At 42.0% G+C, this 115,343-nt stretch carries 109 protein-coding genes and 2 other annotated features (2 of these 111 running past the window's edge); of the genes, 84 read left to right on the top strand and 25 right to left on the bottom strand.

Features of this window, described 5'->3' with window-relative positions:
• From tyrS to MHI11_RS14980, 4 genes are all read left to right on the top strand, one after another.
• On the top strand, nt 1-482 hold the end of the coding sequence (gene tyrS, locus MHI11_RS14995; RefSeq protein WP_340961393.1) for a tyrosine--tRNA ligase. 787 nt of this gene lie to the left of the window's left edge; 482 of the gene's 1,269 nt are visible here — the last part of the coding sequence; its start codon lies off the left edge, out of view; it ends in the stop codon at nt 480-482.
• A gap of 302 nt (nt 483-784) precedes the next feature.
• Entirely contained in the window at nt 785-1,363 is a 579-nt protein-coding gene (locus MHI11_RS14990) for an esterase/lipase family protein (RefSeq protein ID WP_373861333.1), read from the top strand.
• Nucleotides 1,364-1,779: 416 nt separating this feature from the next.
• Nucleotides 1,780-2,343, top strand: a complete 564-nt coding sequence (locus MHI11_RS14985; RefSeq protein WP_044142216.1) for a cysteine hydrolase family protein — start codon at nt 1,780-1,782, stop codon at nt 2,341-2,343.
• 276 nt (nt 2,344-2,619) lie between these two features.
• The gene (locus MHI11_RS14980) at nt 2,620-4,743 is read left to right on the top strand and encodes a collagen-like protein (RefSeq protein WP_340961390.1); all 2,124 of its coding nucleotides are present in this window, start codon (nt 2,620-2,622) and stop codon (nt 4,741-4,743) included.
• 180 nt (nt 4,744-4,923) lie between these two features.
• Here MHI11_RS14980 and rpsD read toward each other — a convergent pair whose 3' ends face one another.
• Together rpsD and MHI11_RS14970 are read right to left on the bottom strand one after the other, a co-directional pair.
• Nucleotides 4,924-5,526: a 30S ribosomal protein S4 gene (gene rpsD / locus MHI11_RS14975; protein ID WP_003216816.1), complete on the bottom strand. Its 603-nt coding sequence runs from the start codon at nt 5,524-5,526 to the stop codon at nt 4,924-4,926.
• A gap of 299 nt (nt 5,527-5,825) precedes the next feature.
• The gene (locus tag MHI11_RS14970) at nt 5,826-6,323 is read right to left on the bottom strand and encodes a GAF domain-containing protein (protein ID WP_044139331.1); all 498 of its coding nucleotides are present in this window, start codon (nt 6,321-6,323) and stop codon (nt 5,826-5,828) included.
• Between the two features lie 126 nt (nt 6,324-6,449).
• On the opposite strand from MHI11_RS14970, the gene refZ reads away from it, so the two are divergent.
• A complete protein-coding gene (gene refZ / locus MHI11_RS14965; protein WP_340961386.1) occupies nt 6,450-7,115 on the top strand; it encodes a forespore capture DNA-binding protein RefZ in 666 nt (221 codons plus the stop codon).
• Here the strand turns inward: refZ and hisJ are convergent.
• Entirely contained in the window at nt 7,085-7,900 is an 816-nt protein-coding gene (gene hisJ / locus MHI11_RS14960) for a histidinol-phosphatase HisJ (protein WP_340961384.1), read from the bottom strand. The two genes, refZ and hisJ, sit on opposite strands and share 31 nt — an antisense overlap.
• Before the next feature lie 340 nt (nt 7,901-8,240).
• Here hisJ and ezrA point away from each other — a divergent pair, with 340 nt between their 5' ends.
• Nucleotides 8,241-9,944 (top strand): septation ring formation regulator EzrA, encoded by a 1,704-nt coding sequence (gene ezrA, locus MHI11_RS14955; RefSeq protein WP_044139328.1) that lies wholly within the window; start codon nt 8,241-8,243, stop codon nt 9,942-9,944.
• Nucleotides 9,945-9,985: 41 nt separating this feature from the next.
• Here the strand turns inward: ezrA and brnQ (MHI11_RS14950) are convergent, their stop codons facing one another.
• Both brnQ (MHI11_RS14950) and brnQ (MHI11_RS14945) read right to left on the bottom strand, forming a co-directional pair.
• Nucleotides 9,986-11,329, bottom strand: coding sequence for a branched-chain amino acid transport system II carrier protein (gene brnQ / locus MHI11_RS14950; protein WP_044139327.1), 1,344 nt, complete (start codon nt 11,327-11,329; stop codon nt 9,986-9,988).
• A 208-nt stretch (nt 11,330-11,537) separates the two neighbouring features.
• Nucleotides 11,538-12,881, bottom strand: a complete 1,344-nt coding sequence (gene brnQ, locus MHI11_RS14945) for a branched-chain amino acid transport system II carrier protein (RefSeq protein ID WP_044139326.1) — start codon at nt 12,879-12,881, stop codon at nt 11,538-11,540.
• 200 nt (nt 12,882-13,081) lie between these two features.
• Between brnQ (MHI11_RS14945) and MHI11_RS14940 the strand changes: the two genes are divergently transcribed.
• The 5 genes from MHI11_RS14940 (at nt 13,082) to MHI11_RS14920 (ending at nt 18,286) form a co-directional block, all read left to right on the top strand.
• On the top strand, nt 13,082-14,224 hold the full coding sequence (locus MHI11_RS14940) for a cysteine desulfurase family protein (protein WP_044139325.1): 1,143 nt from the start codon (nt 13,082-13,084) through the stop codon (nt 14,222-14,224).
• Between the two features lie 4 nt (nt 14,225-14,228).
• Complete coding sequence (gene thiI, locus MHI11_RS14935; RefSeq protein WP_340961377.1) at nt 14,229-15,434, top strand: tRNA uracil 4-sulfurtransferase ThiI; 1,206 nt, start codon at nt 14,229-14,231, stop codon at nt 15,432-15,434.
• Between the two features lie 89 nt (nt 15,435-15,523).
• Entirely contained in the window at nt 15,524-15,736 is a 213-nt protein-coding gene (locus MHI11_RS14930; RefSeq protein ID WP_003216385.1) for an alpha/beta-type small acid-soluble spore protein, read from the top strand.
• A gap of 225 nt (nt 15,737-15,961) precedes the next feature.
• The gene (gene mbcS, locus MHI11_RS14925) at nt 15,962-17,542 is read left to right on the top strand and encodes an acyl-CoA synthetase MbcS (protein ID WP_106065756.1); all 1,581 of its coding nucleotides are present in this window, start codon (nt 15,962-15,964) and stop codon (nt 17,540-17,542) included.
• Between the two features lie 129 nt (nt 17,543-17,671).
• Entirely contained in the window at nt 17,672-18,286 is a 615-nt protein-coding gene (locus MHI11_RS14920; RefSeq protein ID WP_340961374.1) for a LysE/ArgO family amino acid transporter, read from the top strand.
• Nucleotides 18,287-18,390: 104 nt separating this feature from the next.
• On the opposite strand, the gene MHI11_RS14915 is transcribed toward MHI11_RS14920, so the two are convergent.
• Complete coding sequence (locus MHI11_RS14915; RefSeq protein WP_044139321.1) at nt 18,391-18,822, bottom strand: MarR family winged helix-turn-helix transcriptional regulator; 432 nt, start codon at nt 18,820-18,822, stop codon at nt 18,391-18,393.
• Between the two features lie 117 nt (nt 18,823-18,939).
• Between MHI11_RS14915 and MHI11_RS14910 the strand changes: the two genes are divergently transcribed.
• Together MHI11_RS14910 and MHI11_RS14905 are read left to right on the top strand one after the other, a co-directional pair.
• Nucleotides 18,940-19,527 carry an NAD(P)H-dependent oxidoreductase gene (locus MHI11_RS14910; RefSeq protein ID WP_044139320.1) on the top strand — a complete coding sequence of 196 codons (588 nt, stop codon included), beginning with the start codon at nt 18,940-18,942 and terminating at the stop codon, nt 19,525-19,527.
• 104 nt (nt 19,528-19,631) lie between these two features.
• On the top strand, nt 19,632-20,984 hold the full coding sequence (locus MHI11_RS14905; RefSeq protein ID WP_340961371.1) for an amidohydrolase family protein: 1,353 nt from the start codon (nt 19,632-19,634) through the stop codon (nt 20,982-20,984).
• A 40-nt stretch (nt 20,985-21,024) separates the two neighbouring features.
• On the opposite strand, the gene MHI11_RS14900 is transcribed toward MHI11_RS14905, so the two are convergent.
• Together MHI11_RS14900 and MHI11_RS14895 are read right to left on the bottom strand one after the other, a co-directional pair.
• The gene (locus MHI11_RS14900; RefSeq protein ID WP_340961369.1) at nt 21,025-22,962 is read right to left on the bottom strand and encodes an ABC transporter permease; all 1,938 of its coding nucleotides are present in this window, start codon (nt 22,960-22,962) and stop codon (nt 21,025-21,027) included.
• Nucleotides 22,952-23,713 (bottom strand): ABC transporter ATP-binding protein, encoded by a 762-nt coding sequence (locus tag MHI11_RS14895; protein WP_044139317.1) that lies wholly within the window; start codon nt 23,711-23,713, stop codon nt 22,952-22,954. Before MHI11_RS14895 ends, MHI11_RS14900 begins: the two co-directional genes overlap by 11 nt.
• A gap of 322 nt (nt 23,714-24,035) precedes the next feature.
• On the opposite strand from MHI11_RS14895, the gene MHI11_RS14890 reads away from it, so the two are divergent.
• Together MHI11_RS14890 and MHI11_RS14885 are read left to right on the top strand one after the other, a co-directional pair.
• Nucleotides 24,036-24,380 carry a PadR family transcriptional regulator gene (locus tag MHI11_RS14890; protein WP_044139316.1) on the top strand — a complete coding sequence of 115 codons (345 nt, stop codon included), beginning with the start codon at nt 24,036-24,038 and terminating at the stop codon, nt 24,378-24,380.
• Nucleotides 24,371-25,618 (top strand): FtsW/RodA/SpoVE family cell cycle protein, encoded by a 1,248-nt coding sequence (locus MHI11_RS14885; RefSeq protein ID WP_340961365.1) that lies wholly within the window; start codon nt 24,371-24,373, stop codon nt 25,616-25,618. Before MHI11_RS14890 ends, MHI11_RS14885 begins: the two co-directional genes overlap by 10 nt.
• A 70-nt stretch (nt 25,619-25,688) precedes the next feature.
• Here MHI11_RS14885 and MHI11_RS14880 read toward each other — a convergent pair whose 3' ends face one another.
• From MHI11_RS14880 to MHI11_RS14845, 8 genes are all read right to left on the bottom strand, one after another.
• On the bottom strand, nt 25,689-26,693 hold the full coding sequence (locus MHI11_RS14880; RefSeq protein WP_044139314.1) for a sensor histidine kinase: 1,005 nt from the start codon (nt 26,691-26,693) through the stop codon (nt 25,689-25,691).
• Nucleotides 26,693-27,382 carry a response regulator transcription factor gene (locus MHI11_RS14875; RefSeq protein ID WP_148660152.1) on the bottom strand — a complete coding sequence of 230 codons (690 nt, stop codon included), beginning with the start codon at nt 27,380-27,382 and terminating at the stop codon, nt 26,693-26,695. Before MHI11_RS14875 ends, MHI11_RS14880 begins: the two co-directional genes overlap by 1 nt.
• A gap of 110 nt (nt 27,383-27,492) precedes the next feature.
• Nucleotides 27,493-28,413: an iron-hydroxamate ABC transporter substrate-binding protein gene (locus MHI11_RS14870; RefSeq protein ID WP_340961363.1), complete on the bottom strand. Its 921-nt coding sequence runs from the start codon at nt 28,411-28,413 to the stop codon at nt 27,493-27,495.
• 202 nt (nt 28,414-28,615) lie between these two features.
• Nucleotides 28,616-29,215, bottom strand: a complete 600-nt coding sequence (locus MHI11_RS14865) for a response regulator transcription factor (RefSeq protein ID WP_106065748.1) — start codon at nt 29,213-29,215, stop codon at nt 28,616-28,618.
• A complete protein-coding gene (locus MHI11_RS14860) occupies nt 29,212-30,348 on the bottom strand; it encodes a sensor histidine kinase (RefSeq protein ID WP_340961360.1) in 1,137 nt (378 codons plus the stop codon). The genes MHI11_RS14865 and MHI11_RS14860 overlap by 4 nt, the downstream gene beginning before the upstream one ends.
• 118 nt (nt 30,349-30,466) lie before the next feature.
• Nucleotides 30,467-31,516 (bottom strand): fatty acid desaturase, encoded by a 1,050-nt coding sequence (locus MHI11_RS14855; RefSeq protein WP_044139310.1) that lies wholly within the window; start codon nt 31,514-31,516, stop codon nt 30,467-30,469.
• Between the two features lie 189 nt (nt 31,517-31,705).
• A complete protein-coding gene (locus tag MHI11_RS14850) occupies nt 31,706-33,148 on the bottom strand; it encodes a DEAD/DEAH box helicase (protein WP_044139309.1) in 1,443 nt (480 codons plus the stop codon).
• A 100-nt stretch (nt 33,149-33,248) separates the two neighbouring features.
• The gene (locus MHI11_RS14845) at nt 33,249-34,052 is read right to left on the bottom strand and encodes an NAD kinase (protein WP_003216672.1); all 804 of its coding nucleotides are present in this window, start codon (nt 34,050-34,052) and stop codon (nt 33,249-33,251) included.
• 445 nt (nt 34,053-34,497) lie between these two features.
• Here MHI11_RS14845 and sppA point away from each other — a divergent pair, with 445 nt between their 5' ends.
• The 14 genes from sppA (at nt 34,498) to MHI11_RS14775 (ending at nt 47,568) form a co-directional block, all read left to right on the top strand.
• Nucleotides 34,498-35,499: a signal peptide peptidase SppA gene (gene sppA / locus MHI11_RS14840; protein WP_050943576.1), complete on the top strand. Its 1,002-nt coding sequence runs from the start codon at nt 34,498-34,500 to the stop codon at nt 35,497-35,499.
• A 14-nt stretch (nt 35,500-35,513) separates the two neighbouring features.
• Nucleotides 35,514-36,035: an RDD family protein gene (locus MHI11_RS14835; RefSeq protein ID WP_044139307.1), complete on the top strand. Its 522-nt coding sequence runs from the start codon at nt 35,514-35,516 to the stop codon at nt 36,033-36,035.
• A 98-nt stretch (nt 36,036-36,133) separates the two neighbouring features.
• A complete protein-coding gene (locus MHI11_RS14830; protein WP_044139306.1) occupies nt 36,134-36,841 on the top strand; it encodes a DUF2953 domain-containing protein in 708 nt (235 codons plus the stop codon).
• Nucleotides 36,842-36,855: 14 nt separating this feature from the next.
• Nucleotides 36,856-37,308 carry a GerW family sporulation protein gene (gene ytfJ, locus MHI11_RS14825; RefSeq protein WP_003216488.1) on the top strand — a complete coding sequence of 151 codons (453 nt, stop codon included), beginning with the start codon at nt 36,856-36,858 and terminating at the stop codon, nt 37,306-37,308.
• A gap of 112 nt (nt 37,309-37,420) precedes the next feature.
• Entirely contained in the window at nt 37,421-37,921 is a 501-nt protein-coding gene (gene tpx, locus MHI11_RS14820) for a thiol peroxidase (RefSeq protein WP_003216787.1), read from the top strand.
• Nucleotides 37,922-38,009: 88 nt separating this feature from the next.
• Nucleotides 38,010-38,984, top strand: a complete 975-nt coding sequence (locus MHI11_RS14815; protein ID WP_340961355.1) for a class I SAM-dependent methyltransferase — start codon at nt 38,010-38,012, stop codon at nt 38,982-38,984.
• 229 nt (nt 38,985-39,213) lie between these two features.
• The gene (locus MHI11_RS14810; protein ID WP_044139304.1) at nt 39,214-40,398 is read left to right on the top strand and encodes an acetate kinase; all 1,185 of its coding nucleotides are present in this window, start codon (nt 39,214-39,216) and stop codon (nt 40,396-40,398) included.
• Between the two features lie 104 nt (nt 40,399-40,502).
• The gene (locus tag MHI11_RS14805) at nt 40,503-41,018 is read left to right on the top strand and encodes a MogA/MoaB family molybdenum cofactor biosynthesis protein (RefSeq protein ID WP_340961353.1); all 516 of its coding nucleotides are present in this window, start codon (nt 40,503-40,505) and stop codon (nt 41,016-41,018) included.
• 172 nt (nt 41,019-41,190) lie between these two features.
• The gene (locus tag MHI11_RS14800; RefSeq protein WP_340961351.1) at nt 41,191-42,402 is read left to right on the top strand and encodes an argininosuccinate synthase; all 1,212 of its coding nucleotides are present in this window, start codon (nt 41,191-41,193) and stop codon (nt 42,400-42,402) included.
• A complete protein-coding gene (argH, locus tag MHI11_RS14795) occupies nt 42,399-43,772 on the top strand; it encodes an argininosuccinate lyase (protein WP_340961349.1) in 1,374 nt (457 codons plus the stop codon). Before MHI11_RS14800 ends, argH begins: the two co-directional genes overlap by 4 nt.
• 119 nt (nt 43,773-43,891) lie before the next feature.
• Entirely contained in the window at nt 43,892-44,257 is a 366-nt protein-coding gene (locus MHI11_RS14790; protein WP_340961347.1) for a hypothetical protein, read from the top strand.
• A 134-nt stretch (nt 44,258-44,391) separates the two neighbouring features.
• A complete protein-coding gene (locus MHI11_RS14785) occupies nt 44,392-45,147 on the top strand; it encodes an SDR family oxidoreductase (RefSeq protein WP_340961345.1) in 756 nt (251 codons plus the stop codon).
• A 66-nt stretch (nt 45,148-45,213) separates the two neighbouring features.
• Nucleotides 45,214-45,897, top strand: a complete 684-nt coding sequence (locus MHI11_RS14780; RefSeq protein WP_321999455.1) for a metal-dependent hydrolase — start codon at nt 45,214-45,216, stop codon at nt 45,895-45,897.
• A 348-nt stretch (nt 45,898-46,245) separates the two neighbouring features.
• Nucleotides 46,246-47,568 (top strand): CBS domain-containing protein, encoded by a 1,323-nt coding sequence (locus MHI11_RS14775; protein ID WP_340961342.1) that lies wholly within the window; start codon nt 46,246-46,248, stop codon nt 47,566-47,568.
• 67 nt (nt 47,569-47,635) lie between these two features.
• Here the strand turns inward: MHI11_RS14775 and MHI11_RS14770 are convergent, their stop codons facing one another.
• Nucleotides 47,636-47,938 (bottom strand): YtpI family protein, encoded by a 303-nt coding sequence (locus MHI11_RS14770; protein ID WP_003216665.1) that lies wholly within the window; start codon nt 47,936-47,938, stop codon nt 47,636-47,638.
• Nucleotides 47,939-48,085: 147 nt separating this feature from the next.
• Between MHI11_RS14770 and MHI11_RS14765 the strand changes: the two genes are divergently transcribed.
• Complete coding sequence (locus tag MHI11_RS14765) at nt 48,086-49,027, top strand: DHH family phosphoesterase (RefSeq protein ID WP_044139298.1); 942 nt, start codon at nt 48,086-48,088, stop codon at nt 49,025-49,027.
• A gap of 51 nt (nt 49,028-49,078) precedes the next feature.
• On the opposite strand, the gene MHI11_RS14760 is transcribed toward MHI11_RS14765, so the two are convergent.
• From MHI11_RS14760 to MHI11_RS14750, 3 genes are all read right to left on the bottom strand, one after another.
• The gene (locus tag MHI11_RS14760; protein ID WP_003216400.1) at nt 49,079-49,264 is read right to left on the bottom strand and encodes a hypothetical protein; all 186 of its coding nucleotides are present in this window, start codon (nt 49,262-49,264) and stop codon (nt 49,079-49,081) included.
• Between the two features lie 109 nt (nt 49,265-49,373).
• Nucleotides 49,374-49,877 (bottom strand): sporulation membrane protein YtrI, encoded by a 504-nt coding sequence (gene ytrI, locus MHI11_RS14755; protein WP_003216226.1) that lies wholly within the window; start codon nt 49,875-49,877, stop codon nt 49,374-49,376.
• Nucleotides 49,874-50,215 carry a YtrH family sporulation protein gene (locus tag MHI11_RS14750; RefSeq protein ID WP_034661856.1) on the bottom strand — a complete coding sequence of 114 codons (342 nt, stop codon included), beginning with the start codon at nt 50,213-50,215 and terminating at the stop codon, nt 49,874-49,876. The genes ytrI and MHI11_RS14750 overlap by 4 nt, the downstream gene beginning before the upstream one ends.
• 138 nt (nt 50,216-50,353) lie before the next feature.
• Between MHI11_RS14750 and dnaE the strand changes: the two genes are divergently transcribed.
• The 7 genes from dnaE (at nt 50,354) to MHI11_RS14715 (ending at nt 60,788) form a co-directional block, all read left to right on the top strand.
• Nucleotides 50,354-53,689: a DNA polymerase III subunit alpha gene (gene dnaE / locus MHI11_RS14745; RefSeq protein ID WP_340961340.1), complete on the top strand. Its 3,336-nt coding sequence runs from the start codon at nt 50,354-50,356 to the stop codon at nt 53,687-53,689.
• 141 nt (nt 53,690-53,830) lie between these two features.
• The gene (locus tag MHI11_RS14740) at nt 53,831-55,063 is read left to right on the top strand and encodes an NAD(P)-dependent malic enzyme (protein ID WP_044139296.1); all 1,233 of its coding nucleotides are present in this window, start codon (nt 53,831-53,833) and stop codon (nt 55,061-55,063) included.
• Between the two features lie 304 nt (nt 55,064-55,367).
• Nucleotides 55,368-56,243, top strand: coding sequence for an acetyl-CoA carboxylase, carboxyltransferase subunit beta (accD, locus tag MHI11_RS14735; protein WP_340961337.1), 876 nt, complete (start codon nt 55,368-55,370; stop codon nt 56,241-56,243).
• Complete coding sequence (gene accA, locus MHI11_RS14730; protein WP_003216264.1) at nt 56,228-57,205, top strand: acetyl-CoA carboxylase carboxyl transferase subunit alpha; 978 nt, start codon at nt 56,228-56,230, stop codon at nt 57,203-57,205. Before accD ends, accA begins: the two co-directional genes overlap by 16 nt.
• A gap of 342 nt (nt 57,206-57,547) precedes the next feature.
• The gene (pfkA, locus tag MHI11_RS14725) at nt 57,548-58,507 is read left to right on the top strand and encodes a 6-phosphofructokinase (protein ID WP_012010865.1); all 960 of its coding nucleotides are present in this window, start codon (nt 57,548-57,550) and stop codon (nt 58,505-58,507) included.
• A gap of 27 nt (nt 58,508-58,534) precedes the next feature.
• Nucleotides 58,535-60,295, top strand: a complete 1,761-nt coding sequence (pyk, locus tag MHI11_RS14720; protein ID WP_044139294.1) for a pyruvate kinase — start codon at nt 58,535-58,537, stop codon at nt 60,293-60,295.
• A gap of 103 nt (nt 60,296-60,398) precedes the next feature.
• The gene (locus MHI11_RS14715; RefSeq protein WP_065098580.1) at nt 60,399-60,788 is read left to right on the top strand and encodes an FxsA family protein; all 390 of its coding nucleotides are present in this window, start codon (nt 60,399-60,401) and stop codon (nt 60,786-60,788) included.
• A 25-nt stretch (nt 60,789-60,813) separates the two neighbouring features.
• Here the strand turns inward: MHI11_RS14715 and ytvI are convergent, their stop codons facing one another.
• Nucleotides 60,814-61,932 (bottom strand): sporulation integral membrane protein YtvI, encoded by a 1,119-nt coding sequence (ytvI, locus tag MHI11_RS14710; RefSeq protein WP_106066896.1) that lies wholly within the window; start codon nt 61,930-61,932, stop codon nt 60,814-60,816.
• Nucleotides 61,933-62,032: 100 nt separating this feature from the next.
• Between ytvI and MHI11_RS14705 the strand changes: the two genes are divergently transcribed.
• The 20 genes from MHI11_RS14705 (at nt 62,033) to MHI11_RS14610 (ending at nt 84,505) form a co-directional block, all read left to right on the top strand.
• Nucleotides 62,033-62,497: a DUF441 domain-containing protein gene (locus MHI11_RS14705; protein WP_044139290.1), complete on the top strand. Its 465-nt coding sequence runs from the start codon at nt 62,033-62,035 to the stop codon at nt 62,495-62,497.
• Between the two features lie 375 nt (nt 62,498-62,872).
• Nucleotides 62,873-63,991 carry a citrate synthase gene (citZ, locus tag MHI11_RS14700; protein ID WP_008346063.1) on the top strand — a complete coding sequence of 373 codons (1,119 nt, stop codon included), beginning with the start codon at nt 62,873-62,875 and terminating at the stop codon, nt 63,989-63,991.
• 149 nt (nt 63,992-64,140) lie between these two features.
• Nucleotides 64,141-65,412, top strand: coding sequence for an NADP-dependent isocitrate dehydrogenase (gene icd, locus MHI11_RS14695; protein ID WP_044139289.1), 1,272 nt, complete (start codon nt 64,141-64,143; stop codon nt 65,410-65,412).
• A 34-nt stretch (nt 65,413-65,446) separates the two neighbouring features.
• Nucleotides 65,447-66,385 carry a malate dehydrogenase gene (gene mdh, locus MHI11_RS14690; RefSeq protein ID WP_007501693.1) on the top strand — a complete coding sequence of 313 codons (939 nt, stop codon included), beginning with the start codon at nt 65,447-65,449 and terminating at the stop codon, nt 66,383-66,385.
• A gap of 186 nt (nt 66,386-66,571) precedes the next feature.
• The gene (locus tag MHI11_RS14685; RefSeq protein ID WP_044139288.1) at nt 66,572-67,300 is read left to right on the top strand and encodes a response regulator transcription factor; all 729 of its coding nucleotides are present in this window, start codon (nt 66,572-66,574) and stop codon (nt 67,298-67,300) included.
• The gene (gene pnpS, locus MHI11_RS14680) at nt 67,293-69,035 is read left to right on the top strand and encodes a two-component system histidine kinase PnpS (protein WP_065098577.1); all 1,743 of its coding nucleotides are present in this window, start codon (nt 67,293-67,295) and stop codon (nt 69,033-69,035) included. Before MHI11_RS14685 ends, pnpS begins: the two co-directional genes overlap by 8 nt.
• Nucleotides 69,036-69,289: 254 nt before the next feature.
• Nucleotides 69,290-71,929 carry a DNA polymerase I gene (polA, locus tag MHI11_RS14675; protein WP_065098576.1) on the top strand — a complete coding sequence of 880 codons (2,640 nt, stop codon included), beginning with the start codon at nt 69,290-69,292 and terminating at the stop codon, nt 71,927-71,929.
• Between the two features lie 28 nt (nt 71,930-71,957).
• Nucleotides 71,958-72,791 carry a DNA-formamidopyrimidine glycosylase gene (gene mutM, locus MHI11_RS14670; protein WP_065098575.1) on the top strand — a complete coding sequence of 278 codons (834 nt, stop codon included), beginning with the start codon at nt 71,958-71,960 and terminating at the stop codon, nt 72,789-72,791.
• 174 nt (nt 72,792-72,965) lie between these two features.
• On the top strand, nt 72,966-73,598 hold the full coding sequence (ytaF, locus tag MHI11_RS14665; RefSeq protein WP_003216274.1) for a sporulation membrane protein YtaF: 633 nt from the start codon (nt 72,966-72,968) through the stop codon (nt 73,596-73,598).
• A gap of 14 nt (nt 73,599-73,612) precedes the next feature.
• Nucleotides 73,613-74,218, top strand: a complete 606-nt coding sequence (gene coaE / locus MHI11_RS14660; protein ID WP_050943596.1) for a dephospho-CoA kinase — start codon at nt 73,613-73,615, stop codon at nt 74,216-74,218.
• Between the two features lie 170 nt (nt 74,219-74,388).
• The gene (locus MHI11_RS14655; protein WP_003216683.1) at nt 74,389-75,411 is read left to right on the top strand and encodes a glyceraldehyde-3-phosphate dehydrogenase; all 1,023 of its coding nucleotides are present in this window, start codon (nt 74,389-74,391) and stop codon (nt 75,409-75,411) included.
• Between the two features lie 234 nt (nt 75,412-75,645).
• The gene (speD, locus tag MHI11_RS14650; protein WP_003216492.1) at nt 75,646-76,026 is read left to right on the top strand and encodes an adenosylmethionine decarboxylase; all 381 of its coding nucleotides are present in this window, start codon (nt 75,646-75,648) and stop codon (nt 76,024-76,026) included.
• Nucleotides 76,027-76,211: 185 nt separating this feature from the next.
• Entirely contained in the window at nt 76,212-76,598 is a 387-nt protein-coding gene (locus MHI11_RS14645) for a hypothetical protein (RefSeq protein ID WP_044140645.1), read from the top strand.
• Between the two features lie 4 nt (nt 76,599-76,602).
• Entirely contained in the window at nt 76,603-77,061 is a 459-nt protein-coding gene (nrdR, locus tag MHI11_RS14640; protein ID WP_003216720.1) for a transcriptional regulator NrdR, read from the top strand.
• A gap of 102 nt (nt 77,062-77,163) precedes the next feature.
• On the top strand, nt 77,164-78,588 hold the full coding sequence (locus tag MHI11_RS14635; protein ID WP_340912501.1) for a replication initiation and membrane attachment family protein: 1,425 nt from the start codon (nt 77,164-77,166) through the stop codon (nt 78,586-78,588).
• 17 nt (nt 78,589-78,605) lie between these two features.
• Nucleotides 78,606-79,535 carry a primosomal protein DnaI gene (gene dnaI / locus MHI11_RS14630; RefSeq protein ID WP_340961334.1) on the top strand — a complete coding sequence of 310 codons (930 nt, stop codon included), beginning with the start codon at nt 78,606-78,608 and terminating at the stop codon, nt 79,533-79,535.
• Between the two features lie 33 nt (nt 79,536-79,568).
• Entirely contained in the window at nt 79,569-80,207 is a 639-nt protein-coding gene (locus MHI11_RS14625) for a TVP38/TMEM64 family protein (RefSeq protein WP_044140648.1), read from the top strand.
• Nucleotides 80,208-80,267: 60 nt separating this feature from the next.
• Nucleotides 80,268-81,137 (top strand): putative sporulation protein YtxC, encoded by an 870-nt coding sequence (gene ytxC, locus MHI11_RS14620; RefSeq protein ID WP_185107115.1) that lies wholly within the window; start codon nt 80,268-80,270, stop codon nt 81,135-81,137.
• A gap of 43 nt (nt 81,138-81,180) precedes the next feature.
• Nucleotides 81,181-81,428: a binding site (T-box leader), on the top strand.
• Nucleotides 81,429-81,473: 45 nt separating this feature from the next.
• Nucleotides 81,474-83,414: a threonine--tRNA ligase gene (thrS, locus tag MHI11_RS14615; protein ID WP_185107113.1), complete on the top strand. Its 1,941-nt coding sequence runs from the start codon at nt 81,474-81,476 to the stop codon at nt 83,412-83,414.
• 170 nt (nt 83,415-83,584) lie between these two features.
• Nucleotides 83,585-84,505: a methyl-accepting chemotaxis protein gene (locus tag MHI11_RS14610; protein ID WP_185107111.1), complete on the top strand. Its 921-nt coding sequence runs from the start codon at nt 83,585-83,587 to the stop codon at nt 84,503-84,505.
• Nucleotides 84,506-84,558: 53 nt separating this feature from the next.
• Here MHI11_RS14610 and MHI11_RS14605 read toward each other — a convergent pair whose 3' ends face one another.
• Nucleotides 84,559-85,338: an HAD family hydrolase gene (locus MHI11_RS14605; protein WP_061409040.1), complete on the bottom strand. Its 780-nt coding sequence runs from the start codon at nt 85,336-85,338 to the stop codon at nt 84,559-84,561.
• Between the two features lie 176 nt (nt 85,339-85,514).
• Here MHI11_RS14605 and MHI11_RS14600 point away from each other — a divergent pair, with 176 nt between their 5' ends.
• The 8 genes from MHI11_RS14600 to MHI11_RS14565 all read left to right on the top strand — a co-directional run bounded on the left by MHI11_RS14600 (nt 85,515) and on the right by MHI11_RS14565 (nt 91,091).
• Nucleotides 85,515-87,272, top strand: a complete 1,758-nt coding sequence (locus MHI11_RS14600; RefSeq protein ID WP_340961329.1) for a sensor histidine kinase — start codon at nt 85,515-85,517, stop codon at nt 87,270-87,272.
• A complete protein-coding gene (locus MHI11_RS14595; RefSeq protein WP_340961327.1) occupies nt 87,269-88,006 on the top strand; it encodes a LytR/AlgR family response regulator transcription factor in 738 nt (245 codons plus the stop codon). Before MHI11_RS14600 ends, MHI11_RS14595 begins: the two co-directional genes overlap by 4 nt.
• A gap of 137 nt (nt 88,007-88,143) precedes the next feature.
• Nucleotides 88,144-88,587 (top strand): antiholin-like murein hydrolase modulator LrgA, encoded by a 444-nt coding sequence (gene lrgA, locus MHI11_RS14590; RefSeq protein ID WP_003216712.1) that lies wholly within the window; start codon nt 88,144-88,146, stop codon nt 88,585-88,587.
• A gap of 14 nt (nt 88,588-88,601) precedes the next feature.
• Nucleotides 88,602-89,297: an antiholin-like protein LrgB gene (gene lrgB / locus MHI11_RS14585; protein ID WP_170966027.1), complete on the top strand. Its 696-nt coding sequence runs from the start codon at nt 88,602-88,604 to the stop codon at nt 89,295-89,297.
• Between the two features lie 129 nt (nt 89,298-89,426).
• Nucleotides 89,427-89,558: a sequence feature (ribosomal protein L20 leader region), on the top strand.
• Between the two features lie 71 nt (nt 89,559-89,629).
• On the top strand, nt 89,630-90,145 hold the full coding sequence (gene infC, locus MHI11_RS14580; protein WP_034620611.1) for a translation initiation factor IF-3: 516 nt from the start codon (nt 89,630-89,632) through the stop codon (nt 90,143-90,145).
• Nucleotides 90,146-90,169: 24 nt separating this feature from the next.
• Nucleotides 90,170-90,370 carry a 50S ribosomal protein L35 gene (gene rpmI / locus MHI11_RS14575; protein WP_003216324.1) on the top strand — a complete coding sequence of 67 codons (201 nt, stop codon included), beginning with the start codon at nt 90,170-90,172 and terminating at the stop codon, nt 90,368-90,370.
• Between the two features lie 31 nt (nt 90,371-90,401).
• Nucleotides 90,402-90,761 (top strand): 50S ribosomal protein L20, encoded by a 360-nt coding sequence (rplT, locus tag MHI11_RS14570; RefSeq protein ID WP_003216409.1) that lies wholly within the window; start codon nt 90,402-90,404, stop codon nt 90,759-90,761.
• 63 nt (nt 90,762-90,824) lie between these two features.
• Nucleotides 90,825-91,091 (top strand): DUF1294 domain-containing protein, encoded by a 267-nt coding sequence (locus tag MHI11_RS14565; RefSeq protein ID WP_044139938.1) that lies wholly within the window; start codon nt 90,825-90,827, stop codon nt 91,089-91,091.
• 17 nt (nt 91,092-91,108) lie between these two features.
• Here MHI11_RS14565 and MHI11_RS14560 read toward each other — a convergent pair whose 3' ends face one another.
• Nucleotides 91,109-91,513 (bottom strand): hypothetical protein, encoded by a 405-nt coding sequence (locus MHI11_RS14560; protein WP_003216690.1) that lies wholly within the window; start codon nt 91,511-91,513, stop codon nt 91,109-91,111.
• Nucleotides 91,514-91,692: 179 nt separating this feature from the next.
• Here MHI11_RS14560 and MHI11_RS14555 point away from each other — a divergent pair, with 179 nt between their 5' ends.
• The 3 genes from MHI11_RS14555 to cstA all read left to right on the top strand — a co-directional run bounded on the left by MHI11_RS14555 (nt 91,693) and on the right by cstA (nt 96,219).
• Entirely contained in the window at nt 91,693-92,781 is a 1,089-nt protein-coding gene (locus MHI11_RS14555) for a M42 family metallopeptidase (RefSeq protein WP_050943605.1), read from the top strand.
• A 118-nt stretch (nt 92,782-92,899) separates the two neighbouring features.
• Nucleotides 92,900-94,050 (top strand): IS3 family transposase gene (locus tag MHI11_RS14550; RefSeq protein WP_106030396.1). Its coding sequence is split into 2 segments (ribosomal slippage): nt 92,900-93,173 and nt 93,173-94,050, totalling 1,152 coding nucleotides; the frame shifts between segments, so codons are not numbered across the junction.
• Between the two features lie 372 nt (nt 94,051-94,422).
• Nucleotides 94,423-96,219 (top strand): carbon starvation protein CstA, encoded by a 1,797-nt coding sequence (gene cstA / locus MHI11_RS14545; protein WP_340912477.1) that lies wholly within the window; start codon nt 94,423-94,425, stop codon nt 96,217-96,219.
• A 41-nt stretch (nt 96,220-96,260) separates the two neighbouring features.
• Here cstA and sspI read toward each other — a convergent pair whose 3' ends face one another.
• Nucleotides 96,261-96,482 (bottom strand): small acid-soluble spore protein SspI, encoded by a 222-nt coding sequence (gene sspI, locus MHI11_RS14540; protein WP_003216243.1) that lies wholly within the window; start codon nt 96,480-96,482, stop codon nt 96,261-96,263.
• Nucleotides 96,483-96,595: 113 nt separating this feature from the next.
• Here sspI and MHI11_RS14535 point away from each other — a divergent pair, with 113 nt between their 5' ends.
• The 3 genes from MHI11_RS14535 (at nt 96,596) to pheT (ending at nt 101,180) form a co-directional block, all read left to right on the top strand.
• Nucleotides 96,596-97,339, top strand: coding sequence for a TrmH family RNA methyltransferase (locus tag MHI11_RS14535; RefSeq protein ID WP_065098565.1), 744 nt, complete (start codon nt 96,596-96,598; stop codon nt 97,337-97,339).
• Between the two features lie 376 nt (nt 97,340-97,715).
• Complete coding sequence (pheS, locus tag MHI11_RS14530; protein ID WP_044139943.1) at nt 97,716-98,750, top strand: phenylalanine--tRNA ligase subunit alpha; 1,035 nt, start codon at nt 97,716-97,718, stop codon at nt 98,748-98,750.
• Nucleotides 98,751-98,765: 15 nt separating this feature from the next.
• Nucleotides 98,766-101,180 (top strand): phenylalanine--tRNA ligase subunit beta, encoded by a 2,415-nt coding sequence (gene pheT / locus MHI11_RS14525; RefSeq protein ID WP_065098564.1) that lies wholly within the window; start codon nt 98,766-98,768, stop codon nt 101,178-101,180.
• Between the two features lie 38 nt (nt 101,181-101,218).
• Here the strand turns inward: pheT and rnhC are convergent, their stop codons facing one another.
• Complete coding sequence (gene rnhC, locus MHI11_RS14520) at nt 101,219-102,142, bottom strand: ribonuclease HIII (protein WP_340961325.1); 924 nt, start codon at nt 102,140-102,142, stop codon at nt 101,219-101,221.
• Nucleotides 102,143-102,276: 134 nt separating this feature from the next.
• Here rnhC and zapA point away from each other — a divergent pair, with 134 nt between their 5' ends.
• The 13 genes from zapA to trxA form a co-directional block, all read left to right on the top strand.
• Nucleotides 102,277-102,543 (top strand): cell division protein ZapA, encoded by a 267-nt coding sequence (gene zapA, locus MHI11_RS14515; RefSeq protein ID WP_044139945.1) that lies wholly within the window; start codon nt 102,277-102,279, stop codon nt 102,541-102,543.
• 7 nt (nt 102,544-102,550) lie between these two features.
• The gene (locus MHI11_RS14510; protein WP_003216761.1) at nt 102,551-103,084 is read left to right on the top strand and encodes a CvpA family protein; all 534 of its coding nucleotides are present in this window, start codon (nt 102,551-102,553) and stop codon (nt 103,082-103,084) included.
• A gap of 114 nt (nt 103,085-103,198) precedes the next feature.
• Entirely contained in the window at nt 103,199-104,911 is a 1,713-nt protein-coding gene (gene polX / locus MHI11_RS14505; protein ID WP_340961323.1) for a DNA polymerase/3'-5' exonuclease PolX, read from the top strand.
• Nucleotides 104,912-104,932: 21 nt separating this feature from the next.
• Nucleotides 104,933-107,290 (top strand): endonuclease MutS2, encoded by a 2,358-nt coding sequence (locus MHI11_RS14500; protein ID WP_340962333.1) that lies wholly within the window; start codon nt 104,933-104,935, stop codon nt 107,288-107,290.
• A 14-nt stretch (nt 107,291-107,304) separates the two neighbouring features.
• Complete coding sequence (locus tag MHI11_RS14495) at nt 107,305-107,709, top strand: DUF350 domain-containing protein (RefSeq protein ID WP_007501637.1); 405 nt, start codon at nt 107,305-107,307, stop codon at nt 107,707-107,709.
• A gap of 162 nt (nt 107,710-107,871) precedes the next feature.
• Entirely contained in the window at nt 107,872-108,327 is a 456-nt protein-coding gene (locus MHI11_RS14490; RefSeq protein ID WP_044139947.1) for an immunity 63 family protein, read from the top strand.
• 101 nt (nt 108,328-108,428) lie between these two features.
• Nucleotides 108,429-110,150 (top strand): AMP-binding protein, encoded by a 1,722-nt coding sequence (locus MHI11_RS14485; protein ID WP_106066901.1) that lies wholly within the window; start codon nt 108,429-108,431, stop codon nt 110,148-110,150.
• 167 nt (nt 110,151-110,317) lie between these two features.
• A complete protein-coding gene (locus MHI11_RS14480) occupies nt 110,318-110,902 on the top strand; it encodes a TetR/AcrR family transcriptional regulator (RefSeq protein ID WP_003216590.1) in 585 nt (194 codons plus the stop codon).
• A 26-nt stretch (nt 110,903-110,928) separates the two neighbouring features.
• Nucleotides 110,929-111,708, top strand: a complete 780-nt coding sequence (locus MHI11_RS14475; protein WP_065098561.1) for an enoyl-CoA hydratase — start codon at nt 110,929-110,931, stop codon at nt 111,706-111,708.
• A 31-nt stretch (nt 111,709-111,739) separates the two neighbouring features.
• The gene (locus MHI11_RS14470; RefSeq protein WP_065098560.1) at nt 111,740-112,513 is read left to right on the top strand and encodes an electron transfer flavoprotein subunit beta/FixA family protein; all 774 of its coding nucleotides are present in this window, start codon (nt 111,740-111,742) and stop codon (nt 112,511-112,513) included.
• 44 nt (nt 112,514-112,557) lie between these two features.
• Nucleotides 112,558-113,535 carry an electron transfer flavoprotein subunit alpha/FixB family protein gene (locus tag MHI11_RS14465; protein ID WP_065098559.1) on the top strand — a complete coding sequence of 326 codons (978 nt, stop codon included), beginning with the start codon at nt 112,558-112,560 and terminating at the stop codon, nt 113,533-113,535.
• Between the two features lie 75 nt (nt 113,536-113,610).
• Nucleotides 113,611-115,089 carry an alpha-N-arabinofuranosidase gene (locus MHI11_RS14460; protein ID WP_065098558.1) on the top strand — a complete coding sequence of 493 codons (1,479 nt, stop codon included), beginning with the start codon at nt 113,611-113,613 and terminating at the stop codon, nt 115,087-115,089.
• A gap of 245 nt (nt 115,090-115,334) precedes the next feature.
• Nucleotides 115,335-115,343 carry the beginning of a thioredoxin gene (trxA, locus tag MHI11_RS14455; RefSeq protein ID WP_106065715.1) on the top strand. The gene runs 306 nt beyond the window's last position, so the window shows 9 of its 315 coding nt (coding positions 1-9); it begins with the start codon at nt 115,335-115,337; its stop codon lies beyond the right edge, outside the window.

Genomic DNA, 115,343 nt, shown 5'->3' with positions numbered 1-115,343 from the left:
GTGACGTCGTGAAATACTTAAAATACTTTACGTTCTTATCAAAAGAAGAGATCGCATCGTACGAAGAAAAAGTGCAAACAGCACCTGAAAAACGTGAAGCACAGCGCCGTCTAGCAGAGGAAGTTACGACACTTGTACATGGCCGTGAATCACTAGAACAGGCAGTCAACATCTCAAATGCGCTATTCAAAGGCGAGATTAAATCTCTTTCAGCCGAAGAAGTCAAAGTAGGCTTTAAAGATGTTCCATCAATGAAGAAAAGTAGCACAGAAGAGTTAACACTTGTCGATGTCCTTGTGGAATCAAAGCTGTCACCATCAAAACGTCAAGCACGTGAAGACATCACAAATGGGGCAGTTTCCATTAACGGAGAGAGACAAACCGATAAAGACTATGTCCTTTCAGCTGAAGATAGAATTGAAAACCAATTTACTGTTTTAAGAAGAGGGAAAAAGAAATACTTCCTTGTGAATTACAAATAAGAACGATGTGCAGCCGGCTGCGATAACCGGCTGCTTTTTTTATTCAGAGTTAAGAGTCTATTAGACTGCTAATAGAGACTTAGTCTAGTCTTTTGGCATTGGCGTTTTAGAAAGTCAAAGGTGCTTTTTCAGTAATTATTTTCTATAAAATAAAGCAACAAACAGTGCCTTGTTCACTTTTCTGACATATTTTTCTTGTATAAAATAGAGTCGAATAAGATGAATTAGGGGGAATGAAAGTGATTTGTTTTAAGAAAAAGAGTTTGCAAATTCTTGTTGCCCTTGCCTTAGTGATAGGTTCAATGGCCTTCATCCAGCCGAAAGAAATCAAAGCGGCTGAGCACAATCCGGTTGTGATGGTGCATGGTATGGGAGGAGCGTCTTACAACTTCGCTTCGATTAAAAGTTACTTGGTCACACAAGGCTGGGATCGAAATCAATTATTTGCTATCGATTTCATAGACAAAACAGGAAATAACCGCAACAATGGCCCGCGTCTATCTAGATTCGTCAAAGATGTGCTAGGCAAAACAGGTGCCAAAAAAGTAGATATTGTGGCACATAGTATGGGCGGAGCGAACACGCTATACTATATTAAGAATCTAGACGGCGGTGATAAAATTGAAAACGTCGTCACACTTGGTGGAGCGAATGGACTCGTTTCACTCAGAGCATTACCAGGCACCGATCCAAATCAAAAAATTCTTTATACATCTGTCTATAGCTCAGCCGATATGATTGTTGTCAACAGCCTCTCGCGTTTAATTGGCGCAAGAAATGTCCTGATCCACGGCGTTGGACATATTGGTCTATTAACCTCAAGCCAAGTGAAAGGGTATGTGAAAGAAGGTTTGAATGGTGGAGGACAGAATACGAATTAAAGGAAAAATGAAAAAAGACAGCAGCGAAATGTGCTGTCTTTTTTGATGTTATTAGAGAGATTGTGACGAATAGATCATGAGAGAGGCTTTGATGGAGGAACGTGAAAGCAAAAGCAGGCAGACGATGACGCAAAAGCTAAAGCTATATTTTTTAGGATACTTTCTTTATTTTTCGTGCTCATTTCTCATCATCTATTTCATCTGGATGAATATCGTCAAATCAGTTCAAATAGGAGAGGTGATGTCTAACTGTACCTCGACCATCGCGGTATCTATTACATTCTTGCTAGTGTATGGTTTGTCTTGTTGATTCAAAAACAAGCAAAACATCATGAAGAGAAATAAAAGCATATACAAATGGATCACCATTCCTTACACTACATGTATTGGATAAGAATTTTCGGAGGTGGGCATTTGTGCAGAAAAATCAAAAAGCTTTAATCATTGTGGATGTACAGAAGGCGTTCGAGCATGAAAAATGGGGAGAACGTAATAATCTAGAGGCAGAGAAAAATATAAGCCGTCTATTAACGTTTTGGAGAGAGAAAGGCTGGAAAGTGATTCATATTCAGCATACATCTGATAAGCCATATTCCTTATTTCATCCTACGCACGAAGGTCATCAATTCAAAGACATGGTAGACCCGCTAGATGAAGAAACTGTGATAAAAAAGAAAGTAAATAGCAGCTTTATTGGCACCAATTTAGAGAAACATTTAAGATCGAACCGTATTGACACTGTCGTGATCACAGGTTTGACAACACCTCACTGCGTATCTACAACAACAAGAATGAGCGGCAATCTAGGCTTTGATACGTACCTTATCTCAGATGCAGTTGCCGCCTTTGGACTAACAGATCAAAACGGTACATATTATGATCCCGAAATGATTCATCGGCTATCACTTGCTACATTGCATGATGAATTTGCTACTGTCATGACAACAGAGCAATTGATTAGTGATTTGATGGAAAAATAAAAAATCACACTTGAGATAAACATGGAACAAAAGATCCTCTAGAATTCTAGGGGATTTTTTTTATGATAGATTTTATGGATTTGAACAGTTTCTAGTCATCATGAAAAAAATAGACAAATTTAGCGCAAAATTCAATCAAATTTTCATAAAAGGCTTTTGTCAGAGTCTAGCAAATGATGTTGATTCTACGCTTATCTTTATTCTTTGGATATTTAACTTATCTGCACGTATTTATAGATGTAACATATCTATAATGATAAAGGAGATGAATAACTAATGGGTTGTGATAAGTATAAAAAATGCCCTAAATGTAAACAGAAACTATCAAAATCAAATTGTTGCATCATTTGTGAAACAAAAGTAATTGTAGGACGAAGAGGATTACGGGGATTACGAGGGGTTCGAGGAGCCACAGGAGCGACCGGTCCAACAGGTGCAACAGGCACGGGCACAGGAGCAACGGGAGCCGCAGGAGCAACCGGTCCAACAGGTGCAACAGGAGATACGGGTGCAACAGGAGCCACCGGTCCAACGGGTGCAACAGGAGATACGGGCGCCGCAGGAGCTACAGGAGCAACCGGTCCAACAGGAGATACGGGAGCTACAGGAGCCACCGGTCCAACGGGTGCAACAGGAGCAACGGGTGCCGCAGGAGCAACCGGTCCAACAGGTCCAACAGGTGCAACAGGAGATACGGGAGCTACAGGAGCGACCGGTCCAACGGGTGCAACAGGAGCAACGGGTGCCGCAGGAGCAACCGGTCCAACAGGAGCAACGGGAGATACGGGAGCCACAGGAGCAACCGGTCCAACGGGTGCAACAGGAGCAACGGGTGCCGCAGGAGCGACCGGTCCAACAGGCGCAACAGGAGCAACAGGAGCAACGGGAGATACGGGAGCCACAGGAGCGACCGGTGCAACGGGTGCCGCAGGAGCTACAGGAGCCACAGGTCCAACAGGTGCAACGGGAGATACGGGAGCCACAGGAGCCACAGGAGTGACCGGTGCAACGGGTGCCGCAGGAGCTACAGGAGCCACAGGTCCAACAGGTGCAACGGGAGATACGGGAGCCACAGGAGCGACCGGTGCAACAGGAGCAACGGGTGCCGCAGGAGCCACAGGTCCAACAGGTGTAACAGGAGATACGGGAGCCACAGGAGCAACCGGTCCAACGGGAGCCACAGGAGCAACCGGTCCAACGGGAGCCACAGGAGCAACCGGTCCAACGGGAGCCACAGGAGCGACCGGTGCAACAGGAGATACGGGGGCTACAGGAGCCACCGGTCCAACAGGTGCAACAGGAGATACGGGGGCTACAGGAGCCACCGGTCCAACGGGAGCCACAGGAGCGACCGGTGCAACAGGAGATACGGGAGCAACGGGTGCCGCGGGAGCTACAGGAGCGACCGGTCCAACAGGTGCAACAGGAGATACGGGGGCTACAGGAGCAACAGGAGCAACGGGTGCCGCAGGAGCGACCGGTCCAACGGGTGCAACAGGAGATACGGGAGCCACAGGAGCGACCGGTGCAACAGGAGCAACGGGTGCCGCAGGAGCGACCGGTCCAACAGGTGCAACGGGAGATACGGGAGCCACAGGAGCGACCGGTCCAACAGGTGCAACAGGAGATGCGGGAGCCACAGGAGCAACAGGAGCAACCGGTCCAACAGGTGCAACAGGAGATACGGGAGCCACAGGAGCGACCGGTGCAACAGGAGCAACGGGTGCCACGGGTGCAACAGGAGCGACCGGTGCAACAGGAGATACGGGAGCCACAGGAGCGACCGGTGCAACGGGTGCCGCAGGAGCAACAGGAGCAACCGGTCCAACAGGTGTAACAGGAGATACGGGAGCAACAGGAGTAACCGGTCCAACAGGAGCCACAGGAGATACGGGTGCAACAGGAGCTACAGGAGCAACCGGTCCAACGGGTGCAACAGGAGATACGGGAGCCACAGGAGCGACCGGTGCAACAGGAGCCACAGGAGCAGGGCTAGCTGAATTTGCATATGTATACAATCTAAGTGCTGAAACAGTAGCTTTAGAGGCCCCGGTGATTTTTGACTCAACTGGAATTATTACTTCTGGTATTACACATGCCCCTGGAACTTCTCAAATTATAGTCACCAATCCAGGAAACTACGAGGTCACTTTTTCAGTTTCTGGCGTAGAGCCAAATCAATTTACCCTATTTGTAAATGGAGGTCCTGTGACGAACACAGTTTATGGGTCAGGAGCTGGTACTCAACAGAATAACGGTCAGGCAATCCTCGCTCTAGCAGCGGGTGACACGCTTACTCTTGTAAACCATACTTCCGCAGCCGCAGTTACTCTTCAAACCCTAGCAGGAGGGACTCAAACAAACGTGAATGCTTCTATTATTATTAAAAAATTAGACTAACTTCAATGTGTAGAAATGCTTTTAGAAGTTTTGTCTGGTGCTCGTCTTGTGTATAGTCTGTTTTCTATATATGTTTTAAATTCATTTGTTCATAGGAGAATGCAAACAAAAAACCCTAGACCACCTTGAACAATCAAGGGATCTAGGGTTTGTTTGACCTCTCTTTGGAGAGTCATGAAATTAACGAGAGTAGAACTCAACGATTAGTTGTTCGCTGATTTCAGGCGCTAATTCAGAACGCTCTGGAAGACGAGTGAAAGTTCCTTCAAGCTTTTCAGCATCGAAAGTAAGGTATTCAGGAACGAAGCTGTTAACTTCAACTGATTCTTTCACAACTGCAAGGTTTTGAGATTTCTCACGAAGAGCAATCGTTTGACCTGGTTTCACAGAGAAAGATGGGATGTCTACACGGCTTCCATCAACAAGGATGTGACCATGGTTGACTAGCTGACGAGCTTGGCGGCGAGTACGAGCAAGGCCAAGACGGTATACTAGGTTGTCAAGGCGAGTTTCAAGAAGGATCATGAAGTTTTCACCTTGTTTACCAGGAAGTTTATCAGCTTTGTCAAATAGTGTACGGAATTGACGTTCGTTGACACCGTACATGTGACGAAGCTTTTGCTTCTCTTGTAATTGTAAACCGTATTCAGATAGTTTTTTGCGTTGTCCTGGACCATGTGGGCCTGGAGCGTAAGGGCGTTTTTCAAGTTCCTTACCTGTTCCGCTTAATGAAATGCCTAAACGGCGGGAAATCTTCCAACTTGGACCTGTATAGCGAGCCATAATGTGACTCCTCCTTATTTGTTTTTATTTGTGAAAAATAAAAACCGTCTGTTCTTTGTCTTTTCCGTCATTATGTTTTCATGCATCCTCGCTCCAGCAGCAGGGAGTTACAAGATGCACCTTCATATAGAAGGAACAAAATGATACAAAAAAGCCGAACAAAAAGGCTGCCATATTTCACACAAATTCTATTATATGACGCTGGATAGGAGAAGTCAACCTATTTAAAGGGCAATGGCGATGCTTTGCGTCTGAGAAGAAAACAAAAAAGCAGACAATATGCCTGCTTTTTTGTAAGGTTACGCATTTGTAGAGGCGGATAATGCCTTTTGGAGTACCTCGGTAAATTGAATTAAGTAGGTTTCATCTACTTCACTGAAACGGTCTTTCACGGGACTGTCAATGTCGAGCACCCCAATGATCTCTCCATTTACCTTGAGCGGAACGACAATTTCAGATTGTGATGCTGCATCACATGCAATATGTCCAGGGAATGCGTGCACATCAGCGATACGCTGGACTTCACCTGTTGCAAATGCAGTACCGCAAACGCCTTTTCCAGATGGGATACGCACACATGCAGGCAGTCCGTTAAACGGTCCGAGCACAAGCTCGCCGCCTTTAGCCAAATAAAATCCTGCCCAATTGACCTCTGGGAGTGAATGATACAATATCGCCGCCGCATTTGCTAGGTTGGCAATTAGATCAGGCTCGCCATCTGTAATGGCTTCGACCTGTTTAACGAGCAATTGATAGTCTTTTGATGGATCGCCAGACTGTTTTTCGACATGAAACATGAAAATCTCCTACTTTCTATCTCAAAAATACATAACTTGCGTTTCGCATGTGGGATTTGTCGAGCAAATATAAAAGGAACTTCCGCCTTCATCTTGAAGTATGTACACATGAAGAGGGGTGAGCGGATGAAAGCATCAACAACCGTGGAAACAAAAGATCGTATTATTGAAGCTGCCATCAGACTTTTTAACCAAAAAGGATTTTCTGGAACCTCTGTCCGTGAGATTGCGAAGGAAGCAAACGTCAACGTTGCCCACATTTCTTATTACTTTCAAGGAAAAGGAGGGCTGCTTGAGCAGCTCGTATCCGATTTTTATGAAGGCTATATTCACATGATTGAATCACATATCCATCACATGGAAACTCGTCATGCAAAAGAATGCTTACTACATGTGGTTTTTGATATTTTATCTTATCAGCACAAGCACCGTCAATTAACCCGTTTCGTTTATCGAGAGGTGACGATTGATTCGACGCTCATTAGAGAAATTATGTCGACCTATTTAACGAAAGAAAAATATTTGTTTCAGCTCATCATTGAAAAAGGAAAAAACACCCATGTGATTTGTGAGCAGCTCTCCATCTCATCTTTTATGATTCAGCTGAAATCACTACTCATGATGCCCTATTTACAGCCGCAATATTTAACGGAGGTGCTTTATTTAAATCCAAATGAGCCTTATTTCTATCAAATGTATTTTAAGGAACTGAGCCGCTCGCTTCATCATTTACTAGAACCAAAAAAGCCGGCATTAGATTCTCATTTAAAACTCATGATGTCTTCGAATTGATCATAAGCATATCCGAGATCTTCCGCTTGATGGGCATCAGACCCAAAAATGAGCGGAATTTTTTTCTGTTTTGCAAGATCAATCATCCATTGATCTAAATAGATACTTCTGGCATATGTTTTACGAAGACCTGATGTATTAAAATCTAAGGACATGCCTTTTTTTTCCGTTTCTTCAAGACAAAGGGTGACCTTTTGACAAAGTGCAGGTGTCATCTCAAATGGGAAAAGCTGTTTGAATTTCTGCACAAGGGTGATATGACCGATTCTATTTGGCTTATAGCGACCTAAAGATGATAGAATAGAAGAATGAATTTGGTCATAGTAGCTTTGATAGACCTGTTCGATGCTGCCATAGAGGCTTATTAGCTGCTGGAAGGCATGCTCGTCAAAATCAAGGCAAATATAATCATCGCCAGCAGGAAGAAAGTGAACAGATAAAATGCTATCGTCTAATTCTGGACCATAGCAGTCTAAAAAGGCACTTGTTTCCTCTTCATACTCTTTGATATAGTCAACCTCAAGCCCAGTTTTTACTATTAATTGGCCTTTATATTCCTGTTTCAACTGATCCAATTTCGTTATATACGATTCAAGTTCTTGGAGGTTCATGGCACTATCCTGCTCTGGTGTTGGATCATGGAACGATGGAGGCAGAGGGGCATGCTCGGTAAAGGTTATGGAATCAAATCCCTTTTTGATGGCTTTTTCAATATAAGAATGAAATGAATCAAGCGAGCCGTGCGGGCAAAACGGTGTATGTAGATGTGCATCTTGCTTCAGCATGTCGTCACCTCTTGTCGATATTTTGAAAAACGTCATGTTTATCAGTGAAAATAATGAAAAATCATGACCAAAAATGCTGGTTACATGGTATCATAATAACAATGAAAACGACAGCTTCCGCATACATAAAAGCAGGTCACATGGAGACGTGTGATCAAATGATAGAAAGCACTCAAATACTTTCTTGAAAAACATACATACAACCGTGAATGGATGGTATTGGAAAACATACGATCCTGTTTATAAAAAAACAAATGCAAAGCGGACACGAAAGGGTTCTCAGGTCTACTCGGGACACTTTTACCCTGACATCACTTAGATCACAACAAGGGGGCTCATTATGGAGTTTATCATCGGTTTAATTGTCATTTTGCTTGCTTTGTTTTCAGTCGGTTATTTCCTCAGAAAAAATATATATAAAGAGATTGACCGATTGGAAGCATGGAAAATTGAAATTTTGAACAGATCAATTGTAGAAGAAATTTCAAAAATCAAACACTTAAAAATGACCGGAGAAACAGAGCAATTTTTTGAAAGATGGCGTGCAGAGTGGGACGATATCGTCACAGCCCATCTTCCAAAGGTAGAGGAGCTATTATATGACGCAGAAGAGTATTCTGATAAATATCGATTCTCCAAAGCCAAGCAGGTTCTAACGCATATTGAGGACTTGCTGAGTGCTGCTGATTCGAACATTGAAGACATTTTAAAAGAAATTGCAGACCTTGTCACAAGCGAGGAGCAAAATCGCAAGGACATTGAAAAGGTCAAAGAGCAATATCAAACGGTTCGAAAAAATCTGCTTGCGTACAGCCATTTATATGGCACCCTTTATGACAAAATGGAGCAGGACTTAGATGAGGCCTGGGAAGGGATCAAGCAGTACGAGGAAGAAACAGAAAACGGAAACTACATGAAAGCAAGAAAGATTTTGCTTGAGCAAGACCGCAGACTCGACCAGCTTCAACTATATATCAATGATGTACCAAAGCTTATTGCAGACTGCAAACAAACCGTACCAGGTCAGCTGACGAAGCTGAAAGACGGATATCAAGAAATGTCAGAAAAAGGCTACAAGCTGGAGCACATTCAGATCACGAAAGAGCTGGAGACTTTAAACAAACAGCTTGCGAGGGCGGAAAAATTGCTCATTGATGAACTCAATTTAGAAGAGGCATCAAGCATTCTGCAAATGATTGATGATGCGATTGAGACGCTGTATGATCAGCTGGAGGCGGAAGTAGAAGCAGGTCAGGAAATCAAAAGCAGAATGCCTGAGCTCACAGAAGCATTCGAAAAGCTCGAGCAAGATCACACACAAACAAAGGCAGAAACGGCTCTTGTGAAAGAAAGCTACAAGCTGACAGCAGGAGAACTCGATCAACAGAAAGCATTTGAAAAACGTTTAGAAGAAATTGAAAAGCTGATGAAACAAATCCGTGAGAAGCTTGATCGTGATCACGTGGCATATTCATTATTAATGGATGAAATCAATCAGCTGGAGACCTTTATCGAAGATGCAAAAGCATTGCATGACACATTTAAAGGTCATCTCCAATCGTTAAGAAAAGAAGAATTACAAGCGAGAGAAACACTGGCTGAGCTCAAAACCATGCTGACAGATACAGTACGCCAGCTGCATAAAAGCAATATTCCAGGTGTACCTGCTGAGATGAAAGAGCGGGCTGAAAAAGCGCAGGAGATGATTCATCAAGTGCATGAGCAGCTGGAAAACCTGCCGCTCAACATGCCGGCAGTAAATCAGCAATTAAAAGATGCCTCTGACACAGTCAGAAATGTTGTGGATGAGACAGAAGAAATGCTTGGTAAAGTGGATCAAATTGAACGAATCATTCAATACGGCAATCGTTTTAGAAGTCAAAACCATATTCTTTCAGAACAATTAAAAGAGGCTGAACGAAGATTTTACGCCTATGATTACAACGGATCATTTGATATAGCAGCAGCGGCTGTTGAAAAAGCATCACCCGGAGCTGTTCAAAAGCTGTTAGCTCAGCAAGAAAAAGAGTATCAGCATCAATAAAAAAGCTGAAGTCCCATCAATGGACTTCAGCTTTTTTTATATTATGACGCTTGTTTTTGACGCTCTTCTGAAGCAGAAGAAGTGAAAAGAGAGATTACAAATCCGATCACGATCCCAAGTATTGCAGGGACAATCCAGCCTATGCCAAGGTCATATAAAGGTAGTATTGATTGGAAGACGTCTTTTATTGGATCGATTGGAAGTTTCGCAGCTGCTAAGCCGTCAAATAAGCTGACGCAGCCTGTTAAAATTAAAGAGAGAGCATATACAGGTCTTCTATGTCCAAGCCACTTATCAGCAAGTGACAAAACAATGATCACAATCGCTAGCGGATAAATCGCAGTTAAAACTGGTACAGAGAAAGCGATAATATGAGCAAGTCCAAAATTCGAAATGATAAAACTGAATAATGTCACGAGTGTAACGACCATTTTATACGAAAGCTTAGGTAGTAACTTCGAGAAATACTCTCCGCATGATGTAACGAGGCCGATACTTGTTGTTAAACAAGCAACCGTAATCGCAGCACCCAACACAATATTTCCTAAACTGCCAAATAGGAATTGAGAAGACTGAGCCAAGATTTTACTGCCATCTCCAACAAAACCAATGGCGTGTGTACTTGAAGCGCCTAAATAAGCAAGAGATAGATAAACAAATGTTAATCCGCAAGCTGCAATCAGACCCGCTTTGATACAAGCAGATGTCAGTGCCTTTTTACTTGTCACACCGCGTCCTTTAATGGCGTTGATGACAACAACCCCAAACACAATAGAAGCAAGAGCATCCATTGTTTTATAGCCCTCTAAAAATCCTTTGAAAAATGACCCGTTGCTATAGGATACATCAGGTGTGCCAATGACGCCCATCGGCGTTAAAATGGCTTTGACAATAATAAGAAGAATAATCGTAAATTTAATCGGTGTTAACACTTTCCCTACACGATCCACAATCTTCGTTGGATTTAGAGCAAGATAATACGTAATACCAAAAAAGACAAGTGTGAATATAAGAAGGGAGAGCCAAGCTGGTACACCTGCTAAAAAGGGTAATGCACCAATTTCATATGAAACCGTTCCTGTACGAGGAATAGCGAAAAGTGGCCCAATAGATAAATATAAAATGACGGTAAACGCTGTTCCAAAAGCTGGGTGAGCTTTATCAGCTAATCCTTTCGCATCTCGACCTGTCAAAGCGATTGCAATAATCCCTAGAAGAGGTAAACCGACACCTGTTAATAAAAACCCGCCCATTGCTTTCCATACATTTGTGCCAGCATATTGCCCAAGTTCTGGTGGATAAATCATATTTCCGGCGCCGAAGAATAGAGCAAATAACATAAAACCGATAATAACTGTATCTTTCGTCGACAATGTTGCCTTCATTGAATATAAAGCCTCCAATATTATGTTGAAATATTCTGTTAATTGGTTGCTAAAACCGTTCTTCATTAACATTCACTAATTATAAAGGATGTGCGTCTGATGTCAACATGTGTTTTCGTACAAAAGTCATGAATTTTTCTATTTTAGTATATGGAGGACAATAAAAAAACATCCCCTTCATCTTTGGAAGGGGATGTTTGAAGCATGATTATGATGCGAGCTGTTTAGGCGGGCTAGTAAACATAGAGATGAGTACGCCAATACCTGCGCCGATAATTGCTGGTACGACCCATCCAATGCCTAAATCGTAAAATGGAATGAATGCGTCTAAGAAGGCAGGCAAACCACCGAGATTGAATTTGGCAGCCAGTAAGCCATCAATAATGGCAAAAAATCCAGTGAAAATCAGGGGTACTGCATAAATCACTCGTCTACCGTTAATCCAGCGGTCAAGGAATGACAATAAAATAATGACAATTGCCAGTGGATATATCGCTACGAGTACAGGGACCGATAGAGAGATGATTTGTGCCAGTCCAAGGTTTGCAACCAATGTGCTAAATAAAGAAACAATGAGTACGACTGTGCGATAAGAAAGTGCTGGGAAAAGCTTTGAAAAATATTCGCCGCATGATGAGACAAGCCCAACACTTGTTGTGAGACAAGCAAATAAAATGGCTACACCAAGGACAATGTTACCAGCAGAACCAAATAAAAAGTTTGCTGATAGTGAAAGCAGTTTGCCGCCTTCATTTGCCCCAACCATTCCGGTTGTATCAGGACTTGAAGCACCAACATAAGCAAGCGAGATATACACTAGTGCTAGTCCAGCTGCTGCAACAAGGCCAGCTTTTATACAGGCCGCCGCAAGAGATTTGCGCTCTGTGATGCCTCTTTCTTTAACAGCTGTCACAACAACGATTCCAAATACGAGAGAAGCGAGAGCATCCATTGTTTTATAGCCCTCTAAAAACCCAGTGAAGAGAGGGTTTGCTTTATAAGTCGCATCAGGCGCACCGATTATTCCCATCGGTGTAGCTATGGCTTTAAATACAATAATTGCAATGACCGTTAATAAGATAGGTGTCAACACTTTGCCGATTCGATCAACAAGCTTTGAAGGGTTCAAAGCGAGCAGATACGTAATCGTGAAAAACACAAGGGTGAATAAGAAAAGCGGTACCCATGAAGAGGTTTGTGTTTCAGACAGAAACGGTGCTAATCCAATCTCGTAAGAAACCGTACCAGTTCGCGGGATAGCAAAAAATGGTCCTATGGATAAATACAGAATGACAGTGAAAATGGTTCCAAATATAGGATGGGCTTTATCCGCAAGGCCTTTTGCACCAGTACCTGTAAGGGCGATAGCAATAACTCCTAGAAGCGGAAGACCAACTCCTGTGAGTAAAAATCCACCGATAGCAAGCCAAACATTCTCACCTGCATATTGTCCAAGGACAGGCGGGAAAATCATATTTCCTGCGCCAAAGAATAATGCAAAAAGCATTAAACCAATGGCTAATGTCTCTTTTATACTTAAACTATTTTTCAAAATAGTTCCTCCTTATCCAATGTAATGTGCTAAATTTAAATATTCTGACAATTTAGGTGTTTATGTGCCAATTGCACTATGCATGATATAGTGAAAATGAAAAGTTGTCAACTGCCATTTTCAGAAAATTCTCTGTCTGACTTCATTATGGTAACATATAAATGCATTTATTTTTAAAGCTTTTTGTAAGGAGTCCAAGTATGATTTATCTCGATAATAGTGCAACAACAAAACCGTACTCTGAGGTTTTACAAGTATATCAGCAAGTGAGTGAACGTTTTTTTGGGAATCCGTCTTCGCTACATCAGCTCGGAATTGATGCGAGCCGCTTGCTAAGTGAAACGAGAAAACAAATCCTTCACTATACAGGTTTGAAACAATATGAGGTTATTTTTACTTCTGGTGCAACAGAAGCAAATAACATCGCCATTAAAGGAGCAGCTCTCGCCAAAATGAATCGGGGGAAACATATTGTGACAACAGCAATTGAACACCCCTCTGTCATCGAATCGTTTAAACAACTGAAGGCTTTATTTGGTTTTGACATCTCCTATATTCAAGTAAATGAGCATGGCCATGCAGATATGAACCATTTAAAAGAAGTGCTTCGCCCTGATACAGTGCTTGTCAGCATGATGCACGTCAATAACGAAACGGGTGCCATCCAGCCGATTGAAGAAGCTGCTGGCATGATTCGTGAGCATGCTGAAAATGCCCTATTTCATGTCGACGGGGTGCAGGGAATGTGCAGAGTAGCACTTGATAAACAACTGGATGTGGATCTTTTGACGATATCTGGCCATAAAATTCATGGCTTAAAAGGCACAGGAGCGCTCTTTTTAAAGAAAGGTGTAGTGCTCGCACCTTTTATCACAGGAGGAGAGCAGGAATTAGGCCTACGTTCAGGTACCGAAAACCCTGCTGGTGCTGTCAGCTTAGCAAAAGCCATGAAACATTCATTCGAACTGCTGAAAATACATCATGATGAAATGCTAAACTTAAAAACGCAGCTGCAAAAGCAGCTTGGAGAAATAGAAGGTATTGTCATCAGCACACCGCTGACGCAAAGTGCGCCGCATATTGTGAATTTTTCAGTGCCAGGTATTCAAATCGAGGTCCTTCTTCATATGCTTGAAAAAGAAGGCATGTATGTTTCGACAACCTCTGCCTGCTCAGCCAAGAAAAAGGAGCCAAGCCATGTTCTCCTAGCGATGGGGAAACCGGAAGAAGTGGCAAAAAGCAGTATGAGAATCAGTTTGACGTATGGACAAGGACCAGAACTAGCGCCGCAAATCATCACATCGATCGCACAAAGTGTGAAAAAATTAAAAGGAATGAGATAACAGCATGAAATATGATCATATTTTAGTCCGTTTTGGTGAAATTTCAACAAAAGGAAAAAATAGAAAGAAATTTATTGAAAAACTAAGGCAGCATATCCGGTTTGTATTAAAAGACTTTGAAGCATTAAAGTATGCATCTGACAGAGACCGCATCACGATCATGCTGAACGGTGAAGACCCTGAACCGATTTCAGAACAGCTTAAAGGTGTATTTGGCATTCAGAGCTTTAGTCTGGCGGTGAAATGTGAGACAAATCTCGATGCCATCAAAGAAGCGGCACTAACAGCGGTACAGGAAGTATATGAACAAGGAAATACATTTAAGGTCTCAACGAAACGCTCTTATAAGCAATTTGAACTTGATTCAAATGAAATGAACCGGGAAATTGGCGGACATGTGCTGAAGAATACGGAAAAATTAACGGTCAATGTCAAACAGCCCGATGTACATTTGCGCATTGAAATAAGAGAACATGCGACATACATTACATTTAAAGATGTCAAGGGTGCAGGCGGACTGCCAGTGGGTTCAAGCGGAAGAGCGATGCTCATGCTTTCAGGCGGCTTTGACAGCCCAGTTGCCGGCTATCAGGCCATGAAACGCGGAATTCAAATTGAAGCTGTACATTTCTTTAGTCCCCCATATACAAGTGAACGTGCCAAGCAAAAGGTCATTGATCTTGCAGAATGTTTAGCGGCATATGGAGGCGAAGTGAAGCTTCACATCGTACCTTTCACAAAAATTCAAGAGCTGATTCACAAACAAGTACCTGAAAACTACACGATGACATCAACAAGAAGAATGATGCTGAAAATCGCAGATAAAATAAGAGAGAAGCGTGATGCTCTTGCGATTATTACCGGTGAAAGCCTTGGACAAGTCGCAAGTCAGACACTTGAAAGCATGTATGCCATTAATCATGTAACCAATACACCAATCATTCGCCCGCTTATTGCGGTTGATAAGAATGACATTATTGATGAAGCGAGACGAATTGGCACATACGATACAAGTATTCAACCTTTCGAGGATTGCTGTACGATCTTTACGCCGCCGTCTCCTAAAACAAAACCAAAGCTTGAGAAAGTAGAACGCTACGAAAGCTTTGCTGATTTCGAGCCAATGCTTGATGAGGCAGTGGATCAAATCGAAACGATTATCGTCAAAAATGAGAAGAAAGCGGCTGACGAATTCGCTGATTTATTCTAAAATAAAAATTTCATAATAATTACCATAAAATCAATCGCATGAAGTCATGTGTTTCTACACATTCTATATTCACAAGGAGGTGAGAACACATGGCTCAACAAAACAGACAAAGCAGTTCTAACCAATTAGTCGTTCCAGGCGCTGCACAAGCGATCGACCAAATGAAGTATGAAATCGCTTCAGAATTTGGTGTAAACCTTGGACCAGAAACAACAGCTCGCGCTAACGGATCAGTTGGTGGAGAAATCACTAAACGTCTTGTATCTTACGCTCAACAACATATGGGTGGCGGATCTTTCTAAGACACACAATTGAAAAGCTATGGCTTATGAGCGGGATTATTCCCGCTCTTTTCTTTTTGTACATATAAATTGTTAGAATATTTTTAAAAAAGAGGACGAATGGCGAAAATTATGGCATAATACTAGGAGTAGGTCCTAATTCAAGCATTTTTCAGTTATGAATGTTAGAATAGGTAAATTGAAACATGAATGGTTTCATAGAAAGAGGCAAAAAGGAGCTGTACCATGAAAAGAGAAGACTTAATTGCACCAGAACAATATAACTTAGTCAGCGAGATTGAAGCATTCAGTCATAACCGCGAGAAAATGGCTCTGCACTGGCAGGACGGAAATGGCGGGGAAGCGCATGTGACTTATGCAGCTTTAGTGGAAGATGCCAATAAAATCGGACATGTGTTGTTAGATGCAGGCTTTAAAAAAGGCGATAAAATCATTGTGATGGTGCCGCGCATGCTAGAGGCATACAGCATTTATTTGGCTATTTTGAAAACAGGGATGGTCGTCATTCCTTGTTCAGAAATGCTACGTGCAAAAGATTTAGATTACCGAATTGAACATGCAGAAGCAAAAGGAGCGATCGTTTACTCTTCATTCATTCAATCGTTCGATGGAACCAATCAGCCAAACGATTTTAAAACATTCTCAATCGGTGAAAACGATCATGGCTGGACAAATATTCTTGCGGAAAAGGATCACCAATCAAGCGAGCTGCAAATGGCTCCAACAACACGCACAGACATGGCGTTCTTATCCTATACATCAGGTACAACAGGTAACCCAAAAGGGGTTGTTCATACACATGGCTGGGCATATGCACATTTACGCACTGCTGCCAAAGCATGGCTCTCCATTAATGAAGGAGATAAAGTGTGGGCGACAGCGGGACCAGGCTGGCAAAAATGGGTGTGGAGCCCTCTCTTATCTGTGTTAGGAAGTGGCGCAGAAGGCTTTGTATACGGAGGGAAGTTCAATCCAAATACGTACTTAGAGCTACTTCAAAAAAATGAAATCAATGTCCTATGCTGTACGCCGACAGAATACCGATTTATGGCGAAAGTAGATGACTTAAGTCAATACGAGCTTCCAAAGCTGCATAGTGCCGTGTCTGCGGGAGAGCCGCTGAACCGTGAAGTCATTGATACATTCAAAAAGCATTTCGATATAGAAGTACGAGATGGCTATGGCCAAACAGAAAGCACACTGCTCGTAGGGGTGCTAAAAGGAATGGACATCAAGCCTGGTAGTATGGGCAAACCAACACCTGGTAACGAAGTCGAGATCATTGATGAAGACGGCAACGTATGCGTTCCTGGAGAAGTTGGTGACATTGCGGTTCATCTCGAAACGCCAGCGCTATTTAAGGAATACTACAAAGATGAAGAGCGTACAAAGGCGCAGCGTCGCGGGAATTACTTTATTACCGGTGACCGAGCGAAAAAAGATGAAGATGGATACTTCTGGTTTGAAAGCCGCAGAGATGATATCATCGTCAGCTCAGGCTATACCATTGGGCCGTTTGAAGTAGAAGATGCGCTGATTAAACACCCAGCAGTTAAAGAATGTGCGGTTGTGGCTAGTCCAGATGAAATCAGAGGATCCATCGTGAAGGCATATGTTGTCCTGCGTGATGAATCAGCACAAAGTGATAAGCTGATCAAAGAGCTGCAAACACATGTCAAAAACACAACAGCACCTTACAAATACCCAAGAGAAATTGAATTCATTGACGAACTGCCAAAAACACCGTCAGCGAAAATCCGTCGTGTCGAGCTGAGAGAAAGAGAGCTTGCACGAAAAGGATCATGATGAATAACGAAAAGCGTTTGGATGAAAGCATCCAGCGCTTTTTTTATGGAAAATTAAATCTGCTGGAAGTGATTATGATGTTTTATGTTAAAATGTGTAGGAATTGCTGGAAAAGGAGAATGTTAGAAGATGTTCATTGCCATCGTTCATGGAATTGTGCTTGCCTTTGGCCTCATTTTACCATTGGGCGCACAAAATGTATTTGTGTTTCAGCAAGGAGCGCTTCAGCCGCGATTATATCAGGCTTTACCTGTCGTTATCACTGCTGCTCTTTGTGACACACTTTTAATTGCGTTAGCTGTCATTGGGGTTTCTGTTGTGGTATTCACCATTCCTGTGCTGCAAATGTGTCTTTGTCTCATTGGATTTTGTTTTTTAGTTTATATGGGATGGTCTGTGTGGAACACAAGCTCATCAACAGATGCTAAAGAGCAGCGGGAATTCATGCCTGCGAGAAAACAAATTCTCTTTGCCTGTTCAGTTTCACTTTTAAATCCCCACGCCATTCTCGATACCATTGGCGTGATTGGAACAAATTCGCTTCAATATAACGGGTCAGAAAAACTGGCGTTTACACTCGCTTGTATCATCGTGTCCTGGTTATGGTTTATTGGGCTCGCTCTTTTAGGGAAAATGCTAGGGAAGTTAGATACAAACGGCAAGTGGATGAACCGTATCAATAAAGCTTCAGCGGTCATGATCTGGCTTGTCGCGTTATATATTGTGTATCAATTGATTGTATAAAAGTACATAGAGAAAAAAGCGAGAAGCGTTTGGGTAGCCCGCGCTTTTTTGTATTTTGAAGTTTAGCCACCTTTGCATGAGCGTATCGCTCATGCCTTTTTAGGTTATTTTTTGAAAATCGTTTGATTTAAAAGACGGAAAGCTTGTACGATATCATCCATTTGTTCTATATCCGAGGAAGTTAGGCTGTCTAATAGCATCCTTTCGATATGCTGGAAGGCTTCGTTCATATAGGCACGGCCTTTGTCAGACAGCATGATCACATGCTTTCGCTTATCATCTTTGTCTTCCTTTTTATCTATGTATTGTTTCTCGTGTAGTTTTTTCAGTTCTCTACTGACATTCGGAAGAGACATGTGCTGACAGTCGGCAATTTCACTAGGCGTAAGAGGCTCGCTGACAGCTAGTTGCTCTAGTATTAAGTATTGTAAGGTCGTTAAGTTAGCTGGTTTGACTTTGTTCATCAGGTCATGTTTTAGTTCTGAAAAAGTAGAAGCAAATGCTACGAATTCCTTGAAGAAATGGGGATGCTTCATGTTTATCACCTCCTACGTAACATACCAAAATTATTATCAAAAAACAATTATCATTTGACAACTATATAACGGAGGTATATCCTTTAGTTATCAAATGATAATAAAAGGAGCTAACACATGAATGTACTTATTATTTATACTCACCCCCATCACAATAGTTTAAATGGTGCTTTTTTAAAAGAAATCATGAAAGGCACTGAAGAGAATCCACTAGTTCATGAAGTGAAAATCATCGATTTATACAAAGAAGAATTTGATCCCGTGCTGATTTTTAATAAAGAGAAAAAAAGGCGTGACATGCATAAGGACCCTGACATTCGGGTGTATCAGGAGAAGATCAAATGGGCGGACAAAATCGTGTTCGTATATCCTATTTGGTGGGGAAGACCTCCAGCCATGCTGCTTGGCTTTATTGACCGCATGTTTGCTGCGAATTTTGCTTATCGTCAAACAGGCGGGCTGTTTCCAGAAGGACTGTTAAAAGGAAAAAGTGCTGTTTGTGTATCGACGATGCAAGGGCCAACCAACTACCCTTTGTTCTTTTTGCAAAATGCACACAAGATCTTAATGAAACGAGCCCTTTTACACTATGTCGGAATCAAACCTGTGAAGTTCTTTGAGTTCGGCATGATGGAAAGCCCAAAAGGAAAACATGACGTCAAATTAAAACGTATTTACAACTATTTCAGAAAAATCAGCTCATAAAACAGTTAGCGAAGTCACTTTTCTTCTAATTTGATCCTTTTATGTTTTAAAATAACAGTGAGGGTGGGAGAACTCTTCCTCGTCATTTGAAAAGGGGGATATGGATGAAGAAAACATTGTTTAAAGATGCAGCGCTTTTAACTCTTGATCCAACTTTAGGTTTTTTAGAAAAAGAAGATTTATTAATTGAAGGGACACACATTTTAGAAGTCGGACCTTCAATTGAAGCAAAAGATGCTGACATCGTCGATGCGTCCGACATGGTGATCATGCCAGGGCTTGTGGATACACATCGTCATGTGTGGCAGTCTGTCATCAGAGGCATAGGCACAGATTGGTCTTTACAGACATATTTGAGCAAAATCTATTATGGAAACTATGGTGCGATGAGACGCCCATCCGATGATCGAATCGCAAATTATTTAGGGGCATTAGAGGCATTAGATGCCGGAGTGACCACATTTCTAGACTGGACGATGATCAATTCAATGGATCATACAGAAGAACTCATCGGAGGATTAAAAGATGCGGGCATTCGAGCTGTTTTTGCTTTCGGTTCCTCTGGAGATGCTGAGTATTGGGATAGGGGGAGCACGCTCACCAATATGGAGGACGCAGCACGCGTGAAAAAAGCACATTTTCAATCATCAGATCAGCTTTTGACAATGGGGCTTGCGATTCGTGGACCAGAGTTTTCTTCATGGGAAACTTCAGTATTTGAAATTGAAACAGCCCGGTCGCTAGATGCTCTATGCACTATGCACATTGGCTTTGGGAACTGGGGAGCGGAGGATCGTTCGATTGAGCGGCTTCACAAAGCAGGGTTACTTGGACCTGACCTCAACATGGTGCATATCAATGCAATCGATGCGGATCAAATGAAGATGCTGGCAGATAGCGGAAGCTCCATATCCATTACACCTGAAATTGAGATGATGATGGGTCACGGTTATCCTGTCACAGGACTTGCGATCGAACAAGGTGTTCTTCCAACGCTCGGTGTAGACGTGGTCACAGCGACAGGCGGAGATTTGTTTGCTCAAATGAAATTCGGGCTTCAGGCAGAGCGTGCGATCCAAAATCAATCATTGCTGATGGAGGGCATCATGCCAGGACCTGAACTTGGAATTTCTGCTCAACAAATGCTTGAAGCTGCAACGATCAATGGGGCTCGTGCGTTACAGCTTGACCATAAAATTGGGTCACTTACACCTGGAAAAGAAGCTGATTTCATCCTGATCGACCGGACAAGCATGAATCTTCTGCCGATGACAGATCCTGCTGGAGCGGTTGTCCAAACGGCACATCCTTCAAATGTTGATTCTGTCTATGTGGCTGGAAAAGCAGTGAAACAAAACGGAAAGCTTGTCGGTGTGAACTTAGAAGAGGTCAAACGAAAAGCTTATGCGGCAAGAGATCATATTCTATCACATAAGTTTGAATCAACTCCATCATAAACAAACATATCCCCATAGGCAACTGCCTATGGGGAATAAATTACAAGGATTCTTTAATGACCTTTTTGTAATACTGGACAGATAGGAATCCGAAGATAGAATATAAAACCGTATAAATCGACATGACGATGAGCATTGGTGTCCACAGTTCACCGCCGAATAAAAACCAGCCTGACTGTATTGCAAAGTAGCTGTGCAGTAATCCGATGATGAGCGGAATCCCAAAGTTAAATAGCTGTTTGAGCCGAATGCCTTTTAATAGATCTTTCTCTGTAAAGCCAAGCTTACGTAAGATCGTGTACGAGCTTTGTTCCTCTTCACTTTCATTCATCTGTTTGAAGTATAAAATACAGCCTGATGTGACAAGGAAGCTTAGGCCTAAAAATCCGAGGACAAACATCATCAGTCCCATTGTTTGTTTCTGCTGCTGAGCTGAAGCTAATTGAGACATGCTGTCATCACCCATTTTTAAAGAAGTAAAGATGTCATTGGCTTGTTCAATATGTTTCTCATCATTTACATTGATCGCAATATATTGGTTATTCTCAAGCTGAAGCTTAGGATCCTTGTTTTGGTCCAGCTGTTCAAAGACGTTTTGACTAACAACGGCAACAGGCATGCCGCCAGCAGTGAACCGGTAAGAGATTAAGTGATCTTTCTTCATATCAATGACTTTTAAATCAAGTGGTTTCTTTATCAGAAGTTTCACATCACCTGAGCTTTTAATCGGCATGACTTTTTTTAATAAATCATTGTAGCCGCTTAAAATGACTTCGTTGTTCTCCACATGAATGCTTGGTACGTTCCTCTCACTAATTACAGGAAATATCAATACTCCTGGACTCTTATTCAAACTGCTTAACTCCGTATCAATGATCTTCTTTGCATCAAAATCCGCTTGAATGACCTTGAACTGCTTTTTTTCATATGCAATATGCTTGTCTGAAAGTGCACGAGTGAAGGTGGCTGCTTCCTTTTCAGAGCCCATGACAAAATGTGATGGAATCTGTTGTTCAGCCGTTTTTTCTGCTGAGTAATAGGAAATGTAGCTTAAAGATAACAACCCGATCGCAAGAGCAGATACGGTTGTAATAATCGTTAAAAGCAGTGCATTTGATTTTAATCGGAACATAATAGATGACAAAGACAGGACTTCATGAATGGCGAGATAGCCATTTTTTCTTTTACGTACAATATTGGCAATGAAAGAAACAGAGCCTTTATAAAAAAGAAAGGTACCGATAATGACAGAGGCTAGAATATAAATCATGGCTGAAAATAACTCAAGCATGGACGTATATGAGCCGCTAAAAAGCTGAGAAGAAATATAATAGCCTGAGCCGATCAAGACAATACCGAAAACCCCAATGATGATTTCAAACACAGAGATTTTTTTCACACGCTGCTCTGTAGAAGACGTGGTTCTAAACAAAGATAAAATTGTCTGTTTACTAATAAACCGTCTATTTCTTAACATAATTAATCCATAGATGATGAAAAAGACGATGAGTGTCTGCAAAAGGGCCATGCCTGAAAAATGCAGGTTGGCGATGGCATTCACGCCGGTTACTTTAAATAACACCATCAGCATGAGCTTTGAACCGATAAATCCAGCTATGATGCCAACAGCCATTGAGAACACGTAGAGGATAAAATTTTCTGCATTGAGCAGTTTGGCAATTTTTTGTTTCGTCATGCCAATGAGCTGCAGGAGACCTATTTCTTTCCCTCGGCGTTTAATAAAAATGCTGTTCGCATATAACAGGAAGATCCCAACAATGGCAATGAGTAGCACCGAAGCGGCTTTAATCGATGCACCGCCTTTAATGGACCCTTTTACATCATCAAGTGCTGGTGAGTACTGCAAGGTGACAAAAGAAAAGTAGAGCGCCACACTAAATACAAGAGCGAACACGTATAAGTAGTAATTTTTCAAATTTTTCTTCAGGTTTCGGAAGACGAGCTGATTAATGTTCATGCTTCACACCGCCTAAGACACCTTGCGTTTTCATAATATCCTCGAAAAACATCTTTCTCTCTAAAGCACCTTTATTTAACTGAGTATAGATTTGTCCGTCCTTGATAAAAATGACGCGTCTTGAATAGCTGGCTGCGACAGGATCATGTGTCACCATGACAATGGTTGCTTTTCGTTTTTGATTGAAATCTTGCAGTTTATTGAGTAAATCAGATGCAGATTTTGAATCAAGCGCTCCAGTAGGTTCATCTGCGAAAATCAGACTCGGCTCATGAATGAAGGCACGAACTGCTGATGTCCTCTGCTTTTGTCCACCAGAGAGTTCATTCGGGTATTTGTCTCTTAGTTCATAGATACCCATGTCCTCCGCAAGCTGTTGAAAACGTTCGAAAGCTTCTTTCTTCGGCGTTTTGGAGATAGATAATGGCAAGAGGATGTTCTCTTTGACCGTGAGTGTATCAAGTAAGTTATAATCCTGAAAAACAAAGCCAAGCTGCTTTTTTCTGAATTCTGCGAGCTGCTGATCCTTCATTTGCGTCATCTCAGCATCTGCGATACGAATGGATCCGCTGGACACATGATCGATCGAGGACAATACGTTCAGAAGGGTTGTTTTCCCCGAGCCTGATGGCCCCATGATGCTGACGAATTCTCCGGCTTCAATGGTCAAGTCAATGCCACTCAGCACCTCTTGTTTGTTGAATTTATTTCCGTAGCTTTTATATATTTTGCGAGCTTCTAAAATGTTCATTTGTCGATCCCCTTTTCTATTTAATTGATACCTCTAGTATAAAAAGAAGCCCGCCGCATTTCCTTCGATTTGGCGAACAAAACAGACGAGCATGTGACATTGTTGTCACATGCTTGTTTTTTTAAACAGTTCACGTATTTTGTTTAAGTTTATTTCTGATCATCACATATTCATTTTATCTGTTTTTCATTGTTATGTATTAATCTTCTTGGATTTTTCTTGGTATTAAGACGTTTAGGAGCTTTACACGGTCATTTTAATCATGTATGATATGCATATTAAATATATGCATAGTAAATCTATGTATAGGGAGTGACCAGTAATGAAAGTAAGTAAAGAGCTTTTAAAGGGAAGTACAGCTACTCTAATTTTAAGCTTGTTAAATGAAAAGCCAATGTATGGATATGAAATGATCAAAACATTGGAGGAGAAGTCAGAAGGCATTTTCAGCTTTAAAGAAGGAACAATCTATCCTATTTTGCACAACTTGGAGGGGAAAGAATTCATTATCTCTTACTGGGGCGAAGGGAATGGCAACCGGAAAAGAAAATATTACAAAATAAATGAACAAGGAAAAGCATTTATGAACGAAAAGAAAGAAGAATGGGATGTTTTCAAAAATGCAGTCGATGGCGTGTTGAACGGAGAGAAAATCGCATGGGATTAGAAAAAAAGTTTGAAAAGTATATGAAGAATGTATGTAAACGAGTCAAAAATAAAGATGTCCATTCGGAAATCAAACTTGAACTTATGGATCATCTATACACGCTAAAAGAGGAAGCGATGAATGCTGGGATGTCTGAAGCAGAGGCTGTAGATCAAGCGCTAGAGCAAATTGGGGATGCGGCCATTCTTGGAGCACAGCTTCATGAAACACATAAAACCCAAATGGATCTTAAAATGATTCTTCTTGTGTTAGCCGCTTGTTCTTTTGGACTGCTTGTCATGTACTTTTTGCAGTTTCATTCAGGGTTTACAAATCTTCAAGATATGAATATTTTTTATAAAAGTCTCACCTATTATTTAGTTGGACTAGTGCTTATGTTTGTTTTATTTTCCTTCGATTATCGGCGCTTATTGTCATACTCTTGGCATTTATACATAGGAACGCTTGGAATGGTGCTTCTGACGATGATTTTTGGCATAAGAGTAAACGGTGTTCTGTTTTTAAGATTAAGCGATATCTCAATCAATTTGACGGAGGTCGTACCATTTCTTGTGGCTGTTTCTTTAGCAGGTATTTTTCATTCATGGAATTGGGAGAATGGTCTCAAAGCTTGGCTTGGAGTAGGGATTATGGCTTTACCAGTTATTCTAATCAGTGCGATTGGTTTTCTTCCTGCGACCGTTATCTGTTTTGTCATGTGTTTAACGATGATGTGTGTGTCTAGTGCTAGTTTAAGGCAAATCATTCCGCTGGCAGCAGCAGGCGGTATATATCTAATGTTTGAAATGTTTTCTCTTTTTCAATCAGGTAGACAACTTTACACAGTCCATCAATTTAGTTCAAACGGACTTCAAATCATTCCTTCTGCAATGTCCGAGGTTCACACTGATTGGATGTTTACATATATCATTTTTTCATTTGGCTGGTTAGCAGGAGTCGTTGTACTTATGTTGTTTGTCATTTTTATTTACCGAATCTTTCATACAACAAAACGCGTAAAAATGGCTTATGGAAAAATGCTGATGACAGGTTTTGTAGCTGTGTTTGCAGCAAAATTGATTTTAAGCATTGTTACTAATTTCGGCTTTCTGCCTTTTTCTGGATTGGCCATGCCTTTCATGAGCTATGGCGGTTCTCATATTTTGCTTGAATTGATGGCTGTTGGGATGATTTTAAGTATCTATAGACGTAGAAAGATGGGAGATGTTGTGGGTCAAGAGGCAGAGAGCATTTCTTAAATCAAAGAGTGAAGTCTCTTCGCACTTGCTTGGGAGCCAGTTGCGAAGAGATTTTGATTCGTCTATTTTGTCACATGCTCGCAATATGCACAAAATCATTCTTTTTCGGAAAGATGAAGGTGAAGGTTGTGCCTTGATCTATCGTGGAGTTGACCTCGATCTTGATATGAAGAGCGTCTGCTCCTTTTTTTGTTAAATAGAGTCCCATTCCTGTTGAGGCTGTGTCATTGTGATGTCTTGTTGAGGTAAAGCCTTTTTCAAAAATACGTGGAATGTCTCTTGGGTCAATTCCTCTGCCTTGATCTGTAATCGTCAGCATCACTTGGTCATCCATTTTCTTGCTTTCAATGGCAATATCGGACGAATGGCTGTACTTGACTGCATTTGTGAGTACCTGTCTGATCATAAAGGATAACCATTTTGTATCACTTAATACGTGACGTTCTTCTAGCGTGAGTTCAAAGCCAATTCCTTTTTGCATGCACCATGATTGGAGCGCTTTGATTTCCTTCGCAATGATGCTTTGCAGGTCCAGCTGTTCAATAAATAAATCATTTTCGATATGACGTATTCTGCTTTGATGCAGCTGGGCATCGAGTAATAAATGAATTCTGAGCCATTCGTACGTCATATTTGATTTCAGCGGCTGTTCTGTTAAACGGTCAATCATTAAGTGCATCGCAGTGAGAGGTGTTTTCACTTCATGTATCCATGAGAGCAATTCATCCTTCTCTTCTTCAAGGGCGATTTGCTGCTCTGCTGCCATTAGCCTGTAGCGGGCAATTTGCTCAGACGTCGCATCATGTACAAGCTGTTCAAATGGGGAAGATGGAGTGAGCCGCATTTGATGATCAATATGATCGTCCCATTCTTTCAGACGCTCATAATACGCCGTTTCTTTACGGTATCGGAAAAAGAGAAAGACGATCATGAAAAAAGTAGATAATAACACAATATAAAAAAGCGACGCCATTGGAATGGTCGTATCCAAATAAGCAACAAACAGAATGAGGAGCTGCAAACCAAGAAAGAACAGGATCCAGCTTCTTCGTTCTTTTAAAAATGCTTGCAGCATCATTGATCATCCTTTTCTTTTGCAAGATAGCCTTGGCCCACTTTTGTTTCAATGTAGGTGCCAAGGGAGATCTCATCTAGTTTTTTTCTAAGGCGATTGACGTTTACGGTCAGTGTGTTGTCACTGACAAACCGTTCATCCTCCCATAATGCTTGAATGAGTGATTCACGGCTGACAATATGATTTTTATGCTGAATCAATTCCTTAAGAATAAACAGTTCATTTTTCGTTAATTCCACTTCACCGTGGTCATTTGTGACGGTGTTTTTTTCTAGATCAATCGTAGCGCCACACCATACCTTTAGGCTAGCCGGTTCTGCATTATAATCATGTACGCGGCGAAGAACAGCACTGACTTTGGCAATGAGCACGTCAAAGTGAAAGGGCTTTTGTACAAAATCATCGGCACCGAGCTGCATTGACATGACCATATCAGCAGGATGGTCACGAGAGGAGAGGAAGATGATTGGTACATTTGAATGATGCCGAATCATCCGGCACCAATGAAAGCCATCGTATTTTGGCAGCTGTATATCAATAATGACGAGATCAGGCTGAACAGAAGTGAATTCCTGCATCACCTGTTGAAAATCGTGAATCCCATAAACATCATAGGACCAGTTGACTAGACGTTCTTTGATTTCTTGGAAGAGGGTTGTATCGTCCTCAATGAGTAGAATTTTAAACAAAACCAGCACCACACTTTTTGTATTCGCTTGTATGTCATTGTAGCGGAAAAAAGATGCTGCCGCTAGAAGCAGATAAGAAAAAAGCAAGGGAAGGGGTCCCTTGCTTCTGTTTATTTACCTAAAAAGTGCTTTTTAAAGAATGATAGTTGATACTCGAGTGTGAGCGGATCATTAAAATAGAATTCTTCTGCATTTGCCACATACACACGATGTTTTTTCACAGCTGGTATGGACTTGTAAATTTCACTGTTTTGATAGGAATTGTCCATTTCGCTGTTTTTACTAATGATCATATAGTCTCCAGCAAATTCAGAGATGACCTCTTGTGAAACTGCATAGTAGCCAGCTTTTAATGCTTTTTCTTTCACTTTTTCAGGCATTTTTAGTTTCATTTCTTGGTAGAGAATTTCTGTGCCGCGGCCCCATGCATCTCCAAACACGTAAAGATCTTTTGTGCCGCTTTCAAATACAGAAACCGTCGCATCCTTACCGATTTTTGCTTTGATTTCTTTTCCAGCTTCAGCTGCGCGTTCTTTAAAATCTTTTACCCATGATTTGGCTTCTTTTTCTTTGTTTAATACTTTTCCAATTTCAATATGCTGCTGAAGGTAATCGACTTTGTTATACGTAAACAAGACGGTTGGTGCGATTTTTTTTAGTTTTTCTACATTTTTTGTATTGCTTAAGCCAATGATGACATCAGGCTTTAGCTTCATGATTTTTTCCACATTCTCATCCGACACTTCTTCCACATTTTTTAATTCCTTTTGGAAGCGTGGGTTCTTTTTTGACCAAGAGTCGACGCCGACCAGGTTCACACCAAGTGACATGACATTACCTGTGTAGGAACCAAGTACAACGACACGTTTTGGATGCGCTGGCAGCTTCACAGGGCCATTTTCAGATTCATATGTAATCTTGTCTGATGATGTTGATTGATTTCCTTTATTTGAGGAAGAGCTGCTGCTATTGCCACATGCGCTCAATGCAAGTACAAAGATGAGCATCAGAGGGAACAATATTTTCTTCATGAATGTAGACTCCTTTGAAATCGGCACATTAGCCGGGTATTTGATTGTATGAGTGATAATGATAATTATTATCACTTGGATATCATATCATAGAAGTACGGTCTATTGTCAATTACATTTTGATAGTTGGTGATAAAAAATAGGAGGGGAGATTTTTGGTAGAAAAAAAAGATCAAGGCAGCATATGTCCTGATCTTTTTTCTTATTTAAACCAGCCTTTTTCTTTTGAGCGTGTAATGGCTTCAATGCGGTTTTTCACTTCTAGCTTATCTAAAATAATGGAGATGTAGTTTCGGACAGTGCCGCTTTTAATGCTGAGTTCCTTTGCGATCTCTTTCGTGTTTTTGCCGTCTGCGACGAGTTCAAGGACGGATTTTTCTCGTTGGGTTAAAGGATTTTCATCGCTATATAAGTCTTCCATTAATTCAGGGGCGTATACCTTTTTTCCTTTCATCACGCTGCGAATGGCACTTGCCAGATCTTCGCTTGGGCTGTCTTTCAGCATATAGCCGCTAACGCCAGCTTTCAGCGCCCTTTGGAAATATCCAGAACGGGCAAAGGTCGTTAAAATGATGATTCTCACATCTGATTCCTTGAGTTCTTCGGCTGCATCCAGTCCAGATTTCCCTGGCATTTCAATATCCATTAAACAAATATCAACGGGGTGTTTTTTAGCAAAATCAATGGCGTCCTGGCCGTTTGTGCCTTTTCCAACAACCGTCATATCATCTTCTAAATCAAGTAGTGAACCGAGTGCACCAAGCAGCATTTGCTGATCCTCTGCGATAAAAATGTTGATCATTTCATTCCCTCCTTGTCTTTTGCTGCTGAATCATTTGGAATGCTCATGATCAGCTTCGTCCCATTTTTTGTCTCAAGGTGAAGGCGTCCATTTGCAAATTCCAATCGTTCTCTAATCCCTAAAAGGCCATGTCCCTTCGTTTGAGAGGAGGGGGGATCACCTTTAAATGTCCCATCATCTTCAACCGTGATGACCGCTTCTTTTGACTTTTGATGAATGGTTATTTTACAGACTGTGGCATCACTATGTTTGACGATATTGGTGACCGCTTCTTTGATACACATGCTCACAATGTTTTCGTTGAGAAGAGAGATATGTTTCGGTGCTTCCTTTTCATCATAGATCAATTCAATCCCGGCCGCTTCGAGAATTTGCTCTATGTTCAACATTTCATCCTTGATCCGAATACCTTTCATGGAGGAAACAATTTTCCGCACTTCATTGAGAGACGTTCTGGCTGTTTGCTGGACGCTTTTCAGCTCGGCGCGTGCCTGCTCTGGGTCTTTATAAACCAGTTTTCGGGCAAGATCACTCTTTAAACCGATGAGGGAAAGCTTTTGTCCAAGGGTATCATGCAGATCACGTGCAATGCGCTGCCTTTCTTCAATTTTTACAAGGTCAGCAATACGTTCATTGGCATCTTCTAATTTCTCTTCGAGCCGTTCACGTTCCTTCCTGCTTCGAATGCTGAGAGGGAGGAGAATGGCACTAATGAGTGTAATGAGAACCAAGGGGATTTGAGTGAGAAACCAGCCTTTTTTTAAGATCAGACTGAAGTTTACCGCAATGGCGGCGCTCCCGACATGAATATAGTATAAGATATAGAAAGGTACTTTTCTTTTAATATGCCCATTGAAATAGGCGATGCAAAAAGCGAAATAAATGTAGCTGTAGAGCATGACATAGCCAGTAGAAATCGCAATCAAGAGAAGGCCTAATACATATAAAGACCAGCCTTTTGCGATAAAGGCAAAACGATAGACAGCGAAAAAGACAACGTTCAAAATAATGCCGATCACAATGCCTAAAGTCGAAGGAGCCTTAATGATAAAATAAAAGGGAAGGATGAAAAAAATGGCCCATATATACGGGGATATCCCATGCAATTTTTGAATTTTAAGTTGTTTTTTCATCCGTGAATCACCTTTTCCATTTTTTCATTCTTTTTCACTACTTTATCAAATTGAACACGTTATCGCATCCTGTAAATACCAACAAGCTCCTTCTATTGTAAGAAAGAGCTTGCGTCGTTTATGCATTCTTCTTGAGAATGTCTCCTTTGATGACAGGTGTGCTTCTCGTCTGACGTGCTTCTTTAAAGGTAACGAATGCTTTCGTTTCTTCATCCCAAAGTCTAAATTTCATTGACTCGATACTTGTTTTTAAAGTGATGGTTGGAACATTTTGAAGCGGCTCACTATGCTCATGTGCATGCTCCAAGTGATAATTTGGTACCCTCGGACTTAAATGATGGACATGGTGATAACCGATATTACCTGTTAACCACTGAAGAAGCTTTGGCAATTTGTAAAAAGAACTGCCTTCTACAGCTGCCTGCACATAATTCCAATTCTCATCTGCTTCAAAGTAAGAATCCTCAAACGTATGCTGCACATAAAACAGCCATACACCGATTGATCCAGAAATCAGAAAGATTGGACCTTGGACAAGTAACAAACCTTCCCAGCCGAAAAGGAGATAGGTAGCTCCTGCCAATAAAACAATTGATATGTTTGTGAAATACGTGTTCCAGCGCTCTTTTTTACGAGCATTTTTGACGTTGAAACGGTTTTGAAACAGGAAAACAAAGATCGGTCCTAAAATAAACATGACAAAAGGATTGCGATAAAATCTGTAGCGGAATTTCGTCCAAGCTGATGCTTCTTGATATTCTTTGACTGTCAGGAGCCAAATGTCGCCAGTACCTCGTTTGTCTAGATTACTGCTTGTGGCATGGTGAATTGAATGATCTCTTTGCCATTGAAGATAAGGGAAAAGGGTGAGTACACCCGTTATGAAACCAAACAGGTGATTCAGCGGCTTCTGTTTAAAAAAGGATTGGTGGCAGCAGTCGTGAAAAATAATAAAGACACGTACTAAAAAACCAGCTGCAATAACCGCAAAGAAGAGGGTTAAAAGATAGGAGATGTTCAGGCTATAATAGGCAAGAAACCAAAGCCCCAAAAATGGAATAAATGTATTAAGGAGTTGCATGATACTTTTTTTTGAATCAGCACCAGAAAATTGACCTACTTGTTTTCTTAAAGTCGCTTGCTGCTGTGTGTTTGTTGAAGTCGTCATGAACGTTCAAGTCCTTTCCGTTTCTTTCTACTTCAAAGTATAGAAGGAAAGGTGTCATGCTCATAGTAGCACCCATCATGTATTCGATATGACATTTGTCATGTTGATTGCAGGAAAGGCTGACGGTATCAGGGTTTGTAAGCTTATTTTATTTTAAATAAAAAAGTAAAGGCGATTAGCCTTCACTTTTTATGAACGTGCTTCATGAACTTTTAACTGCTTGCCTTTAATGGTTGTGTGGCGCATGGCATTCAGCACAAGAGGGCCTTTACCGTTTAAAATATCGACATATGTTTTTGTATCTTGAATGGTAATAATCCCAATGTCATCAAAGGCAACGCCTTCTATTTTGGCAATGGTCCCAACGAAATCAACAGCCCGCAGCTTCTTTTTCTTCCCGCCGTTAAAATAAAGCTTCATTATATCCTTTTCAACGCCTGCCTGTTTATTTTCCTTTTGAATCGGCGTTTCAATCTTTTCTTCAAAGCGTTCTACATGCTGCTCTGCGTCTTCCTTTGTTGGGTATGGCTGCGTCTTGAAATCAATACCTGCTTCCTGCTTTAATTCATCAATCAGAGGCTTTGCATTATTGGTCATAAACGCAATGGTTTTTCCGCTTTTTCCCGCTCTGCCTGTTCTTCCTGTTCGGTGAATATAGCGCTCTTTTTCATAGGGGAGGTCATAATGAATCACATGTGTCATATCACTGACATCAATGCCCCGGGCTGCTATATCGGTTGCGATCAAATAACGGAATTCGCCGTTTTTGAATTCATCCATGACAGCGAAGCGGTCTTCTTGTCTCATGCCTCCATGAATTTTGTCACAAGGCACATCCCATTCATCCAGCTTCATCGTGAGTTCATTCACTCGGTCCTGTGTATTACAGAAAATAATGCAGCTATCTGGATTTTCAATGACGATCGTACGCTGAAGAAGAGAGAATTTCGCTTCTTCTTCCGTTTCAATCACGGTGTGGGTAATTTGTGGTACAGACGTTTCTTCCTGTGCAATTTCAATCACTCTTGGTGATTGTAGAAACTGTTCACTTAATTTCTTCATCTCATCAGACATGGTCGCTGAAAAGAGCATTGACATGCGCTTTGGTGGCAGATACTGAATAATAGAAGAGACTTGATCAATAAATCCCATGTTCAGCATTTCATCCGCTTCATCTAACACGAAAAATTTAAGGTTTTCTAAGGAAAGAGTACCTTTCTCAAGGTGATCTAAGACTCGTCCTGGTGTTCCGCACACAATGTGGTTTTTTTGTGCAAGCTCTACTTTTTGAGCTTGGAAAGGGGCTTTTCCATAAATGGCAGTGGCTTTGATTCGTTTCAATCGTCCAAGGCTTGTGAGATCCTGTTTGACCTGCATGGCGAGTTCTCGCGTTGGAACGAGGATAAGGGCTTGAGGTTTATTTTCAGCCCAATCGACCATTTCACAAATCGGGAGACCATAGGCTGCGGTCTTGCCGCTGCCAGTCTGAGATTTGACAATCAAATCCTGCCTTGAAAAAGCAACGGATAATGTCTCGTGCTGAACAGGTGTAGGTGTATGGAAGTGAAGTGCTTCTAGCGCTTGTTTTAATTCATGGCTTAATGGATATTGATCAAATTGTTGTAATGTCATCGTGTTCTCCTTTTCGTACATTCATACTTGTGACATCATACCATAATCATGACCGGGAATGAAAAAACATGAAAAAAAGCCCCGTAAAGGAGCTTTTTGATTAAAGGAATCTGCGTTTTACTTTTTCCCAGTAGGAGTTGTCTTTTAATTTCACCGTTTTAATGACTTTTCCTGAAAGGCCGATGTCAATTTGTTTGACGTGTTTCGTGCCAAGCGCTTCGTTATCAAGCCCGATAATCGGATGGTCGTTGCCGTCCTGCACAACCTTCAGTGTTAGCTTGCGGTCACTGCTTAAGATGAAAGGAGCACCCAGTGTACGATACGAGTTGTTGTTTAGCGATGCAAGCTCTGTGACTTGCATACAAGGGAGCATCGGATCAACCACAGCACCGTTTACCGATTTATTGTAGGCTGTTGAGCCAGTCGGAGTAGAAATAATCATTCCGTCTCCTCTAAATGTTTCAAAGTGGAAATCATCTATATACACATCGATCACAAATGTTTTAATAATGCTTGAGCGGATCGACAGTTCATTTAAGCAATGGAACTGGTTTGTACTGTCAACGCTTACATCAATGATCGGATATTTTCTCACTTCAATCTGTTCAGTGTTCATGGCATCAATCATTTTATCAAAATGTTCTAATGAAAAATCGCAGTATAGATGCGAATTCTCTGTTTTTGATACCCCTACATACAGGCAGTCATCCCGGAAATTCGTTTTACGGACTGCTTGAAGAAATGTGCCATCTCCGCCAATTGAAGCAATAATATGGGCATCCTCTGCACGCTTGACGACTTGAAAGCCTTGATCGGTAGCGAGCTTTTCAAGAGAAGAAATGTGTCCATCCAATTCATGATCTTTTTTGTAAAAGAAAAATACATTGCGACGATTGTCTGTCATTGACGTTCTCCCCTTCGTTGTCAAAAGTAGATTTAGAGTAATAAAGGGCTTACATATGAAGCCTTGCTCACATTTTACACTTTTTTCATATGAAAGTAAAAACATTAGAAAAACCTTCATGATGGTGGCATTCATTTTTAGAAATGAGTCAATGTAAGGGATTTGAAAAGGGCAGAATTTGAGCATAATTGAATAGCTGTTTTCTCATGAAAGAGTGGATTAGGTGTTTCGTTGTGGTGAAGCTCTAGCCTATTAGATGCAGAGAGAGGAGAAAAAAGCCAATTTTTCGTCATGCGTATCACTTGGCAGACGATGTAAAGTTGATCGTGAATAAAGAGAGGTGCTATCATATGATGAAATGAAATGTAAAAAAACCACAATTCCTGTGAAACATTTCATGTGAATATTCGTATCAATGAAGAGAGACAAAAAGGAGGAGAAAAAGATGAATGCGAAAAGATGGGTAGCGTTAATCATTGCACTTGGAGTTTTCGGATTTTCAATTGTGATTAGTGTCACGACGGCTTTGTATGAAAGCTTCAATGACAATAAAATGAGCTATCAATTTGGGGATGAAATAGAAGAAAAGGTACTAGAGGATGGAAGCGGTGCTGGAAAAATAGCGGTTCTTGAGATTAATGGAACCATTCAAGATAATGGCGGCGCATCAAGTCTATTAGGCGGAGAAGGTTACGATCATCGTGCATTTCTTAAGGAACTAGAAAAAGCGAAAGATGATGCTTCAGTAAAAGGTGTACTGCTGCGCGTCAACTCTCCTGGCGGCGGTGTCTATGAAAGTGCAGAAATACATAAAAAATTAGAAGAAGTGAAAAAAGCGAAGAAGCCGATTTACGTCTCCATGGGCTCAATGGCAGCTTCTGGCGGTTACTACGTATCAACTCCAGCCAAGAAAATCTTTGCTTCACCTGAAACATTAACAGGATCGTTAGGTGTGATCATGCAAAGCTTGAACTATTCAAAGCTGGCAGATAATTTAGGTATTAAATACGAAACAATTAAGAGCGGAAAATTCAAAGACATCATGTCGCCAAATCGTGACATGACAAAAGATGAGCGCGACATCATGCAAAGCATGGTCGATAACTCGTATGAAGGATTTGTCAAAGTCATCTCTGAAGGACGCGGCATGTCAAAACAGAACGTCAAGAAAATTGCTGACGGCCGGGTCTATGACGGGACACAGGCGAAATCGAACGGATTAGTCGATGAGCTTGGATATTATGAAGATGCAATCAAAGCAATGAAGAAAAATGAAAAAGGGTTAAAAGGAGCGACAGTGATCAGCTATTCTCAAAGCTTTGGCTGGAATTCTCTCTTCAATATGAGTGCAAGCAAACTTTTTAAAAGCGAAATTGATTTTCTCAATCTAAAAGAAACACTGGCTGGCTCAAACGGGTCTAAACCGATGTATCTCTATTCAAAATAAAGGAGGGATCATAGATGGATTCTACATTCGATGAAGTAACCGAAAGCCGTAGCCAAGAAGAATCGAATCCGACCTTTGCGAAACGTGCAGTGATTGAAGCACAGGCGTTTGCAGGCTTTTGGATTAGGTTTTGGGCGTTTATTCTTGATTGGCTTGTCGTCTGGGGTGTCAACCATTTGACGGTTTCTCCAATCTTTAGTCTGTTTGGCTGGTCCAAAGGAGGAGGATGGTTTTCTCCATTCTCTGTCACAACGACGATAGTATTCCTACTTTATTTCGCCATCATGACGAAAATCTTTCAACAAACGCTTGGGAAAATGGTGTTTGGGATCAAAGTGGTCTCACTTCAACCTGAGAAGAAACTGGCATGGGATGTCATTTTCTTTAGAGAGATTGTGGGACGCTATATTAATACGCTTTTTGTACTCTATGCTGTTGTTGGATTCACACCGAAAAAGCAAGGGGTTCATGATTACTTTGCCGATACGGTGGTCGTCCATGAACATTTATATGAAAAAACAGAAGCAAACGTATAATCAGAGGAGTTTGGCCGGGTACCGGTCAAACTCTTTTTTCATGATTGGGTATAAAATCCAGAATGAGAGCCATAATCGTAGAGGAAGCATCATTTGTTATGGAGGAAGTGAGCACAGTGCTTTACGTTTGGATCGCAGCTTTTTTGTTCCTTGGGATCTTATTGATCTTCATGAAAGTGACCATTTCACTGGATTATTCACATGCAAATGACAATGACCACCTTGCACTGAAAATCATCACCTTATATGGAATCATCAGACTCAAAAAAGACATTCCGATGGTGAGGGTCAATCCAGAAGATCAAACGATCGATATACGTGAAAAGAAAATGGCGAGCGCCAAAACCCCTAGTCACGAAAAAGAATCCATACATAAAAAAGTGGGAAAACGTGATATGAAGCAAATCCTTCATCAAATGGAGCGCATCACAAAAGAGATCGTCGATTTAAACCGGATCATGCGTAAATTCTTCATTCACATGAGAATTGTATCGTTTCACTGGTCAACATGGATCGGCTTTCATGACGCCGCTTTAACAGGTGTAGCAGCCGGCGGGGTGTGGTCAGTGAAAGGAGCACTGCTTGCCTTTATGCAGGAGCATCTCACCTTTAAGCATAAACCGGTATATGAAGTCATTCCTGCCTTTCAGCACAATGTGTCACAAACCCAGTTTACATGTATAGCTTATTTTCGTATTGGACATGCTATGCTTGCAGCCATTCGTTTACTTGTCCATTGGTTAAAAGGAAGAAAGGCGAGAAAAAGTGCCTCTCTTCAAGCAACGAAGAATGAATCATCTGTTTAAGGAGGAACCCGAAAATGGCAGATCATCCAATCCAAGGTCTTATGAAGACAGCGATGGAAAACTTAAAAGAAATGATAGATGTGAATACGATCATCGGCGATCCAGTCGAAACCCCTGACGGCAGTGTCATCCTTACTGTATCGAAGGTTGGTTTTGGATTTGCAGCAGGCGGCAGTGAATTTAACGGGAACCAAAAGAAAGAAAAACGTTCTGATGATCAAGAACGAAAAGAACCGAGACTCCCATTTGGCGGAGGAAGCGGCGGAGGTGTGTCTATTACACCAATCGCCTTCTTAATTGTCGGAACAAATGGCGTTCGAATGCTTCATTTGGATGAACATACACATCTGCTTGATAAAATATTGGATTCTGCTCCTCAAGCAATTGAACGTCTTCAGCACATGTTTAAGAAGGATGAACGGGAGAACCGTCATAAAGAACGAAAACTAGATGACATAGACCTTTAAAAAGTTAGCTGCGCTGCAGTTAACTTTTTTTTCAAAAGCGAAGATTAGGCTTTGCAGTTTTTTGCTTTCTCTACTATGATAGAACCATACATTTGATAAGGGAGGAATTGTTTTGGCATCGATCACATTTAAAGGGAGTTCTGTCACGCTTGTAGGAAATGAAGTAAAAGTAGGCGAGCAGGCTCCGGATTTCACGGTATTAACGAACTCACTAGGGGAAGTTTCACTTTCTGATTTAACAGGAAAAGTGACGATCATCTCAGTGATTCCTTCTATTGATACAGGTGTGTGTGACGCACAAACAAGACGTTTCAATGAAGAGGCAGCCGGTTTAGGTCCGGTCAATATCTATACAATTAGTGCAGACCTTCCATTTGCACAAGCACGCTGGTGCGGAGCAAACGGAATTGAAAATGTCGAAACATTATCTGATCACAGAGATATGTCATTTGGTGAAGCATTCGGTGTATATATGAAAGAATTGCGTTTATTGGCGCGTGCAGTTTTCGTATTAGACCCTAATGGGAAAGTGGTTTACACTGAATACGTAAGCGAAGCAACGAATCACCCAAATTATGAAAAAGCCATTGAAGCTGCAAAATCACTGTTATAAAAGCAGCATCGACAAGAGCTCCGGCTTCATACTGGGGCTCTTTTCAATGAGAACATATAGCTTTTAACAAAGCGAGGAGAGAAAAGCATTGCAGAAAGATCAAGTAAGTACGATTTTCGAGCTGCTCGATACAGCTTCTATTCGATTAAAAAAGGATCAAAGCATTTCCTATATTGAGGCATTAGCTAAAGCAGGAGAAGCCTTTTTCCAAGCAAATGATCGAGACGGTTTACTAAAGGATGTAATAGAGAAAGCAGATTTTGCTTCTTATGATCATGAGCAGATTCGTAAAGCGTTTCAGCTCGCCGTATTGAAAGGACAAAAGGATATTTCCCATCCAAATCGTCAGATGACCCCAGATACGATCGGGCTGTTTGTCAGCTATTTGGTGAATAAATTTTTAGAAGGTCAAAAAGAGCTAGTTGTCTTTGATCCAGCAGCAGGGACAGGGAACTTACTGCTTGCTGTCTTAAATAATCTGACTGCAGAAACAAAGCGCGGCTTTGCGTCTGAAATTGATGATGTACTCATTAAAATTGCATGGGCACAGGCGAACTTGGAAGAGAAGGAAGTCGAGCTTTTCCATCAAGACAGTCTTGAGCCGCTTTTGATCTCTCCAGTAGATGTCACTGTATGCAGTCTGCCAGTTGGTTATTATCCAAATGATGAGCGTGCAGCAGACTATGAATTAAAGGCAAAAGAAGGACATGCATTTGCGCATTATTTATTTATTGAACAAAGCCTTCGTTACACGAAAGAAGGCGGCTTCTTGTTCTTCATCATTCCAAACGATTTGTTTGAAGGAAAAGAAAGCGTGCAATTAAAGGACTTTATTAAAGATCAGGCATATATGAATGCATTAATTCAGCTGCCGGTCTCCATGTTCAAGGACAAAAAGCACGCCAAAAGCTTGTTTGTGATGCAAAAGAAAAAAGAGGGGCTGGAAGCACCAAAACGGATGCTGTTTGCCAATCTGCCGTCTTTCTCACAAAAAGAATCAATGGTGGGTGTAATGAGAAAATTAGACCAATGGTTTATAGAAGAAAAAGAAACGAAAGAATAGCCAGAGTGATGTCTGGCTTTTTTATTATTCAGAAAATAACGACTTATCAATGTAAGCGATAACAGTTCGAAGGTGCACTTGAAATGCAAAGTTTTCAATGTTTAAATGAAAAAGTCAGATATTTTTCGGACTAATCGTTAAACTATAAAAGACCCGTCAAACAGGTTGAATATAGCACCGGAAAAAACGTGAAACCTTATATAACAACTGAGTAAAAGGAGCGACAAGAATGTCTAAAATTATTGCAATCAACGCAGGAAGCTCATCTCTTAAATTCCAATTGTTCGACATGCCAGAAGAAACCGTTTTAACAAAAGGTCTTGTTGAAAGAATCGGAATGGACAACAGTATCTTCACGATTTCTGTAGATGGAGAAAAGAAAACAGAAGTCACAGATATTCCAGATCATGCAGTAGCGGTTAAAATGCTGCTTGAAAAACTAATTGAATTTAACATCATCAAAGACTTTAATGAAATTGATGGCGTAGGACACCGTGTTGTTCACGGCGGAGAGAAATTCAGCGACTCTGTTCTTTTAACTGATGAAGTCATCAATGACATTGATAAGCTTTCAGAGCTAGCACCACTGCACAACCCTGCAAACGTTGTAGGAATCAAAGCATTCAAACAAATTCTGCCTGACGTACCAGCGATTGCTGTGTTCGATACAGCCTTCCACCAAACAATGCCAGAGCAGTCTTACCTATACAGCCTTCCGTACGACTACTATAAAAACTTTGGTATTCGTAAATACGGATTCCACGGGACAAGCCATAAGTTCGTAACAGAGCGTGCATCAGAGCTATTAGGCCGTCCTCTTGAAGAGCTTCGTTTGATCTCTTGTCACCTTGGAAATGGTGCGAGTATCGCAGCAGTTGAAGGTGGAAAATCAATCGATACTTCAATGGGCTTCACGCCGCTTGCGGGTGTTGCAATGGGTACACGTTCAGGTAACATTGACCCTGCCCTTATTCCATTTATTATGGAGAAAACAGGACATACAGCTGAAGAAGTACTTTCTACTTTGAATAAGAAGAGTGGTCTTTTAGGTGTGTCTGGTCTATCAAGTGACCTTCGTGATATCGAAGAAGCAACAGAAGAAGGAAACGACCGTGCAGAAGTAGCTCTTGATATTTTTGCAAGCCGTATTCATAAATACATCGGTTCTTATGCAGCGAGAATGAATGGCGTAGATGCGATCATCTTCACAGCTGGAATCGGTGAAAACAGTTCAGAAGTAAGAGCACGTGTCCTTCGTGGTCTAGAATTCATGGGCGTTTACTGGGATCCTTCTCTTAACAACATGAGAGGCGAAGAAGCATTCATCAGCTATCCGCACTCTCCTGTGAAAGTGATCGTCATTCCAACGAACGAAGAAGTCATGATTGCAAGAGACGTTATGCGCTTAGCGTAATCAAAATGAAGAAGCTCTTTTCCAAAAAGGAAAAGAGCTTTTTTCTGTTAAAAGCAGCATGCTATAATGTTGTCCAATACGAAGCAAAAGGGAGCGGTGCGAAAATGAGCGTGACAGAACATAAACGTGAGGCGAAAACGAGGCTTTATGTGAAAGTCATTACGGTCAGTGATACAAGAACGAAAGAAACAGATAAAAGCGGCCGTCTAATGATTGATTTGCTCAAAGAACAGGGACATCTCATTCTTGCATACGATATTGTAAAAGATGACATTGGGGCGATCCAAGACGCTGTGCTAGAGGGAACAAGCGAACCAAAAATAGATGCCGTCTTGTTAAACGGAGGCACAGGAATTGCCGCAAGAGATGTCACCATTGAAGCGATCACCACGCTTTTCTCGAAGGAGCTGCCTGGCTTCGGAGAAATCTTCCGCATGCTAAGCTATACAGAAGACATTGGTTCAGCCGCTATGTTGTCCCGGGCAGCGGCTGGGGTCGTCAATCAAAAAGCTGTCTTTGCCACACCAGGCTCTACTGGAGCTGTTCGTTTAGCCATGACAAAACTCATCATTCCAGAGCTTCCTCACGTTTTACGAGAGCTTGAAAAAGATCAAAAATAGCCCAAAATGACTCTGCCAAGAAAAATTGGCAGAGTTTTTTTCATAAAGGGGTTGAAAAAACAATTTTTCCTTGTTACAGTGTATACATACTAAATGCATGTTTATAAATTAAAACTTATTTTTATGCAAAAACATTCACAGAATCAAAACAAGTGAGAGGAGCTTTTCAATCATGTCACAAAATAAAAAAGTCGTATTAGCATATTCCGGAGGTCTTGATACCTCTGTTGCAGTTAAATGGTTACAAGAGCAAGGATACGAAGTCGTCGCTTGCTGCCTAGACGTAGGTGAAGGAAAAGACTTAGCATTCGTTCAACAAAAAGCACTTCAAGTCGGAGCGGTTCAGTCTTACATGATTGACGCAAAAGAAGAATTCGCAGAGGAATTTGCACTAACTGCTTTACAAGCACACACGATGTATGAAGGGAAATATCCGCTTGTATCTGCATTATCTCGTCCACTTATTGCAAAAAAACTAGTGGAAGTCGCAGAAAAAGAAAATGCAGTAGCGGTTGCGCACGGATGTACTGGAAAAGGAAACGACCAAGTCCGTTTTGAAGTATCCATTAAAGCGTTGAATCCAGACCTAGAAGTTCTTGCACCAGTGCGTGAGTGGAAATGGTCTCGTGATGAAGAAATCGATTATGCACAAAAACATGGTATTCCAATTCCGATTAACTTAGACAGCCCATATTCAATCGACCAAAACCTTTGGGGCAGAAGTAACGAGTGCGGCATTTTAGAAGACCCTTGGGCTGCACCGCCAGAAGGAGCATATGATTTAACGACGCCACTTGAAAAAACACCTGACACACCTGAAATCATTGAAATCACGTTTGAAAAAGGAAAACCAACAGCTATTGATGGTATTCAGTATTCATTATCTGATCTCATCCTTCATTTAAATGAAGTCGCTGGTCAGCATGGGGTTGGCAGAATCGACCACGTTGAAAACCGTCTTGTAGGCATTAAATCTCGTGAAGTGTACGAATGCCCAGGTGCTGTCACACTTCTAAAAGCACATAAAGAGCTTGAAGATTTAACACTAGTGAAAGAAGTCGCACACTTTAAGCCAATCGTTGAACAAAAAATGGCTGAATTAATATACAACGGCTTATGGTTCTCACCACTTAAAGGAGCACTAGATGCATTCTTACAAGAAACGCAAAAGAACGTAACAGGTGTTGTACGTGTGAAACTATTTAAAGGCCATGCCATTGTAGAAGGACGTAAATCACCATATTCACTTTATGATGAAAATCTAGCAACTTACACAAAAGCAGATGAATTCGATCATGATGCAGCGGTAGGATTTATTAACCTTTGGGGCTTACCAACAAAAGTAAACAGCATCGTGAATAAAAAGGAGCAGGTTAAAGCATGAAAAAGCTTTGGGGAGGCCGATTTCAAAAAACACCAGAAAAATGGGTCGATGAGTTTGGCGCGTCCATTCATTTCGACAAACAATTAGTCAAAGAAGATCTGACCGGCTCCCTTGCTCATGCAAGTATGCTGAATACATGCGATATCCTGGGCGATGACGAGGCCGCTGCCATTAAAGATGGACTGAATACGCTCATGAAAAAGGCAGAGGCAAATGAACTCGAATTCTCAGTGGATTATGAGGACATCCATTTAAACCTTGAAAAAATGCTCATTGATGAGATTGGTCCGCTTGGCGGCAAATTGCATACAGCGAGAAGCCGGAATGATCAGGTTGCCACCGATATGCATTTATATTTGAATAACCAAGTCGAGCATATCATTGAACTGATCTCTTCCTTTCAAACGGTGCTTGTAGAAAAGGCAGAACAGCACGTTGAAACGATTTTTCCAGGATATACGCACTTGCAGCGTGCACAGCCTATTTCCTTTGCGCATCATATGCTCGCCTATTTCTGGATGCTAGAGCGTGACAAGGCGCGTTTCCAAGATTCTTTGAAGCGAATTAACGTCTCACCACTTGGATGCGGGGCGCTAGCAGGAACGACATTCCCGATTGATCGTGAATATACAGCGGAGCTGCTTGGTTTTGATCATATTTACGAAAACAGCCTTGATGGCGTAAGTGATCGGGATTTCATTTTAGAGTTCTTGTCTAATAGCAGCCTTGTCATGATGCACCTCTCGCGTCTTTGTGAGGAAATTATTTTATGGTGCTCTCAAGAATTCAAATTCATTGAGCTTGATGACACATATGCAACAGGCAGTAGCATGATGCCGCAAAAGAAAAACCCGGATATGGCAGAATTGATCCGCGGGAAAACTGGGCGTGTGTATGGCAACCTGATGGGGCTTCTCACCATTATGAAAGGCTTGCCGCTTACGTATAACAAAGACTTGCAAGAAGATAAAGAAGGCATGTTTGATACAGTCAAAACAATTGCTGGCAGCCTGCAAATCTTCACAGGCATGATTCAAACAATGACAGTGAACGAAGATGTCATGAAAAAAGCAACGAAAGAAGATTTCTCAAATGCGACCGAAGTGGCAGACTACCTTGCGAAAAAAGGCATGCCATTCCGTGAAGCACACGAAATCGTTGGCAAGCTCGTGTATACATGCATTCAAAAAGGCATCTACTTAAGTGATCTTCTGTTTGAGACATTTACAGAAGCGAGCGATCTTTTTGAAGAAGATATTTACACTGTTCTTGATCCATATGTTGCTGTTGAAAAAAGAACAAGCGCAGGTGGAACTGGATTTAAACAAATTCAACTCGCTTTAGAAAAAGCAAAAGCCTGCCTAGCGTAACTGACCAAAACCATTCGTTGATACGGATGGTTTTTTGTCATGGGAAAAGGAGATTGATCATCATTAGAGAAGTTTGAAAACATACCAGTGTTAAGCTGAAGAGGGAGTGACAGCAGTTCATGAAGAAAACGCTTCAGGCTTTGTTTGACCAGCCCATCGTAGCAGTTGAAACGGTAGGAGAACGATATGAAGGACGGGCTAATGATGTGTGGCTGATCTCCTTACATGACAAAAAAACTGCAAGAGAAGAAAGTGAATTTGTATATGGGATCAACATGGTCTATGGGGTAAATGCCGTTATGGGACAAGAGCATCTCGATCAAATCAATGAAAAGCTGGCTCATACGAATTCCTTTCATATTCCGGAAGTTGTTCGTAAAGTGAAGAAGGCGGGGAGACATTATGATGTCATGGAAAAAGTAGAAGGAACGCCTTCTATCGTTTTGTTTCGCTACTTCTTGATATCCATGGCTCATGGGATTTGAAAAAGTGGATGAATCACCCTATACTGTTTTACCCGCATTGATAAGGGGTTCAAAAGTGCGAAGGGAGCCGGTTTATAGTAAAGTAAAGATAAGAAACACATGAACTTGCAACCTTTGCTTTAGGAGGAGATTGTGTGCGACACGCATTAATAACAGCGGGTTCTAAGGGACTTGGCAGGAAAGTCACCGAGTCTTTACTGAATATGGGGTATTCTGTGACAGTCAATTATCGAAGTGATGATGAAGCTGTGCGGCAGATGAAAGAAGAATTGCAGGAATATGAAGAAAAGCTTCAATTTGTCCAAGGTGACGTGACAAACAAAGAAGATTTAAAGAACATGGTCGAGCTGACAACCGAGCGATTTGGACGGATCGATGCTCTGATTAACAATGCCGGACCTTATATTTTTGAACGAAAAAAGCTAGCGGATTATTCCGAGGAAGAATGGTATCAAATGATGGAAGGCAACCTATCTGCTGTATTCCATTTGTTCCGTATGGTCATCCCAATGATGAGAAAGCAAGGCTTCGGCCGTATTGTCACATATGGCTTCCAAGGTGCAGACCATGCGCCAGGATGGATGCACAGATCAGCCTTCGGAGCAGCAAAAGTGGGGCTGGCGTCACTGACAAAAACCATTGCGATTGAAGAAGCAGAAAACGGCATCACTGCCAATATGGTTTGTCCAGGCAAAATAGTTGGTAACATGAAAGAATCGACAATAGAAGAAGCACGCCAGATGAAAGACGATGAAACGCCGATTGGCAGATCTGGTACTGGAGAAGATATCGGTCGCATCATTTCCTTTTTATGCGATGACCGCTCTGATCTGATTACAGGAACTGTTATTGAAGCAACAGGTGGTCTTAACGTCATTCACAGACATTAAGTTTTTCAGTTTTTTATACAGGGAATAGATGAAATGAGATCAAATTCGAAAGGTGGATATACTCACATGAAAGCTACATATCACGGACATTCAGTCGTACACATTGAAACAAACGGATACCATATTTGGATTGATCCATTTTTAAATGGAAATAAGCACACAGATATCAAACCGCAAGATGTTAAAGCGGATGTCATTTTGCTCACGCACGGGCATGGAGATCACGTCGGTGACACCATTGAAATCGCTAAAAACAATGATGCGCTCGTTATTGCGCCATTCGAGCTTGCCACTTATTTAAGCTGGCAAGGGGTGAAAACGCACCCGCTTTCGATTGGGGGCGGACGTGAGTTTGAATTTGGTAAAGTGAAGCTCACTCAAGCGTTCCATGGTTCTGCTATCATTGATGAAGATGCAAAAACGATTACGTATACAGGTATGCCATCAGGTATTTTATTTACTGCAGAGGGCAAAACGATTTATCATGCCGGAGACACTGCACTCTTTTCAGATATGAAGCTGATCGGTGAGCTGAATCATATTGAGCTTGCATTTCTTCCGATCGGTGATAACTTCACGATGGGACCGGACGATGCAAGAATCGCAGCCGAATGGCTTCGGGCGAAGCAAGTCGTGCCAATTCACTACAGCACATTCCCGCCGATTGAGCAGGACCCACATGCATTTGCAGACAGCCTGCATGGCGGCGTCGGTCATGTGTTAAATAGCGGAGAATCGATAGAGATTTAATCAACATAGCAAAAAGCCGGCACTCAAATGCTGGCTTCCAGCGTGTAGACAAACCCTCGCATTCGGTGTCAGTCCTGCGCGCCGGTACTCACGAATGTCAAATTCGCTCTGTTCCGGTGCTCGTCCTTCCTAGAATGCAAAGGTTTTCTATCACGCTGAAAAGAAGACAAAGGGCTAAAATCAAGATCATTTTAGCCCTTTGTCAACAACCTGAAAGTCGGCACTCAAATGCCGGCTTTTTTTGTTTACATGTATCGCGCTGAAAAAAAGACAAATTGCTATTAAAAGCCTCCTGCCCTTATAATGAAACTTAGATGAAAACGCTGAAAACAAAAAGGGTGAACGGGATTGGCGACAAAGCATGAACAAATTTTATCGTATATTGATTCATTAGAAGTCGGAGAGAAAATTTCTGTCCGGCGTATTGCGAAAGAAATGAAAGTGAGTGAAGGGACCGCTTACCGGGCCATCAAGGATGCCGAAAATAAAGGATTCGTCAGTACCATTGAACGAGTTGGTACCATTCGAATTGAACAGAAGAAAAAAGAAAATATTGAAAAACTGACATATGCAGAAGTGGTCAATGTGATTGACGGACAGGTGCTTGGAGGACGAGCGGGCTTACATAAAACATTAAACAAATTTGTCATCGGAGCGATGGAGCTTGATGCGATGATGCGCTATACGGCAGCTGGCAATCTGCTAATTGTCGGAAACCGGATCAATGCCCACAGACAAGCTTTAGAGGCAGGAGCAGCTGTGCTGGTCACGGGCGGCTTCTCAACAGATGATGAAATCATTCAGCTCGCAGATGAGCTTGAGCTGCCGATCTTATCGACAAGCTACGATACATTTACCGTAGCAGCTCTCATAAACCGGGCCATTTATGATCAACTCATAAAAAAAGAGATCGTGCTTGTGGAAGATATTTTAACGCCGATAGAACGAACGGTGTATTTATCACCAGATGATAAGCTTGAAAAATGGTATGAAAAGAACTATGAAACTGGCCACGGCCGCTTTCCGGTCGCAGACGACCAAATGAAAATTCACGGCATTCTCACCTCAAAGGATATCGCAGGGCATGACCGCTCCGCACCGATTGAGAAGGTGATGACGAAAAACCCGCTGACAGTCATTGGCAAAACCTCTGTCGCTTCTGCTGCTCAAATGATGGTATGGGAAGGCATTGAGGTGCTGCCAGTTGTAGATGATTATGCGAAACTGATTGGAATGATCAGCCGTCAGGACGTGCTGAAGGCGCTTCAAATGATTCAAAAGCAGCCGCAGGTCGGAGAAAAACTGGATGATGTTGTCTCAAGAGGGTTTAAAGAGACCGATACAGAAAAACCAAAGGCAGATGCCGTGTATCAATATGAGGTCACACCACAAATGACAAACCAGCTCGGAAACATTTCATATGGCGTGTTCACGCAAATTTTAATTGAATCCGCCAACCGCTTCTTAAAGTCTCATAAAAAAGGAGAGCTGATTGTCGAAAGTCTCTCTGTCTACTTCTTAAAACCGGTTCAAATGGAATCCACGATACAGATTAAGCCAAATATTTTAGAAGTAGGACGCAAGTTTGGAAAGCTGGAAGTAGAGGTTTATCATCAATCGAATATCGTTGGTAAAGCGATGCTGATGGTGCAGCTCATGGAGAGAGGATAATCATAAAAGGGCGATGATGAAAAAGACAAAGGGCTAAAATAAGCATCATTTTAGCCCTTCTCTCTTATTATGCGTGATCTTTTTCGCCTTCCTTTAAAAAGAGTGGAAGGTAATGCTTGTAGGCTTTATATCCAGCCCACGTACTGCCGATACCGACAGCAACAAAAATAAATCCAATGACAAATGCGAGTGACGAGCGGTTTAAAAATAATTGATTCACACCGAAGAGCAGGACAAAGCAGCCAAGTGCCATACTGGATTTCGCCGACCAGAATTTCTTTTCGACTGGGCGGTTCGTACGGACATTCTTTGCTTTGTAGTATAAATAAAACATGGCAGAACAAATAATAAACACAATCAAAACAAGCATGTGCCAAGCCTCCATTGTAAGTGGTTACAACCCTATTTTAAACGTAAATAGGCTTGCTTACTAGAATAAATTGTCTATTCCTCACTTTTCCGTCAGGATAGATTATGATTTAATAATAAAAAGAGTATCGGATAAGAAGGAGTTTTTATGAAAAAAGAACTGATTAGAACCATATCATTATATGACACCATCATCATTCATAGACATGTAAGACCAGATCCTGATGCGTATGGATCGCAGTGCGGCCTTACGGAAATCTTGCGTGCCACCTATCCAGAAAAAAATATTTATGCAACAGGAACCCCGGAGCCAACCCTTTCATTTTTGTATGAACTTGATGAGGTGCCGGATGACGTGTACAAAGATGCCCTTGTCATTGTCTGTGATACAGCCAATCAAGCAAGAATTGACGATCAGCGCTATTCAATGGGCGACAAGCTGATGAAAATTGACCATCATCCAAATGAAGATCCTTATGGTGATTTGCTTTGGGTAGATACAGAGGCAAGCTCTGTGAGCGAAATGATTTATGAATTGTATTTAGAGGGGAAAGAAGAAGGATATCAGCTGAATACAAAGGCGGCTGAACTCATTTATGCCGGCATTGTAGGAGACACAGGCCGCTTCCTTTTCCCAAATACGACGAAAAAGACGCTCAAATATGCTGGAGAACTGATTGAATATCCATTTTCATCTTCAGACCTTTTCAATCAATTGTATGAGACGGATCTGAATGTCGTGAAATTAAATGGCTATATTTTTCAACATATTTCTTTGTCAGAGAATGGGGTCGCTTCTGTTTTCATTAAGCAGGATATTTTGGAATCGTTCCAAACGACAGCGCAGCAAGCCTCACAGCTTGTTGGGACACTTGGAAATATTGCAGGGATTAAGGCATGGGTCTTTTTTGTGGAAGAAAACGATCAGATTCGTGTTAGATTCCGCTCGAAAGGCGTCGTCATTAATACCATTGCGAAAAAATATCATGGCGGCGGCCACCCGCTTGCAGCTGGTGCGTCTATTTATGATTGGGCCGTGGCAGATGAGATTTTGCGTGATTTAGAAGAAGTATGTAAATCATCATCATGAGAGAGGGGGGCTTCAAGTCCCCTCTCTCTTTTTTTGTCATGGAGAAAAGGGTTACTTGCATACAGGGATAAACCAGCAGCCGATGTCAGTTGAATCTTCATAGGCTTGGAGATTTTGATGTTTTAATTCTTTTTTAATTAAATGAGCCATCATTTCTGTCTCAGCATAAGCACACATGCCGTCCTTGATCCGGCTTGCTTTGTCTCGTGCCATTTGACGATAGCTATAAACCTCCATTGTCCTCACCTCTTTCTGTTTTAGATCTCGTTCTACTTTTAGTGTATAAAAATTAAGGGGGAAAAGCGATCATTGAGGGCAGAAATTCATAAAAATTCCACATGATCATTTATTCAGCAAATGAAATGCGCACTTCAAGTGAAAGCTTCGTATAGATCGTCAGCTCCGTCACTTTGGCGCGGTATGCCTTTTCCCGAATGGTATATTCTTTGTTTTCGACCGTGCGTTTTAATAATTCCTTTGTTTTATAGACACTTTCAATATCCTTTGTAATAACCTCTGAGATATCCTCCTTGACCTGATCTTCAAATTTTAGCGTATCTGGCTCTGGGATTTTATATTGCTCACGATTGACGAGATGGACATCTACGCTTTGGATCAGCAGCCGCTTCTTATTATCCTCATTTAACTTATGCAAATCTTCCCGATAGAGTGTGATTTGTTCTTTCAGACTGTCCATATGGTGCTGCTGGCTTCTCAGCAGTGTCACCTGCTTTTCCTGAAAGGTTCCGTATGTAAAGAGGAAAATGAGCCAGCTCACAATCGCGCCAAACATCATCCCCGCAAAAAAACGCTGCCAGCCTGGACGTTTGTAAAGCTCCGGTACCCTCATGATGACACATGCTCCTGTGTGAGCCACGTGATAATAAGATAACCCGTTTGCGCACCGCCCATGGCAGAAACAATTAATAAAATCTGTTTGAAAATATCACGCGTGTTCCCTTCAAAAATGCCTCGTTCAAAGCTATAAACAGCATCAAACGTTCCGCCGATAGCTGCGACAAGTGCCCAAATCTTTAAACGGTTGGCAAGACTCGTAATAATGGATAAAGGCGGCTGACCAGACAAATAAGCACCAACACCGCCTATAATGGCACCACCCAAAATGACCCCAAGTGCAATAAAATAACAGCTAATAAAATTTGGAATAAAAGCTTCCTTCACATCCATTTTGGTCCACCTCACTCTATTCAATATATGGTGCGTGCGGGACAAGTATGAACGGACAGAAAAGAAAGAACATTTGTTTCTCATCGCATCGCGTTTTATAATGAAAGAATGACTTTAGACGAAAGGAGTGGATTAAGCATGTCTTATGTTCATCTTCAGGTCCACAGTGGATACAGCTTATTAAGCAGTGCAGCAAAAGTAAAGGAGCTCGTGCTGAAAGCGAAAGAACTTGGCTGCAAGGCGCTTGCTCTTACCGATGACCATGTGATGTATGGAACGGTTGAATTTTATAAGGAATGTAAAAAACATGGCATCAAGCCGGTCATCGGTTTAACAGCTTCTGTCTTCATAGATGAACAAGAGACAGAGGCTTATCCCTTGGTACTCCTTGCCAAAAACAATGAAGGCTACCAAAATTTGATCAAGATCAGCAGTGTGCTGAAATCAAAATCAAAAGCTGGACTGAAAGAGAAATGGTTGAAAAGCTATCACCGCGGGCTCATTGCCATCACACCAGGCGTTTCCGGCTACATTGAAACGCTGCTTCAGCATGATCAGATAGAAGAAGCGCATGATGCGGCGAAGCAATTGAAACATATTTTCGGTGAGGGACATGTGTACATCGCACTTCAGCCATTTCAGCAAGACGAATCGCTTGCCGGTAAACTGAGGGACGTCTCAAAAAGTGCGGACATTCCTCTTGTTGCGACAGGAGATGTCCACTACATCAACCTGGAAGACAAAACGGCCTATACGTGTTTAAAGGCTATTAAAGCAGGGCAGCAGCTACCTGAGGTTGAGGAAGACCGAGCAGAAAAGCATTTCAGAACCTTTGAAGAAATGAAGGAATGGTATACGCAGGATATGGAGCTGCTGACAAGAACGGTGGAGATTGCAGATCGCTGCGAAGTCGATTTAAATCTTGGGCAGACAAAACTCCCATCCTATCCGACCCCTGATCAATCAACAGCAGATCAGTTTTTACGCAAAGTGTGTACAGAAGGGATGAAGCAAAGAAAGATTGCTTCAAATGACGCGTATGTGAAAAGGCTTGAGTATGAACTGAGCATTATCCAAAAAATGAATTTCAGTGATTATTTTCTCATCGTGTGGGATTTTATGAAGTATGCCCATGACCAAGGCATTGTCACAGGGCCAGGACGGGGATCGGCAGCAGGCTCACTTGTTGCCTATGTACTGTTTATTACGGATGTTGATCCGCTCCGTCACGGTCTGTTATTTGAGCGTTTCTTAAATCCTGAGCGAATCAGTATGCCTGATATTGATATTGATTTCCCCGATACGAGAAGAGATGAAATCATTTCTTATGTAAAAGACAAATACGGAGACATGCATGTGGCGCAAATCGTCACGTTTGGAACCCTTGCAGCAAAAGCAGCCTTAAGAGATGTCGGACGTGTGATGGGGATTGATTCAAAAGCAGCGGACCGTCTCGCAAAGCTGATTCCATCAAAGCCAGGAACGACGCTGAAAGAAGCGCTCACTGCATCTCCTGAATTAAAAACAATGCTCCAGCAGTCCGAAGAGCTCAGGCAAGTCTTTCAAACTGCTTTAAAGGTTGAAGGCTTGCCAAGACATACCTCGACACATGCAGCCGGCGTTGTGCTGAGCGAGGAGCCGCTGACAGAGATCGTTCCTATTCAAGACGGCCATGATGGTGTGTATTTAACGCAGTATGCGATGAATTATTTAGAAGATCTCGGGCTTTTAAAGATGGATTTCTTAGGACTAAGAAACTTAACCTTAATTGAATCCATTAAAAACCAGATTGAAAGACAGGAAAACGTCCACATTAACTTTAGTGACATTTCATATGAAGATCAGAAAACATTTGAATTGTTATCAGCGGGAGATACAACTGGGATTTTCCAGCTTGAATCACAAGGGATGCGTCAGGTGCTGAGACGCTTGAAGCCCTCTAGTTTAGAAGACATCGTGGCAGTCAATGCCCTCTATCGCCCAGGTCCAATGGAGAATATCCCGCTTTTTATCGACCGAAAGCACGGCAGAGTCAAGGTCTCTTACCCGCATCCTGATTTGTATGACATTTTAAAAGACACATATGGCGTCATCGTCTATCAAGAGCAAATCATGCTGATTGCAGCGAAGATGGCAGGCTTTCAGCTTGGCGAGGCAGATCTATTAAGAAGAGCCGTTTCGAAGAAGGATAAAAAGGTCCTTGATGAAGAGCGGAGCCATTTTGTTGAAGGATGCCTAAAAAAGGAGTATCCTGTTAACATTGCAAATGACGTTTATGACTTAATCGTCAAATTTGCAAACTATGGTTTTAATAGAAGCCATGCTGTTGCATATAGCATGATTGGCTTTCAGCTTGCTTACTTAAAAGCGCATTATCCGTTATATTTTATGTGCGGACTTTTAACGAGTGTGATTGGAAATGAAGACAAAGTCGCTCAATATTTCTATGAGGCAAAGGAAAAAGGGATATCTGTGTTGAAGCCTTCTATTAATAAGAGTGAATTTCCATTTACGGTTGAAAAAGGGGAGATCCGCTACAGCTTAAGAGCGATCAAAAATGTCGGAGTGTCAGCTGTAAAGGATATATACAGGGCAAGACAGGAAAAGCCGTTTGAAGATTTATTTGATTTTTGCGCAAGAGTATCAGTAAAGAGTGTCAACCGAAAAACGATTGAAGCGCTCATTTTTTCAGGGGCGATGGATGAACTTTATCCAAATCGTGCTTCGTTATTGGCATCAATAGATATTGCATTAGACCACGTGTCATTTTTAAATCCAGATGATCAGCTCGACTTTCTGGGGGATACAACCTTCTCCATTAAGCCAAAATATGCGGAGATAGAAGAATTGCCGCTTGTCGATCTCCTGCAATTTGAAAAAGAGGCACTTGGACTATATTTATCAAATCATCCTGTACAAGCGTACCGAGATCGCTTAAGAGAGAATGGTGCAGTGGAAATCATCAGACTTTCTTCCTATATAAAGCGAAGGGTCTCAATGGGTGGTCTTTTGACAAAAGTGAAATCGATTCGAACAAAAAATGGACAATCGATGGCATTTGTCACATTTGGGGATGAAACGGGAGAAATGGAAGGCGTCGTCTTTCCAGAGCAATTTAGAAAGCTGTCCCCCTTACTTGAGGAGGGCGCCATGCTTTATGTTGAAGGCAGAATAGATGTCAGAAATGACAGCAGCCAGATCATCGTGCAAGAAGCCGTTCTGCTTGAAGAGATGGGCACGCAAAGAAAAGAGTCTGTCTACATTCGGGTGAAAGAAGAAAATCATACGCAGGAGCTGCTAGAGCAAGTAAAGCGGGTGATCTCGATGCACAGCGGAGAAGCAGATGTCTATTTGTATTATGAGAAGCAAAAAAAGACAGTGAGACTTCCAGATGCATACAAAGTTCATGCAGATCATGCTGTCATTTTCCAGTTAAAAGAGCTGCTCGGTGAACAAAACGTTGTGATTAAATGATGACAAATCGCCTGAATATGTTTTACAAATTCACCTATTGTGTTATCATTTTAAAGATTCTGTGTATTTAAAACTGCCAGTATGTGCTTATCAACTTAGCAATTCATTAAATCATTTTCCACTTGAAGGAGTGTTCATCACATGTCATTAAGAGAAGAAGCATTACATATGCACAAAGAGAATCAAGGCAAACTTGAATCAAAATCAAAAGTACAAGTGAAAAATGCGAAAGACTTGAGCTTGGCTTACTCACCTGGTGTTGCAGAACCATGTAAAGATATTTATGACGACACAAGCAAAGTGTATGATTATACAATGAAAGGCAATATGGTCGCTGTTGTCACAGACGGAAGCGCTGTTTTAGGGCTTGGAAATATTGGTGCAGAAGCATCTCTTCCAGTCATGGAAGGAAAAGCTGTATTATTCAAAAGCTTCGCTGGCGTTGATGCCTTCCCAATCGCGCTTGCGACAAACGATGTAGACAAAATCGTTGAAACAGTAAAGCTTCTTGAGCCAACGTTTGGCGGTGTCAACCTTGAAGATATTGCAGCTCCAAACTGCTTTATTATCGAAGAGCGCTTGAAAAAAGAGACAAACATTCCAGTGTTCCACGATGATCAGCACGGAACAGCGATTGTGACAGTAGCTGGACTTGTAAATGCACTGAAACTGTCTGGAAAATCAATGTCCTCTATCAAAGTGGTGGCAAACGGCGCTGGAGCAGCGGGAATTGCGATTATCAAGCTTCTATATCATTTCGGTGTACGTGATATCATCATGTGTGATACAAAAGGCGCAATTTACGAAGGCCGCCCGAACGGTATGAATGCAGTGAAAAATGAAGTGGCTAAATTCACGAACCAAGACCGTAAAGAAGGTTCATTAGAAGAAGTTATTGAAGGCGCTGACGTCTTCATCGGGGTTTCGGTAGCAGGTGCTTTAACAAAAGAAATGGTTGGAAAAATGGCAAAAGATCCTGTCATCTTCGCAATGGCGAATCCTAATCCAGAGATCATGCCAGAAGATGCACATGCAGCAGGCGCAAGTGTTGTAGGAACTGGCCGTTCTGACTTCCCGAACCAAGTGAACAACGTACTGGCATTCCCAGGAATTTTCCGCGGAGCTTTAGATGTACGTGCAACCCATATTAACGAAGAAATGAAAATTGCAGCCGTAGAAGCAATTGCTTCTCTTGTTTCAGATGATAAATTGTCAGCTGAATACGTCATCCCTGACCCATTTGATGCACGTGTAGCACCAGCGGTAGCAAAAGCGGTAGCAAAAGCAGCAATGGAAACTGGTGTTGCAAGAATCAAAGTCGACCCAGAAGAAGTCGCTGAAAAAACAAGAAAATTAACGATTATCGGCGAATAATCAATTGGAAAAGTGTGCACGTTCTTTCTGAAATTGGAGGAAAGACGTGCACTATTTCCTCTCATACGCGAAAATTTTTTCATCCGGAATGATATTTTTTTGTAGACGTTCACAATTCACATATATCAACTGCTCAGCGCCCCAAACACATACTCATTTCTCATCAATTCCCCACTGAAAAAATTGAATGAAGGATGACAGCGTTTGACAAAAAAAGTACAATAGTTTCGGTACAGTTATGACATGTCCTATAATAGTGGATGTGCGTGTAAAGAAAAAACCCTTCAAAAAGGGAGGTAGTCATTTGTCAATCAAAAATATTTTCAGTAAAAAGAAAAAATATGCATCTGTACCCTCTGAACAGGCAAGTCAAGATGTGCCTGAAGGCATCATGACCAAATGTCCGCAATGTAAAAAAATAATGCTCACCAAAGAACTAGATAAAAATTTACGTGTTTGCATGAATTGCGGTAAACATTTGCAAATGAATGCAAAACAGCGTATTGACAGCCTTGTTGACGAAGGCACATTTGAAGAATTTAACGGGCATCTGATCTCAGAAAACCCGCTCGGATTCCCAGGCTACGAAGAAAAGCTTGAGAAAGACAGAGAAAAAACGTCTTTGAATGAAGCCATTGTTACAGGTCAAGGTGAAATTGAAGGCAAGCGTGCTGTGATCGCTGTCATGGATGCCACATTCCGTATGGGCAGCATGGGCTCAGTTGTTGGTGAAAAGATCACACTTGCGATCGAGAAAGCAAAAGCGGACAAGGTGCCATTTATCATCTTAACTGCATCAGGCGGAGCGAGAATGCAAGAGGGGATCCTCAGTCTTATGCAGATGGCAAAAACAAGCTCAGCATTAAAATTGTTCAGCGAGGACCAAGGTTTGATTATCTCTGTGATGACGAACCCAACAACTGGCGGTGTATCAGCTAGTTTCGCGTCTCTTGGTGATTACAACTTTGCAGAACCTGGTGCTTTAATTGGGTTTGCAGGCCGTAGAATCATTGAACAAACCATTCGTGAAGACCTGCCAGAGGACTTCCAAACGGCTGAATTTTTAATGAAGCATGGTCAATTGGATGCTGTCATTCATCGTGCAGAGATGAAAGCAACATTAGGCCGAATACTAGCATTACACAGCACAGGAGGTGAACGAGAGTGGCTGGAGAACTAGAATTTGAAAAACCTGTCATTGAACTTCGAGCGAAAATTGATGAACTGAAAAAGTTCACACAAAACTCAGAAATGGATTTAAGTGCAGAAATTGAGCGTCTTGAAACACGTCTGAGCAAACTTGAAGCAGACATTTATACAAATTTAAAGCCGTGGGACAGAGTACAGATTGCTCGTCATGCGATGCGCCCAACAACTCTCGATTACATTCAAGAGCTGTTTGACAACTTTTTCGAGTGTCACGGTGACCGTTTTTATGGCGATGATGAAGCGATCGTTGGAGGAATTGCCACGTTTAAAGGGCTTCCTGTCACGGTGATTGGCCATCAGCGCGGTAAAGATACAAAAGAAAACTTGCGCCGTAATTTCGGAATGCCTCATCCAGAAGGCTACCGTAAAGCGCTGCGCTTGATGAAACAAGCAGATAAATTTAATCGCCCGATCATTTGCTTTATTGATACAAAAGGAGCTTATCCTGGTAAAGCAGCTGAAGAACGCGGGCAAAGTGAAGCAATTGCGAAAAACCTATTCGAAATGGCAGGACTTCGTGTACCGGTTGTCTGTATTGTCATTGGAGAAGGAGGAAGTGGCGGCGCACTAGGCTTAGGCGTAGGAAACCACCTATACATGCTAGAGAATTCAACGTATTCAGTGATTTCACCTGAAGGTGCAGCAGCACTGCTCTGGAAGGACTCATCACTTGCGAAAAAAGCTGCAGAATCAATGAAAATTACGGCTCCAGACCTAAAAGAATTAGATATTATAGATGATGTTATTAAAGAAGTGCAAGGTGGAGCACACCGAGACGTGAAACAACAAGCAGCCTACATTGAAAAAACATTAAAACAGTCACTTACATCTTTGCTCAAACTAACACCTGAAGAACTAGTCGAACAGAGATATCAAAAATACAAAGCAATCGGGAAAGTATCGGTTGAAAATCAATATATTGGGGTAAACTAAATAAACGTACAGCCTTTTTGGCTGGCGTTTATTTTTTTTCATCCTTTTTCATGAAAAACGACCTCATGTAAGCGCTATTTGAAAATAATTTTCTTTTGTTTTCATAAAATTTGAAACGTCTGAGAACCTTGATATGATAAGCTTTAGAGGGTTCGATCTTCCTCGTTTTTGAAAGAATTGCTTTCATGACTTTCTTAACTTTTGTTTAAAAACGGTTTATTTAATTGTATAATAAGTACGGTTTTAGAAATACGTATTGAAAACATCTGGTTTTGCTCATGATTGTTTTCAAGCAGTGGAAATGGTATGTTTAATTCATATATGGTCTCTGAGGTGAAAAAGATGAAGCGTATAGGAGTTTTAACGAGCGGTGGGGATTCCCCAGGAATGAATGCAGCTGTGCGCGCAGTTGTAAGGAAAGCGATTTACCATAATGTTGAAGTTTACGGTATTTATAATGGATATTCAGGTCTAATTAACGGTAAAATTGAGAAACTTGAAATAGGTTCAGTTGGCGATATCATTCATCGTGGAGGAACAAAACTTTACACGGCAAGATGCCCTGAATTCAAGACAGTTGAAGGTCGTGAAAAAGGCATTGAGAACTTAAAAAAATTCGGTATTGAAGGACTTGTTGTGATTGGCGGAGACGGTTCATTCATGGGAGCGAAGAAATTAACTGAGCTCGGTTTTCCATGTGTAGGTGTCCCGGGTACAATTGACAACGATATCCCAGGTACTGATTTCACTATTGGCTTTGATACAGCACTGAATACAGTCATTGACGCCATTGATAAAATTCGTGATACAGCCACATCTCATGAACGTACATACGTAGTGGAAGTAATGGGAAGACATGCTGGTGATATTGCTCTTTGGTCAGGTCTTGCAGGCGGAGCCGAATCTATTTTGATTCCTGAAGCAGACTATGACATGGATGAAATTATCGCGAGATTAAGAAGAGGACACGAGCGCGGCAAGAAGCACAGTATCATCATCGTCGCAGAAGGCGTAGGCAGCGGTGTTGAATTTGGTAAGCGGATTGAAGAGGAGACAAGCCTTGAAACCCGTGTATCTGTCTTAGGACATATTCAGCGCGGAGGTTCTCCAAGCGCATTTGACCGAGTACTCGCAAGCCGTTTAGGAGCATACGCAGTAGAACTTCTTCTTGAAGGAAAAGGCGGACGCTGTGTGGGTATTCAAAGCAACGAACTCGTTCACCACGATATTTTAGATATCTTAGATAAAAAACATACAGTCGATCAAAATATGTACCGACTTTCACAAGAGCTCTCTATATAAAACGAGAAGACCTTAGGAGGAACAGTAATGAGAAAGACAAAAATCGTTTGTACAATCGGTCCAGCAAGTGAAACTATTGAAAAGCTGACTGAATTGATTGAAGCAGGAATGAATGTAGCCAGACTAAACTTCTCTCATGGAGATTTTGAAGAGCATGGTGCACGCATTGAAAACATTCGTAAAGCAGGTAAAACATTAGGCAAGGACATTGCGATCCTTCTTGATACAAAAGGTCCAGAGATCCGTACACGCACAGTTGAAAACGGCTCAATTGAGCTAGTCGCTGGTGCAGATCTTATCGTAAGTATGGAAGACATTGTTGGAAATACGGAAAAAATTAGTGTGACGTATGAAGAGTTAATTCATGATGTAGAAGTAGGCTCAACGATTCTATTAGATGATGGTCTTATTGGTTTAGAAGTGAAAGAAATTAACATGGACCGCAAAGAAATCGTCACAAAGGTCATGAATACAGGCACGCTCAAAAACAAAAAAGGTGTAAACGTTCCAGGTGTAAGTGTGAACCTGCCAGGTATTACAGAAAAGGATGCCAATGATATTTTGTTCGGAATTGAACAAGGCGTCGATTTCATCGCAGCTTCTTTTGTGAGACGAGCTTCTGATGTTCTTGAAATTCGTGAGCTTCTTGAAAAGAATAACGCGGCTGACATTCAAATCATTCCTAAGATTGAAAACCAAGAGGGTGTTGATAACATCGATGAAATCCTTGAGGTATCAGACGGTTTGATGGTTGCACGTGGAGATCTTGGTGTAGAGATCCCGGCAGAAGAAGTACCGCTTGTTCAAAAAATGCTGATCAAAAAATGCAATCGCTTAGGCAAACCAGTCATCACAGCGACCCAAATGCTTGACAGTATGCAGCGTAATCCTCGTCCAACTCGTGCGGAAGCAAGTGACGTGGCAAATGCTATTTTTGATGGCACAGATGCGATTATGCTTTCTGGTGAAACAGCAGCAGGAACATATCCAGTGGAAGCTGTACAAACGATGCATAACATTGCATCACGTTCAGAAGATGCACTCAACTATAAAGCCATTCTTTCTCGTAGAAGCGAAGAAGTAGATGTCAGCATTACAGATGCCATCGGTCAATCTGTTGCACATACAGCGATGAAGCTTGACGTTGCAGCGATTGTGACACCTACGGAAAGCGGTCATACAGCGAGAATGATTTCAAAATATAGACCAAAAGCACCAATCGTAGCAGTCACAGCAAACGAATCAGTAGCGAGAAAGCTGTCTCTCGTATTCGGTGTATTTGCAAAGAGCGGATCGAAAACGACATCTACTGATGAAATGCTTGAGAATGCAGTCGAGAAGTCGATTGAAACAGGCTATGTGAGACATGGCGATTTAATTGTTATTACAGCTGGTGTGCCAGTTGGTGAAACAGGTACTACGAACTTAATGAAAGTTTATGTTGTCGGTGACATCATTGCGAAAGGTCAAGGAATTGGCCGTAAATCTGCATTTGGACCGGTTGTCATTGCACAAAGCGGAAAAGAAGCAGAGGAAAAAATGTACGATGGTGCGATTCTTGTCGCAAACTGTACAGACCGTGACATGATGGGTGCTTTAGAAAAAGCATCTGCCTTGATCACTGAAGAAGGTGGCTTAACAAGCCATGCAGCAGTCGTTGGACTTAGCCTGGGCATTCCAGTGATTGTGGGTCTTGATGGTGCTACAACACTGCTAAAAGAAGGCGAAGAAATTACAGTAGATCCGGCACGCGGAGCGATCTACAAAGGCCGTGCAAGCGTCCTTTAAATGATACACACGAGGGGAGTTGTCTGACTCCTCTCTTTTTTTATGTTACACTAAAAAAGTAAAACAGCTTTCGGGTGAAAGATACCCCATGAGGTGATATGGCTTGAAAAAATATTTGCTACTATTATTGATTCTGTTCCCTGCAGTGGAAATCAGTTTATTTTTAATATCAAGTAAAATCATTGGCATTTTGCCAACGATGCTGATGATCGTACTCACGAGTGCATTAGGTGCTTATTTTGCAAGAAAACAAGGAATCGAAGCTTTTCAAAAAGTGCAAAGAGATTTACAATATGGCAAAATGCCAGGGGTAACGATTGTCGATGGTTTTTGCATTCTAATCGGCGGTCTACTTCTGCTCATTCCCGGCTTCTTATCGGATATCATCGGTGCGCTGCTGCTCATTCCGATGACGAGAAAGCAAATCAAGCCGCTTTTTGAACGCTGGCTCAGGAAACTGTCTAATCGCAGTCGCTATACAATTATTCGCTAAAGAGACCTTGAGCTGAAGGTCTCTTTTACTTTTGCATGCCGTACCGAATGTACTGATAGATATCCCTGAAAACACCTGCATTACGAAATGCTTGCCACACGACAAGGGAGGCAGGGCCAATGACGAGTCCGAGGAAACCCAACCATTTTAACCCGACAAATAGTGCCACAAGGGTGGCTAAAGGATTAAGCCCAATGGATTTGCTTAAGACTTTTGGCTCTGAAATTTGTCTTTGAATGAGCACGACAATATACAAAATGCCGAGCCCGATGGCGAGTGAAAGGTTTCCTGTCATAGCAGAGTAAATGATCCATGGCAGAAAAACAGTGCCGCTCCCGATATAAGGAAGTAAATCGACAAACCCAATACATAAAGCAATGACAAGGGCGTGCTCGACTTTTAAGATGATCAGTCCAATGACGACAAGGCCGATGGTCATAGCAACAAGCAAAAGCTGCGCCTTCATAAAACCGGTAATGGCTTTTTTGATTTCAGATAAAATGGCTCGTGTATGCTGCATCCATTTTGCGGGAAAGATACGAGAACCATATTTTTTTAATGTAAACCAATCTTTCGTGATAAAAAAAGTCGCCAGTGCAGAAAACAAAAGGGTTGCGGCTGCATCAGGCAAAAGACCTAAAAAAGCCGGGATGAGCTCGAGTGTTTTTGAAAGAAAAGTCCCTATTTTTGCGGCAGCTTCATCGCCTAGCGCTTGGATTTGTCCCAAAATCGATTCCTTTTGACCTGCTTGAAGTGTATTAAATTGGGCGGTTACATCATGGTACAAAGGCAGGATCTTATCTGTAAAAAACTGTTCCACAATCCCAATCATATGATCAAGGTGACCAGGCAGAACCTTTGCCAAATAAGCACTTCCTGAAATGATTTCTGCTACTAAGAGTGTGATGAAACCGGCTGCTACTACTAAAAAGAGCAGTAGTACAATGACTACAACAAATCCTCTCGGCATTCCGGTGATCTCTTCTATTTTGCATACAGCAGGGTGAATCAGGCAGGATACAATAAGTGCAATCCAAAAAGGATATAAAAAAGGAAAAGACTGATATAAAAAGGCAACCGCAAATACAGCAATGCCGATCATCATCAAACTTCGTAGAAAAATGGCCATATAGGTGTGGTTCACACAATCCCCTCCAAAAAACAAGCATGTCCGATACTTCATTTTATTCAAAAAGATTAGTAATATGAAAAGGTCGCAATAAAAAGAAAGGAAGGGGCGGCGTATGTTTACTCAAGCAAATTTATTTTTGGTTCTTTTACTCGTTATTGCACTTATTGCAAAAAACAATTCATTAATTTTAGCGGTTTCTGTGCTCATTGGGATTAAACTGATTGGTTTGGATCAAAAAATTTTCCCAGTTCTTCAATCGAAAGGCATCAATTGGGGGGTCACCGTCATTACAATTGCTGTGCTTGTTCCTATTGCAACAGGTGACATTGGATTTAAGCAGCTTGGAGAAGCCATGAAATCATCTTATGCTTGGATTGCACTTGGAGCGGGTATATTAGTAGCATTAATCGCAAAAAACGGTATTGTGCTACTCGAAAATGATCCGCATATCACGGCAGCGCTTGTGTTCGGGACGATTTTGGCAGTTAGCTTATTTAAAGGTGTAGCTGTCGGTCCGCTGATCGGAGCAGGAATTGCTTATTTGGCGATGCAGGCTGTGAAATTTTTCAGCGGTTGAAAAGAGAGTGGTTCATGCCACTTTCTTTTTTATTTTTTTCTTGCGTGAGCTTTTGCAAAAAAACATAATTAAATATAATAAAAGAAGCAAAATCCCTTTATTCCATGCCTGATATGGAAGACTGGAAAAAAAAATATCAAAAAAAATTATAGTTAAACATTTAACAAATGTCTGATTATTGTTTATAATGGGAATAGGCTTAATTTTGAACTCATTGATCACACAAGAGATATGAGGCTAAAAGCGCTCTAACCGTATAGGTAAATGTAAGCATTTTCTTTTCTGAACCTGCCGTCTTATTCGGATTGGATAGCGCTTTCAAAAAGCGAGAATTCTGCAACGAAGGGGAATCTTTTTAAAAAGGGGAGATTGAACATGACAGCAACAAGAGGTCTTGAAGGTATTGTGGCAACAACTTCATCCGTAAGCTCAATTATTGATGATACTCTTACTTATGTAGGGTACAATATCGATGATTTAACTGAAAAAGCTACATTCGAAGAAATTGTCTACCTGTTATGGCACTTAAAGCTGCCGAATGAGCAAGAGCTGAGTGAGTTAAAACAGCAGCTCAACGAAAATGCTCACATTCCGCAAGAAATCATTGAGCACTTTAAATCGTATTCGCTGGATGGGGTTCATCCAATGTCTGCGATTCGTACAGCGGTATCCTTACTAGGATTACTTGATGACGAATCAGAGATTATGGACAAAGAAGCGAATTACAGAAAAGCCATTCGCTTACAGGCGAAAATTTCTGGACTAGTTGCTGCGTTTTCACGTATTCGTAAGGGACTTGAGCCTGTACAGCCAAAAGAAGAATACAGCTATGCTGCGAACTTCTTGTATATGCTAAATGGCGAAGAGCCGTCACCAGTAGAAATTGAGGCAATTGATAAGGCACTCATTCTACATGCGGATCATGAATTAAACGCATCGACATTTACAGCGCGTGTATGTGTTGCTACACTATCAGATATCTACTCTGGTGTAACAGCGGCTATCGGTGCGCTGAAAGGACCACTTCATGGCGGAGCCAACGAAGGCGTGATGAAGATGCTTTCAGAAATTGGCGAAGTTGAAAACGTAGATTCCTATATTCATGGTAAGCTAGAGAAGAAAGAAAAAATTATGGGCTTTGGCCACCGTGTATACCGTCAAGGTGACCCGCGTGCAAAGCATCTAAAAGAAATGAGCCAGCGTTTAACAAACCTGACTGGCGAGCCGAAATGGTATGAAATGTCTGTTCGCGCAGAGGAAATCGTGACATCAGAGAAAAATCTTCCACCAAATGTTGATTTTTATTCTGCATCTGTATATCACAGTCTTGGGATTGATCATGACTTGTTTACACCAATTTTCGTGATCAGCCGATTCTCTGGATGGATTGCTCACATTTTAGAGCAGTATGACAACAATCGTCTCATCCGTCCAAGAGCTGACTACATTGGACCTGATCTTCAAACCTTTGTTCCGATCAGTGAAAGAGACTAATGTTTATAGAATAAACGGAGGCTGATCCTCAGGAAGGCCAATCAGCCTCTATATCAACAAAAAACGAATCATGTGAAAAACTTCTTCGCTTGCAGACATCAAGCCAAGAAGTTTCAAATATTCACTACATAACCTGGGAGGTAATATCATTGTCACAAGGCGAAAAAATTACAGTTACTGGCGGCGTATTGAATGTACCAAATAATCCAATTATCCCGTTTATCGAAGGGGACGGAATCGGTCCTGACATTTGGAAAGCAGCATCAAGAGTACTTGAAGCCGCTGTAGAAAAAGCATATAAAGGTGAAAAGCAAATCACTTGGAAAGAAGTATATGCCGGTGAGAAAGCTTACAATAAAACTGGAGAATGGCTTCCTGAGCAAACACTTGAAGACATTCGTGAATACTTAATCGCAATCAAAGGACCACTGACAACACCAATCGGCGGAGGAATCCGTTCATTAAACGTGGCACTTAGACAAGAGCTTGATTTATTCACATGCTTACGTCCAGTTCGCTGGTTCAAAGGCGTACCGTCTCCTGTGAAACGTCCAGAAGACACAGATATGGTCATCTTCCGTGAGAATACAGAAGATATCTATGCTGGTATCGAGTATGCACAAGGATCAGACGAAGTGAAGAAGTTAATTGACTTCTTGAAAAACGAATTAGGTGTAAACAAAATCCGTTTCCCAGAAACATCAGGTATCGGAATCAAGCCAGTTTCTGAAGAAGGAACTTCTCGCCTTGTCAGAGCGGCTATCCAATATGCAATCGACCAAGGCCGTAAGTCTGTGACACTTGTTCACAAAGGAAACATCATGAAATTCACAGAAGGTGCCTTCAAAAACTGGGGCTACGAAGTGGCTGAAAAAGAGTTTGGCGACAAGGTCTTTACATGGGCACAATATGATCGTATTGTAGAACAAGATGGAAAAGATGCGGCAAACAAAGCGCAAAGTGAAGCAGAAGCTGCTGGCAAAATTATTGTCAAAGACAGCATTGCAGATATTTTCCTTCAACAAATCCTAACTCGTCCAGCTGAGTTCGATGTTGTGGCAACAATGAACTTAAACGGAGATTACATCTCTGATGCTCTTGCAGCACAAGTTGGTGGAATTGGTATCGCACCAGGTGCGAACATCAACTACGAAACAGGACACGCTATTTTTGAAGCGACTCACGGAACAGCACCTAAATATGCTGGTCTTGATAAAGTGAACCCATCTTCTGTTCTTCTATCAGGCGTGCTTTTACTTGAGCACCTTGGCTGGCAGGAAGCAGCTGATCTAGTGATTCAATCTGTTGAAAATACAATTGCATCAAAAGTCGTCACTTACGATTTTGCTAGATTAATGGATGGCGCAAAAGAAGTGAAATGTTCTGAGTTTGCTGACGAGCTCATCAAAAACTTGTCTTGATTCTTAAACTTTAAAGTTAAAGGGGAAAAAGGAAATGGCAAACAAGCGTAAAAAAGTATCTGTTATCGGAGCAGGCTTTACTGGAGCAACTACAGCATTTCTAACGGCTCAAAAAGAATTAGCGGACGTCGTATTAGTCGATATCCCGCAGCTTGAGAACCCAACAAAAGGGAAAGCACTTGATATGCTGGAAGCAAGTCCTGTTCAAGGCTTCGATGCAAACATTACAGGAACTTCTAACTACGAAGATACAGCCGGTTCTGATGTCGTGGTCATTACGGCGGGGATTGCAAGAAAGCCGGGAATGAGCCGTGACGATCTCGTGTCAACAAATGAAAAAATCATGCGCAGTGTGACACGCGAAATCGTTAAATATTCTCCAGAAGCCATCATTGTTGTATTAACAAACCCTGTTGATGCAATGACGTATGCAGTTTATAAAGAATCAGGATTACCAAAAGAAAAAGTCATTGGACAATCGGGCATTCTTGATACAGCACGTTTCCGTACGTTCGTTGCTCAAGAATTAAATCTATCTGTTAAAGACGTGACGGGCTTTGTGCTTGGTGGACATGGCGATGACATGGTTCCTCTTGTTCGTTACTCTTATGCAGGCGGTATCCCGCTTGAAACATTGATTCCTAAAGAGCGAATTGATGCAATTGTTGAAAGAACAAGAAAAGGCGGCGGCGAAATCGTGAACCTATTAGGTAACGGTAGTGCATATTATGCACCTGCTGCTTCACTAGTCGAAATGGTTGAGGCGATCCTTAAAGATCAGCGCCGCGTCATGCCGACGATTGCTTACCTTGAAGGTGAATATGGCTACGAAGGCATTTACCTAGGTGTACCAACAATCGTAGGTGGAAACGGCCTTGAGCAGATCATCGAGCTTGAGCTGACAGAAGAAGAAAGAAGTCAGCTTGACCGTTCTGTTGAATCTGTTAAGAATGTCATGAAAGTATTGTCTTAATATGAATAAAAAAGAAGGCTTCTCGTATGAGGAGTCTTCTTTTTGTTTACAAAACAAATCTTGTCGAAATTTTAAATTGTTCTCTTGTTAAGCTTTCGTTAAAATGAAAGAGAAAGCATGACTTCTCGCTTTTCACATAAGATACAAAAAACGGATGCAGGGGAAATCACTAATTGGAGGCACAACATGAATAAAAAAATATTAGTTGTGGATGATGAAGAATCGATTGTAACACTTCTAAGCTATAACCTTGAAAGAGCGGGCTATGATGTCGTCACAGCAAGAGACGGGGAAGAAGCGCTTGAAAAAGCAGCAAGTGAACAGCCTGACCTTATTGTATTAGATTTAATGCTTCCGAAGATGGACGGCATTGAAGTGTGCAAACAACTGAGAATTCAAAAAATGATGTTCCCTATTTTAATGCTGACAGCAAAGGACGATGAATTTGATAAGGTGCTAGGTCTTGAGCTTGGGGCCGATGATTACATGACAAAGCCATTCAGTCCTAGAGAAGTGGGTGCTCGGGTAAAAGCCATCTTGAGAAGAGCACAGCAATCTCAGCCTGCCCCCACGCAAGAGGAGAAGGAAGAAATCGTTGCAGATCAAATCAAAATTGGTGAACTGCGCATTTTACCAGAACACTACGAAGTCTATTTCCAAGAAAAACGTCTAGAGCTGACGCCAAAAGAATTTGAACTACTGCTTTATTTGGCGAAACATAAAGGACGTGTCCTCACGCGTGATTTATTGCTAAGTGCCGTTTGGAATTATGACTTTGCAGGTGACACTCGTATTGTGGATGTCCATATTAGTCACTTGCGGGACAAAATTGAAAAGAACACGAAAAAACCAACATACATTAAAACGATTCGCGGCTTAGGCTACAAATTGGAGGAGCCGAAGTCAAATGAGTAAAATTAGAACCCGTCTGTTTTCGGGACTCATTTTTCTCCTTTTTATTGTGTTTGTGGCACTTGGTCTTTTCTTGGATCACATGTTCCATGTTTTCTATGAAACAAAATTAACGGAACGAATGGAAAAGGAATCGAGCTTTCTCCTGTCTTCTATGAATGGTGATGATCTAAAGGCGAAGCAAAACAAAGAGGTCCTCAACCAGGCAAAGCAGCATTTTGATATGAATGCGTCGATTGTGGATTTAAAGGGGAATATCATACATACAACGGGTCAAGCAGAACAAAAGGCCGTCATTCAAAACACACTAAACAATGAACGTCTCCAAACAAAAGGGGTCGTTATTGACGATGAGAAGGATGCGCTTTTCCATTATGCTGTCCCGATCTTAAAACAAAACGAACCAGCGGGTTATTTATTTCTTCATGCGTCATACGAGCCTTTAAATGAAATTGACGGCCAGCTTTGGCTTGCATTAGCCTTTTGTCTTGGCTCGGCGATTATCATTATCGTTTTCTTTGGGTACCGCATGTCGATGAAATATGTGAAACCAATTGATTATGCGACAAAGGTAGCCAAACAGCTAGAACGCGGGAACTATGATACGAATAACTATGAAGAGCTGATGATTGAAACAAGTGAACTGAATACTTCCATGAAGCGTTTGGCAGGAAGTCTTCAAGAAATGACAAGTGCCGGTGAAATGCAGAGAGACCGGCTGCAAACGGTCATTGAAAATATTGGAGCGGGGATTATATTGATTGATAAGATGGGGTATATCCACCTCGTCAATCGAACCTTCCGCAAGCAGTTTAAGGTGCAAAAGCACATTTACATGCACAAGCTGTATCACGAAGCGTTTACCCATGAAGAGATTATCGAATTAATTGACGAGATTTTCATGACAGAAACGAAGGTGCGGAAGTTTTTACGTCTAGCCGTTGACATTGAACGCCGCTACTTCCAAGTGGATGGTGTACCCATTTTAAGTACAGACGATGAATGGAAAGGAATTGTTCTCGTATTTCATGACGTGACAGAAACGAAGCAGCTGGAGCAGATGCGAAAAGATTTTGTCGCCAATGTGTCTCATGAGTTAAAAACACCGATTACGTCGATTAAAGGATTTTCTGAAACCCTTCTTGATGGCGCGATTGATGACAAAGAAGCACTGACAGAATTTCTTTCTATCATTTTAAAAGAGAGTGTCCGTCTAGAAACATTGATTCAAGACTTACTTGATCTTTCTAAAATTGAGCAGCAGCAATTCAAGCTGAATATTCAAGAAGCCAATGCGACAGAAATCATCCAGGAGATTCAAGTGCTGTTAAGTCAAAAGGCTACAGAAAAAGGCATTCAATTACATGTGCGTGTCCCAAAAGAACCGGTCTATGTCATGGCAGACCCGCTAAGGTTAAAGCAAATCTTTCTCAATCTCGTTAATAATGCCCTTACCTATACACCAGAGGGAGGAAGTGTCACCATCTCAGCAAGACCGCGAAAAGGTGCCTATGAATTTGATGTAGCAGATACAGGAATTGGTATGAAGAAAAGTGAGATTCCAAGAATATTTGAGAGATTTTATCGAATTGATAAAGATAGAAGCAGGAATTCAGGCGGTACAGGTCTTGGGCTTGCCATTGTCAAACACCTTGTGGAGGCGCATGAAGGAACAATTTCTGTCGGCAGCAAACAAGGTAAAGGAACGACTTTTACAGTGAGCCTGAAATCGACATAGAGAAAAAAGGAAAGTCACGTTAAAATTTACATGATCTTTACAATGAATTCATGTTTTGTTAAACATTCATTGATAGGATGAATAGGAACCCCTTCATCCAAGGAGCCAATTTTGGAAGGACGAAAACACTTGTTGTTTTCGTCCCTTTTTTATGCAGGCTCGACTATTTTCTTTTCAAAATAAACTTTGATAAAATGAAGATACAATGTGTGAAAGAGACGGCTGAGATGGCTCAGCCGATGGAGGATTAAAACATGACAGACAAAAAGAAATTAGTGTTAGTGGATGGAAACAGCCTCGCATATCGAGCTTTCTTTGCTTTGCCGCTATTATCAAATGATAAAGGCGTACATACAAATGCTATTTATGGCTTTGCGATGATCTTAATGAAGATGCTGGAGGACGAGAAGCCAACCCATATGCTCGTCGCATTTGATGCGGGAAAAACAACATTCCGCCACGAGACATTTAAAGAATATAAAGGCGGAAGACAAAAAACCCCGCCAGAGCTATCAGAACAAATGCCGTTCATCCGTGAACTATTAGATGCCTATCAGGTGAAAAGGTACGAGCTTCCTCAATATGAGGCAGATGATATTATCGGTACATTGGCTGTCGAGGCAGAAAAAAACGGCTTTGAAGTCAAAATCTTCACAGGAGATAAAGACTTAACCCAGCTCTCAACAGATCATACGACAGTGGCTATTACGAAAAAAGGCATCACAGAAGTAGAATACTACACACCTGCTCATATTGAAGAAAAATATGGCTTGCGACCAGATCAAATCATTGATATGAAAGGGCTGATGGGAGATTCATCAGATAATATCCCAGGCGTCCCAGGTGTAGGCGAAAAAACAGCCATTAAATTGTTAAAGCAGTTTGAAACAGTTGAGAACCTGCTTGAACATATTGATGAAGTGAGCGGGAAAAAGCTCAAAGAAAAGCTTGAAGAATATAAAGAACAAGCAGTCATGAGTAAAGAGCTGGCGACCATTCTCGTAGAAGCACCTATTGATGTGTCGAGCAAAGATCTCGCCTACGAAGGTCCACACATGGATCAAGTGATCTCTCTTTATAAAGAACTAGGCTTTCAAACCCTGCTAGAGCGTCTAGGAGAAGCACCAGAAACAGATGAACAGGTTGAAGTAGACGCATTAGAAGTGAAAAAAATGACAACTGTAACGGGCGATATACTGACAGATCATGCAGCCCTTGTGGTAGAACAGCTTGGAGATAATTATCACGAAGCGGATTTGATCGGTTTTGCGATCCATAATGAAAATGGTGCGTTTTTTATGACGAAAGAAGATGCGCTTCAATCAGATGCATTTAAAGAATGGGTACAGGATGAAACGAAGAAAAAATGGGTCTTTGATTCAAAAAGAGCAGTTGTCGCTCTCAGATGGCATGATGTCGACCTAAAAGGTGTCGACAATGATGTTCTGCTCGCTTCCTACGTCGTCAACCCGCAGAAATCATATGAAGACGTCGCAAGTGTAGCGAAGGAATATGGTCTGAATATCGCTCTTTCTGATGAAAAAGTATACGGAAAAGGAGCAAAACAGGCGATTCCACCTGAAGATGAACTGAAAGAACATCTTGGACGAAAAGCAGCGGCGATCTCAGCCTTGCATGATTTAACACTAGAAGCATTAGAAAAAAATGATCAGCATGAACTATATGAAGATTTAGAGCTGCCGTTAGCACTCATCTTAGGCGAAATGGAATCTCTTGGAGTAAAGGTAGATCTAAAGCGCCTAGAGAAAATGGGTGAAGAATTAACGAAAAAGCTTAAAGAATATGAAGAAACCATTCACCGCTTAGCAGGAGAAACGTTTAACATCAATTCTCCTAAACAGCTTGGTGTCATCCTTTTTGAAAAATTAGGTCTCCCGATTATCAAGAAGACAAAAACAGGCTATTCAACGTCTGCAGATGTGCTTGAAAAGCTTGAAGATAAGCATGAAATCATTCGATCCATTCTGCACTACAGGCAAATCGGAAAGCTGCAATCGACCTATGTAGAAGGGTTAATGAAAGTAACGCGCAAGGATACCCATAAAGTGCATACAAGGTTTAATCAAGCACTCACCCAAACAGGAAGATTAAGCTCAACAGATCCAAACCTTCAAAACATCCCGATTCGTTTAGAAGAAGGACGGAAGATTCGTCAAGCATTCGTTCCTTCAAAAGAAGGCTGGCTCATGTTTGCAGCTGACTATTCACAAATCGAGCTGCGTGTACTTGCTCATATTTCACAAGATGAGAATTTGATCGAAGCATTTACGCAGGACATGGACATTCACACGAAAACAGCGATGGATGTGTTCCATGTCTCAGAAGATGAAGTGACTTCCGCTATGAGAAGACAAGCCAAGGCGGTAAACTTTGGTATTGTATACGGAATTAGCGATTATGGACTTTCTCAAAACCTTGGGATCACAAGAAAAGAAGCCGCCGCATTTATCGAGCGCTATTTAACAAGCTTTAAAGGCGTGAAAACCTATATGGAAGAAATCGTCCAGGAAGCGAAACAAAAAGGCTACGTCACGACGCTTCTCAAACGCAGACGATATATCCCAGATATCACAAGTCGTAATTTTAATATCAAAAGCTTTGCAGAACGAACAGCCATGAACACACCGATCCAAGGCAGCGCAGCCGATATTATTAAAAAAGCGATGATTGATATGGCGCGAAGGCTCAAAGAAGAAAACCTGCAGACAAATCTTTTATTACAGGTGCACGATGAATTGATCTTCGAAGCGCCGAAAGAAGAAATCGCCATCCTTGAAAAGATTGTTCCTGAAGTCATGGAAAATGCACTTCAGCTTGATGTGCCGCTAAAAGTTGATTTTTCTTCAGGTCCATCTTGGTACGATGCGAAATAAATAATAGAGAGAAAAAGGAGCGAGGAGCATGCCGGAATTACCAGAAGTTGAAACCGTCCGGCGCACTCTCAAGCGGTTAGTCGAAGGAAAGACGATTGAAACGGTCGATATCAAATGGCCAAACATCATCAAACGTCCTGGGGAGCCGGAAGAGTTCGCAAGAAGAATGGTAGGAGAAACCATACAAACCATTGAAAGAAGAGGGAAGTTCCTTCTCTTTCATTTAGACCATTATGTGATGGTCTCTCATTTAAGGATGGAAGGGAAATACCGTGTACATGAAGCGCATGAGCCTTATGATAAACACGTACACGTCGTCTTTACGTTTACAGATGGGACGGAGCTTCGGTACCATGATGTGCGTAAATTTGGCACGATGCATTTATTTCAGCCGGGTGAAGAGGAAAAGGAACTCCCGCTATCACAGCTGGGATATGAACCATTTGATGAACAGTTCACTCCTGAGTATTTATGGGAGAAATTGAAAAAAACAACCCGAATGGTCAAAACAGCACTGCTTGATCAAAAGATTGTCGTAGGACTTGGTAACATTTACGTAGATGAGGTCCTGTTTAAATCAGGGATTCATCCAGAAACAAAAGCGAATCAGCTCAGCCTGGAATCCTGCAAGGTGCTTCACAAACAGATCATCGATACGCTTCAAGTGGCGGTAGATGCGGGAGGAAGCACGATTCGTTCTTATATCAACTCACAAGGAGATATTGGCACATTTCAATTGCAGCTTCTTGTATATGACCGGCGGGGAGAGCCTTGCCAAACATGCGGAAGCATCATTGAGAAAACAGTAGTCGGAGGGCGCGGCACGCACTTTTGTGTGACCTGCCAAAAACGTCCTCAATAAAACTTAGCCATGAGCATGCTTCCTTTTTGCTATGCATACGATAAAAAACATTCATTTTTCAGCAAGGTGTAGACTGACACACAGCCCACCTGCTCTTCATATAGTGAAGGAGAGTCTAAGAACGCCTAGAGACTCTTGATCATCGTTGCATGAACAGAAAGGAAGAGTTCAGGTATGATTTCGATTTCGCTCCTGTTTTTAGCTATTGCAGTCAGCATCGACAGCTTTTCTGTAGGCTTTACGTATGGTCTCCGCAAAATGAGGATCCCATTTAAAGCTATCGTCATTATTGCATGCTGCTCAGGGATTGTGCTGCTCATTTCTATGCTGATTGGCAGCCTGCTGACGACATTTCTCCCTGTTTCAGTGACCGATAAACTGGGGGGAGGCATCTTAATTGCCATTGGCCTTTGGGTCCTGTATCAATTTTACAAACCAGCGAAAGAGCGTGATTTGCTTCTTCATGAAAAGACATTGCTCAATGTGGAAGTCCAATCACTTGGGCTTGTCATTCACATTTTAAGAAAGCCGACAAGTGCAGATATTGACCGATCTGGGACGATTAATGGAATAGAAGCGGTACTTCTTGGAATTGCTTTATCCATTGATGCATTTGGCGCAGGGATTGGCGCAGCGATATTAGGCTTTTCTCCAATTGTCATGAGTATCACGGTGGCAGTGATGAGCTCACTTTTTGTATGTATCGGGCTACGAGCCGGTCATTACTTGGCAAATTGGCGCTGGATCGATAAACTTGCATGTTTACCAGGGCTTCTGCTCATATTAATTGGGGTTTGGAAGCTGTAAAAGGAGGAAATCAATTGACGCTTGTCATTGGATTAACAGGCGGGATTGCTAGCGGAAAAAGCACAGTCTCACAGATGATAAAAGAGCAGGGCATCCGGGTTGTGGACGCAGATGTGATTGCAAAAGAAGCGGTCGCCAAAGGAACACCCGCCCTTCATCATATCGTTCAAACCTTTGGTGAGGGTGTCCTCCTGCCAAATGGAGAGCTAGACCGGCAGCAGCTGGGAGCCATTATTTTTTCTAATGAAGAGAAAAGAAAGCAGCTAAATGCGATCGTTCACCCAGAAGTGCGAAAGGAAATGCTCAGGCAGCGAGATGAAGGAATCGACAGCCGAGAAACATTCGTTGTCCTGGATATCCCGCTTTTATTTGAGAGTCAGCTGGAAAGTCTCGTCGACCGCATTATTGTGGTGTATACAACACCAGAATTACAGCTATCACGACTCATGAATCGAAACGACCTTAGCGCGGAAGAAGCGCTGAATCGGATTCACTCTCAGCAGCCTCTTGAGGAAAAATGTAAGAAAGCAGACCGGGTGATAGAAAATACACAAGATCTCGCTTTTATTAGAAAGCAATTGCAGAACATATTAAATGAATGGGAACATACAGATAAGTAAGAGTACATACACGTACTCTTCTTTTTTTATGCTTTTTATATTTCTCATGAAAAGAACAGCCCTTTTTAGAAAATATACGTTTATATACTGGCAATTACATTCTAATGTGATATACTAATTTCATAAATAAATTTATTGAGTATAACACATAATAGAGGAGTGACCTGTTCATGAAGGTAAAAGCAGCGATCAATGGGTTTGGCAGAATTGGACGCATGGTCTTCAGAAAAGCAATGCTTGATGATCAAATTCAAATTGTAGCGGTGAACGCAAGCTATCCTGCCGAAACGCTAGCACATTTAATTAAATATGATACAAATCATGGACGTTACGAATGCGATGTGACAGCAGAAGATGACGCACTGATTGTAAATGGGAAAAGAGTGCTTTTGCTCAATAACAGAGACCCAAAGCAGCTTCCGTGGGGAGAGCTTGGGATTGATATCGTCATAGAAGCAACCGGAAAATTTAATTCAAAAGATCAAGCGATGGGCCATATAGATGCCGGAGCGAAAAAGGTCGTACTTACAGCTCCAGGTAAAAATGAAGACATTACAATTGTGATGGGTGTCAATGAGGATGATCTTGATCCTGAAAAGCACGTCGTTATTTCAAATGCATCTTGTACAACAAACTGTTTAGCACCAGTTGTCAAATTGTTAGATGATGAATTCGGTATCGACAACGGTTTAATGACAACGGTTCATGCGTATACAAATGATCAAAAAAATATCGACAACCCGCATAAGGATTTGCGCCGGGCAAGAGCATGTGCCCAGTCCATTATTCCAACGACGACGGGTGCCGCTAAAGCGCTTTCTTTAGTGTTGCCGCACATGAAAGGGAAATTGCATGGACTTGCACTTCGCGTGCCAGTTTCCAATGTATCGATGGTTGATCTTGTTGTCGACTTGAAAAAAGATGTCACAGCAGAAGAAGTCAATGCAGCCTTCTCAAATGCATCAAAAACTTCTCTTTCCGGTATTTTAGATTACACGGATGAGCCGCTTGTTTCTACAGACTTTAATACGAACCCTTATTCAGCTGTCGTAGATGGACTGACAACGATGGTGATGGGGGATAGAAAAGTAAAAGTTCTTGCATGGTATGACAATGAATGGGGTTATTCATGCAGAGTGGTGGATCTTGTGAAGTTTGTCGGATCGCAGATGAAAGAGCTTTCTGCTGTTTGAAATGAAGAAGACGAACGTCCCTTTTCAAGGAATGAGAGAAAATCCCATTGAAAACACAGCTTGCAAAATGGGTCTAAACAAAGTATACTATTTTTCGTGAACTTCTTGTTCGCAGACTCATTCGGGTATACTTAAAGGGTTAGGACCTCTTTGGACTAACTTTCCCCCGTGGTATATGTCCGGTCCGGCTGCTTAGAACTTCACTCTTTCATTCTTGTTTAAGGGGGGTCCATGATGGAAACAATCGGACGTCACGTTATCTCCGAGCTATGGGGATGCGACTGTGATAAACTGAACGACATGGATTTTATTGAAAAAACGTTTGTAAATGCAGCTTTGAAATCAGGAGCTGAAGTAAGAGAGGTTGCTTTTCACAAATTTGCACCTCAAGGAGTAAGTGGAGTTGTCATTATTTCTGAATCTCATCTGACAATTCACAGCTTTCCTGAACATGGTTATGCGAGCATAGATGTTTATACTTGCGGCGACCTAGATCCGAATATCGCAGCAGATCATATCGGAGATGAATTAGGTGCTGAAACAAGAGAAAACATTGAAATTCCTCGAGGCATGGGACCTGTACAAGTGAAACAGGCACAAGCCAAAGCACTGTAAACATAAAAAAGATTGCAATGGGAGCTGGCCAAAAGCATTGAAATGCCTTTGTGTTATGCTCCTTTTTATATTTCTTTGATAGACAAAATCCAACATTCCCCAACTTGCCTATACTTTTGTTCTAGGAAAACAAAGGTTTTTTTTATAAAATAAAGAAGAGGCATTATGGCAAAGGGGATACGTATATGACTTTAGGACAAAAGTTCAAACGGTTCATGTCAAACCATACAGAAACATCTGACGAGCATCCAGTGTCAGAACTGAAAAGCCATTACTACAAATCGACGAATGCGCAAGTTTTTCAAGCGCTTGAAGCCATGCTTTCTGGGCACGCTTCCTATCAAGTGACATCTGTTTCAGCAGAACGAGGTGAAATCAGCGCAAACATCAGTATGCCGAAAAAAGCCTTTCTCGTAGCGACTGTCATTTCAATTCGTCCTTTTGAAACAGCTGTCGATTTTAATGTGACAACAGAAACAGCCTTGCCAACAGATTTTGGCTATAGTGAGAAAACGGTTTTTTCCCTTTATGATGAACTAGACAAACAACTTCCAAGAATAGATCGGAGCTGATGAAATGAAATGTCCCACATGTCAGCACCTTGGCACAAGGGTGCTTGATTCAAGACCAGTAGATGAAGGGAAATCCATCCGTCGTAGAAGAGAGTGCGAAAGCTGCCAATATCGCTTTACGACGTTTGAGAAATTAGAAGAGTTACCACTGATTGTGGTGAAAAAAGAAGGAATTCGAGAAGAATTCAGCCGCGAAAAGATGCTGAGAGGACTCATTAAAGCATGTGAAAAGCGTCCTGTTGCTTTAAAGCAGCTGGAGGATGTCTGCTTTAATATCGAAAAAGAACTGCGTAATCAAGGCATGTCAGAAGTGAAAAGTGAGCTTGTAGGTGAAATGGTAATGGACGAGCTGGCAAAAATTGATGAAGTGTCTTACGTCAGGTTTGCCTCCGTTTACCGGCAGTTTAAAGATATCAACGTCTTTATTGATGAATTAAAAGATTTATTAAAGAAAGAACGCTAAAAAAGAGCTGAAGATTCTTCACGCTCTTTTTCCTGCGTAAAGCGTAAAACGTAAAAAGGGTGTACAATAGAAACAATTGCAATTCATGGGGAGGATCAGCATATGACAGAGCATTGGAAGGAAGTGCTAGCCGTCGATCCGTATGTCGTCAAAAGCGCTTCATTGCTCGGTGACATCGATAGACAGCTCATCACTCTTTTATATCAGCCGCTTATAGGCATGTCCGCTTTCAGCTTATATATGACGCTGTGGGGAGAGCTGGAACAAAATCGTATGTGGGGAAAACCCGCACCTCATCGGCAGCTCATGGTCATGCTGCAAACGAATTTGAATGATATTTTTGAGGAACGTTTAAAGCTTGAAGCGATTGGGTTACTCCGCACATATGAACAGGAAACGGAAGAAGGCAGACTGTTTACATATGAGCTTGTGCCGCCGCTAAGACCAGATGAGTTTTTCCAAGATGGTATGCTGAATGTCCTGCTGTACCATCGTGTAGAGAAAGCGAAATATATGCAGCTTCGTGATTATTTCTCATATCCTGGTGTTTCGGCAGAGGCAAAGAACATCTCGCGGTCGTTTGAAGAAGTCTTTCACGTATTGCAGCCAGGTGAACGCAGGATGACAGAAGAAATCAATCAGGCGTCATCACTTGATCAGGGCTATGAATATGTGACCGTTGGATCGAGTCAACCGGCTCCTCTCTCAGACGATTCTTTTGATTTCGATTTATTGTTAGCAGGCATGTCTGATATGATGATTCCAAGAAAGGCTTTGACAAAGCAGGTGAAAGAAACCATTAAGAAGTTAGCCGTTGTATACGGCATCACCCCGCTTCAAATGCAAAATATTGTAGCAGGCGCCTGCGGTTCGGATCAAATGATCTCAACAGAAGAGCTGAGAAAAGCAGCAAGAGACTGGTACCAAATTGAATACAGAGGCGAGCAGCCAAAACTCATTGATCAAAAACAGCCGAGACACTTGCGTCAAGATGCTTCAAAAGCGCCAGCGGCAGAAACGCCGGATGCCAAATTGATTGAAAAGCTTGATCATATTTCGCCTAGGGAGCTGCTAAAAGATATGGCTGACGGCATTGAGCCAACATATGCCGACTTAAGAATTGTCGAAGATATTATGCTTGAGCAGCAGCTAGAGCCAGGTGTCATGAACGTTTTGATCTACTATACATTACTGAAAACAGATATGAAGCTGTCGAAAACATATATGCAAAAAATCGCCGCTCATTGGGTGAGAAAGAAAATTAAAACCGTAGCGGCGGCCATGAAAATGGCCAAAGAAGAGAACAGGCAAATGACAGAGTGGGCGCAGCAGAAAAAGCAGCGCAGCACATACGGATCAGGGAAAGTTGTCCGTGAAGAGAAGCTTCCTGACTGGATGAAAGAAACCGAAACGAAAGAACAGCCGGCAAAAGAACAAACAGACAGCCTATCGACAGAAGACCTCGAACGAGAAAAAGAAAAACTGTTAGATCAGTTTAAAAATATGAAAAAGTACAATGCACATTAAGATGAGGTGAGATGAGGATGAAACCGATCGGTCGTTCATTTGAACAGCTAAAAGGGCGCGTAGATTTTCGTGTAAGATACAATCAGATTAAAGAAAGTGTACTATCTGATGAAAATGTAAAAGCCTTTTTACAGGAGCACCAAGAAGACATGCACGAAGACATGATCAATCGTAGCTTGAACCGGCTTTTTGAATATGTGCAGCAGTCGAAGGGCTGTTCATATTGCTTAGATGAAGAGAACGTCAATGCGATTTTAGACGGTTATCACCCGAAGCTTGTGATCAAAGGTCAGAGTATTGATATTGAATATTCCCCTTGTCCAGTCAAGCTGCGGCTCGATAGACAGAATAAACAGCAAGAACTCATGAAAAGCATGTACATTCCGCAAAATGTTCTTCAAGCGACGTTCGCTGATCTGAACGTTGTGGGAAGACAGGAAGTCATTCAAAAAGTAGGACAATTCCTGCAAAGCTATGATGAGACGGGCAAAGGGAAGGGCTTATATTTACACGGAAAGTTCGGAGTAGGAAAAACGTATATTCTGGCAGCCATTGCGCAGCAGTTAGCGGAGAAGGAATACCCATCTCTCCTTGTGTACGTGCCTGAATTTGTGAGAGAGCTAAAAAATTCGTTAGCCGATCACACACTAGAATCAAAACTGAACATGGTCAAATCCACTCCTATTTTAATGCTTGATGATATTGGGGCAGAGTCGATGACAAGCTGGGTTCGAGATGAACTACTCGGAACGATTTTACAATACCGTATGGCAGAGCAGCTGCCGACTTTCTTCTCTTCTAATTTCGCACCAAGTGAACTGAAGCATCACTTTACGTACTCACAGCGCGGGGAAAAAGAAGAGGTCAAAGCCGCTCGTTTAATGGAACGAATTCTCTATTTAGCAGAGGCAGTCTTGCTCGAAGGAGAAAACCGCCGTCATTTATAAAACCGTCTATCACCTGAAGGAGGAGCAAATGAAATGAACAAAAGAAAATGGCTGCTTTTTCTCGTGATTGCAGGTCTCGCTGTTTTACTTTGGTGGCTGAACAAACAGCATCTTCAGCTGGCGCCGAAAGATGTGAAGAATTGGGTGCTTCAATTTGGACTGCTGGCTCCCTTTGTTTTTCTTTTCTTATCTCTTTTTCGCCCGTTTGTTCTCGTCCCACTTACGGTCTTTTCGCTGGCAGCAGGTTTGGCATTCGGAAGTGTCCTTGGGACGATTTATGCCCTCGTTGGTGCTACTGCCGGGGCAACAGGCTCCTTCTTACTTGCTACAACCTTTCGTTCAAAAAAGAAGGATACAGAATCAAGCAGCCGGAAGCTGAGAGCGGTGACGTCCCGCATTCAGGAGCATGGGTTTCTTTACATTTTGTTATTGCGAATTGCCCCAATCCATTTTGACTTTGTCAGCTATGCGGCAGCAGCTTCACGTGCAAATTATCGTGCATTTACGGCAGCTACCTTTTTAGGCTTAATACCGGGTACAGTTGCATTAAATGTCCTTGGCTCAAGCTTTGTCAGCGGCAATTATGCCGCTTTAGCAATCGTTTGTTTGATTTATCTGATCTTTATCTCAGTTCCGCTCATTTTAAAAAGAAAGATGCCTGATTTATTTTAGGCGTCTATTTTTTATGTTCTCCCCATATATATGTAACAGATGTCGTTAGGGGGGACAAACATGCTTGAAATAATCTTTGAAGATGAATATGATACCGCCGCTTTTTTACATCTTGCTGAACACTTGGACAGTCGGCATCACATGTCAATTCAACAAGGGAAAGACCGGCTTCTCATAGAGGCGAAGGAATCAAAAGAAGGACTTGAGTCCATTGTGCGGCCATTACTAGTTCACTTTTTTTTGGAATGCAAAGAAAATGAGCGCATGCGCAGCATTCTTGAAAACACGTATTTATTTAAAGATCCTGAAGAGCAGCACCAAATTCTTTCAATTGCCCACAGCATCATGAATGGGGATTTAGATGATATTCCCGGCATTCATCAAGAACCGTCAAGAGAAGCCCTGTTAACAAAGGAGCTTGAGACCATTTCTTTACAGCAAGGTATTTTTTCAATTGGTTCATTTATGACATTCAGACTGTCAGAGTATGACAGGAGGCTGAAGAACTATGTTGAAGTCTCCATTGAAGAATACAAAATGGAACAAGAATATCAAAACTTTATTCAATCGCTTCGAGACTATGTGATGGCAAAAGAACCAAAGCTCGAAAAAGTACATGTTGTGCATCAGGATCGCCTGATGATTTGGGAATTTCGGTACGCTTCTGAGCGTGATCAAAAACAATACATAGACAGACAGTTTGTAAGAGAGCATCCAATGTATATTGATTCGCAGCTGATTGCACCACTCGTATCCATAGCGCCCAAAAAGATTGACCTGTTTACAAATGATACGGGTCACTCGATGGTACAGACCATTCAAAATATTTTTCAAGAAAGGGTCGAGGTATTCCCGGCTCATTCATTTCAAGAACACAATGTTCAATTTGTCCATGACCATTTGGGACAGAAAAGTGAAAAGCTTTCTTGATTTTCACGAAAAAACGTTTTATAATACGGTGTAACTTCATACAGAGACCGTATTGATAAGGACATGAACAAATGAATACCCGCTTAAAGAGAGGGAAGCCTTGGCTGAAAGCTTCCTAGCAGAGGACCATTTGCTTTACCACCTTTGAACATCAGCTGTGAACGTTTTAGTAATGGCTGACGGGAATTCCCGTTATCGAAACACAAGCCGTGTTTGCTTATGAAAAAGAAAGCTGCAAATACGGGAAAAAGGGTGGAACCACGATTCCGTTTATTCAACCTCGTCCCTTTCCAGGGGGCGGGGTTTTTATATTGCCAAAAAAAGGAGTGACCAGAGATGTCAGAACAAATTCAACTTACATTTCCAGATGGAGCAGTCAAGGAGTTTGACAAAACAGCTACAACAGAAGACATCGCGGCATCAATTAGCCCAGGCCTAAAGAAAAAAGCGCTTGCCGGTAAATTGAACGGTAAAGAAATAGATCTGCGTACGCCGCTACTAGAAAGTGGAACAATTGAGATCATCACAGATAAAAGTGATGAGGCACTCGATATTATGCGCCACAGCACAGCTCATTTGCTAGCACAGGCAATCAAACGCCTGTATGGAAAAGAGCATCACGTTCAGTTTGGCGTAGGTCCTGTGATTGAAAATGGCTTCTACTACGATGTGGACATCGATGTTGCCATCACACCTGAAGATTTACCAAAGATTGAAAAAGAAATGAAAAAAATCATTAACAGCAATCTGCCAATCGAGCGAATTGAAGTATCAAGAGAAGAAGCGAAAAAACGCTTTGAAGCGATTGGTGATCAATTAAAGCTTGAGCTGTTAGAAGCGATTCCAGAAGGTGAAGCTGTTACGATTTATGAGCAGGGTGAATTCTTTGACCTCTGCCGCGGCATTCACTTGCCATCAACAGGGAAAATCAAAGAGTTTAAGCTGTTAAGCCTTGCAGGTGCATACTGGAGAGGTGACAGCAACAATCAAATGCTTCAGCGTATTTACGGTACAGCTTTCTTCAGCAAAGATGATCTAAATGAGCACTTACGCCTGCTTGAAGAAGCGAAAGAACGCGATCACCGTAAACTAGGAAAAGAGCTAAAACTGTTTGCGAACTCTCAAAAGGTAGGTCAAGGTCTACCGCTGTGGCTGCCAAAAGGCGCAACGATCCGCCGCGTGATTGAGCGTTACATTGTCGATAAAGAAGTACGCCTTGGTTATGAGCATGTGTATACACCGGTTCTTGCAAATGTTGAATTGTATAAAACATCAGGGCACTGGGCGCATTATCAAGAAGACATGTTCCCTGTGATGGAAATGGACAACGAAGATCTTGTTCTTCGTCCGATGAACTGTCCTCACCATATGATGATTTACAAAAACGAGCCGCATAGCTATCGCGAATTGCCAATTCGTATTGCAGAGCTTGGTACAATGCACCGTTATGAAATGTCAGGTGCTTTATCTGGCCTTCAGCGTGTTCGCGGTATGACATTAAACGATGCACATATCTTTGTACGTCCAGATCAAATCAAAGACGAATTCATTCGTACAGTTCGCCTAATTGAAGAAGTGTATCAAGACTTTGGCTTGAATGACTACACATTCCGCTTATCTTACCGTGATCCAGAAGATACTGAGAAGTATTTCGACGATGATGCAATGTGGAATAAAGCGCAATCGATGCTAAAGGATGCAATGGACGAGCTTGGTCATGACTATTATGAGGCAGAAGGCGAAGCGGCATTTTATGGTCCGAAGCTTGACGTTCAAGTGAAGACAGCTCTTGGAAAAGAAGAGACACTGTCTACTGTACAGCTTGATTTCTTACTTCCAGAGCGCTTCGATCTCACATATATCGGAGAAGATGGCAAGCACCATCGTCCAGTCGTGATTCATAGAGGTGTTGTTTCTACAATGGAGCGTTTTGTTGCCTTCTTAATTGAAGAATACAAAGGAGCCCTTCCAACTTGGCTGGCACCTGTACAATTCCAAGTCATACCGGTTTCACCGTCTGTCCATTTAGACTATGCGAAAAAAGTACAAGAACGTTTGCAGCTTGAAGGTCTTCGTGTAGAGCTTGACAGCCGTGATGAAAAAATCGGATACAAGATTAGAGAAGCGCAAATGCAAAAGGTCCCATACATGCTAGTCGTCGGAGATCAAGAAGCAGAAAATGGCGCAGTCAATGTAAGAAAATACGGAGAGCAAGATTCAGAAACAATGGATCTTGAAGCCTTTGTGAAACATGCAGTAGCAGAAGCGAAAAAATAATCTTTTTCAAGCGAAGCAGCCAGTGATCTTTCTCTTTAGATCACTGGCTTTTTCTTTTTGGGGAAAATCCTCCACTAGTGATCCAGTCCCTTGAATGATACGTTTAGATAGTGCGAAAGTATGGGTAAGTATGTACTATTGGTTCGAGTTAAATTGGGGGAATGAAAGCGATGACGCAAACAACAAACACTTTATCATCACAAGTATTGGAGCGATCAGCAGTACTTCGTGCATTGGAACACTCACTGGCGATGATTGAATTTGATGTGACAGGTGAAGTCCTATGGGTCAATGATATTTTTGCAAAAGCCCTGGGATATTCAAAGCAAGAAATGATTGGTTTAAAACATAGACAGTTTTGTCCTCCTCATATTGCAGAACACGCAAGCTATCAAATGTTTTGGAAGCGTTTGAAAGAGGGGCAAGTCTTTCAGGAAAAGGTGCAGCGGACGACGAAAAATGGTGACAGCTTATGGCTTGAAGCGACATATACACCTGTCCGCAATGAAGAGGAACGCGTAGTGGGTGTTGTGAAAGTCGCAACAGACATAACAGAAAGAGAAAGCACGATGAAACAGGTCGTAGACGTTTTAAAGGAGATGTCTGCGAAATTAATGGAGCGAGCAGAAGTGGGCATCCAGCATAGTCAAAGAGTCAATGTCTCCTTTGATCATATAGCAAACGAAACAGATCAAAATATGAGCTTACTAGAAGGATTAACAGAGCAGGTAGAGTCCATCAGCTCCATTGCTACAACGATTAACAGTATTTCCTCACAAACCCAGCTCCTTGCATTAAATGCGGCGATCGAAGCAGCCCATGCAGGTTCCTATGGAAATGGCTTTAGTGTAGTGGCGGCAGAAATTCGAAAGCTTGCAACTAATTCAAAAGAAGCGATTGTCAAAGTAGATCAATATGTAAAGGCGATTCATGCAGAAGTAGAGAAGGTCAGCAGCGGAACGAGCCGGGCCAAGACAACCGTGTTTACAAATCGTGATCTTGTAAAGCAGGCAAGTGAGGAATTTATGAATGTAGGAGAAGCAGCCCGCAGCTTAGACAAGCAAGCGCAAAGTCTAGCGGTCATTGTGTAGTTTGAGCACACAAAAACACCCAATCTCGTCAGGAGAAGGGTGTTTTTTGTGTTCTATTTTAATATATCAAACAATTCATGTAAGTCTTTGATTTCATAATCTGGCGTTACATCTGTTTCATTCTTTTTGCCATGTCGATTGATCCAAACGGTTTGAATCCCGGCTCGAGATGCCCCAAGAATATCTGTTTTTGGATTATCTCCCACCATGATCACATCGTCTTTTGTTAGATTTAACAGCTGAAGGCAGTGCTCAAAGATGCCAGGGTCAGGTTTGCCTTTCCCGTAATCTCCTGAAATCACAATTTCATTAAAATAAGGCGCAAGCTCAGGAACACCTGCTAGTTTTTCTTTTTGAAGACTAGGATCTCCGTTTGTTAAAAGGAGCAATTCATAGCTGCCTTTCAGACGGTCTAAAACAGGGTACGTTTCTTCATAGACAAATGGGCGTTTTCTCCGCTCGGCTGCAAAAAAATCAGCCAAATATTGTCCAAATGCCTCATCGTCAATTCCTGCTTCTTTTAAGCCATTGGTCCAAGCGTTCTTGCGGTACTCAGGTGCAAGGGCATTCAATTTTTGAAAGCCTTCGCTAATCGGTTCACTAAAATTGGACCACAGTCCTTCGAAAGGATTAATTCCGATCATGACAGTATAATCATATGTTTCATAGGACGAATACAGCTTTCTTGCTTCTTCACGAACAATCTGTTCAAATGTTTCTGGATTCAGTCCATATTTTTTTTCCGCTTCGCGGCATGTTTCCTGAAAAGTGGTATGAATGCTTTTTTCATCCCAAAGCAAAGTATCATCTAAATCGAAAAATACGGCTTTCATGATCTTCTCCCTTGTTATGTATGTGTTACCTTCAATTGCAAGTGACGGCTCAAGTTCATTTTACAATAGAAGATGAGGGCAATAAAGAAAAGATTTGAGAGATATTTGAACATTGACCGCACATGATAGAATAGAAAGACAGTAAATAATACATACATCCAATTGAGGTGGCAGGTTTGCTTCATTTAATTATTATGATGATCGAGCGTGTTGGGATCATCGTTATTTTAGGGTTTGTGCTTGCCCATGTGAAGGGCTTTCGCAATCTATTGCTTCATAATGAAGGGTTTCGAAAAAAGGCAGTTCTTGTCTTTATTTTTGCTTCTTTTAGTATTATCAGCAATTACACAGGAATTGAAATCCAGCAGCAGATGGTCATGAATCATGAGTTTTCCTATCATCTCGGCTCGTCAAGCTCAATTGCCAATACGAGAATCATGGGAATCGAAATGGGCGGATTAATAGGAGGGCCATTTGTTGGCATTGGTGCAGGGCTTCTAGCTGGGATTCATCGCTATTCATTAGGAGGAAGCACGGCACTCAGCTGTGCGATTTCTTCGATTTTAGCCGGTGTGATTGCAGGCTATGTCGGCAGCAGGTTTAAGCGGAAGAATCGAATGGTGACACCTCGCCAAGCCGCACTTTTTGGTGTGGCAATGGAATCCTTGCAAATGATCATTATTCTTCTATTTGCAAGACCATTTGCTGATGCTTGGGGGCTTGTGAGTATCATTGCTTTGCCGATGATTTTTGTGAATGGAATTGGCAGCTTTATCTTTTTATCGATTTTACAGTCAGTCATTAGGCAAGAAGAGCAGGCAAAGGCGATGCAGACACACCGTGTATTTTCAATCGCCGATCAAACGCTGCCTTTCTTCCGCCAAGGGTTAAATGAACAGTCATGTAAAAGCGTGGCGGAGATCATTCATCGATTAACAGAAACAGATGCGGTCTCCTTAACCGATACAGAAAAGATTTTAGCGCATGTTGGAGATGGGACAGATCATCATATTCCATCGAAAAGCCTCATTACAGGGCTGTCTAAACAAGTATTGATGAGCGGCAAAATTATGAAGGCGCATTCGAAAGATGAAATCAATTGTTCAGTCACCCATTGCCCGCTTCAAGCGGCGATTGTGCTGCCCCTCACCTCCAATGGTCAAACGATCGGAACGTTAAAAATGTATTTCAATTCTCCGGTCGGATTAAGCAGGGTGGAAGAGGAGCTTGCAGAAGGCCTGGCAATGCTGTTTTCCACACAGCTTGAGCTTGGGGAGGCAGAAACCCAAAGCCGTCTGCTAAAAGATGCAGAGATCAAAGCGCTTCAAGCGCAAGTGAATCCGCACTTTTTATTTAACGCCATTAATACCATCTCTGTCTTGTGTAGAACGAACGTAGAGATGGCTAGGAAGCTGCTGCTGCAACTGAGTATTTATTTTCGATCCAATTTGCAAGGCGCTCGCCAGCTGCTCATTCCACTTCATAAAGAAATTCAGCATGTAGAAGCATATTTGTCACTTGAACAAGCAAGGTTTCCAAATAAATACCATGTGACCTTTCAAATTGAAAAGGTGCTGGAGCAGGTGATGATTCCGCCATTTGTGCTTCAGGTGCTTGTTGAAAATGCAGTGAGACACGCTTTTCCTAAACATCAAACGAGCTGTGAAGTCATCGTATCCGCTGTGATGAAAGATGGGCATGTCAATATGAAAGTGACGGATAATGGACAGGGAATCGAGAATGACAAGATGGCTCAGCTATTAAAAGCGCCTGTTGAATCCAAAGAAGGAACAGGTACGGCTCTTTTTAATTTAGATCAGCGGTTAAGAGGGATTTTTGGCAGACAAGCCGCTTTATCCATTCATAGCGGTCAAGGCACTGACATCTCATTTCGCATTCCAATGGACTATGTAAAAAAGGATGATTTTCGTTGATAAACGTATTAATCGTAGATGATGAAGTGTTAGCAAGAGATGAATTAAAATACTTATTACGCAGAACGAAAGAGGATGTTCAAATAGAGGAAGCAGAAAATATAGAATCTGCTTTTGACCGGATGGTGGATCATAAGCCGGACCTGCTCTTTTTAGACATTGATTTATCAGGTGAAAATGGATTTGATATTGCCAAAAGGCTCAACCGGATGTCTGATCCGCCAGCGATTGTATTTGCGACAGCATTTGATCAGTATGCGCTGAAGGCGTTTGAGGTCAGTGCGCTTGATTATTTAACAAAACCATTTGATGAAGAACGGCTTTTGCAAACGATCCAAAAGTTTAAAAAGTGGAAATCTGTTGAGACGCAAGACCACCAGCTGTCAGATGAGAAAATCCCCCATCAGCAAAAACTAGCCATTTCAGTTGATGACTCAATTGTCATTCTGAAAGTAGAAGAGATCATGTATGTAGGGCTCAGTGAGGGGAAAAAGGTCGTGAAAACAAAGGATCACATGTATGAGGTCACAGAACCGCTTGTGGTCATTGAAAAGAAACTGCCTGAGGCTTACTTTATGAGGGTTCATCGAAGCTATATCGTGAACACCTCTCATATGAAAGAAGTACAGCCGTGGTTTAATTCGACGTATAATCTGCATATGACAGACGGGTCGATTATTCCTGTCAGCCGTACTTACGCCAAAGAACTAAAGAAGTCGCTCCTGCTAGAGTAGGACGGCTTTTTTTATTTGTATTTCAATACTCGTTTTCTGCATTTCATTCATTGAATTCGGCGAGTTTGATTGTAAACGCTTCATTCATTTATTTCATTCCGTATACTGAGGGCAGTCGAAGAAAGAGGTGAAGGGGCATGAGTGCCACTAAAGTATATGGATTTCTATCTCAAGCATTTATCTTTGCAACCGTAATGTTCGTTTCTAATCTCATTTCAATGTATTTACCAATTCCGATGCCTGCATCTGTGATTGGTCTGGTTCTATTATTTGTTTTGCTGACAACGAAAATCGTCAAACTGGAGCAAGTGGAGCAATTAGGTACATCATTGACAGGGCTCATTAGCTTTCTATTTGTTCCCTCTGGTATCTCGGTTATTCAATCACTAGGTGTCATGCAAGAAGTAGGTGTGCAAGTCGTCGGTGTCATTATCATTGCAACGATTATGTTACTAGCAGCGACAGGGCTATTCACGCAGCTTCTCATGCAATTATCAGACAAACCACAGAAACGTAAAGAGACAAAGGAGAGCAAATCGACTCCTTCTCATTCTAATAAACCAGCTTCAAGTACGCATTAAAGGAGAGATGCAGGATGGGTACAAGTACGATGAGTCCTTATTTTGGTATAGTCGTCTCATTGGTCGCCTTTGGAATCGGTACATTCTTATTTAAAAAATCAAAAGGCTTCTTCTTATTCACACCACTTTTTGTGGCCATGGTGTTAGGCATTTTATTTTTAAAAATTGGCGGTTTTTCCTATGCAGATTATAATGAGGGCGGCAAGATTATCAAGTTTTTCTTAGAGCCTGCGACGATCGCTTTCGCTATTCCGCTTTATAAGCAGCGCGCATTGCTTAAAAAATATTGGTGGCAGATTTTATCCGCTATTTTTGTAGGATCACTTTGCTCCATTACAATTGTGTATGTCGTAGCAAAAGGAATTCATCTTGATGCGGCTGTAATGAAAAGTATGCTCCCGCAGGCAGCGACGACAGCGATTGCTCTTCCGATTGCAAAGGATATTGGCGGAATTGCAGATATCACAGCCTTTGCGGTCATATTTAATGCAGTCATTGTGTATGCACTAGGTGCTTTCTTCTTAAAATGGTTTCGAATTAAAAATCCAGTGGCAAAAGGGCTTGCACTCGGTACATCAGGACATGCACTTGGCGTCTCTGTTGGGATTGAGATGGGAGAAGTAGAAGCGGCCATGGCAAGTATCGCCGTTGTGGTCGTAGGAGTTGTGACCGTCATTGTCATCCCAATCTTTATGCAATTCATTCTTTGATGGCGTCATTGTTTTGAAAAAGCCTTGCCCAATTCGATTAATCATGCTAAAATAAAAAAGTTGTTTCAAGAGTTCGCTTACTTGACGGACAAATGAAAATTGTGTAGAATTATTAACGAATTGAATAGATATCACAAGCAGAAGCACCCGCTTCTCACCTGATTGACACGTGTTTGTAGTTGACAGGTTGACCGTACATTTATTTTTTCATGCAAATGTTCGCAGTGTGGGTGTTTTATATGCCCACACTTTTTGTTTGCCTGTAAAACATACAACGAAATGGTCAAAATGAATTGTGAACTCAATTCAAAATCTCATGGAGGTGGCTCACTATTAGCAAAGATCAATTAGTTAATGAAGGTATTCGTGCGCGTGAAGTTCGTTTGATCGGACAAAATGGCGATCAGCTGGGGATTAAAACCCGCCAGGAAGCTCTGGAGATAGCTACTAAAGCCAATCTTGACCTTGTGTTAGTTGCTGCAAATGCAAAACCACCTGTTTGCCGAATCATGGACTATGGTAAGTTCCGATTTGAACAGCAGAAGAAGGATAAAGAGGCACGTAAGAATCAAAAAATCATTAGCTTAAAAGAAGTTCGGTTGAGCCCGACAATTGATGAACATGATTTTAACACGAAGCTCCGTAATGCAATCAAATTCCTTGAAAAGGGCGATAAAGTGAAAGCTTCTATCCGCTTTAAAGGGCGTGCGATTACGCATAAAGAAATCGGACAGCGCGTGTTAGACCGTTTCTCTGAAGCTTGCGCTGAAGTAGCAACAGTAGAAACAAAACCTAAGATGGACGGACGTAGCATGTTCCTCATGCTTGCACCAAAAGTCGAAAAGTAAAGTAACAGAGGGAGGAAATATCCAATGCCAAAAATGAAAACTCACCGCGGATCTGCTAAACGTTTCAAAAAAACAGGTTCTGGTAAACTTAAACGTTCTCATGCGTACACAAGTCACCTGTTCGCTAACAAATCTACAAAGCAAAAACGTAAATTGCGTAAGAGCGCAATCGTAAGTGCTGGAGATTTCAAACGTATCAAACAACAACTTGCAAACATCAAGTAATTTGGAATAGGAATCATAGGAGGGAATTACAATGCCAAGAGTAAAAGGCGGAACTGTGTCGCGTCAGCGTCGTAAAAAGGTTCTTAAATTAGCAAAAGGTTATTTCGGTTCAAAACATAGATTATACAAAGTAGCAAACCAACAGGTGATGAAATCTGGAAACTACGCTTTCCGTGACCGTCGTCAGAAAAAACGTGACTTCCGTAAACTATGGATCACTCGTATCAATGCTGCAGCTCGTATGAACGGTCTTTCTTACAGCCGTTTAATGCATGGCCTAAAGCTTTCTGGTATCGAAGTAAACCGCAAAATGCTTGCTGACCTTGCTGTGAATGATTTAAGTGCATTCAATCAGCTTGCTGATGCTGCAAAAGCACAACTAGACAAGTAAGTCATATAAAAGATCATTCCGTCGAGGGATGATCTTTTTTGCTCATCATGTGAGGTGAAATGAATGAATATCGCGTTGATTGTGCTGCTCATCTTGGTAAATGGCTATGGTTTCTTTCTCATGGGAGAGGACAAGCGCCGGGCAAAAGCGCATAAATGGAGAATTTCAGAGGCGCACTTATGGAGTGCTGCCGTGCTTTTTGGGGCTTTCGGATCGTATCTAGGGATGCAGTATTTCCGTCATAAAACAAAGCATCCTGCCTTTCAAATTGGCATGCCAGTGTTAATCATGGTGCAGTTGATCATATTAGGATATATCAAGTTCATCTGAAAAAGGAGCAGACGCCATCAAGACGGCGTGTCTGCTCCTTTTTTTTGTTTGATTTTTTTAATGGGCTGATCCCAATCAATTTTTGTTTGAGGATAACGTTCGATAATGTTTTCCTCCAATTTTTCAAAGTCTTCTAATGTAAATTCACTTAGCTTCTCAGGTGACTCCGTCCAAACGTAAATGGAGTGGACAAATAGAGGATGATCCTTAGACGGAACATGCTTCTCCCCTTCAAACAAGACACCTTTATAGACGAAATTAAAATTTTTACGTGCATTTTGTTGTTCGTCCATAAAATAAAAGCCTTCTTTTAATTGTGCTTGTTTCAGCTTTCTTCTCGGATTTGAGAAGAATTTTACCGCCATGTAGAAGATGTAGACAAGCAGTGCAACAAGAGCTAGTCTAATGAGGATTACAAACATGACAGGATGCACCTCCAATACCGTTATCTGATATACTACGAATGAAAAGGCCAAAAGGTTTCAACTTTTTTTAAAAAAATATTTCGTAAAACGAAAAAATATTCATAAAAAGATCGTATTGAACGAAAAAGGTTTTGTATAATAAGAATGCACCATGAAGATAAAGGAGGATATATGGAATGACAAAGCTAGATCAAACATTAACTATGCTGAAAGACCTAACGGATGCAAAAGGGATTCCAGGAAATGAACGTGATGTCAAAAAAGTCATGCAGACATACATAGAATCATATGCAGATGAAGTCTCTAGTGACCGCCTTGGCAGCTTAATCGCTAAGAAGGAAGGAAACGCAAACGGACCTAAAATTATGCTTGCTGGTCACTTAGATGAAGTAGGATTCATGGTGACAAAAATTGATGACAAAGGCTACATTCGCTTCCAAACTGTCGGCGGATGGTGGTCACAGGTCATGCTCGCGCAGCGTGTGACCATTGTAACGAAAAAGGGAGACATTACAGGTGTGATTGGCTCAAAGCCGCCGCACGTCTTGTCACCTGAAGCTCGAAAAAAATCGATTGAGATCACAGATATGTTTATTGATATCGGTGCATCAAGCAAAGAACAGGCAATGGAGTGGGGCGTTCTGCCTGGAGATCAAATCGTCCCTTATTTTGAGTTTACAGTGATGAATGATGAAAAAATGCTCCTTGCAAAAGCATGGGACAACCGTATCGGCTGTGCAGTTGCGATTGATGTCATGAAGAACTTACACAATACTCAGCATGAGAATATTGCTTACAGTGTTGCAACTGTACAAGAGGAAGTTGGCCTGCGCGGGGCTAAAACAGCAGCGGCTACAATCCAGCCTGATATTGGATTTGCCATTGATGTTGGTGTAGCAGGAGACACGCCGGGCATTACTGAAAAAGAAGCAACAAGCAAACTTGGCAAAGGGCCAACGATTGTTGTATTTGATGCTTCGATGGTATCTCATAAAGGGCTTCGGGATTTTGTTGTCCAAACAGCGGACGAATTGAACATTCCTTACCAATACGACTCCATGCCTGGCGGCGGGACAGATGCTGGCGGTATCCATTTAACAGGTCATGGTGTGCCATCACTATCGATCGGGATACCAAGCAGATATATTCATACCCATGCAGCGATGATTCACCGAGATGATTATGAAAATGCAGTGAAGCTTTTAACAGAAGTGATCAAAAGACTTGATCAAAAAACGGTTGAGCAGATCACGTACGGTTCTTAAGTAAGAAAGCCTTTCCTCAGTATGGAACTGACCCCATAAGATGAGACAAATAAAAAACACCTTCAAGTTTGAAAATGGATCGTTGTGATCCGAAATAAAACATGGAGGTGTTTTTTCGATGGGGACAAGAGTGAGTTATCCGGTTGAAGTCAAACAGAAGGCTGTAGAAATGAGATTGGCAGGCGTACCTATGAAAGAGATCATGCAGAAATTGAATATCAAGAATAAGACGCAGGTTCAGACATGGGTGAGGTGGCATAAGGCTGGGGATACACACCGGTTCGAACAGCCTGTTGGAAAACAATATACCTATGGAAAGGGTCCCGAGTACTCTTCCGAATTAGAGAGACTGCAGGCAGAAAATCGCTATTTGAGTCAACAGAATGAAGTTTTAAAAAAGTACAACGAATTGGAAAGGAAGTTGATAAGGAAACGTCAATCAAACTGGTAGAAGAATTGTGCAAAACGATGACAGTACAGGACATCTGTGTCCATTTAGGCATCTTACGTACTTCGTATTATAGATGGAAAAAGGATTTGACTCAGAATCATTCTAAAAGACAACTAGAGAAACAGGTCGGCACGTTGTGCCGAAAGCACAAATATCGATATGGTTATCGAAAAATCACAGCCATACTAAAAAGAAGAATGCGTATTAACCATAAAACTGTTCAACGTATCATGCAGAAAAACCAGTGGCAATGCCGGGTTAAAATGAAAAAGCGTAAGAAGAATGGGCAGCCCTATGCCGTGGCCGGTAATATATTGGATCGGAACTTTCAGTCTGATCGCCCTCTTGAAAAACTAGTAACGGACATCACGTATTTGCCTTATGGACAGAAACAATTGTACCTTTCCAGTATCTTGGATTTATATAATGGAGAAGTGATTGCTTTTACGATTGGTGATAAGCAGGACACAGACTTTATCTTAAACACACTTAATCAGCTCCCAGCACTGCCTGAGAATTGCGTGTTACATAGCGATCAAGGTTCTGTGTATACATCTTACGAGTATCAGAAAGCTGTTCATATAAAAGGCATTACCATGAGCATGTCCCGTAAAGGGACGCCCGCTGATAATGCCTCCATCGAATCGTTTCATTCCTCACTAAAGTCTGAAACGTTCTATCTTAACAGGATTGACCGCACTACGACCAGCATCGTAGAACGCACTGTCAAAGAATACATTTATTATTATAACAACATTCGTATTCAAACGAAACTAAACAACCAATCACCGATAAACTATCGGCAATTGGCTGTATAAAGGTGTTTTGATCCCTGTCTCAAAAACGGGGGTCAGTCCCGTATAGGGGAAGGGCTTTTTTTATTTCATTGAATTTCCCAGGAAATGAACTGTCATTTTAAGTTACGCCAAAAGAACTGTTTTTGGCAGAAGAAGAAAAAATATTCTAGTGAATAAGGCACATGTGATCTGGCTTTTATTTTTGTAAGATGAAAGCAATAAAAAGGACAGAGCCTAAAGAATCCCTGTCAAAAGAGAGTTTATGGAAGTAGGTGAAGCTACCTTAAGAATAAACACATTATTCTTATTTGTCAACTTGGTTTTAAAAGAGAGGAAAATAAATCAATTTATGTTATATTTGTAACAAATTGTTTGTGCAAAGGGGAAGGTTAAATGAATGCGATTACAATTGTCATAGCATCTATGTGTATTTTAGCGATTGCCTATCGTCTTTATGGCACATTTATGATGGTCAAGGTCTTAAAGGTGACAGACGATCATCCTACACCAGCTCACACATTAGAAGACGGGAAGGATTATGTGCCAACTAATAAATGGGTCACATTTGGGCATCACTTTGCTGCGATTGCAGCTGCCGGCCCATTAGTGGGTCCGATTTTAGCCGCACAATTCGGGTATTTACCGGGTCTCCTTTGGCTGTTAATTGGCGCAGTGATTGGCGGAGCTGTACATGATCTTGTCGTCTTATTTGCGTCGATGCGAAAAAAGGGGAAATCGTTATCAGAGGTAGCGAAGGAAGAGCTAGGACCTGTCGCAGGATTTTGTACAGGGCTTGCAATGCTGTTTATCATTACGATCACAATGGCAGGTTTGTCTATGGTTGTGCTTCATGCGTTAGAACGTAATCCTTGGGGGACATTTGCAGTCGGAATCACGATTCCAATTGCGATGGGGGTTGGTCTTTATTATAAAAGGACAGGCAATTTAAAACAGGCCACAACTGCGGGATTTATTTTGCTGATGGTTGGCGTATTCCTTGGGCCGAATATTCAAGGAACGGCACTTGGCGATCTTTTAACACTTGATACAAAAACGCTTGCTCTTGCCTTGCCGGTCTACGCTTTTTTTGCTGCGGCATTGCCGGTTTGGCTGCTGCTCGCACCGAGGGATTATTTAAGCAGCTTTATGAAAATAGGTGTTTTTATCGCATTGATTGCTGGAATCTTTGTCGTCAATCCAACGATTCAATTCCCAGCCTTTACGGAGTTTGTGAATGGAGGAGGTCCTGTTTTAGCTGGTCCTGTCTGGCCTTTTATTTCGATTACCATTGCTTGCGGGGCCATATCTGGTTTCCACGCATTTGTTGGATCTGGGACAACGCCTAAGATGCTTGACCGCTGGAGTGATATGAAGCCTGTCGCTTTTGGCGCAATGCTAGTAGAATGTCTAGTTGGAATTATGGCGTTAATTGCCGCTACGGCTCTTCATCCAGGCGATTATTTTGCGATAAACAGTACGCCAGAAGTGTTCAGAACACTCGGGATGAGTGTCGAGAACCTTCCACAGCTGAGTAAGGAAATTGGTCTTGATTTAGAAGGAAGAACGGGTGGAGCTGTGACATTAGCTGTAGGGATGGCGTATATCTTTACGGGAATTCCGTTCTTTGGTCATTTGGCGTCTTATTTTTTCCAATTCGTCATTATGTTTGAAGCTGTTTTTATTTTAACCGCTATTGATGCAGGGACACGTGTGGCACGTTATTTAATTCAAGACTTCTTTGGCGAAGCTTATAAACCGCTTAAACGAAATGACTGGGTCCCTGGGTCGGTGTTCGCAAGTGCGCTTGCTTGTTTTATGTGGGGCTACTTGCTTTACTCTGGAGACATCGGGTCCATTTGGGCGCTGTTTGGGGTGTCAAACCAGTTAATGGCATCGGTCGGTCTCATCATCGGAGCAACCGTTGTATTAAAAATTGCAGATAAAAGGCGATATATGCTGACTTGTTTAATTCCACTTGCTTACTTATATGTGACAGTGAATTATGCGGGCTATTGGATGGTAGCAAATGTATACCTTAATCCCGAGGCATCAGGTTACAGCGTGCTGAATGCGGTGCTATCAATCATTATGTTGATCTTAGGATTTGTGATTATTGTGTTTGCGATTAAAAAATGGGTCGACATTTGGCGTGATCCAGCGCTTCGGATGGAAACACCGATCACTGGCTAAATGAAAAAGCCGGTTTGCTTATGATAGCAAACCGGCTTCTTTTATTGCTGCTGATGAGGCTTTAAGCCTTGCTCTAATGTTTCAAGAATCTCATTTTTCTCGTTTTCTGATGCTTCTTGCCATAGCACTTCGAACAACACGCCAAGGCCTGGCAGCATTTTTTCCTCACCGCTTTGAATGGCATCTAAAATCGTATGCTCAAGCTGCTCTTGATTATGGCCAGTGATGTTTTGAATGACTGCGCCTCTTAAATTAAAATCCATTGCCCACACTCCTTTTTTGATGGTAATAGCCCTATTCTGTCTCAAAGACAGGTTTATTATGTAGTGTGCATGAGATATAATAAATTCATGATATTTAAAGGAGTTAAAGTCGCTTGAAATATATAGAATCTGCTAAAAACACAAACATTAAACAGTGGAAAAAGCTCCATACGAAAAAAGAACGAACGAAAACGGGACTGTTTCTCGTGGAGGGAATCCACTTAGTGGAAGAAGCATTGAAGAGCGGAGTTGTGAAAGAATTAATGGTCACATCGCCTGATAAGCTTCCTTCTCATATTGATCCGGACATTGAACTTTATGAACTGAGCGAGGAAGCCTTTTCTGCCATGACCGAAACGGAAACGCCTCAGCACATCGCGGCAGTTTGTACAGTTCCTGTATTTGAAAAAAAGAAGTATGAACGACTTCTTCTATTAGATGCAGTGCAGGACCCAGGGAATCTAGGCACACTCATTCGGACAGCAGATGCCGCTGGACTTGATGCTGTGATCTTAGGCGATGGAACAGTTGATGCGTTTAACGGAAAAACGCTCCGTTCCGCACAAGGGTCGCATTTCCACCTGCCCATTTTAAAGCAAAGCCTTCAGCAGACCATACCAGTATGTAAGGAGCAAGGCATTCCTGTATATGGAAGTGCTCTAAACAATGCGAAAGCGTATAGAAGCGTAACGGCAGAAGGTTCGTTTGCATTAATTGTGGGCAATGAAGGTGCGGGTATAAACCCAGAGATTCTGCAAATGACAGACCACAATTTATATGTGCCAATGTATGGACAGGCAGAATCATTAAATGTGGCTGTTGCAGCAGCTGTTCTTGTCTATCATTTGCGTGGATAGTGTTGCATCATGCGCTCATTTTCACTATAATGAAACTAATATTTTAAAAACCATGATAGAGGAAGATTGTTTCAAAGAGCGGCCTGATAGGGAGAATGCATCGTAGACTGAAAGTGCATTTAAGGAATGCTGAAACAGGAATTCACCTCTGGAGTTGTCACCGGGACCGCAAGTTTTGCGTAAAGGTGAACCGGATTCGTTTGATTCCGTTATGTCAATGAAGCTTATTCGCACATGTATTTGTGCTTAACAAGGGTGGTACCGCGACCACAACTCGTCCCTTCTTTTTTAGAGGGACGGGTTTTTTTATTGTCTTCAAACGATCAAACAGCCGTTTATCCAGACGGTTTTGTATATCAAAAGGAGGATTACACTCATGCAAGAAACGTTAAAACAGCTTGAATTAGAAGCGATAGCAAAGGTTGAAGCAGCTAGCTCGCTCAAAGAAGTCAATGACATTCGTGTTCAATATTTAGGGAAAAAAGGGCCGATCACAGAGGTGCTTCGCGGAATGGGCAAGCTGTCCGCAGAAGAAAGACCAAAAATGGGCGCACTCGCAAACGAAGTGAGAGAGCAGATTGCTGGTGCTATTGCTGAAAAAAATGAACAGCTGGAAAAAGAAGAAGTGAAGAAGAAACTTGCGTCTCAAACGATCGATGTTACATTGCCAGCAAGCCCAATCAAAATAGGGGCAAGACATCCATTAACGATTGTTGTCGAAGATATTGAAGATTTATTTATTGGTATGGGCTATACCGTTGAGGAAGGTCCTGAGGTCGAAACGGATTATTATAACTTTGAAGCGCTGAATCTTCCAAAGGAGCATCCGGCACGTGATATGCAGGACAGCTTCTATATTACCGAGGATACACTACTCAGAACACAAACGTCACCAGTTCAAGCACGTACACTTGAAAAATATAAAGGACAAGGTCCTGTGAAGATCATCTGCCCTGGGAAAGTATATAGACGAGACAGTGATGACGCGACTCATTCACATCAATTCATGCAGATTGAAGGGCTTGTTGTCGATCACAATATTAGTATGAGTGATCTAAAAGGTACGCTAGAGACAGTGGCGAGAAAAATGTTTGGTGAAGATCGTGAAATTAGACTGCGTCCAAGCTTTTTCCCATTCACAGAACCATCTGTCGAAGTGGATGTGTCTTGCTTTAAATGCGGAGGAAAAGGCTGTTCTGTATGTAAAGGAACAGGTTGGATTGAAATTTTAGGAGCTGGGATGGTTCATCCAAATGTCCTGAAGATGAGCGGATTTGATCCAGAAACTTACCAAGGCTTTGCTTTTGGAATGGGTGTTGAACGGATTGCAATGCTCAAATACGGCATTGATGATATTCGCCATTTCTACACAAATGATATTAGATTCACAAAGCAATTCAAGCAGGACTAAGAGGAGGAAATCAACATGTTTGTTTCATATAAATGGTTAGAAGACTATGTCGATTTAGAAGGCATTCAGCCGGATGAATTAGCAGAAAAAATCACAAGAAGCGGAATTGAAGTGGAAGCCGTTGAATATAAAGGCGAAGGCATTAAAGGAGTTGTCGTTGGACACGTCGTGGAGCGAGAACAGCACCCGAATGCCGACAAATTAAACAAATGTCTCGTGGATATCGGAGAAGACGAACCGGTTCAAATTATTTGCGGAGCTCCGAATGTGGATAAAGGACAATATGTGGCTGTCGCAACGGTTGGCGCAGTCCTTCCTGGGAACTTTAAAATTAAAAAAGCAAAGCTGCGCGGCGAAGAGTCTCATGGCATGATTTGTTCTCTGCAAGAATTAGGTGTCGAAAGCAAACTCGTACCAAAGGAATATGCAGAAGGTATTTTTGTTTTCCCAAATGACGTCAAACCCGGAGATGATGCCCTTCAGGCACTTCAATTAGACGATGCGGTACTTGAGCTTGGCTTAACGCCAAACCGTGCGGATGCCCTGAATATGCTAGGTGTCGCCTATGAGGTTGCAGCCATCTTAGGGAAAGACATCAAACTTCCTGATACAGCACATAACACGTCTTCAGAAAAAGCAGCAGACTATATTTCGGTGAAAATTGAGGATCAAGAAGCGAATCCACTTTATGCAGCGAAGATCATTAAAAATGTAAAGATTGGACCAGCACCGCTTTGGATTCAAACAAGATTGATGAATGCAGGCATTCGCCCAATTAACAACGTCGTCGATATTACGAACTTTGTACTGCTTGAATACGGTCAGCCGCTTCATGCGTTTGATTATGACCGCTTTGGTTCAAAGCAAGTGGTCGTACGTAAAGCGACTGATAACGAAAGCATTCAAACACTTGATGAGCAAGAACGTACACTTTCATCAAAGCATCTTGTGATCACTAACGGAACGAAAGCGCACGCTGTCGCAGGCGTCATGGGCGGTCTTGAATCAGAGGTGCGTGATGAAACGACAACGATTCTTTTAGAAGCGGCATATTTCAACGGTCAAACAGTCCGTCAAGCATCTAGAGACTTGGGGCTTCGCAGTGAATCAAGCACACGATTTGAAAAAGGACTTGATCCGCAGCGTACGAAGTCTGCAGCCGAAAGAGCAGCGCAATTGATCAGCATCTATGCAGGCGGTGAAGTGCTAAGCGGGACTGTGGAGGAAAACCACCTTGAAACAAGTATGAATGTCATCCACGTATCCACTGAGCGTGTGAACAAGGTGCTTGGCATGAGCATTTCAAAAGAAGATATGATTCAAATCTTCAACAAACTGGGCTTTACAGTGGGCGAATCAAATGACGTTCTTGTCGTAACCGTTCCTTCTCGTAGAATGGATATCACGATTGAAGAAGATCTCATTGAAGAAGTTGCGAGATTATACGGCTACGATAATATCCCGTCTACACTGCCTGCGACAGCTGGTACAGTTGGCGGTCTCACGTCATACCAAGTGAAGCGCAGAAAGGTGAGACGCTTCTTAGAAGGCGCAGGTCTTTCTCAAGCGATCACGTATTCATTGACAAATCAGCATAAGTCTACAGCTTTTGCACTGAATCCAGCTTATAAAACGAGACTTTCCCTGCCAATGAGTGAAGAACGAAGTGTGCTTAGACAAAGTCTTCTGCCAAACTTACTTGATTCTGTTGCATATAACTTGGCAAGACAAGCTGATTCATTTGGTTTTTATGAAACGGGTTCTGTGTTCTTAGCAGAAGCTGAAGGAGCAAAACCGTTGGAAAAAGAGCATGTCGCTGGTGCACTGACAGGCTTATGGCATAAAAATCTTTGGCAGGGCGAGAAAAAAGCCGTCGATTTTTATGTAGCGAAAGGAATTGCAGAAGGTCTATTTGAAAAGCTTGGTGTATCAGACCAAATCACATATGTTCAAGCAGAGCGTGAGGGTCTTCACCCAGGTCGAACAGCAGATGTTCATTTAAATGGAAAAGTCATTGGGTTTGTTGCTGCACTTCATCCAGTCATTGAAAAGGAATTAGATTTAAAAGAAACATATGTCTTCGAGTTTGATTTAACAGATGTGATGACGTCTGAATTGAAGGATATGAAATATACAGCGATTCCGAGATTCCCTGCTGTGACAAGAGATATTGCACTTGTTGTAGATCAGAATATCTCAAGCGGACAGCTGGAGCGCGTCATCTATGAGGCAGGCGGGGATTTACTGACAGACCTATCCGTCTTTGATGTGTATGAAGGTGAACATATGGAAGAAGGCAAAAAATCTGTTGCATTCTCTCTCCAATATCTAAATCCGGAACAAACATTGACAGAGGAAGAAGTCACGGCTGTTCATACAAAAGTATTGAAAGCATTAGAAGATACGTATCAAGCCGTCTTGCGCGGTTAAAGAAAAAAGAGCTAAGGCCATATGGGCCTAGCTCTTTTTTATAGCCATTTTTTCGCTTTTTGTGTGTTGGCAAAATGCAGTTTTGTAAATTGACGTAAAGCCTCTTCGCCGTGCAGCTTGATGAGCTTTGCAGCCGCCTTGTCCACATGAGGACCGGCTCCTTTTGGGATGTCAAACCCAGCTGCTTTAGATAACTTATCCATTTCAATTAAAAAAGCGTACCTTGCAATAATGGAAGCCGCAGCAACTGACAGATGAATGCCTTCTGCTTTTGTGCTAAAGTACGTCCGCTCCCGAATGATTTTTTTCCCAGCAAGATGCTTGAAATAAATGCCCGGTTCTGCAAATTGGTCAATCAAAATAGCTTCAGGCTGCTTCCCGTCTAATTTCTCTAGCACAGAAGTGATGACTTGGTTATGAAGGAGCGCCTTCATTTTCCCTTGGCTCATGCCCTTTTCCTGCATCGCATTGTACTTTTCATTTCGGAGCACGAGAAGGCTGAACGGAATGGTTTTGATGAGATCTTTGGCAATGTTGATAATTTGCGGGTCTTTTAGGCCTTTTGAGTCTTTTACGCCAAACTCTTTCATGAGAGCAAGCTGGCTGGCATCAACATAGGCGGCACAGACCGTTATCGGTCCAAAATAATCACCTGTTCCTACTTCATCTGAACCGATGACGGACATAGAAGCAATCCCTGACGGCGGACTATATTTTGTGACAGCCGGTGTTTTTGGGCTCTTCGTATCAGCTGCTTTTAAATGGCTGAATTGACGGGCTTCAGCTTCTGCCTTTTGTCCTTGAAACAGCACTTTTCCAGATCGATAGGCTGTAATCGTACAGCCAGGAACCTTGGCTTGAAAAAGGGCGCCTGGTGGTAACGTATCAGTTAAGTGGTGCGCATACGCGCTCTTCATTTTTTTAAGGTCTTCTGATGTTGCTTTTAAGACGGATTGGGGCACAGTGGATAACTCCTTTTTACCTTGATATCATTGATTTCTAAAGTGTACCATAACAGGGAAGGGCTCGTCTTTCCATTCAATGTCTAAACATGTTATGATAGAGACTAGGATTCTCGTGGAATGGAGGAGAAACGTTGTCTGACGGCGGTAAAACGAAAACAACAAAAACAACAGTTGAGATTTACGGACAGTCCTTTACGATCATCGGTCAAGAAACGAAGATGCATATGCGACACGTTGCTTCAATTGTTGATGATAAAATGAGAGAAATAAATGAAAAAAACCCATACCTTGATATAAACAAACTAGCTGTACTGACAGCAGTCAATGTCGTCCACGACTACATGAAATTAAAAGAGCAATACGAAAAACTAGAGATTCAGCTTAAAGAAAAGGAATGAAATTACCGTGATCGATATCATCATTTTGTTTTTGCTTCTTATGGGAACGCTTGTCGGTCTAAAACGCGGGTTTATTCTTCAATTTATTAAATTGATCAGCTTTGTTGTTTCTATCTTAGTGGCTTCCATGTTTTATCAGTCACTTGCACCACAGCTTACGTGGATTCCAGCACCTAATTTTAGCGGCGGTCAAGCGCAGCTCGCTTTCTTTAGTGGGAATTTAGAAACAGCTTATTATAATACCATTGCGTTTATCATTCTGTTTATCTTGACCAAAATCCTGCTCGCCATCATTGGCGGATTGCTCACAACCATTGCAAGTATACCTGTGATTAAGCAGGTCAACAAACTGCTTGGCGGTGTTTTAGGATTTCTTGAAACCTATCTATTTGTATTTATTCTCTTGTTTGTCGCTGCATTACTTCCAGTCGATGCACTGCAAACAATGTTGAGTAAATCCATATTAGCAGATGCGATCGTAAGCAACACCCCTTATCTGTCCGGTCTTGTCAAAGACTTATGGACGACGTATGGAGTTTAAAAACTTCTCCTTTCTTGGAGAAGTTTTTTCTCATTCCATGACAGAAAGTTGTAGGATGAAGGAAAAGTTTGTATATTTATAAAGGAAGATGCCAAAGCGGCTGGAGGATGAGAGATGAATAAAAAAGATATTATCAAACTTCTTGAAACAATTGCAGTATATATGGAGCTAAAAGGAGATAATCCTTTTAAGATTTCTGCCTTTCGTAAAGCAGCAGCGGCACTGGAGCAAGATGACCGCAGCCTTTCTCAAATAGATGATCTATTAGCATTACCTGGCATTGGAAAAGGAACCTTTGCTGTGATCACTGAGTATATCGAAAAAGGACAATCAGAAACACTCGAACAATTAAAAACGGAAGTGCCCGAAGGACTTGTCCCGCTTTTGAAATTACCAGGACTCGGCGGGAAGAAGATCGCTAAGCTTTACCAAGAGCTTGGCGTCCATGATGCACAATCTCTAAAAGAAGCATGCGAAGCGGAAAAGGTACAAGCGCTTGCTGGCTTCGGCAAAAAAACAGAAGAAAAGATTCTCGCAGCTCTTGAGGAAGCAGGAAAGCAGCCGGAACGACTGCCAATTGGCTTTGCATTAGATGTGGCAGAGCGGATTGATTATGCCCTTGAAGAGATGAAAGGTATCATCCGTTTTTCAAGAGCCGGCAGTTTAAGACGTGCTCGCGAAACCGTCAAAGATTTAGATTATATCATTGCAACAGACAATCCTGAGCAAGTTAGAGAGCAGCTCGTTGCACTTGATGATGTCAAAGATGTTATCGCAAGCGGTGATACGAAGGTATCTGTTGTGCTTGCCCTTGATTTTGAGATCAGTGTCGACTTCCGGCTTGTGACAGTAGACCAATTCGCAACTACGCTGCACCATTTCACTGGCTCAAAAGATCACAATATTCGAATGCGTCAGCTTGCGAAGGAACGCGGAGAGCGCATTAGCGAATATGGTGTGGAAACAATTGAAACTGGAGAAGTAAAAACGTTTGAAGACGAAAGCGCTTTTTATGCACATTTTCAACTTCCGCTCATTCCGCCAGAAATTCGTGACACCGGAGCGGAGATTGATACGTATAAAGAAAGTATGCAGTTTGTAGAACTGAAAGATATTAAAGGCGACCTTCATATGCACTCGACATGGAGTGACGGAGCATTCTCTATTCGTGAGATGGCGGAAGCATGTATCGCCAAAGGCTATGAATACATGGCGATTACAGACCACTCGCAATATTTAAAAGTAGCAAACGGTTTAACAAAAGAACGTTTGCGTCTGCAAGCAAAAGAAATTGATAAGATTAATCAGGAATTCGAGCATTTTCACATTTTCAAAGGGGTCGAAATGGATATCCTGCCGGATGGATCGTTAGATTATGATGATAACTTTTTAAAAGACATGGATTTTGTCATTGCGTCTATCCATTCTAGCTTCTCTCAGCCGGAAGAAGTCATTATGGAACGCCTTGAAAATGCCTTGCGTAATCAGCATGTCGATTTAATTGCACATCCAACAGGCCGTTTGATCGGCAGACGGGATGGCTATGCCTTAAATATAGATCAGCTCATAGAGCTTGCGAAGAAAACAGGCACTGCACTTGAGCTCAACAGTAATCCGTCAAGACTTGATTTGAAAACAGAGCATTTAATGAAAGCAAATGAAGCGGGTGTGAACATCATGATCAATACAGATGCGCACAACATCGCCATGCTGGAACATATGGAAGTCGGTGTAACAGCTGCAAGAAAGGGCTGGACACCAAAAGTAAATGTCGTGAATACTTTTACTCTAAACGAGATCAAAAAGTTTTTAACGCGTGACAGGTAGTCGTTAGGAGGCTGGACCATGCTGCAACAAAAAGTGTTAGCATCATTAGAATTTCATAAAGTAAAAGAAAAAGTGATGTCCTATACCGCATCCACATTAGGAAAAGAAAGAGCGCAGGATTTAACACCTCTGACGGATATAGAAACCATTCAGCATTTGCTGGAAGAGGTAGCAGAAGCGCAAGATGTGATCCGCTTAAAGGGATCAGCGCCATTTGGCGGGTTAACAGATATTAGACGCGCAGTGAAACGGGCAGAAATCGGCAGTACATTAAGCCCTTCTGAGCTGATGGAAATCGCAGGGCTATTATATGCGGTGAAAAATATGAAGCACTTTCTCACGTCCATGTATGAAGATGGAGTAGACATACCGCGCCTTCATACATATGCTGAGACGCTCATATTACTGCCTGAAATCAGAAAAGAAATCGAAAGCTGTATTGGTGATAATGGAGAAGTGCTTGATCATGCAACCCCTACACTTCGTTCACTGCGCATTCAATTACGCTCACTAGAATCAAAGGTTCGTGATAAATTAGAAGCGATGATTCGTTCACAATCGGCTTCGAAAATGCTGTCAGACACAATTGTCACCATTCGTAATGACCGGTTTGTTATTCCGGTGAAACAAGAGTACCGCTCGAATTACGGCGGAATTGTTCATGACCAGTCTTCATCAGGGGCGACCCTTTTTATTGAGCCGCAAGTGGTCGTGGATGTAAATAACACCTTGCAGCAAACCCGTTTAAAAGAGAAGCAAGAGGTTGAAAAGATCCTGCAAATGCTGACAGAGAGCGTGTCAGAGCACATTGGGGAACTGCTTCACAATGTAAAGGAGCTGCAGACGCTAGATTTTATTTTTGCTAAAGCTAAATATGCAAAGGCAGAAAAAGCCACAAAACCTGCTGTGAATGATCAAGGAGAAATCTATTTAAAACGAGCAAGACATCCTCTATTGCCTCGGGATCAAGTTGTCGCAAATGATATTGAGCTCGGCAAGGATTTTTCAACGATCGTGATCACTGGACCAAATACAGGGGGAAAGACCGTTACTTTAAAAACGCTGGGTCTTCTGACGTTGATGACACAGGCGGGTCTCCATATTCCAGTTGAAGAAGGCTCTGAAGTGGCTGTGTTCGACCAAGTCTTTGCCGATATTGGAGACGAACAGTCCATTGAACAAAGCTTGAGTACGTTCTCATCTCACATGGTCAATATTGTAGATATCTTAAAGCATTTGACTTCTAACTCTCTCGTGTTATTTGATGAATTAGGGGCAGGAACAGACCCAGCTGAAGGTGCGGCTCTTGCGATGAGCATATTAGATGAAGTGCATCAAACGAATGCACGTGTCATCGCAACGACTCATTATCCCGAGCTGAAGGCATATGGGTATAACCGGGAAGGCGTCACGAATGCAAGCGTGGAGTTTGATATTGAAACCTTATCACCAACGTACCGCCTGCTCATCGGTGTGCCTGGACGAAGTAACGCATTTGAAATTTCAAAGCGTCTTGGTTTGCCAGATCACCTCATAGACCGGGCAAAAGCGGATATGCATGCAGAGCATAATGAAGTAGACCAAATGATTGCTTCATTAGAAGATAGCAAGAAACAAGCAGAAGAAGAACTGCATGAGACAGAATTCTATAGAAAAGAAGCAGAAAAGCTTCATAAAGAATTGCAAAGACAAATTCTTGAATGGAATGAGCAAAAGGAAAAACTGCTTGAAGAAGCTGAACAGAAAGCGAAAAAGAAAATTGAACAAGCATCAAAAGAAGCAGAAGATATCATTCAAGAGCTCCGTTCGATAAAAAGTGAACACCGTTCATTCAAAGAGCATGAACTCATTGATGCGCGAAAGCGTCTTGAAGAAGCCGTTCCTGAGTTTGACAGAAAGAAGAAGCCAGAGCCAGCGAAAAAAGCAGTAAGACAGCTGAAGTCAGGCGACGAAGTCAAAGTGCTCACCTTCGGGCAAAAAGGAACGCTGCTTGAACAAACAGGCGACAAAGAATGGAGTGTCCAAATGGGCATTCTGAAAATGAAGGTAAAAGAAAAAGACATGGAATTTATCAAATCAGCACCTGAATTTAAGCAAGAAAAAGCCATCACGGCAGTTAAAGGGAAAGACTATCATGTCTCGCTTGAGCTTGATTTAAGAGGCGAGCGCTATGAAAATGCCTTAAGCAGGGTCGAAAAATATTTAGATGATGCTGTATTAGCTGGTTATCCGCGCGTGTCTATTATTCACGGAAAAGGAACTGGCGCCCTTAGAAAAGGGGTTCAGGAATTACTGAAACAGCATCGAAGTGTGAAAAATGCTCGTTTTGGCGAACAAGGTGAGGGAGGATCAGGCGTCACCATCGTCGAATTAAAGTAAAAAGGAGAAAACGCATGAAAGCCTTTTGGGAAAATGAACTTGTGGAAATTGCCGCCTATTATAGCGTGGCCGTCCTGTGTCTCGTCTTATTTCTAACCATTTTTGAACTCGTCACCTCCTATAAGAACTGGGAAGAGATCCAGCGGGGGAACTTAGCCGTTGCCATGGCAACGGGCGGGAAAATCTTTGGGATTGCGAATGTGTTTCAGCATTCAATCGCTCAGCACAATTCCCTTCTTCAAATGGTTGGATGGGGCGTATACGGCTTTGTGATGCTGCTTGTCAGCTATTTCATTTTTGAATTTTTAACACCTCGTTTTAAAGTAGACAAAGAGATTGAAAATGATAATAGAGCGGTCGGGTTTATTTCACTCATCATTTCAGTTGGGCTGTCTTACGTAGTAGCAGCCGGCATTTAAGGAGACGACATGGAAAAGCTAGCAAAAGTATTAATCGTAGTTGCCTGCACTTTTGCGGTCATTGGTGCCGTTTATCTGTTCCTGTGAAATGAAGAAAACAACGTTAGAAAGCTGTCAGGGAACCCCTTGGCAGCTTTTATCTCATCAAAGGCGGCGAATGACATGAAGCACATTCTGCAAAAAGATGAATTGATCAAGCGCATTGATACTTGTCTTCAAATGACATCCCTTCCAAGAGACATATACAAACCGTATATTGCACGTCCATTTCAAACGTCAGGATTTTTTGATGATTTGAGTCCCTATATTCAAATCGATTCGAGTGGTTATATCCTCATACAATATGAACGAGGAATTCAAATGCTGCATAAAAGAACAAAAGTGGCGGATGAAGTCATTTACTGGATTTTAGAAGACACCATTTTTCTCACGGTTTACATCGACATGATGAGGAAGTATCAAGTCGACAACATCCAGACGCATTTACCGAATGATCCAAGTATCCATCAACAGATCGTGGATAGAGTCAACGAGTCATTTCGTACAATTGGCGGTTTATATGAACAGTGGCATCATGAAGGAAAAAGAGCTTCTATCGAAACACCGGCGAACAAGTAAACATGTGCAATTGAACCAAGCCCTATTAGAAAAAAGCAAACTGCCCTAAGGAAAAGTTTGCTATAATATAATAGTACGAAAGTTCAGGAAGGAGGGTTTTTATGCAGTCAGATAAACGTTGGCTTCTGCATTACCCGAATCAAATTCCCCACGAACTCACCATCCCAAATGAAACATTACAATCTTACTTATTCAGCTCCGCAGAGGCTGCACCTGAGCATACAGCCATTCATTTTCTAGGAAAGAACATCACCTATGAACAGCTGCAAGAAGACGTATTGAAACTAGCCAGTCATCTGATGAAAATTGGCGTGAAAAAAGGTGACAGAGTAGCGATCATGCTGCCGAACTGTCCTCAATCGGTCATTTCTTATTATGCTGTTTTAATAGCAGGCGGCATCGTTGTTCAAACAAACCCGCTTTATACGGAGAAGGAACTGGAATATCAAATGGAAGACAGCGGCGCCAAAGTGCTGATCACGCTAGATTTGTTGTATCCAAAGGCTTATAAAATGAAAGCGCTGACAAGAATGGAGCACTTAATCGTCACTAAACTACAAGATTATTTACCATTCCCGAAAAACATACTGTTTCCTATTGTGCAAAGAAGAAAAAATAAAATGGTCATCCAAGTGGAGAAAAATGACACCATTCATCACTTCGCGCAGATTATGAAAAAATCGGAAGGTGAACAGCAGATACCCGCACTTGCCTTTGATCCGAAAGAGGATATCGCTGTTTTGCAATATACAGGCGGAACGACCGGGTTACCAAAAGGGGTCATGCTCACACATGAGAATATTTTAGCGAATACTGAAATGTGCGCTTCCTGGATGTATAAAACGACCAGGGGGAAAGAACGCATCCTCGGCATCATTCCGTTTTTTCATGTCTACGGAATGACGACCGTTTTAAATCTTGCTGTCAAAGAAGGACATCAAATGATTCTTCTTCCACGCTTTGATGTCGCTGATACCCTCAAAACCATTGAAAAACAGAAGCCGACGCTATTTCCAGGCGCACCAACAATGTATATCGCCTTGCTGCATCATCCGAACATTGAAAAGTATGACCTGTCGTCCATCTCTGCATGTCTAAGCGGCTCAGCGGCACTTCCTGTTGAAGTCAAACAAAGCTTTGAAAAATTAACAGGAGGACGCTTAGTGGAGGGGTACGGACTTTCAGAAACCTCACCCGTCACTCATTCTAACTTTTTATGGGGAGCGAACAAAACAGGCAGCATTGGCTGTCCGTGGCCTAATACAGATGCAGGTATTTATTGCGAAGAAACCGGAGGCCTCAAAGAACCATATGAGCATGGGGAAATCATTGTTAAAGGCCCCCAGATCATGAAAGGATACTGGAATCAGCCAGAGGAGACAGAGGCTGTATTACGAGATGGCTGGTTTTTCACCGGAGATATAGGGTATATGGATGAGGACGGTTTTTTCTATATCGTCGACCGGAAAAAAGATGTCATCATTGCGAGCGGCTATAATATTTATCCAAGAGAAGTCGAAGAAGCCCTTTATGAGCATGAGCTTGTACAAGAAGTCGTCGTCGCCGGTATTCCAGATCCGTACAGAGGAGAAACAGTGAAAGCATTTGTTGTGCCGAAAAAGGGTGCCTACTTAACAGAGGACGAACTTGATCGCTTTGTCAGGACGAGAATTGCCTCATTTAAAGTACCGCGCGTGTATGAATTTAAAGAATCACTGCCTAAAACAGCCGTTGGGAAGATTTTGCGCAGAGTATTAATTGAAGAAGAAAAAAGAAAGCACGCTTCTTCATCTGAAACGCCTGCCGATCAATCGAAAACATAACGGCCTGCATCATCCGGTCCATCGGCCGGATGATTTGAATGTTGACTGTCTGCTCTGGTATGTTAAAGGTGGAAAAGAAAGAGAAGATCACTTGACAAATCCCCCGTTTCTTTTTAACATAAAGTTATGAATGAATACTCATTCAATCCAGAAAGGGACGAAGCACATTGAAGCAGAAAAGACCGAAGTACATGCAAATTATTGATGCAGCAGTTGTGGTGATTGCAGAGAACGGCTATCACCAATCACAAGTTTCAAAGATTGCGAAACAAGCAGGGGTAGCAGACGGAACCATTTATCTTTATTTCAAAAATAAAGAGGATATTTTGATCTCATTGTTCAAAGAAAAAATGGGACAATTCATCGAACGGATGGAAACAGATATTCAAAAGAAGCCGTCGGCGAAAGAAAAGCTTTTACTGCTCATTGAGGAGCATTTTCGTATGCTTGCGCAAAATCATCATTTGGCTCTTGTGACACAGCTTGAACTTAGGCAGTCAAACCTTGAGCTGCGGCAAAAAATCAATGAGGTGCTGAAAGGGTATTTAAATATGCTCGAGTCGATTTTAGCAGAAGGAAAGAAAACAGGAGAGTTCAGACAAAATCTAGATGTCCGTTTAGCGAGACAAATGGTATTTGGGACGATTGATGAAACCGCTACAACATGGGTCATGAATGATCAAAAATATGATCTTCCTGCACTCGCAGAAAACGTACGTGATCTACTCTTAAACGGAATACATCAATCTTAAAGACATTTTGAAAAAGGATGATTGACATGGAAAAGATACTCACCTTACATCATGAAGGACAGATAGCACTTATCACGATTCAGCATCCACCAGCAAACGCCTTATCTTCTCAGCTGCTCACCGAGCTTAATGAGATGTTTGACCAGCTCGAACAAAATGAAGAAGTAAGAGCCATTGTGATCCACGGAGAAGGTAGATTTTTCTCAGCAGGTGCTGATATTAAGGAATTTACGACGTTACAGGAAGAGTCTGACTATTCAAGCCTTGCAGACAGAGGGCAGCAGGTCTTTGAACGGATTGAACAATGTCCAAAACCGGTCATTGCTTCAATTCATGGAGCTGCATTAGGCGGGGGCCTTGAGCTTGCCATGTCTTGTGATATCCGAATCGCAACAAAAGATGCGAAGCTTGGATTGCCGGAACTAAACCTCGGCATCATTCCGGGATTCGGCGGTACGCAGCGCCTGCCGCGCTATGTTGGTTCTGCTAAAGCGCTGGAAATGATGGGTACAGCTGAACCGATTACAGGTGAAGAAGCATTCGCCTGCGGACTCGTTTCAAAGCTGGCAGAAACAGAGGAAAAGGCGCTCGAAGCAGCCAAAACACTTGCGTCAAAATTTGCAACGAAAAGTCCAAAGTCACTCGAGTATGTGCTGGATTTATTGAATGCGACAAAATTGTATTCATATGATGGCGGTATGAAGCTAGAAGCCAAAAAGTTCGGTGAGATTTTCCAATCGAATGACGCCAAAGAAGGTATACAAGCCTTTATCGAAAAGCGCAAACCGAATTTTAAAGGGGAATAAAGGATTCAAACGAAACAAGGGGGAGAAATGGATGAATATATTTGTTTTGATGAAGCGTACGTTTGACACGGAAGAGAAGATTTCCATTCAGTCTGGTGCAATTCAAGAAGATGGAGCAGAGTTCATTATTAATCCTTATGACGAGTACGCCATAGAAGAAGCCATCCAGCTTCGCGACGAGCACGGGGGAGAAGTGACCGTTGTGACAGTTGGCAGTGAGGATGCGGAAAAGCAGCTGCGAACAGCGCTTGCTATGGGCTGCGATCAAGCTGTTTTATTAAATGTGGAAGACGACTTAGAAGAGTGGGATCAATATTCAGCTTCTACAATTCTTTACCATTATTTAAAAGACAAAGAGGCTTCCTTGATTTTAGCAGGGAATGTGGCAATTGACGGGGGCTCTGGACAGGTTGCCCCGCGTCTTGCTGAATTACTTGGGTTTTCATATGTCACAACAATTACAAGTATTCAAATTGACGGCGGCTCTGCTTCGATTGAACGAGATGCAGAAGGTGATGTGGAAGTCATTTCTGCTGAGCTCCCGCTTGTTGTCACTGCGCAGCAAGGTCTCAATGAGCCTCGCTATCCATCATTACCTGGCATTATGAAGGCAAAGAAAAAGCCTTTAGAAGAATTGGAACTGGATGATTTAGATCTGGATGAAGACGATGTGCCATATAAAATCAAAACAATTGAACGTTTCTTACCGGAGAAAAAAGAGGGTGGCAAGGTGCTGAGCGGTGAGCTTCAGGATCAAGTCAAAGAACTGACGGATTTATTAAGAAATGAAGCAAAGATCATCTAAACATCCACTTTACGATATCACGAGAACAAGGGGGAACTTGAAAGATGAGTAAAAAAGTTGTTGTACTTGGAGAAAGTCGTGACGGTAAATTAAGAAATGTGACATTTGAAGCCATTGCTGCCGCTCATCAAGTGGCAGATGGCGGTGAAGTCATTGGCGTGTTAATAGGGGATAACGTCAAAGACCTAGCGAATGAACTGCTTTACTATGGAGCGGATCATGTCATGATTGTGGAGCATCCGCACCTTTCATATTATACGTCAGATGGTTTCGCGCAAGCACTTCAAGCCATATTAGATCAGGTCAACCCAGATGCCGTCCTCTTTGGCCATACGTCTATCGGAAAAGACTTGTCGCCGAAAATAGCTGCACGCTTGCAGACTGGTCTCATTTCAGATGCGATTGATGTAAGCGTTACCGGAGAACATCTTGTTTTCACAAGACCGATTTACTCTGGAAAAGCCTTCGAAAAAGTGATTTCAACAGATCGTCTGCTTTTGGCGACTATACGCCCGAACAACGTGGCACCTCTTGAGCGGGATGCCTCACGAAGCGGAGACATTACACCCGTTTCTGTCGATATTCAGAACCTGCGAACGATCGTGAAGGAAGTCATTAAAAAAACGTCAGAAGGTGTAGATTTATCTGAAGCAAAGGTCATCGTCGCCGGGGGACGCGGGGTCAAGAGCAAGGAAGGGTTTGAACCGCTGAATGAACTCGCTGAGACGCTGGGCGCAGCAGTAGGTGCCTCGCGTGGTGCCTGTGATGCAGACTACTGTGATTATGCCCTGCAAATTGGGCAAACAGGCAAGGTCGTCACACCTGATCTCTATATTGCGTGCGGGATATCAGGGGCGATTCAGCATTTAGCTGGAATGTCTAACAGTAAAGTCATTGTGGCGATTAACAAAGACCCAGAAGCTGAGATCTTCAAAATTGCCGATTACGGAATCGTCGGTGACTTGTTTGAAGTGGTACCGCTTTTGAATGAAGAGTTAAAAAAGATGAATATCCACTCGTAACGCTCATACACTCAGAATGCCTAGGTATTCTGGGTTTTTTTGTATGTAATCAATACACAAAGGAGCGGTTGACAAGTGAAGGGGACAGTAAAAGTGAATGACGTGATCGGACGTATTTCTAAACACATCTATGGACATTTTCAAGAGCATTTAGGAAGAGGGATTTATGACGGGATTTGGGTCGGAAAAGATTCAGAGATTGAGCATATTGAGGGGATTCGTACGGATGTGTTAAAAGCCCTTCAAGCATTACATATTCCGGTGCTTAGGTGGCCGGGCGGCTGCTTCGCAGACGAGTATCATTGGGCAAATGGTGTGGGAGATCTCAGCGAACGAAAGCCGATGGTGAACACTCATTGGGGTGGTACGGTTGAATCCAATGCATTTGGTACGCATGAATTTATGAAATTGTGTGAGCTGCTTGAATGTGAGCCTTATATTTGCGGAAATGTGGGAAGTGGGACTGTTCAAGAATTAGCAGACTGGATCGAGTACATCACTTTTCCAAAGGGAACACCTATGTCTGATTGGCGCATTCAAAATGGAAAACAAGAACCTTGGGATCTGACCTATGTTGGTGTAGGAAACGAAAGCTGGGGCTGCGGCGGGAATATGACGCCTGAATACTATGCCGATTTATATAAACGATATCAAACGTATGTGAGAGAGTTTGCAGGTCAGACGATATACAAAATTGCGTGCGGCGCCAATTCAAATGATGTGAATTGGACAAAAGTATTAATGGAGCGGGCCGCTCCTTGGATGGATGGACTCAGTTTGCATTACTACACTGTACCTGGTACGTGGGAGAAGAAAGGATCAGCGACTGAATTTGATGAAGATGAATGGTTTATCACGTTGAAAAAAGCCTATGAGATGGAACGGCTTGTCGTGGATCATGGAGAGATCATGGATCGTTATGATCCAGACAAGCGAATTGGGATGATTATTGATGAATGGGGAACATGGTATGACCCAGAACCAGGGACGAATCCAGGATTTTTGTATCAGCAAAACACACTAAGAGACGCACTTGTTTGTGCCCTTCATTTTCATATCTTTCATCGTCATTGCCAGCGGATTCATATGGCGAATATTGCCCAGACGGTCAATGTTCTGCAAGCAATGGTGTTAACGGAAGACGAAAAGATGCTTCTGACGCCTACGTATCATGTGTTTCACATGTTTCAAGTGCATCAAGAGGAGGAAGCACTTGAAGTGGAATTCGTGTCAACGCCTTATGAACGCAGTGGTGAAAAAATACCTCAGGTTAGTGTGTCAGCTTCGCGTTCGTCAGATAAGATGCATATTAGCTTCTGTCACCTGAATCCACATGAACAAAACGAAGTATCCCTTGCCATTGAAGGTTTGGATGCAGAAACGAAAGTCACAGGCCGCGTGCTGACAGCAGACCGCATGAATGCGCACAACACATTTGATGATCCTCATGCTGTCCAGCCAGCAGAGTTTCAGCAATTTGCTGTAAAACCCGGTGAGTTGACCATAGAGCTGCCGCCAATGTCTGTGGTGATGATTACGATTGATCTCGCTTGATCGCATATTTAAATGTTTGATGAGCAGGATGTTGGGGCATCATACATTGTAAACGAAGCGGAAAGGGAGTTATTTATATGCTTAGAACGATTCTCATGATTATCGGTGCAATTGTTGTCATTGGTGCGATTGTACGGTTTGTTTTTTAATTCATTTCATAAAAAAAGATTCGTAAGCATTTCATTCGCAAGTCACATTGGTAGATGCTATACTAAAAATCATAATTTACATTGGAGGAATGAATAATGGCAATC

Origin of the sequence: Bacillus sp. FSL K6-3312, assembly GCF_038007485.1 — a bacterium.
Classification (GTDB): domain Bacteria; phylum Bacillota; class Bacilli; order Bacillales; family Bacillaceae; genus Bacillus; species Bacillus pumilus.
The sequence above is the reverse complement of the archived record's forward strand: the minus strand, read 5'-3'. Positions and strand labels throughout refer to the sequence as shown.

Bases quoted from the DNA above. Each gene is read 5' to 3' on its own strand.
- MHI11_RS14835 (WP_044139307.1), top strand. From the start codon at position 35,514: ATGGATTCTACATTCGATGAAGTAACCGAAAGCCGTAGCCAAGAAGAA.
- MHI11_RS14990 (WP_373861333.1), top strand. From the start codon at position 785: ATGGCCTTCATCCAGCCGAAAGAAATCAAAGCGGCTGAGCACAATCCG.
- MHI11_RS14565 (WP_044139938.1), top strand. From the start codon at position 90,825: ATGAATATCGCGTTGATTGTGCTGCTCATCTTGGTAAATGGCTATGGT.
- refZ (WP_340961386.1), top strand. From the start codon at position 6,450: ATGAAAGCATCAACAACCGTGGAAACAAAAGATCGTATTATTGAAGCT.
- MHI11_RS14555 (WP_050943605.1), top strand. From the start codon at position 91,693: ATGACAAAGCTAGATCAAACATTAACTATGCTGAAAGACCTAACGGAT.
- MHI11_RS14705 (WP_044139290.1), top strand. From the start codon at position 62,033: ATGTTTACTCAAGCAAATTTATTTTTGGTTCTTTTACTCGTTATTGCA.
- nrdR (WP_003216720.1), top strand. From the start codon at position 76,603: ATGAAATGTCCCACATGTCAGCACCTTGGCACAAGGGTGCTTGATTCA.
- sspI (WP_003216243.1), bottom strand. From the start codon at position 96,482: ATGGATTTTAATTTAAGAGGCGCAGTCATTCAAAACATCACTGGCCAT.
- MHI11_RS14885 (WP_340961365.1), top strand. From the start codon at position 24,371: ATGGGATTAGAAAAAAAGTTTGAAAAGTATATGAAGAATGTATGTAAA.
- rplT (WP_003216409.1), top strand. From the start codon at position 90,402: ATGCCAAGAGTAAAAGGCGGAACTGTGTCGCGTCAGCGTCGTAAAAAG.
- speD (WP_003216492.1), top strand. From the start codon at position 75,646: ATGGAAACAATCGGACGTCACGTTATCTCCGAGCTATGGGGATGCGAC.
- MHI11_RS14850 (WP_044139309.1), bottom strand. From the start codon at position 33,148: ATGACATTACAACAATTTGATCAATATCCATTAAGCCATGAATTAAAA.
- MHI11_RS14770 (WP_003216665.1), bottom strand. From the start codon at position 47,938: ATGCTTGTTTTGATTGTGTTTATTATTTGTTCTGCCATGTTTTATTTA.
- MHI11_RS14870 (WP_340961363.1), bottom strand. From the start codon at position 28,413: ATGAAGAAAATATTGTTCCCTCTGATGCTCATCTTTGTACTTGCATTG.
- pnpS (WP_065098577.1), top strand. From the start codon at position 67,293: ATGAGTAAAATTAGAACCCGTCTGTTTTCGGGACTCATTTTTCTCCTT.
- MHI11_RS14625 (WP_044140648.1), top strand. From the start codon at position 79,569: ATGAACAAAAGAAAATGGCTGCTTTTTCTCGTGATTGCAGGTCTCGCT.
- lrgA (WP_003216712.1), top strand. From the start codon at position 88,144: ATGAGTGCCACTAAAGTATATGGATTTCTATCTCAAGCATTTATCTTT.
- MHI11_RS14940 (WP_044139325.1), top strand. From the start codon at position 13,082: ATGATTTATCTCGATAATAGTGCAACAACAAAACCGTACTCTGAGGTT.
- ytfJ (WP_003216488.1), top strand. From the start codon at position 36,856: ATGGCAGATCATCCAATCCAAGGTCTTATGAAGACAGCGATGGAAAAC.
- MHI11_RS14495 (WP_007501637.1), top strand. From the start codon at position 107,305: ATGAAAGCCTTTTGGGAAAATGAACTTGTGGAAATTGCCGCCTATTAT.
- MHI11_RS14970 (WP_044139331.1), bottom strand. From the start codon at position 6,323: ATGTTTCATGTCGAAAAACAGTCTGGCGATCCATCAAAAGACTATCAA.
- MHI11_RS14765 (WP_044139298.1), top strand. From the start codon at position 48,086: ATGAAAAAAGAACTGATTAGAACCATATCATTATATGACACCATCATC.
- sppA (WP_050943576.1), top strand. From the start codon at position 34,498: ATGAATGCGAAAAGATGGGTAGCGTTAATCATTGCACTTGGAGTTTTC.
- polA (WP_065098576.1), top strand. From the start codon at position 69,290: ATGACAGACAAAAAGAAATTAGTGTTAGTGGATGGAAACAGCCTCGCA.
- MHI11_RS14895 (WP_044139317.1), bottom strand. From the start codon at position 23,713: ATGAACATTTTAGAAGCTCGCAAAATATATAAAAGCTACGGAAATAAA.
- MHI11_RS14470 (WP_065098560.1), top strand. From the start codon at position 111,740: ATGAATATATTTGTTTTGATGAAGCGTACGTTTGACACGGAAGAGAAG.
- MHI11_RS14845 (WP_003216672.1), bottom strand. From the start codon at position 34,052: ATGACAGACAATCGTCGCAATGTATTTTTCTTTTACAAAAAAGATCAT.
- dnaE (WP_340961340.1), top strand. From the start codon at position 50,354: ATGTCTTATGTTCATCTTCAGGTCCACAGTGGATACAGCTTATTAAGC.
- MHI11_RS14980 (WP_340961390.1), top strand. From the start codon at position 2,620: ATGGGTTGTGATAAGTATAAAAAATGCCCTAAATGTAAACAGAAACTA.
- MHI11_RS14780 (WP_321999455.1), top strand. From the start codon at position 45,214: ATGAAAGCTACATATCACGGACATTCAGTCGTACACATTGAAACAAAC.
- pfkA (WP_012010865.1), top strand. From the start codon at position 57,548: ATGAAGCGTATAGGAGTTTTAACGAGCGGTGGGGATTCCCCAGGAATG.
- hisJ (WP_340961384.1), bottom strand. From the start codon at position 7,900: ATGCTGAAGCAAGATGCACATCTACATACACCGTTTTGCCCGCACGGC.
- MHI11_RS14485 (WP_106066901.1), top strand. From the start codon at position 108,429: ATGCAGTCAGATAAACGTTGGCTTCTGCATTACCCGAATCAAATTCCC.
- MHI11_RS14890 (WP_044139316.1), top strand. From the start codon at position 24,036: ATGAAAGTAAGTAAAGAGCTTTTAAAGGGAAGTACAGCTACTCTAATT.
- mutM (WP_065098575.1), top strand. From the start codon at position 71,958: ATGCCGGAATTACCAGAAGTTGAAACCGTCCGGCGCACTCTCAAGCGG.
- MHI11_RS14915 (WP_044139321.1), bottom strand. From the start codon at position 18,822: ATGAAGCATCCCCATTTCTTCAAGGAATTCGTAGCATTTGCTTCTACT.
- MHI11_RS14910 (WP_044139320.1), top strand. From the start codon at position 18,940: ATGAATGTACTTATTATTTATACTCACCCCCATCACAATAGTTTAAAT.
- MHI11_RS14790 (WP_340961347.1), top strand. From the start codon at position 43,892: ATGAAGAAAACGCTTCAGGCTTTGTTTGACCAGCCCATCGTAGCAGTT.
- MHI11_RS14685 (WP_044139288.1), top strand. From the start codon at position 66,572: ATGAATAAAAAAATATTAGTTGTGGATGATGAAGAATCGATTGTAACA.
- MHI11_RS14930 (WP_003216385.1), top strand. From the start codon at position 15,524: ATGGCTCAACAAAACAGACAAAGCAGTTCTAACCAATTAGTCGTTCCA.
- ezrA (WP_044139328.1), top strand. From the start codon at position 8,241: ATGGAGTTTATCATCGGTTTAATTGTCATTTTGCTTGCTTTGTTTTCA.
- pheS (WP_044139943.1), top strand. From the start codon at position 97,716: ATGCAAGAAACGTTAAAACAGCTTGAATTAGAAGCGATAGCAAAGGTT.
- thrS (WP_185107113.1), top strand. From the start codon at position 81,474: ATGTCAGAACAAATTCAACTTACATTTCCAGATGGAGCAGTCAAGGAG.
- MHI11_RS14655 (WP_003216683.1), top strand. From the start codon at position 74,389: ATGAAGGTAAAAGCAGCGATCAATGGGTTTGGCAGAATTGGACGCATG.
- rpsD (WP_003216816.1), bottom strand. From the start codon at position 5,526: ATGGCTCGCTATACAGGTCCAAGTTGGAAGATTTCCCGCCGTTTAGGC.
- MHI11_RS14810 (WP_044139304.1), top strand. From the start codon at position 39,214: ATGTCTAAAATTATTGCAATCAACGCAGGAAGCTCATCTCTTAAATTC.
- MHI11_RS14635 (WP_340912501.1), top strand. From the start codon at position 77,164: ATGACAGAGCATTGGAAGGAAGTGCTAGCCGTCGATCCGTATGTCGTC.
- MHI11_RS14465 (WP_065098559.1), top strand. From the start codon at position 112,558: ATGAGTAAAAAAGTTGTTGTACTTGGAGAAAGTCGTGACGGTAAATTA.
- MHI11_RS14560 (WP_003216690.1), bottom strand. From the start codon at position 91,513: ATGTTTGTAATCCTCATTAGACTAGCTCTTGTTGCACTGCTTGTCTAC.
- argH (WP_340961349.1), top strand. From the start codon at position 42,399: ATGAAAAAGCTTTGGGGAGGCCGATTTCAAAAAACACCAGAAAAATGG.
- citZ (WP_008346063.1), top strand. From the start codon at position 62,873: ATGACAGCAACAAGAGGTCTTGAAGGTATTGTGGCAACAACTTCATCC.
- MHI11_RS14920 (WP_340961374.1), top strand. From the start codon at position 17,672: ATGTTCATTGCCATCGTTCATGGAATTGTGCTTGCCTTTGGCCTCATT.
- MHI11_RS14830 (WP_044139306.1), top strand. From the start codon at position 36,134: ATGGAGGAAGTGAGCACAGTGCTTTACGTTTGGATCGCAGCTTTTTTG.
- mbcS (WP_106065756.1), top strand. From the start codon at position 15,962: ATGAAAAGAGAAGACTTAATTGCACCAGAACAATATAACTTAGTCAGC.
- MHI11_RS14865 (WP_106065748.1), bottom strand. From the start codon at position 29,215: ATGATCAACATTTTTATCGCAGAGGATCAGCAAATGCTGCTTGGTGCA.
- MHI11_RS14880 (WP_044139314.1), bottom strand. From the start codon at position 26,693: ATGCTGCAAGCATTTTTAAAAGAACGAAGAAGCTGGATCCTGTTCTTT.
- cstA (WP_340912477.1), top strand. From the start codon at position 94,423: ATGAATGCGATTACAATTGTCATAGCATCTATGTGTATTTTAGCGATT.
- MHI11_RS14750 (WP_034661856.1), bottom strand. From the start codon at position 50,215: ATGGATGTGAAGGAAGCTTTTATTCCAAATTTTATTAGCTGTTATTTT.
- MHI11_RS14805 (WP_340961353.1), top strand. From the start codon at position 40,503: ATGAGCGTGACAGAACATAAACGTGAGGCGAAAACGAGGCTTTATGTG.
- thiI (WP_340961377.1), top strand. From the start codon at position 14,229: ATGAAATATGATCATATTTTAGTCCGTTTTGGTGAAATTTCAACAAAA.
- brnQ (WP_044139327.1), bottom strand. From the start codon at position 11,329: ATGAAGGCAACATTGTCGACGAAAGATACAGTTATTATCGGTTTTATG.
- MHI11_RS14490 (WP_044139947.1), top strand. From the start codon at position 107,872: ATGAAGCACATTCTGCAAAAAGATGAATTGATCAAGCGCATTGATACT.
- mdh (WP_007501693.1), top strand. From the start codon at position 65,447: ATGGCAAACAAGCGTAAAAAAGTATCTGTTATCGGAGCAGGCTTTACT.
- MHI11_RS14645 (WP_044140645.1), top strand. From the start codon at position 76,212: ATGACTTTAGGACAAAAGTTCAAACGGTTCATGTCAAACCATACAGAA.
- ytrI (WP_003216226.1), bottom strand. From the start codon at position 49,877: ATGAGGGTACCGGAGCTTTACAAACGTCCAGGCTGGCAGCGTTTTTTT.
- MHI11_RS14760 (WP_003216400.1), bottom strand. From the start codon at position 49,264: ATGGAGGTTTATAGCTATCGTCAAATGGCACGAGACAAAGCAAGCCGG.
- ytxC (WP_185107115.1), top strand. From the start codon at position 80,268: ATGCTTGAAATAATCTTTGAAGATGAATATGATACCGCCGCTTTTTTA.
- MHI11_RS14900 (WP_340961369.1), bottom strand. From the start codon at position 22,962: ATGAACATTAATCAGCTCGTCTTCCGAAACCTGAAGAAAAATTTGAAA.
- MHI11_RS14905 (WP_340961371.1), top strand. From the start codon at position 19,632: ATGAAGAAAACATTGTTTAAAGATGCAGCGCTTTTAACTCTTGATCCA.
- MHI11_RS14855 (WP_044139310.1), bottom strand. From the start codon at position 31,516: ATGACGACTTCAACAAACACACAGCAGCAAGCGACTTTAAGAAAACAA.
- lrgB (WP_170966027.1), top strand. From the start codon at position 88,602: ATGGGTACAAGTACGATGAGTCCTTATTTTGGTATAGTCGTCTCATTG.
- ytaF (WP_003216274.1), top strand. From the start codon at position 72,966: ATGATTTCGATTTCGCTCCTGTTTTTAGCTATTGCAGTCAGCATCGAC.
- pyk (WP_044139294.1), top strand. From the start codon at position 58,535: ATGAGAAAGACAAAAATCGTTTGTACAATCGGTCCAGCAAGTGAAACT.
- MHI11_RS14860 (WP_340961360.1), bottom strand. From the start codon at position 30,348: ATGAAAAAACAACTTAAAATTCAAAAATTGCATGGGATATCCCCGTAT.
- pheT (WP_065098564.1), top strand. From the start codon at position 98,766: ATGTTTGTTTCATATAAATGGTTAGAAGACTATGTCGATTTAGAAGGC.
- MHI11_RS14740 (WP_044139296.1), top strand. From the start codon at position 53,831: ATGTCATTAAGAGAAGAAGCATTACATATGCACAAAGAGAATCAAGGC.
- rpmI (WP_003216324.1), top strand. From the start codon at position 90,170: ATGCCAAAAATGAAAACTCACCGCGGATCTGCTAAACGTTTCAAAAAA.
- polX (WP_340961323.1), top strand. From the start codon at position 103,199: ATGAATAAAAAAGATATTATCAAACTTCTTGAAACAATTGCAGTATAT.
- MHI11_RS14475 (WP_065098561.1), top strand. From the start codon at position 110,929: ATGGAAAAGATACTCACCTTACATCATGAAGGACAGATAGCACTTATC.
- MHI11_RS14610 (WP_185107111.1), top strand. From the start codon at position 83,585: ATGACGCAAACAACAAACACTTTATCATCACAAGTATTGGAGCGATCA.
- MHI11_RS14605 (WP_061409040.1), bottom strand. From the start codon at position 85,338: ATGAAAGCCGTATTTTTCGATTTAGATGATACTTTGCTTTGGGATGAA.
- dnaI (WP_340961334.1), top strand. From the start codon at position 78,606: ATGAAACCGATCGGTCGTTCATTTGAACAGCTAAAAGGGCGCGTAGAT.
- MHI11_RS14800 (WP_340961351.1), top strand. From the start codon at position 41,191: ATGTCACAAAATAAAAAAGTCGTATTAGCATATTCCGGAGGTCTTGAT.